The sequence below is a fragment of the Microbacterium sp. Root553 genome, assembly GCF_001426995.1.
Lineage (GTDB): Bacteria > Actinomycetota > Actinomycetes > Actinomycetales > Microbacteriaceae > Microbacterium.
Genome location: NZ_LMFY01000001.1, coordinates 2,380,683 through 2,493,974 on the forward strand (window position 1 = coordinate 2,380,683; position 113,292 = coordinate 2,493,974).

Consider the following 113,292-nt stretch of genomic DNA (forward strand, 5'->3'; position numbering starts at 1 on the left):
CGCAGCCCAACGTCACCAGGAACGTCTGCAGGCTGCATCTGTGCGCCAGAACCTGGTCGAGACGCTTGCCGCCATGGATAGCGCGCCAAGGGCCAAGGATATTGCCGCATGGCTGGAATCACTGGAAGATCGCGACGTGCTCAAACGCATGGACAAGCTCCGGTTCACAAGCCACTACGACGAAGACTTCATGCTCAGCAATCTCGACGTACTCGAAGGCATGCGAGACGACGCTCGACACTTCGCCGACGGGAGTGCCCAGTAACTCGGGCATGCTACGTAGCCAATCTGCGAGCGAGTGGAACGAGAAGAACATCGTCAGGCCAATGACGATAGTGCGCACTTCCCGTGCCGAAAAACGCCAGAAGAGCGAATCTCATCCGCAGCCAAAAGCGCTCGCGAAAGGGGCATGCTCCGTGCGAAAGGCCTATGTCTAACCTGTCCTGGCCTATCGCCCGATAGGCAAATCAGAAGAGCCCAGGTTGGCAGTTAAATGTATGTTCTAGAGGTGCTACCGACACCACCCAACGTCGGCGCGGCGTTCCGGGCGGCAGCGGGCCTCGGAGCCGACGCGGTCCTCGTGTCGCCGGGCGGCGCCGACCCGCTGTACCGGCGCAGCGTGCGGGTGAGCATGGGGACCGTGTTCCAAATGCCGTGGACGCGCATCGTCGAGTGGGATTCCGCGATAGCCGATCTGCACGCCGCCGGATTCGACATCGCGGCGCTGGCGTTGCGTGAGGACGCGGTGACACTCGACGCTTACGTCGCAGACCGTCCCGAGCGCGTCGCTCTGGTCATGGGATCGGAGGGCGACGGACTCTCGCGGACCGTGATCGATGCGGCGGACACGATCGTCACCATCCCGATGGCCGGGGGAGTGGACTCGCTCAACGTGGCGTCCGCAGCCGCGGTCGCTCTGTGGGCCGTGACGACCTGAGCCGTCGACCCTGAGCGTCAGTCGGTGCCCGGCCGGAACATCGGCGAGGGGTCGGGCCGCTTGGCCACGATGTGGTCGCCCGACGACTGGTGGCGCAGCCGGCGCAGCACCCACGGAACGAGATGCTCACGCGCCCATCCCAGGTCTTCCGACCTGGCCTCGCGCCAGGTGCGAAGGGCCAGGGTCTCGGGCTGCAGCGACTCGAGGGAGTTCGGGACGTTGAGCGCACGCAGCACCATGCGCGCGACCTCGTGGTGGCCGAGCGCGTTGAAATGGAGACGATCGGGGTCGAAGAACCGCGCATCCTGCACGACCTTGAGCGCCCACTGGTCTGCGACGACGCAGTCGTACCGGTCGGCGATCGCGCGCACGTTCTCGTTGTAGATCGCGACCTTTCCGCGGAACGGACGGAGCACGGGGCTGAAGGCCGTGTCGACGCCGGTGAAGACGATCACCGTCGCGCCGGTGGAGGTCAGACGCGCGACGGCGTCGTCGAGCTGCTGGGCGATCGCGTCGGGGTCCGTACCGGGTCGGATGACGTCGTTGCCGCCGGCGCAGATCGAGATGAGGTCGGGATGCAGCGCGATCGCCGGCTCGATCTGGTCGGCGACGATCTGCGCGATCAGCTTGCCGCGCACCGCGAGGTTCGCGTACGCGAAGTCGTCGACGTCGGTGGTCAGCACCTCGGCGACCCGGTCGGCCCACCCCCGATGCATCCCCGGCACGTCGGGGTACGGGTCGCCGATGCCCTCGGTGAACGAGTCGCCGACGGCGACGAAGCGACGCCACGGATGGGGCGAGGGGTTGTCGACATGCGAGGTGCTCATCGGCTCCTGGTCGGTCATCCGGCTCTCCTTCATGGACGGGCGGCGACGGCGGTGGCCCTCGCGCAGTGACCGAGCCTACTCCGCTCACGCCCCGCTGATCCGGAGGCACGCGTCTCGGCGGCGCCGTCGCCGCAGTGTCGGCGGGAGCGATTATCGTTGACTCGATGCTCTCTCCGTCCTTTCCCCAGCGTGCTCCGTGGGGTACCGCCAACAAGCTGCGCGCTTGGCAGCAGGAGGCCCTCGAGCAGTACTTCCACGACGACCAGCGGGACTTCCTCGTGGCGGCGACGCCCGGTGCAGGAAAGACGACCTTCGCGCTGACGCTCGCGGTCGAGCTCATGCGCATGGGCGAGGTCAACCGCATCATCGTGGTGGCACCCACCGAGCACCTGAAGACGCAATGGGCCGACGCGGCGGCTCGCGTCCACATCAGACTCGACCCGCGTTTCCGCAACAGCCACTGGGCTCCGGCCCGGCACTATCACGGCGCGGTCGTCACCTATGCGCAGGTGGCGGCGAAGCCCTCGGTGCATCGCCATCTCACCGAGGACGCCAAGACCCTCGTCGTCCTCGACGAGGTGCACCACGGCGGCGACGCTCTGAGCTGGGGCGATGCGATCCGCGACGCTTACGGACCCGCCACGCGGCGACTGCTCCTCTCGGGCACGCCGTTCCGCAGCGACACCGCCCCGATCCCGTTCGTCGAGTACCACCCCGACGAATCCGGTGCCCGGATCTCCCGCACCGACTACAACTACGGCTACGGCCGCGCCCTGGCCGACGGCGTCGTGCGACCGGTGCTGTTCCACATGTACGCGGGCAAGATGCGGTGGCGCACCAGCACCGGAGACGAGCTCGAGACCCATCTCGGGCAGGACAACACCAAGGACGTCACCTCCCAGGCCTGGCGGACCGCGCTCGACCCCGAAGGGGAGTGGATGCCGGCGGTGCTGTCGGCCGCGGATCGCCGCCTGACCGAGATCCGCCATCATGTGCCCGATGCGGGCGGGCTGGTGCTCGCCACCGATCAGACGGTGGCTCGTGCGTACGCCAAGATCCTGCACAGCATCACCGGACAGCAGCCGACGATCGTGCTCTCCGACGACGCCACCGCATCCGAGCGGATCGAGAAGTTCAGCGCGGGGGACCAGCGCTGGATGGTCGCCGTGCGCATGGTGTCCGAGGGCGTCGACGTGCCTCGTCTCGCGGTCGGCGTCTATGCGACCTCGTCGTCGACGCCGCTGTTCTTCGCGCAGGCCATCGGCCGCTTCGTCCGCGCGCGGCGGCGCGGTGAGGCTGCCAGCGTCTTCCTGCCGCAGGTTCCCGTGCTCATGGGGCTCGCGAACGAGATGGACAAACAGCGCGATCACGCTCTCGACCGCCAGTCCGCGGATGACGATGGGCTCGACGACTCGCTGCTGGAGAGTGCGAATCGCGAGGAGGAGACCTCGGACGCGCTGACCCAGGAGTTCAGCTATCAGGCGCTCTCCTCCGTCGCGCACTTCGATCGCGTGGTCTTCGAGGGTCAGGAGTTCGGTCAGTTGGCAGAGCCCGGCACGCCCGAGGAGGAGGAGTTCATCGGATTCCCGGGACTGCTCGAACCGGAGCATGTGCACGAGCTGCTGATGCAGCGCCAGTCCCGCCAGTCCCGTCTGCGTGAGGCACGCGAGGCCTCGGCCGCCCCGACCGAGACCTCGACCCTTCCCGCGCCCCTGCACCGCACGCTCAAGGAGCAGCGGCAGCTGCTCAACAGCCTCGTCGGGCTGTACGCCCGGCAGAAGGGCGAGCCTCACGGCGCGGTCCATGCGGAGCTGCGCCGCATCTGCGGGGGACCCGCCGTGGCGCAGGCGACCGTGACGCAGCTCCAGTCGCGCATCGACGTGCTCCGCAAGCGCGTCCGTTCCTGAGTCGGGCAGACGGGGCACGCCGCGGGGAAGGATCGCGTCGTGTTCGGATCCCCGAAATGCTGGCAATCCCGCTCACAGCGCGGGATTGCGCGGTGCGCGCGGCTAGCGTGGAACGGGCGCCACGACCGCGCGCCCGATGATCTCAGGAGCCCCCATGACAGCACCCGCTGCCGCGGAACCGACCGCCGCCGACCGACGCCGTTGGGCGCGCTACCTCGTCGAGGAGCGCGCCGAGGGCCACGTGTATCGACGACTGGCCGCTCGCCGCACCGGAGAGGAGCAGCAGATCCTGCTCAGCCTCGCAGAGGCCGAGCGCCGGCATGAGCAGCACTGGCTCGATCTGCTCGGTGACGAGCCGAGACGACTGCCGCGAGCGGGCGCGCGGTCGCAGCTTCTCGGCTGGATGGCCGGCCGCTTCGGGTCGATCTTCGTCCTCGCTCTCGCGCAGAGCGCGGAGGCGCGCTCGCCCTACGACGAGGAGCAGTACGCGACTCCGGCGATGCGCGCCGACGAGAAGGTCCACTACGAGGTGGTTCGTGGGCTCGCCGCGCGGGGACGGCGTCGACTCTCCGGCTCGTTCCGCGCCGCGGTGTTCGGCGCGAACGACGGTCTCGTCAGCAACCTCGCTCTCGTGCTCGGCATCGGCGCGACCGGGGTGAGCTCGAGTTTCGTGCTGTTCAGCGGCGTGGCGGGTCTCCTCGCCGGCGCGCTGTCGATGGGTGCCGGGGAGTTCGTCTCGGTGCGGTCGCAGCGCGAGCTTCTCGCGGCGACGGAGGCCAACGATGACGCCGCGGACTCCGCCGGCGACCTCGACATCGACGAGAACGAGCTCGCTCTCGTCTACCGCGCGAGGGGCATCGGTCAGGATGAGGCGCTCGCGCGGGCCCGCCGCATCGTCCAGGCCGCGCAGGAGGGGGTTCGTCGCACGGCCACCGGGCCGGTGCGGGTGCACCCTGGCGACGACACCGACATCGTCGGGAGCGACTGGACGGCCGCCATCTCGAGCTTCCTGCTGTTCTCCTCCGGCGCGATCATCCCGGTCCTGCCCTGGATCTTCGGGCTCCAGGGAGCGACTGCCGTGGTCGTCGCCCTCGTCCTCGTCGGCATCGCCCTGCTGTCGACCGGCGCCATGGTCGGCATCCTGTCCGGGGGGCCGCCCCTGCGTAGGGCACTGCGCCAGCTGGCGATCGGATTCGGCGCCGCCGCGATCACGTATCTGCTCGGCCTGCTCTTCGGGGTGGGCGCGGTCTGAGGGGCGGATGCCGAGAGCGGTGACCGCGACCTCATCGGGTCGCGGTCACCGCTCTCGGCACAACCCTGAGACAGAGGACCCGGAGACAGAGGCCCCGGAAACAGAAGAAGGCCCCCTCTCGGGAGCCTTCTTCATCACTGTGCGCGGAGGGGGACTTGAACCCCCACGCCCTTACGGGCACTACGACCTCAACGTAGCGCGTCTACCATTCCGCCACCCGCGCAGGTGTTGGATGTCCGTTGCCGAACGAAGATTTACATTAGCACGAGCTCGGAGGCTGTCAGAAACCGACGCCGACGCCCGGGCGCGCCACGCCGCTTCGATAGCCTGGGCTCATGACCGATCCGTCCCTGCCCGAGGTCGTCCGCATCGCGAGCGACCTGATCCGCTTCGACACCTCGAATTTCGGCGGCGGTACCGCGAACGGCGAGCGCGAGGCGGCCGAGTACGTCGGCGCCTACCTGCAGTCCCTGGGACTGGAGGTCGAGTACTACGAGCCGATCCCGCGGCGCACGAACGTGATGGCCCGCGTCGTCGGCCGCGACCGCAGCAGACCGGCCCTGGTGGTGCACGGGCATCTCGACGTCGTGCCGGCGATCGCGGAGGACTGGAGCGTCGACCCGTTCGCGGGCATCGTGAAGGACGGGATGCTGTGGGGCCGCGGCGCCGTGGACATGAAGAACATGAACGCCATGATCCTCACGGCCGTCGCCGACATCCTGCGTGCGGGCGAACAGCCGGAGCGCGACCTGGTGCTGGCCTTCTTCGCAGACGAGGAGAACGGCGGTGTCGAGGGCTCTGCGCTCGTCGTGCAGAACCGTCCGGACTGGTTCGCGGGCGCGACCGAGGCGATCAGCGAGGTCGGCGGATACTCGATCACCGTGGACGACAGACGCGCCTACCTGCTGCAGGTGGGCGAGAAGGCGCTGATCTGGATCCGCCTGGTCGCGAAGGGCCGCGCCGGACACGGCAGCCGCCTGCATGACGACAATGCCATCACCCGGTTGTCCGAGGCGGTGGCGGCCATCGGCCGCACCCGGTGGCCGCTGAGGCTCACACCGACCACCGAGGCACTTCTCGCGGGGCTCAGCGATCTCACCGGTCGTTCGGTCGACGACCCCGACGCGCTGGCGGCAGCGGCCGGCCCCGCCGAGGCCTTCCTGCGTTCGTCCTTCCGCACCACGACCAACCCCACCGTCCTGTCGGCGGGGTACAAGCACAACGTCATCCCGGAGACCGCCGAGGCGCTGGTCGACGTGCGGGTGATCCCCGGCACGGAGGACGACGTCCTCGCCGAGCTGCAGCAGATCGTCGGCGAGGACATCGAGATCCAGACCGTCGTGCGCGACATCGGCATGGAGACGCCCTTCGCCGGCGATCTCGTCGAGGCGATGGTGGCAGCCCTCGGGCGCAGCGATCCCGGGGTGCCGGTGATCCCGTACCTGCTCGGTGCGGGCACCGACAACAAGGCTCTCGCGTCGCTCGACATCACCGGATACGGCTTCGCGCCCCTGCGACTGCCGGCAGACCTCGACTTCACGGGCATGTTCCACGGAGTCGACGAGCGCGTACCCGTAGAATCGCTTGTCTTCGGTCAGCGGGTGCTGGCCGATCTGCTGCGCACGTACTGAGCGTCCGCTCGTCGCCCGCGCACCACGATTCAGAAAGCTCCTCCATGCACCTGTTCGAAGCGCTCATCCTCGGCATCGTCCAGGGACTCACCGAGTTCCTGCCGATCTCCTCCAGCGCCCACCTGCGCATCCTCGGCACCTTCCTGCCCTCGGGCGAGGACCCCGGCGCCGCCTTCACCGCGATCACTCAGATCGGCACCGAGGCGGCCGTCGTGGTCTTCTTCTGGCGAGACATCGTGCGGATCATCGCGCAGTGGTTCCGCTCTCTCACCGGGCGGGTGCCGCGCAGCGATCCCGATGCGCGGATGGGGTGGATGATCATCATCGGCAGCATCCCGATCGTGCTTCTCGGCCTGCTCTTCCAGGATCAGATCGAGACGGTCTTCCGCTCGCTGTGGATCGTGGCGATCATGCTGATCGTCTTCGGAGTCCTGCTGGGGATCGCCGACCACGTCGGCGCCAAGCGCCGCACGCTCGACCAGCTGACCTACCCGCACGGCATCGCCTACGGGTTCGCCCAGGCGCTCGCGCTGATCCCGGGCGTCTCCCGCTCGGGCGGGACCATCACGATGGGGCTGTTCCTCGGCTACGAGCGCGCTGCGGCCGCCCGTTACGCATTCCTGCTCGCGATCCCCGCCGTCTTCGGCAGCGGCTTCTATCAGGTGTTCAAGAGCTGGGACGAGCCCTCGTTCTTCTCGTTCGGCGACACCCTCGCCGCGACCGGCATCGCCTTCGTCGTGGCCCTCGGGGTCATCGCGTTCTTCATGAACTACATCTCGAAGCGCAGCTTCCTGCCGTTCGTGATCTACCGCATCCTGCTGGGAACGGTGCTGCTGGTCCTGCTCGGCACGGGCGTCATCGCGGCGTGAACGCGCTCCCGGCGATCAGCGCTTGTGATCGCCGGGACCGTCGCCGCGGCGCTTGAGGTACCGCTCGAACGCCTGGGCGATCGCGTCACCGGAGGCATCGGGGGAGTCCCACGTGTCTCTGGTGCGCTCGAGCTGGCGGATGTACTCGGTCATGTCCTCGTCGTCGGCGGCGGCGGCGTCGATCGACGCCTCCCACGTCGCTGCCTCGGTGCGGAGGTGATCCCGCGGCACGTCGACCCCGGTCAGTTCCTCGAGGCGGTCGAGCAGCGCGAGAGTGACCTTCGGGGAGGGCGTGGCCGATGCCACGTAGTGCGGAACGCTCGCCCACAGGCTCGCCGTGGGGATGCCGGCGCTCTCGGCGAAGTGCTCGAACACGCTGAGGATGCCGACCGGGCCCTCGTACAACGAGCGCTCGAGACCGTGCGCCTCACGCACCTGCTCGTTCTGACTCGACGCGAAGATCGATATGGGCCGGGTGTGAGGCACGTCCGACAGCATGGCGCCCAGCGTGACGAATCCCGTGATGTCGTCGCGCAGGGCCACGTCGATGAACTCCGCGGCGAAGGACTGCCAGGTCCGCGCCGGCTCCACACCGGTGAGCACCCAGAACTCCGGACCGGGACCGGGATTGCGCGGACGCCAGAGTCCGGCCTCGGGCCAGGTGAGTCGGCGGTGTCCTTCGGCGTCCATCTTCGTCGACGGGCGCGTGTACTGGTAGTCGAAGTACAGCTCGGGGTCGATGGAGTGCACGAGGTCGTAGTCGGTGGACTCGCGCAGAGTGGCGATCGCACCGCTGGCGGCTTCTCCGGCATCGTTCCACCCGTCGAAGGCGACGATGACGATGCGTGAACCGAGGACATCCATCGTGGGCTCCCTTCGCGAATCCGGATTCGTCATCCCTCCAGGCTAGTCCGAGCGCGCGGGGAGCGGGCGGAGCCGCGGGTAACATGGTTCGGTGAGCAGACAGCCCCGCGCGATCCTCTGGGACATGGACGGAACCCTCGTCGACACCGAACCGTACTGGATGGCGGCGGAGACCTCGCTGGTCGAGTCCTTCGGCGGCACCTGGAGCCATGAGGACGCGCTGCAGCTGGTCGGCAACGGGCTGATCGACAGCGCGATCATCCTGCAGAACGCGGGCGTCGACATGGATGCCGAGGCGATCGTGTCGCTCCTGACCGACAGAGTGCAGCACTCGCTGCGCACCCAGGGAGTGCCGTTCCGACCCGGCGCCCGCGAGCTGCTGAAGGACCTCAGATCCGCGGGAATCCCTACCGGACTCGTCACGATGTCTCTGCGTCGCATGGCCCTCAGCGTCGTCGATCTGATCGAGTTCGATGCGTTCGACATCGTGGTCGCGGGCGACGACGTCGACAATCCCAAGCCGCACCCCGAGCCCTACCTGCATGCCGCTGCGCTGCTCGACATCGACATCGCGGACGCGGTCGTCATCGAGGATTCGCCGACGGGACTGCGGGCGGGTATCGCCTCCGGCGCGGTCGCCCTCGGCGTGCCGCACATCGTCCCGCTCGAGGGCGTCGGCGCTCACGAGCTCTGGCCCACCCTCGAAGGCAGGGGTGCCGCAGACCTGGTCGACCTGTTCGACCGCAGATCCACGATGACGGGAGCCACCCGATGACCCCCACCGGCCCACAGCGACCGAGCGGTCCCTTCCGCGAAGGCGATCGCGTGCAGCTGACCGGCCCGAAGGGCCGACTGAACACCGTCACGCTCCGGGAGGACGGCGAGCTGCACACCCACCAGGGCGTGCTGCGCCACCGCGACCTGATCGGCCTGCCCGACGGATCCGTCGTCGTGAACAGCTCCGGTCACGACTACCTCGCGCTTCGTCCCCTGCTGCGGGACTTCGCGATGTCGATGCCCCGGGGCGCGGCCATCGTCTACCCGAAGGACGCCGCGCAGATCGTGATGCAGGCGGACATCTTCCCCGGTGCCGTCGTGGTCGAGGCCGGCGTGGGTTCCGGTGCGCTGTCGCTGTCGCTGTTGCGGGCGATCGGACCCGCGGGGCGTCTCGTGTCCTTCGAGCGACGCGAGGACTTCGCCGACGTGGCCCGCAGCAACGTCGAGACCTTCTTCGGTGAGCGACCCGACACCTGGGACGTCGTGGTCGGAGACCTGGGGGAGGCCCTTCCCGATCAGTTCGCCGACGGCACGGTCGATCGCGTGGTGCTCGACATGCTCGCCCCGTGGGAGTGCATGGACGTCGTCGCCGACGCGCTCACCCCTGGCGGGGTCGTGCTCTGCTACGTCGCGACCGCCACGCAGCTCTCGCGCGTCGCGGAGTACGTCCGCAGCACCGGACTGTTCACCGAGCCTGAGGCATCGGAGACGATGGTACGCGGCTGGCACGTCGAAGGGCTCGCGGTCCGGCCCGATCACCGGATGGTCGCGCACACCGGCTTCCTCATCACCGCGCGCCGCCTCGCTCCCGGAGCCGTGGCGCCTCAGGTCAAGCGTCGAGCCTCGAAGAGCAGCTACGGCGATGCGGATGTCGAGCAGTGGACCCCCGGGGCCGTCGGCGATCGCGAGATCAACGACAAGAATCTCCGCAAGCGAGCCCGCGAAGCCGCCAAGGCCGCGCAAGGTGCGCGCCTCGCCTCCGGTTCGCGCGACGTCGAGCCCCCGACGGAATAGAGTGGAGCGCGTGCGTAAAACGTCCGCCGTTCTGGCCACACTCAGCCTCGCCGTCCTCGCTCTCTCAGGATGCGCTGCGGCGCCGTCCTTCGCCGGCGCGACCTGCGATCGCGACGCGGCATCGACCGCGTCCGTCGCGGATTCGGTCACGGTCGAGGGCGACATCGGCGACGCACCCGACGTCAAGGTCTTCGCGCCGGTGAAGGCGAAGGAGTCCGGATTCGCCGATGTGGTGACGGGCGACGGGCGTGTGCTCACCTCGACGTCGCAGCCGATGGTGCTCGACATCTCGTTCTACGGTGGCGAGGACGGGAAGCAGATCTACGCGTCCGAGTACAACGGCGACGCCAGCCGTGTGCACAGCATCTCGTACTGGGCCGAGCGCTCCCCGGGACTCGAAGCGGTCCTGGAGTGCGCGACCGGCGGCAGCCGCGTCGTGGCGACGCTGACCCCCGAGGACTTCGGCCCGAACAACGTCGAGGCCTTCGGGCTCGCCGACGACGAGAACGTCGTCGCGGTCATCGATGTCCTCGATGTGTACCGGGCCCGTGCCGAGGGTGCATCGCAGTTCAACGACGCCCGTGGCATGCCGACGGTGGTGCGTGCACCCGACGGCACCCCCGGCGTGATCATCCCGGACAGCGCCGCACCGACGTCCGCCCAGAAGCAGACGCTCATCAAGGGCGACGGCGAGAAGGTCGAGAAGGGCTCGACGATCGTGACCAACATCATGGCCGTGGGCTGGGACGATAAGACCGTCTCCACCACCACCTGGGGGGCCGAGCCGAACATCGGTCTCGCCGCCAAAGAGCTCGTCGGTGCGACGGTCGGATCGCAGGTGCTGGTCGTCGCGCCCGCCGCCGACGGCAACCCCGCCACCGCCATCGTCGTCGACATCCTCGGTATCGTCCCCGTCCCGGCTCCATGATGGCTGCCCGTATCCCTGCGGAGGAGCGCCTGACGAACCTCGTCGTGGCGCTCATGGCCACGGAGATCGGGCTCACCAAGCAGCAGATCCTCGACAACGTCTCGGGGTATCGACAGCGTGCCCATGCGGGCGTGCGCGCCGATGCGCTCGAGAAGATGTTCGAACGGGACAAGGACGAGCTCCGGACCCTCGGCGTGCCCGTCGAGACGATCGGCGACCAGGCCGATCCCCACGATCTCCGGGAAGCCCGCTACCGCATTCCGCAGGCGGAATACGATCTGCCCGGCGACATCGAGTTCACACCGGCCGAGCTCGCCGTGCTGCAGCTCGCCGGCAGTGTGTGGAGTGCGGAGTCGGCGTCGGGCGATGCGAAGGCCGGCGTCCGCAAGATCCGGGCGCTCGGCATCGACGGCGATGAGCCGATCATCGGGTTCGCGCCGCGCATCACCGCCCGGGATGCCGCGTTCGCCCCGTTGCAGGACGCGATCGAGAAGAGCCGCGTCGTGACGTTCGACTACCTGAAGCCCGGTGAGGATGCGTCGCGCCGACGCAGCATCCGTCCGCTCGCTCTCGTCGACTACGAGGCGCGCTGGCACGTGTTCGGCGTCGATGTGGACATCGAGGAGGACCGGATGTTCCTGCTGAGCAGGATCGTCGGAGACGTGAGGATCACCGCCACGACCTTCGATGCGGCACTCCGCGAAGGCGCGGGGGAGCGGGCCCTGCGGGGACTCCAGGACGTCGCCGCGCAGAACTCCGCGCTGCTCGAGGTCACACCGGGAACCGAGGCGTCCCTGCGTCTCGGACGCCGGGCCCGGCCCGCCCCCACGCAGGGGATCCTCGTGCCGTTCGTCGACCTGCACATCCTCGCCGACGAGATCGCGTCGTACGGCCCCGAGGTGCGCGTGGTCGAGCCGGCCGCCCTCAGGGATGCCGTCGTCCACCGGCTGCGTGCCGTGGTCGACACGAACGCGGAGATCGGAGCGACGCGATGAGCGCACAGCCGAAGCCGCTGCTCGCCTCCGACAGGGTCCGGCTCTACCTGACTCTCGTCCCGTACCTGCTCGAGCACGGACAGGTGTCCCTCGCCGAGGCCGCCGAGGAGTTCGGCGTGACGCCCGCCGAGATGCGCCAGATGGTCGAGAAGCTGACCGTGATCGGGCTGCCCGGCGATTCAGGTTTCTGGCAGCAGCCGCAGGAGATGTTCGACATCAATTGGGACCTCCTGGACGAGGAGGACGTCATCGAGATCACGAACGACGTCGCCCTCCGCCGCGTTCCGCGGTTCACCGCTCGCGAGGCCGCCGCTCTCCTCGCCGGACTGCAGATGGTCGCCGCCGTGCCCGCCGTGTCCGACTCCGGCCTGGTCTCCGGGCTCATCTCGAAGCTGTCCCGCGGTGCGGCCGACGCGCCTGCCGAGGTCGTGGTCGCGCCCAGCGCGGTCGACGAGGTCCGTCAGGTGGTCTCCCGAGGCGTCCAGAAAGGCGTCGCCGTCTCCTTCACCTATCAGGCGCCGGATGCCGCGCCCACGACACGCACGGTCGATCCCGTGCAGGTGATCATCACGAACGCGCAGTGGTATCTGCAGGGGTGGTGCCACACCCGGGAGGCCATGCGCACCTTCCATCTCGATCGCGTGAGCGATGCGCGACTCACCGAGATCCCGATCACTCACGCGGGGGAGCACGTCCCCGAGGCGTTCTCTGCCGTCGACGACGAGGGCGAGGTGCGCGTGCGCGTGCCCGAGCGCGTCGCGCCGCTCCTGGGTGACTTCCTCACGGCAGACAACGTCGAGATCCGCGACGGAATCGTCACCGCGCGGCTCCACCTCGCCGACCCTCGCGGGATCAAGAGACTCGCCGCGCGGTTCGGCGGGGCGCTCGAAGTGGTGGACCCGGGGATCGCCCGCACGGCCGCTCGGGAATGGGCGGAAGCGGGACTCGCGCTGTATCGCCACCCGGACGGCGACAACGCCGGTTAGACTGGCACGAAACGACGAAGGAGAATCATGGGCGCTTTCGGTTGGCCACATCTGCTGATCATCCTCGCCGTCATCCTGCTGCTCTTCGGTGCTGCGAAGCTGCCGGCGCTGGCGAAGAGCCTCGGACAGTCCGCCCGGGTGTTCAAGGGCGAGATGAAGGCGATGAAGAACGAGGACGCGACGGACGCCGCGGAACCGGTCGCACCGACGCCTGCGGCCACCGTCGCAGACACCACGGTCACGGCTCGCGACACCGATCCGGGTCAGCCTCCTCGATCCGCATAGGTCGTGTCCGCTCTCGATTCCGCCGACCAGGAGGCCCCCGGTCGCGACAGGCGGATGTCTCTCGGCGCGCATCTGGTCGAACTGCGCAAGAGACTGTTCATCGCGGCAGGCGCGCTCGTCGTCGGCATGATCGTCGCCTTCATCGTGACCGAGCCGATCATCGAGCTGCTCTCCGTGCCCATCCGGACCATCGCCGCCGAGGCGGGCCGGGAGTACACGGGACTGAACTTCACCACCGTGACGAGTGGCTTCGACCTCCGCATGCGCATCGCCTTCGCGATCGGTCTCCTGATCTCCGCGCCCGTCTGGCTGTGGCAGGTCTGGGCATTCGTGATGCCCGGCCTCACGAAGAAGGAGACCCAGTACACCTGGGGCTTTCTCGGCGCCGCCGTCCCGCTGTTCTTCGGCGGATGCACGGTCGCGTTCTTCGTGCTCCCGCACGTGATCGAGATCATGGCCGGCTTCGTGCCGAAGGGGATGGCCCAGTTCTTCGACTACGCGATCTACTACGACTTCGTCTTCAAGTTCCTGCTTGTGCTCGGCATCGCATTCGTCCTCCCCGTGTTCCTCGTCGCGCTCAACCTCGCCGGCATCGTGTCGGGCCGCGACATCCTCAAGGGCTGGCGTGTCGCGATCCTGGTCTGCACGGTGTTCGCCGCGGTGACCACGCCTCCCGCGGATGTGTTCTCGATGCTGCTGCTGATGGGGTCGATGATCGTGCTCTACTTCGCCGCGACGCTGATCTCGATGCTGTTCGATCGTCGCAAACGCAAGCGCGATGAGGCCGCAGGCATCACGCCAGTGACCGCATGAGCTCTCCGTCGGAGCGATACGCGGCCGCGCGGCAGGCATCCGGCCACCCGGCGACGGTGGCGTTCGCCGCCCGGCAGCGGTTCGACCTCGACCCGTTCCAGATCGAGGGCTGCCATGCGCTCGAAGACGGCAGCAGTGTGCTCGTCGCCGCGCCGACGGGCGCCGGGAAGACGATCGTCGGCGAGTTCGCGATCCACCTCGCCATGCAGACGCCGCGCGACAAGGCGTTCTACACGACGCCGATGAAGGCGCTCTCGAATCAGAAGTTCCGCGAGCTCGTCGAGGTGTACGGCGCAGACGACGTCGGTCTGCTCACCGGTGACACCAACATCAACGGCAACGCGCGGATCGTCGTGATGACGACCGAGGTGCTGCGCAACATGATCTACGCGGATTCCGCCGCGCTGCGCGACCTGCGCTACGTCGTCATGGACGAAGTCCACTACCTCGCCGACCGGTTCCGAGGGGCGGTGTGGGAAGAGGTGATCATCCATCTTCCGGCGCACGTGCGCCTCGTGTCCCTGAGTGCCACCGTCTCGAATGCCGAGGAGTTCGGCGACTGGCTCGACACCGTGCGCGGCGACACCGAGGTCGTGGTCTCCGAGATCCGCCCCGTGCCCTTGGAGCAGCACGTCCTCGTGCGCGACGACCTGCTGCCGCTGTTCGACGACCGCGCGGGCATCGCCACCGCACAGGTGAATCAGGAGCTGATGCGCATCCGCTCGTTCACCGGTTCGAACTACGACAGCAATCGCGACGCGCAGTCGTACCGCAGCAATCGGCACGCAGGCAGGCAGGCGCAGCGCCCTCCACGCGGCGGGCGCCGTCCCGTGCGTGCGGCGAACGTGCGACGCATCGAGCGGATGGATCGACCCGACGTCATCCGTCTGCTCGAGCGCTCCAACCTCCTCCCCGCGATCTTCTTCATCTTCAGCCGCGTCGGCTGCGATGCGGCCGTGCAGCAGGTGCGTCGATCGGGGGTGCGCCTGACGACCGCTGAGGAGCGCGTCGAGATCCGTGCCATCGTCGAAGAGCGCACACGGTCACTGCAGGACGAAGACCTCGGAGTGCTCGGGTACTGGGAGTGGCTGGACAACCTCGAACGTGGCGTCGCCTCGCATCATGCCGGTCTGCTCCCTGCCTTCAAGGAGGTCGTCGAAGACCTCTTCAAGCGCAAGCTCGTGAAGGTCGTCTTCGCGACGGAGACCCTCGCGCTCGGCATCAACATGCCGGCACGCACCGTCGTCCTCGAGAAGATGGAGAAGTTCAACGGCGAAGCGCGCGTGGCCATCACCTCGGGGGAGTACACGCAGCTGACCGGCCGCGCCGGCAGACGCGGCATCGATGTCGAAGGTCATGCGGTGGTGCAGTGGACCGAGGGGATGGATCCGCAGGCGGTCGCGGCGCTCGCCTCGCGCCGCACGTATCCGCTCAACTCCAGCTTCCGACCGACCTACAACATGGCCGTCAACCTGATCGACCTGTTCGGCAAGGCGCGCGCGCGCCAGATCCTGGAGTCCTCGTTCGCACAGTTCCAGGCCGATCGTGCGGTCGTCGGGCTCGCCCGACAGGTCCGTGAGGCCGAGGAGTCGCTCGAGGGATACCGGGCGGCGATGGTCTGCGACCACGGCGACTTCCTCGACTACGCGTCGATCCGTCGTGAGCTCAGCGACCTCGAGAAGAAGAACCGCCAGGACGCGAATGCGCCGCGGGCATCGCGCGACAAGCGCATGAAGCAGATCCAGAGCCTCCGGAACAGGATGCAGCGCCACGGCTGCCACCGGTGCCCCGATCGCGAAGCGCACGCGCGTTGGGCCGAACGGTACTGGAAGCTCAAGCGCCAGACCGATCGCACGCGCCGCCAGATCGAGACGAGGACGGGGACGGTCGCGCGGGTCTTCGACCGCGTCGTCGAGGTCCTCGAGACCCTGGACTACCTCCAGCGAGACGAGGACGACGTGACGACGCTCACGGATGCCGGACGCACGATGCGCCGCATCTACGGGGAGCGCGACCTGCTCGTGGCGGAGTCGCTCCGCCAGGGCCTGTGGAACACGCTGGATGCGCCGTCACTCGCCGCCATGGCCTGCTGTCTCGTATACGAGCCGCGGCGCGACGAGGCGAACGCGGGGGAGCGGGACCTGCCCCGGGGGGCCTTCCGCACCGCCTACGAGAAGACCACCACGCTCTGGGCGGAACTCGACGACCTCGAGAAGGACCACCACCTCCCCGGATCCGAGCCTCTTGCTGCCGGGCTCGCCGGTGCGATGCACTCCTGGGCCCGCGGCGGGATGCTCGACCGCGTCCTCGTCGATGCGGACATGGCCGCCGGTGACTTCGTGCGCTGGGCCAAGCAGACCATCGATCTGCTCGACCAGCTCTCGATCGTGGCTGAGGACGGCACGTTGGCGCGTACCGCTCGAACCGCGCTCGACGGAGTCCGCAGGGGCATCGTCGCGTACTCCTCGATGTGAGAACTGGATAGATGACCGATCTCCCCGCGCGACAGCGCCCTCTGTTGCCCCTGTCTCTCGCGCTTCCCGCGGCCGCGGCAGCAGCGCTCCTGATGGATCTCTCGTATCCGGACGTCGCGGTGTGGGCACTCGCATTCCCCGCCACGGCGCTGCTTCTCGTCGCCCTCATCGGTCGTCGGGCCGGGGGAGCGCTGCTCGTCGGCGCCGTGTACGGCATCCTCTTCTTCGCCCTGCTCGTGTCATGGACCTCGCGCTATCTCGGTCCGATCCCGTGGGGTGCGCTGAGCGTGCTCGAGGGGATGCTGACCGCGCTGGCGCTCATCCTGATCACGCTGGCCTACCGCTGGATACCGCGGGTGTCATCCCACCCTGCGGTGCGGTTGCTGATGCTCCCCGCGGTCGTGGCGGCCCTGTGGGTCGGTCGTGAGCTGTTCGTCGGCACCTGGCCCTACGGTGGGTTCCCGTGGGCGCGTCTGGGGATGAGTCAGGCCGAGAGTCCGCTGGCGCCGGTCACATCGTGGGTCGGAGTGAGCGGTCTCGGCTTCCTGATGGTGTTCCTGGTCGCGGTGCTCATCGAGACCGTGCGCCTACGGGTGTGGAAGCGCCCGACCGCTCTCATCGCCCCGGTGATCGTCACGGTCGTGCTGCTTCTCACGCCGCTCTTCCCGACCACGGACAGCGGGACGATGCGCATCGCCGCCGTGCAGGGGAACGGGCCCAGCGGGTACTTCGATCAGCGCGAGCCGTACTCGATCGTCCAGGCGCAGACGGATGCGACGGAACCGCTGTACGGCGAGGACGTCGATCTCCTGGTCTGGCCGGAGGGCTCGCTGGACCTCGATCCGTTCCGCTCCGACACGCTCGCGCGGCGGATGTCCCTCGTCGCCACACGGATCGGCGCCCCGTTGCTCGCCAACGCCCCCACCGAGCGGAAGGGCCTGTACTACAACACCTCGATGCTGTGGCAGCAGGACGGCACCGCCGAGCAGATCCACGACAAGCGCCATCCGGTGCCCTTCGGCGAGTATGTGCCGGACCGTCCGGTCTTCAACGCCCTCGCCCCCGATCTGATCGGTCTCATCCAACGGGACTACACGCCAGGATCCAACTCTCCGGTGATCGACGTCGACGGCGTGGCCGTCGGCCTCGCGATCTGCTTCGACGTCATCTACGACGACGTGATCTACGACGGCCTCGCGCAGGGTGCCGAAGTACTGGTCCTGCAGACGAACAACGCGGACTTCCGCGGTACGGACGAGAATCTTCAGCAGCTGGCGTTCGCGCGCATGCGTGCGATGGAGACGGGGCGCAGCGTCGTGAACATCTCGACGGTGGGCACCAGTCAGGTGATCCGCCCGGACGGCTCGACGGTGTCGAGCCTGGATGCAGGAAAGGCCGGAGCGCTGCTCGAGGATGTCGAGCTGCGTTCCGGCCTGACCGCTGGCGTGGTCCTGGGACCGTGGATCCAGCAGCTGCTGCTGTGGGGCGGGATCGGCGTGCTGCTGTTCGGGTGGCTGCGCGCCCGGCGACCTTAGGCGCCGATCTTCTCGCGGGTCGGGTCTTCTCCGGCGCCGCGGCGGGCGCGGATGAAGGCGAGGCGCTCCTCGAGGAGCTCCTCGAGCTCGGCACGGCTGCGACGCTCCAGCAGCATGTCCCAGTGCGTGCGCGCGGCCTTCTCGTCGGTGGCGTCGAGCGTGACGGCCTTGCCGTCGATGCTCAGGCGTGCCTCTGCTCCACAGGCGCGGCACTCCCAGGTCTGCGGCGGCTCCGCGTCCGCCGAGAACATGAGGTTCGTGACATGGGCGCAGGTGTCACAGATGTAGGTGGTTTCACGGCGCTCCATGAAGACGACGCCCTCTTCGCTCTGTAGGCTCTGGGCGCCGAGTCGGATGCCGCGTAGGCTGCGATCTGCCATTGTGTGGTCCTCTCGTCGTGTCAGGTATAACGCTCCAGCCTGTGCGCTTCATCCACAGGAGCGCGTTCTCGGCGCTATTCACAGCGGAGTCCCAGCGCCGAAGGCGGGCCACGGCGTGGCGCGCTCAGCCGCCGATGAGGTCGAGCGCGACGTCTGCGCGATCCGAGACGAGGCCGTCCACCCCCGCGTCGAGAAGCCGGCGCATGTCGGCCGGATCGTTCACCGTCCAGACGTGGACCTCGACACCGTGCCGCCGCGCGGCACGCAGCAGGGCGGGGGTGAGGATGCGAAGACCTCGGTGGCGTTCGGGGATCTGCAGGGCATCGATGTCGCGAAGCACTTGCGCGGGGGAGAGGCGGAGCGCCGAGAGCATCCGCACCGTGGCGATCACGCCGCTGCCCGCGGACGTCGCGGGGGGCAGAGCGGCACCTGCGCGACGCACAGCGGCGACGGTGGCTCGTCGACGCGCATCCGAGAAACTCGTCACGAGCACGCGGTGCGTGTGGTTCGTCAGGATCGGCCCCAGAGCGACCACCGCGGCGTCGGTCTTGACGTCGATGTTGAAACGGGTGGTGGGAAAGGAATCGAGGGCGTCCGCCACGGTGAGCAGCCCGCCGTGCTCCGAGAGGATACGCGCCAGTTCCCGCGTCCGCACGTCACTCACGGCACGAGGATCGCCGGCGAGTCGGAGCAGGGTCGCATCGTGGAAGAGCACGACATCGCCGTCGGAGGAGACCTGACAGTCGGTCTCGATGTACTCCGCCCCTGCGGCATGTGCCGCGGCGAAGGCGGCCGCGGAGTTGTCCCACACACCGGAGTCCTCGCCCGCCGCGGTGATCAGACCGCGGTGGGCGAGGACTCGGGGGTGTCGCGCCTTCTCGAAGTACGGGTGCGTCACGCGCCCGGGTAGTTCGTCGGCGGCTGGCCGGGCTTGGGGGTGAATGCGCTTCCGATGCCCTTGAGCGCCTCGGTGAGCTCGCTCGGGATGATCCAGAGCTTGTTCGACTGACCCTCGCTGATCTTCGGCAGCATCTGCAGGTACTGGTAGGCGAGGAGCTTGTCGTCGGGCTCGCCCTGGTGGATGGCCGTGAAGACGTTCTGGATGGCCTCCGCCTCGCCCTGCGCACGCAGAACGGCGGCCTGCTTGTCGCCCTCGGCGCGCAGGATCTCGGCCTGACGTGCACCCTCGGCTTCGAGGATCGCGGACTGCTTCGTGCCCTCCGCCGTGAGGATCGCGGCACGGCGGTCACGCTCTGCACGCATCTGCTTCTCCATGGAATCCTGGATGGACAACGGCGGGTCGATCGCCTTGAGCTCGACACGGCCGACGCGGATGCCCCACTTGCCGGTCGCCTCGTCGAGCACGACACGGAGCTGGCCGTTGATGTTGTCTCGGCTGGTCAGAGCCTCTTCGAGGTTGAGGCCACCCACGACGTTTCGGAGGGTGGTCGTCGTCAGCTGCTCGACGGCACCGAGGTAGTTGGCGATCTCGTAGGTGGCCGCGCGGGCGTCGGTCACCTGGAAGTAGACCACGGTGTCGATCGAGACGACGAGGTTGTCCTCGGTGATGACCGGCTGAGGCGGGAACGAGACGACCTGCTCGCGCATGTCGATCAGAGGACGCAGGCGATCGATGAACGGCACCAGGATGTTGAGTCCCGGCATGAGTGTCTTGTGATAGCGGCCGAGGCGCTCCACCACACCGGCCGTGGCCTGAGGGATGATGCGGATGGATCGGGCCAGCGTGACCAAGACGAAGATGATCACTGCGATGACGAAGACCCACAGGATCGCGGTGGGGATGAACGAGGCGTCGTTCACGGGGTACTCCTACTCGTTGACGGGGCGGACGGTCGCGGTCGCCCCGTTGATCGCGATGACGACGATCGGGGAACCCTGCGGGATGGGGACGGGGGTGGCGGCGCGTGCGGTCCACGTGTCGCCGTTGCTGAGCTTGACCTGCCCGGAGATCTGAGTGATGTCGTGCAGCGCGAAGCCGCGGAGGTCGAGCAGGGCGTCGACGTTCGATTTCGTCGGATCCTCACCGCGCCGCAGCCGCTTCAGAAGCGGTGGACGGAGAAGAAGGATGAACAGCGCCGCCGCTCCGGCGGCGATGATCACCTGTGCCCAGATCGGCAGTCCGACGAGGTCGGTCACCAGTCCGATGGCGGCGCCGAAGCTCAGCATCAGGAAGGTGAAGTCGAGGGTCAGCATCTCGATCACCAGGAAGACGGCGATGAGGATCAGCCAGCCGATCCATGCCCATTGGTCGATGAACTCGACGGATGTCGCGAAGTTGTCCATTCGGCCTCCTTTGGCGTCAACCTATCATGCGGGTGCGACGCCGACGGGGGCCTCGCGGGCGGTCTTGGTAGTCTGGGAAGGCCGCGTGATCGCGGCGTTTCGCGCATCAAGAGGAGTCACAGTGACCGACGTTCTTCCCGCAGGTTCCCTCGACGGCAAGGTCGCGCTCGTCACGGGCTCGTCCCGCGGCATCGGCGCCGACACCGTTCGGTATCTGGCAGAGGCCGGTGCGGACGTCGTCATCAACTTCCGCAACAAGGCGCCTCGGGCGGAGAAGCTCGCGACCGAACTGCGCGCCCTCGGTCGCCGCGTGCTCGTCGTGGGCGCCGACCTCACGGACCCGTCGTCGGTCGCCGAGATGTTCGACGCCGTCACCGCAGAATTCGGCCGCCTCGACGTGCTGGTGCTCAATGCCTCGGGCGGCATGGAGTCGGGAATGGCGGCCGACTACGCGCTGACCCTGAACCGCGACGCCCAGCTGCGCGTTCTCGACGCGGCGACCCCGTTGCTGGGCGACGGCGCACGCGTGGTGTTCGTCACCAGCCACCAGGCGCACTTCATCCGCACGACGCCCACGATGCCGGAGTACGAGCCCGTCGCTCTCTCCAAGCGTGCGGGCGAGGACGCCCTGAGGGAGCGCATCCCCGCACTCGCAGAGAAGGGGGTGGGCTTCACCGTCGTGTCCGGGGACATGATCGAGGGCACCATCACCGCGACGCTGCTGGAGCGGGCCAACCCCGGCGCGATCGCCGAGCGCCGTGAATCGGCCGGCAAGCTGTACAACGTGTCGGAGTTCGCGGCCGAGGTGGCTCGCGCTGCGATCGACGCCGTGCCCTCGGACAACACCCGTCTCGTCGGAGATGTGAGCGCATTCGCCTCCGAGTGAGCCGAGGACCACGATGAGGGCCCCGTCCGGATCGGGCGGGGCCCTCATCGTGCAGGGGAGGGGTCAGCTCGCGGCGTCGCTCCGGGCAGCCGCGACGTTCTTCGCATCCTTCCCGAGCGTGATCGCGCGGACGATCTGCACGAGACCGAGTGCGACGAGCGAGACCCCCAGCACCAGCCACAGCACGGCTGCGGCGTAGAGCGGCGAGAAGAGCACCACGATTCCGGCGACGATGCTGAGCAGCGCATAGAGCAGCGTCCATACGCGCGAGCCGTCCTGTCCGAGCAACGACAGCGCGACCACACCGTCGACGATCCAGCTGATGCCGATGAAGATCACCACGACGAGCGCGAGGGTCGCGGCGGCCACACCGAGGTTCGCGAAGGCGATCACGCCCGCCACGATGTAGATCAGGCCGAGCACGATGTGCCCGATCCGGGCCCAGCCGCCCTCGATGCGAGAGAAGACGGCCAGACCGATGTAGACGAGACCGGCGACGACGAGATACGACGCGAAGATGCCGGTGACGATGACGGCGGACTTGAGGGGCCATACGAGCAGCACGATGCCGGCCAGGAGGGCGATCACGCCCGAGACCGCGAGGACGATGCGGATGGACTTGACGAGGGAACCGGCTCCTGCGGCGAGCGGATCGGTCATGGGGGGGGATCCTTTCTGAGAATTGCCTGTGCGCGATGGTCACAGGGTATCCCTGTAGAGGACCCCATGGGGGTCGAGTGCCTCGCGACGACGCGGGACGTCGTGTCCCGACATGTCGCGTGACAGTATCTATTCGTGAGCGCCGATGACGATGCACGACTCCGCGAACTCGTCGTCATGCGTCGGGTCCGGGATCGCATCGATCGCGAGTACGCGCTGCCCCTCGACGTCGAGGCGCTGGCGAGAGGTGTGCACATGTCGGCGGGCCATCTCAGCCGCCGCTTCAAGGAGACGTACGGCGAATCACCGTACTCGTATCTGATGACGCGGCGGATCGAGCGCGCCATGGCGCTGCTCAGACGCGGCGACCTCTCGGTGACCGAGGTCTGCGTCGCGGTGGGGGGCTCGTCGCTGGGAACATTCAGCACCAGATTCACCGAGCTGGTCGGTGTCTCACCCCGGGTGTACCGTGAACGCGCCGCCACCCTCGACGGCATCCCGACCGTCCATGCCAAGCACGTCATCAGACCGATCAGGAATCAAGAAGCACCGCGCCCGGAGACCCACCTAACCTGAGCCCATGAACATCAGCATCCACTACGCGTTCCTTCCGCACACGGATGCCGAGGCAGCCCTCGGCTTCTACCGCGACGCCCTCGGATTCGAGGTGCGCAACGACGTCGGCTACGACGGCCTGCGCTGGCTGACCGTCGGCCCGGAGGGGCAGCCCGAGACGTCGATCGTGCTGCATCCGCCCGCCACCGACCCCGGGATCACCGAGGGCGAACGACGGACCATCCTCGAACTGATCGCGAAGGGCAGCTACGGCGCGCTGACCCTCGCGAGCGACGACCTCGATGCCCTGTTCGACCGCCTCGTCGCTCACGGGGCCGATGTCGTGCAGGAGCCGCTCGACCAGCCATACGGTGTGCGGGACTGCGCGTTCCGCGATCCGGCGGGCAATCTTCTCCGTATCAACCAGGCCGGTTGACCCGACCACCGAGCCCACCCCGAGGACGACCATGACCCACGCTGCAGACGGCCACGACCTGATCCGCGTTCAGGGCGCGCGCGAGAACAATCTCAAAGACGTCAGCGTCGAGATCCCGAAGCGCCGCCTCACCGTGTTCACCGGGGTCTCCGGGTCGGGCAAGAGTTCCCTCGTCTTCGACACCATCGCGGCGGAGTCGAGACGGATGATCGACGAGACGTACAGCGCGTTCGTGCAGGGGTTCATGCCCTCGGTGCCCCGACCGGACGTCGACGTCCTCGAAGGGCTCACGACCTCCATCATCGTCGATCAGGAACGGCTCGGCGCGAACCCGCGCTCGACCGTGGGCACGGTCACCGATGCGAACGCGATGCTGCGGATCCTCTTCAGCAAGCTCGGCCGGCCGTACATCGGAGGACCGACCGCATTCTCCTTCAACATCCCGACGCAGAAGGCCAGTGGCGTCATGACGGGGCCGAGCGGGGAGAAGAAGATCGTCAAGGACGCGATCTACCTCGGCGGCATGTGTCCTCGGTGCGAGGGCAGGGGAGCGGTGTCCGACCTCGACCTCGCACAGATCATCGACGAATCGAAGTCGCTCGACGGAGGCGCCATCATGGTCCCCGGCTACACGGCCGACGGATGGATGGTGAAGGGCTTCTCCGGTTCGGGGTTCTACCCGCCCGACATGCCGATCGCCGAGTTCACCGACAAGCAGAAGCATCTGCTGCTCTACGGCGCGGTCACGAAGGTCAAGATCTCGGGCATCAACATGACGTACGAAGGGCTGATCCCGAAGATCACCAAGTCGATGCTCTCGAAGGACCTCGATGCGCTGCAACCGCACATCCGTGCGTTCGTCCAGCGCGTCGCGACCTTCGCCACCTGCCCCGAGTGCGAGGGCACGCGCCTCACCGAAGGCGCGCGATCCTCGAAGATCGAGGGCATCAGCATCGCGGACGCCTGTCGGATGCAGGTGACCGATCTCGCCGCATGGGTGCGGAACCTGGAGCTGCCCGAAGCCGCACCGCTCCTCGAGGCTCTGCGCGCGAACCTCGAGGCCTTCGTGACGCTCGGGCTCGGGTATCTGAGTCTGGATCGTCCCTCCGGGACGCTGTCCGGGGGAGAGGCGCAGCGCATCAAGATGCTCCGTCACCTCGGCTCCTCTCTCACCGATGTCACCTATGTCTTCGACGAGCCGACCATCGGACTGCATCCGCACGACATCGAGCGCATGAACTCCCTGCTCCTGCGCCTGCGCGACAAGGGCAACACGGTCCTCGTCGTCGAGCACAAACCGGAGACCATCGCGATCGGCGATCACGTGGTCGATCTCGGACCGGGTGCGGGCAGCGCCGGTGGCGAGATCTGCTTCCAAGGCACGGTCGAGGGGCTCAGATCGAGCGGGACGCGCACCGGGATCCATCTGGACGACCGCTCCACGCTCAAGACGTCGGTCCGCGACGCCACGGGAACCATCGAGGTGCGGGGGGCGACGGCCAACAACCTCCAGGACGTCGATGTCGACATCCCTACCGGCATCCTCACGGTCGTCACCGGCGTGGCGGGCTCTGGAAAGAGCTCGTTGATTCACGGCTCGGTCTCGAGACGCGACGGCGTCGTCTCGATCGATCAGAGTGCGATCAAGGGGTCTCGGCGCAGCAACCCGGCCACCTATACGGGGTTGCTCGAGCCGATCCGCAAGGCATTCGCGAAGGCCAACGGAGTGAAGCCCGCACTGTTCAGCGCGAATTCCGAAGGCGCGTGTCCGACCTGCAAGGGAGCCGGGGTGGTCATCACCGAACTCGGGTTCATGGACACGATCGAGACGCCGTGCGAGGACTGTGGCGGCAAGCGTTTCCAGGCGTCGGTCCTGGAATACACCCTGGCGGGGAAGGACATCACCGAAGTGCTGGACCTCCCGGTGTCCGAGGCCAAGGCGTTCTTCTCCGACGGGGAGGCGAGGATTCCCGCCGCTGTGGCGATACTCGGCCGACTCGACGACGTCGGGCTCGGCTACCTGTCGCTCGGACAGCCGTTGTCGACCCTGTCGGGAGGGGAGCGTCAGCGCATCAAGCTGGCGATCCAGATGGGGGAGAAGGGTGACACCTACGTGCTCGACGAGCCGACCACCGGGCTGCACCTGGCCGACGTCCGGAACATCCTCGGACTCCTCGATCGTCTCGTGGAGTCGGGGAAGACGGTGATCGTGATCGAGCACCACCAGGCGGTGATGGCGCACGCCGACTGGATCATCGACATCGGTCCCGGTGCAGGGCACGACGGCGGACGCGTGGTGTTCGAAGGCCGTCCGGAAGACCTGGTCGCGGCGAGATCCACAGTGACCGGCGAACATCTGGCCGCATACGTCGGGCGGTGAGGGCTCTGCAGTCCGGGGTCAGTCCTTGCGCGCGACGATCGTGAAAGTGCACGGGATCAGGTCGCGCTCGGCCTCCGGCCAGGCGTAGCCCCGCGGAACCTTCACCATGCGCGGGCTGAAACGCCAGGGGAGCGTACGCCCTCGTCGAAGTGCAGAAGGCGAAGGCCGGCGCGGAGGAGTGCTCCGGTCTGGTGCAAGTACTTCATTACGGCGAGCACTATTCGTCAGTGCGCAGTTGCGGTGTGACTGCGGCTTTCCTCGATAGACGAATCAGCGCGACGGGATTCGACGTTGTGGAGAGGGTGGCTCTGCCGACCGTCGTCCCTAGCCGATCCATTCGATGGCAGCCCAGATCAGGCCCGCACCTATAGGGAGCTCGATCAGCACGGTTGCACCGAAGACATGACGTTGACTCCCGTAGAGGGGACGTGCTGCGCGGACTCGTTCGCTTGAGCACTTCGGCCGGGTGGGACCGAACGTGGATGGAGTTCGGGTGACTGTGGCGAGATCTGGCTTCGGATCGTCATCCGTGGGCGCTTCCGGGTGTGCGCGGTTGCTTTTCGGCCGGCGGTCGAAACCCGTCCTCGATGTCGAAGCTGACTCGCGTGAGGGGATCGCCGTGCACCCAGGCCTCGCCGGAGGTGGCTAGGAGATGCGGTGGGGGTTGCTGGGTTGGTTGAGGTCGGCCACGAGTTCGGTGGAGGCGGGTACGATCTCGGTTGCCCGACGTACCGCGGGCGACAGGGCGGCGTAAGTGGTCCTGGGCGTGCTTTCTGTTCAGGGGGCTGTGATGCCGTCGAAGAGGTTGTCAACCAGCGCGATGGCGAACGCATCGGTCACGGGTTCGTCGGGGATCAGGAGGCGGTGGTAGACGGCGCCCCAGAGTTGGTCGACGAGGACTTGGACGTCGATGCCCGCTCTGATCTGTCCGGCTTCTTGCGCGATGGTGAAGCGGTCTGCGGCGAGTCGTCTGCGGTGGGAGGAGTACAGCCGCCGGTAGTCGGCCGCGAGGTCCTGGTCGGTTTGGGACTGGCCAATCAGCTCGGCGAGAAGTCGACCGGCCGGGGTGGTGGTCATCAGCGTCACGAAGCTGCGCAGTTGGGTGGTGATGTCGGTTCGGATCTCGCCGGTGTCGGGGAATGTCAGCGTGACCTCGACGCTGTGGAAATACCCCTCGAGGGCCAACGCCCCCGCGGATGGCCACCACTTGTAGAGGGTGGTTTTGCTGACGCCGGCTTGGCGTGCGACGCGTTCGAACGTGAGGTCGGCGAGGCCTTCGTCGAGCAGGATTTCCCCCACGGTGCGGAGGACATCAGCGCGGACGTCTTCGGCGGGGCGTCGGCCCCGGCCGCGGCGAGTTGCTCCGTTGGTTGCCGGGTTCGGAGTGCCGCTGGTGGTGGTGCTCATGGTGGTCCCTGCGTTGTCGGGGAGCGTTGGGTGCTCGAAGGTGTCAGCTTATGATGAGGCGGGCGATGAGGTCGCCTCGCAGTTCGAAGCGCATCGGGCCGGTGCCGTTGTACCCGTCCCCACTCACTTTGAGGGTGACGGTGTAGCTCTGGGGCTGGGGGCCGGCAGTGATGTCGATGAGGTCGAAGTGGGCGTGGACGCCGATGTTGTCGGTGCGGTTCCAGGCTTGTACTCCGGTCGTGCCGTGGAATTCGCGGCCCCAGTCGCTGAGGAACGCGTCAGGGGTGAACGTGGCGGCGAAAGCGGCGGAGTCGGCGGAGTTGGTCGCGTCGATGAAGGCCTGGATCGGGGCGGGCACTCGTGTGGAGGTCATAGCTTGTCATCCTGATCTGTGGGGTTGGTGGTTTGTCAAGGCCCGGGGAGGATGGTCGTCTCCCCGGGCCTTCAGGTCACTGGACGATGGAGAGCAGGTCAGCGACGCCGACGCGGCCGAGGAATTCCCGGCGTGCTTCGTCAGCAACCTCGGAGACCCGCTCAGAGCCATCGTTCGCGGGGTCGATGTGCACGCGGTACGGCCGCTGCCCGGCGGGCAAGGCAACGATGCGAGCGATCTCCTCGGACACGAGCGACGCTTCCGCGCCTTCCGGCGCGAGGGCGGCGAGCTTGCCGGCGACCTGTTCGATGAGACCGGGGTACTTCGCCTCGTACTCGGCCTCCACCGCCGTATCGGTGGGGCGTCCGGCGTGAGCGAAGTGGTTGGTTCCGCTGGTGAACGAACCCGGCACCACGATCGAGGTCTCCACGCCCCAGCGGGCGAGCTCCGCGGCATAGGAGACCGCGAGGGAATCCATGCCCGCCTTCGCTGCAAAGTACGGGGAGAGGTAGGGCGGGGTGCCACCCTTGACCGACGTGCTCGACACCCACAGCACCAGACCCTTGCCGGCCTTGCGGAGGTGCGGGAGCGCGGCACGGTTGACGCGCTGGGTGGAGAGAACGTTGACGTTGTAGAGCTCGGCGAGCTGCTCAGGGGTGAAGGCTTCGGCGGGACCGGAGACCATGTGGCCGGCGTTGTGGATGACGACGTCGATGCGTCCGTGGTCGGCGATGATCTGCGCGATTGCGGCGTCGACGGAGGTTTCCGAGTTGACGTCCATCTCGATGGCGCGAAGGTCGACTCCGTGCTCGGCGGAGTAGTCGGCGGCTGCCTGTACCTGGGGGGCGTTCCGTCCGGTGGTGGCGCGCATGCCCGCGTAGACGGTGTTGCCGCTGTCGGCAAGTGCGCGGGCGGTGAGGGCGCCGAAACCGCTGGAAGCTCCGGTGATGACGATGATCTGGCTCATGACGTTCTTCGCTTCTGTTCGTGGTCCGCGCTATCTGATCGACGCGCGCGATGGCCTGGTGGTGGTGTTGCGGCTGGTGGGCTAGGCGAGTCCGCCGTTGACGAAGAGGACCTGGCCGTTCACCCATCGGGCGGGGCCGGCGAGGAACGCGACCGTCTCAGCGATGTCGTTCGGGGTTCCCAGGCGCTCGAGCGGCGCGGCCTTGGAGAGGTTCTGGATGGTCTGCTCGTCCTTGCCGTCGAGGAACAGCGGCGTCGCGGTCGGGCCAGGGGCAACGGTATTCACGGTGATGTCCTTTCCGCGCAGTTCGCGCGCCAGGACCGGGGTCATCGCCTCCACAGCTGCCTTCGAGGCGACGTAGGCGCCGTAGCCGGGGAAGCTGGTACGGGTGACGGTGGTGGAAAAGTTCACGATCGCGCCGCCTGCACGGACCCGGCGTGCGGCCTGCTGCGACACAACGAAGGTGCCGCGAATGTTGGTGCGGTGCATCCGGTCGAGGTCGTCGAGGCCGAGCGTGGCGATCGGGGTGAGGATCATGATGCCCGCCGTGTTCACCACCACATCGATGCCACCGAACGCGGCTTCCACCTGGTCGAACGCGGTCTGCATTGCGTTCTCGTCTGCCACGTCGCCGCCGACCGCGATCCCCGACCCACCCGCGGCGACGATGCTCTCGACCAGGGTGTCCGCCTTCACCCGGTTCCCCGCGTAGTGCACGGCGACCGAGAAGCCGTCCGCGACCAGACGTTCCACGACGGCCTGACCGATGCCGCCCGACCCACCTGTCACAAGTGCGACGCGGCCGGTGCTTGATGATGTGCTCATGAGGTCCTCTCCCTGATAGATATGAACGATAAGTACATATAACCATGAAATGAACGATCTGTCTATATCGATCCCGGATCCACGCCCCACTTGCGCGTCGACAGGGGGCGAGCGACTGGCCGGTGCTGAATGATGCGTTTACTGCAACCGCAGAACAGCACGTTGCGTGGTTGTGGTGCAACGAGACGGACGGTGGTCAGTGCGTTCGGCGAGAGCGGCTGCCGCTCGCAACGCGGGCTCGGAGAAATCCGCGCCGGTCACGTGAGTACCGGTACGAGCCAGCGAGATCGTGTCGGTGCCGGTGTGACACTGCACGACGTTCTGCGCGTTCACGCGTCGAGCCTGTCGACGGCCCCGATCGACGTGATCGCGATAGAGCCGATAATGCACATTATGTCAGATAGACTGAGCTTTATTTCAACAGATGAAATCCGCCGCGGTTCCCTTCGCGCGTGCGTGGCGGCTCGATCAAATCTAGCAAGAAGCGCCGTCTGATCTGGGAAGAAGCCATCGGCTTACTCGTCATCAAGGGCGTGGCGCGTAGGTAGTCGTAGAAGGCGGTGAACGCGGGCGCCTCGCTAATCGTCGTGCCCAGCTCCGGCTGGCCTTCAGGACCCAGGTTGAGCGTTGCGGGGCCGCCTTCTACGGTTGCACGACCCAAGAGACGCTCGAGTTCATCCGGCGAGATGATCTCGCCGCAGATAGCTCTTCGCGCCAGACGCGGGTTGAGTCACCCCCTACAAACACCTAGTTTCATAAGTGTTGGTATCATGGTGTGATGCCCACGTCTTCGCCCAGCACCCGCATCCCCATCGATGCCATCTCGAGCGAGACCCTGGACTGGAAGCCGCGGGCACCGGGGATGTTCTCACGGGCCGAGGTTGTGCGTCAGACCGGGCCCTTTGAGGCGACGGTCACAGCTCCGATCGCTCATTGGAGCCCGCAGGTCCCGAGCGAAGATGCCGCTGACGTCGAAGACGCCACGCGCCAGCTGGTCGCGTTCGACGAGCATGCGCGGCGCACGTTGGGCACCGACAACCCGGCCCTGGGCCCGATGACCGCGATCCTGCTCCGCACAGAGTCCGCGTCCAGCTCACAGATCGAGCAGCTGACGACGTCGGCGAAGCAGCTCGCTCTCGCCGAGATCGATGAAGGCGACAAGGCCAACGCGCTCACCGTCATCGGGAACGTCCGCGCCATGGAGGCAGCCCTCGCGCTCTCGGACGAGATCTCCGAGGATTCCATCCTGCAGATGCACCACGCTCTGCTGCGCCACCAATCAGGCCTCGAGCAGGAAGCCGGTGTCTACCGCCAAGAACAGGTCTGGATCGGCCCCGGCAACGCCGGCCCCCGCCAGGCGGAGTTCATAGCTCCCCACCACGACCGGATTCCCGGTGCGATCGGTGACCTGGTCAGATTCGTGCAGCGCCAGGACATCTCCGTGCTTGTTCAGGTCGCTGTCGCGCACGCCCAGTTCGAGACCATCCACCCGTTCGTCGACGGCAACGGCCGCACCGGCCGCGCGCTCGCGCAGTCGATCCTGCGCAACAAGGGTCTCGTCAGCTCCACCGCCGTACCGATCTCTGCAGGACTACTCGTGAACACCGGGCGCTACTTCCAGGCGCTGACCGCTTTCCGAGCCGGCGACGCTGCCCCGATCATCCGCGAGTTCGCCATGGCGAGTCGCATCGCCGCGTCCACGGGGACGCAGCTGGTCGACGATCTCGTCGCGCAGCTGGACGAGTCCCGCGCTCTACTCCAGGGCGTCCGCTCCGACGCTGCGGTCTGGAAGGTCCTTCCCGCGCTCGTGGGCCAGCCGGCTGTGAACACGAAGTACCTCATGAGCGCGCTCGGACTCGGCGAGATGGCGGCGCTGCGCGCGCTGGACACACTCACCGATCGCGGGGTGCTCACCGAAACCACCGGCCAAGGACGCAACCGCGTCTGGCAGCACCGCGGGATCTTCGACGTCCTCGACGGATACGCCGAGCAGATCCGCCGGATGACCGCTCGAGGCTAGCCGCGCGCCAGCGCGGGGTCATAAGCCCCGGCGGGTCGGCACTGCCTATGACCCCCGATCCGACTTCCGCGGAATCTCGCGGATTTCGTGCGCTCCCCTGCGCTCGATTGCCGGGGCACTTCGACGGAGACCCCCAGCAACCGAGCGGATCCGAGCGCGCATTGCCTCTGAACGAGGTCTAATCCGGGTCCGGACCTGCGGCTGCAGTTCCCTCGAGCTCGCGAAGCCGTTTCAGCTGCGCCCACGGCCAGAACGCGATCCACCCGATCGAAACGATCGAGCCGCCCATGATCATCGAAGCGATATCCATGCGCTTCACGCTACGGACTCGGCGTGCCCGCGGTCATCCCCCGCGCGACGGATCCGGTCAGACAGCCACTGCGGCTGGCGACCGCAACCCCAGAAACCTCACTATGCGGAGTCCTCGTCGATCCGCGTGATTCCGGGGTTTACGTGTTTACAACCTCACAAACCTCAGTTGCTCAGCGAGCCTCCACCCCGCTCGTCACGACCGACCCTGACCCCGAATAAGTGGCCCCATGCCTGAACAGAAACCGATCGACAAGAAGACCGCCCGGCACATCCGAGCTCTCGTCATCACGCAGGACGACGCGCTGAAGGGTCGCCCTTGGCGGTCGATGAAAGCGATCAAGCGCGCGCTGAAGGCAGGCGAGATCGACTGACCTGCGCTCGACGCTCACCCCACACACGACCTCGAGGAGAACACCGATGGTTCTCATCTACAGCACGACCCCGCACGACACCGGCGAGTTGGTTGCTCTGCGTCAGGGTCATCAACGACAACGAGCGCGCGTTCTCGGATCTCAGGACTATCTACAGCGTCGACCAGCGGCGTCTTTGTGATGAGTACGACGCCCTCATGGCCGCGCAGCGACCCACGTACCCGACGCCGGAGCACCTGAAGGGCCTGGACATGGTCGCCGAGATGATGCGCGCCGGCACCGAGTACGGCGACCACCGCGGTTCGCCTAGGCAGGTCGATCGCGAAGCCGGGCGAGCTCTCCCCCGCAGCGTCGACTTCTCATCGTTCGCCTGCAGGATCAACATCCGCGCCTTCGCCCAGTACCGTGCCCGCTCGTCCCAGCACGCGTGGATCTTCACGGAAGACGACATCGAGGCCTTCCGGCATGAGCTGACGAAGCGCTCGCTCGGCATCGCCTCCCACTGGCAGCACGAGGATGGCGTCGCCTTCCAGGTGTTCAACGCTCGCGACTGACGTGGGCCTTCAGGTTCGGCCGAACCCGCTCGGATTGGCCAGCCGGAAACGCTACACCACCGGTTTCGGTGCTATTGCGTTTCGGCAGGGGGTTACGGCGGGTCGATCCTCGGCGTGTCGTGACGTTGACCAGGGCGATCCTCCAAGCCGCCGGAAACGATCGTTTTCGGTGGGACGACCGCTCCGATTTATAGTTCAGTGCTGCGGCTAGGCGAGGCTCGGCCGTGGTTCGCGCGCGAGAAGGGGGACCACGCGGACGAGGACGAGCATCGCGACCAGCTCGACAAGGGTTTGCGTGACTATCGCGAGCGGGGCCATGCTCATCGAGGCGGGAAGGGCGAGAGCGAGCGGTAGGACGACGAGCGAGTTGCGCGTCGCGGTGGAGAACATCACCGCGCGGGTGGCGGAAACGTCTAGTTGTGCGACGCGGCTGGCGAGCTTCCCGATCGCGACGGCGAGGACGACGAATGCGATGTACAGCGGCATTACACGCAGGAGCGCGGTGATCTGCGATCCAACGGCGGCGATCTGGGAACCGATGACTACGGCGAGGGTCACCATCATCAGCGGCACCATCGCACCCGCCATGATCTTCTCGATAAACCGCCCTCCCCGATAACGACGCGCAAGAGCCTGCACAACCGCTGCTGCAGAGAGTGGGACCACGATCAGCAACAGGAATGCCCGGATGAATGGGCCGATGTCAACCACACCGAGCACAGCGCCGCCGGCGAAGAGGAACAGGAACACCGGGAGCAGCAGGATCTGGACCAACATCAGCAGCGGTGCGGCTGCGAGCAGTCGCGCGCCAGCACCACCCGCGAGACCAGCGAACACGATGACGTAATCGATGCACGGGGTCAGCAGGACGAACAACACCCCGAGGAGCAGTCCCCGGTCGTCGACTACGAAACGGGAGAGACCCCAGGCGAGCATCGGCACAATGACAAAGTTCGCCACCAGCACCGTGCCCAGAAACCTGATGTCACGGAACGCGCGCTTCACCTCGATAAGCGGGACGCCGAGGAAAGTGGCGAATAACAGCAACATCAGTGCGGGTTCGATCGAGTGCTCGAGGCTCGGAGCGGCCTGCGGCGTTATCAGCCCGATGGCCGCCCCCACGGCGATTGCGCCGATGTAGAGGGCGAGTTGATGAGTGTCCCACCACCGCACGAGAGATCTCACTCGGTGCTCTCCTCGTCTGCGCGGATCATGAAAACTGCTCCGGTGATCGCTGCGGCGAAGATCACGATGTCGGCGAGGTTGCCGATGAACCAGTTCCCGTAGGCGAGGAAGTCCACGACGTGTCCACGGGCGAATCCGGGGTCGCGGAAGAGGCGGTCGCCTGCGTGTGAGGCGGCAGCGCCACCGAGAGCGCCGATCACGATCGCCCACGCCGGGCGTTGCACTCGGAACGCGAACACGATCGCTGTGACGGTGGCGGCGACAGCGAGCAGCGCGAATACCCAGGTGAAGCCTTCCCCGAACGAGAATGCCGCTCCGGGGTTATAGGCGAGCTGCAAACCCAGGAGGTCACCGATCAGCGGGATGCGCTCGCGCTCGGTGAGGGTCGCTTCGGCCAACACCTTGGTTCCCTGATCAATCAGCACGACAACCACGGCGATCAGGAGCGTTCCACCAGTGAGCTGCCACCGCCGTGCCGACGACAGCTTGCGCGCAGCGGGCGGGCGAGCCTCTGTCCGGGAGGAGGTCATGCGAGGACCTCGATCAGACGGACGATGACCCCAGATTCGATCAGGATGAACAGGCCCAGGCCGATGAACACTGCCGGTACCAGCCAGTGCTCGACGCGCTCCAGCGCTTCGGTGACTGCCTTGTTGGTGCCGATGAGCCGACCGGCCGCACACCAGACCGCGACGAGGATGAGGAACACGACGATCATGATCGCGACGTCGACTGGGGTGCTGGTGCGGAAGATTGGCGTGTAGAGGGAGATATTGTCGGCCCCGTTGGCGATCGTGATCCCTGCGACGCCCCATAGTCCGACCGCGGTGATCTTGGAGTCGTCGTCGTCATTGTCGCCGTTGCGGCGCAAGCCGCGAATGAGCGTCCACACGCCGATGCCGAGCGGGATCAGACCCAGGAACCCGACCCATTCGTCCGGAACGATCGTGAGCCCGAGCGCGGCTATCACACTGATCACGACCAGGGTGATGAACCCGAGATACTGGCCTGCGATGATCTGCCACGGGCGGGGTTTCCCTCGACTGGAGGCGAGGAACAGCACGGTGAGCACGACGATGTCGTCGATGTTCGTCGCCGCAAAAAGGCCGATCGCTGAACCGATGGTGGCGAGCATCAGCTTTCCAGTCGTGGCGTGCGGGCGGCACGCAGGCCGTTGAGGATCACGATGACCTCCGCGACCTCGTGGACCAGGACGACAGCCGCGAGCCCCAGGACGCCGAAGAGCGCGAGCGGGAGCAGGGCGGTGATGATCAGCAGCGACAGGATGATGTTCTGGTTGATGATCCGTCGACCGCGCCGGGCGTGATCGAACGCCCGCGGGATGAGGCGCAGATCATGGCCGGTGAAGGCCACGTCGGCGGATTCGATCGCTGCGTCGGAGCCTGTCGCGCCCATCGCGATGCCGACGTCTGCGCTAGCGAGGGCCGGGGCATCGTTGATGCCGTCGCCGATCATCGCGACCGGTCCTGCCTTCGACAGTTCTGCGATCGCGGTCGCCTTGTCCTCCGGGCGCAGCTCCGCTCGCACGGCGCTGATCCCGGCCTGCGCAGCCAGAGCACGAGCGGTCCGGGCGTTGTCGCCGGTGAGCATCGTCACGCCGACGCCCTGGCCGGTGAGTGTCCGGACTACGTCAGAGACTTCAGGGCGCAGCTCGTCACGGACGCCGATCGCGGCGACCGGTGACCCGTCGCGGTGCACGATGACGACGGTCATGCCCTGCTCTTCCAGCGTTGCGACCCGCTCGACGAGGTCGCCGGCGTCCAGCCAGCGGGGACTGCCGACGGTGATTCTCGATCCGTCGACGGTGCCGTCAATACCGTGGCCGGCCTGCTCGGTCACATCTGCAGCTGCCGGTGTCCCCGAGGCTGCGGCGGTGATTGCTGAGGCAAGAGGATGTGTGCTGTGCTGCTCCAGGGCAGCCGCCCACGCCAACGCCTGGACCTCGGTTACACCGTTCGTGGTGAGCACGGCGGTGACCACGGGCTCGTTGCGGGTGAGGGTTCCGGTCTTGTCGACGGCGACGTGCCGGACCGTCCCGAAGCGCTCGAAAACGGCGCCGGACTTGATGATCACACCGAACTTGCTCGCCGCACCGATCGCAGCGACGACCGTCAGCGGCACCGAGATCGCCAGCGCACACGGGGAGGCCGCGACGAGCACGACGAGCGCGCGGGTGATCCACACCTCGGGGTCGCCCAGCAGCGAACCGATGATCGCGACAAGCGCTGCGAGGATCAGCACGCCGGGCACCAGCGGGCGGGCGATCCTGTCCGCGAGACGAGCACGCTCGCCCTTCTCGGTCTGTGCTTTCTCTACCAGTTCGACGATCGTGGTGAGCGAGTTGTCGGTGCCCGCAGCCGTCGTTTCGACCTCCAGCGCGCCGGCGCTGTTGATCGCGCCGGCCGACACAACATCGCCAGGCTGGACCTCGACCGGGATCGACTCCCCAGTGATCGCCGAGGTGTCCAGGCTGGAGCGACCGGAGCGGACGATCCCATCCGTTGCGATCCGCTCGCCCGGGCGGACCACCATGACCTGACCGACCATAAGCTCTCTCGCTTGCACCTGCACAGCGTTGCCGCCCTGCAGCACGGTCGCTGTTTCCGGGACGAGCTTCAGGAGCGCCCGTAGCCCCCCGCGGGCCCGGTCCATCGCCTTGTCTTCGAGCGCCTCAGCGATCGAGTACAGGAACGCCAGAGCCGCGGCCTCCTCGACGTATCCGAGGACGACTGCACCGATGGCGCTGATGGTCATCAGCAGTCCGATGCCGAGCTTGCCCTTGAACAGCTTTCGTATCGCGCCAGGCGTGAACGTCGACGCACCCAGCAGCAGACCGGCCCAGAACAGCACGAGCGCCGGAATCTCGAGGCCGGACCACTCGAGGATCAGGCCGACGAGGAACGCAACGCCGGAAAGGACCGGCACCATGATCCCGCGGTCCCTCCACCACGGCCGCTCAGCCTCTTCGTGTTCCTCTCCCGCCGGGGCGGCGGACTCGTGCTCGCAGCCGCACGCCGCGCTCACGCGTCAGCCCCTGCTCCGCAGCAGCCCGGCACCGTGCAGGCCGAGTCCACACACGGCGCGTGCTCGTCCACAGCCAGCGTCACATCCACAAGCGCGAGGAGGGCCGCGGCGAGATGAGGGTCGGCGATCTCGTAGCGGGTTTGCCGGCCCTCAGGCTCGGCGACAACGATCCCGCAGTCACGCAGGCAGGTGAGATGGTTCGACACGTTGGAGCGCGTCAGCTCTAGCTCACGGGACAGGACTGCGGGGTAGCTCGGGCCACCGAGCAGAGTCATGAGAATCCGAGAACGCGTAGGATCAGCCATGGCGCGGCCGAGCCGGTTCATGACGTCGAGACGAGAAGCAATGGTCAGCATAAGCTGAACTATACAGTCTCCGCTGACCTATTTCCTATGCGGTCAAGCCAATGCCCTCAGGGCATGGTCTTCGAGCCCGAAAGAACGCTGCCGCCCAGAATGCACAGGCGAGCTCGACGCGTCTCTGACATGAGCCGTCTTCTGGTTCCGGACGCGCTCCGCGGGTTCGCGATTGTCGCGATGCTCATCGCGCACGCTGCTCCGTTCGTGCCGAACGCACCGTGGGCGGTGCAATTCGTCACGGCGAACTTCAGTAGTGTCGCGTCGCCGCTCTTCGCACTCGTCATGGGCATGTCGGCGGAGCTTGTGTGGAGACGCGGCGGCGCTGCGGGGGTGACGTTGCTGCAACAGGCTCTGCGTGGCCTGTTCCTCATCGTCCTGGGTGTGTGGATGGCCACGTGGGGCTCCTGGCTGGCGGTCATCCTGAGCTATCTCGGGCTGCTCATCATCCTCGGCGCGCCCCTTCTACTCCTGCGCAGCTCGGTCGTGATCGCCGCGACAGCGGTCCTTGTCCTGGCCAGTCAGCCATTGCTGAGCGTCGCACGCACCTGGATTTGGGTCTACACCGCGCCGCCGCCCGTGCGTGAGGTCACGACCTGGATGTTCCTGGGCCCTCAGTATCGGGTGGTCAACCTGTTGCCGGTGTTCCTCATCGGTGCCCTGTTGATCCGTCACGGCTTGAAACGCGATCGCTTGTTGTGGATCATGGCGGCTGTGGCGCTGTTGGCGTATCTTGCCTGGGGTTTCGGGCAGCGCTTCGGCACGGTGTTATCGGGGGACTACCTGGACTCTCTGAGGGATATTGGCTTGGTGTTCGCCGTCTACGTCTGCGTTGTGCTGGGGGCTACGGTGAGGCGGGAGCATGCAGAGCGTTTTTGGGGTGCTGTCTTTGTTCCCCTGTGCGCGTGCGGTCAGGTGGCGTTGTCCCTGTACTTGCTGCACGGCGGTCTCATCGCACTCTGGAGTAACGCGTATGGCCGCCCTGCCGAGAACTTCTACTTGGGATGGCTGGTGATCGTTCCGGGCATGATCGGGGCGGGTTGGGTGTGGTGGCGGTTAGTTGGAACTGGTCCAGTTGATGGGTGATGGGCTGGCTCAGCGGACGACGTCCCAAGGCTTTCTCGCTTCGCCCGTAGAACGGGCGCGTGGCTCACGGGTTCGCAAGAAGACTTGATTGGTGGGGCTGGTATCATCCTGAGGTCATGGTCGTCCACGGTCGCGCTCACAAATGCGTTAGCCGAGCCGACGAGTTCCTGATAACGAAGATCATTACAGCCCTCGGGCTGGCGCTTCTTCTCGTTGTCGGAGCATGGCCGGGCGGCCATCGTGACGTGACAGATACGACTCCGTATCTGAGCACGACATCCTCGTCGTCACTAGGGACGCCTTCTGTCGGCCAGGACTCCGCTGGTTCCGGTGAAAGCGTTGTCGGCGCGACCGCCGAACAATTCGTGACCGGGGATACCGCAAACGACATCGTGATCGGTGTTGCCGGGTGCCTCTTGGGTATCATCTGCTGCTTCTTGGTGCTCATCGTCACGCGGACCTTCCGCCGGCACGTCCCCGGTTCTCACATTCGCGAACGTTTGCCGCGCGCACCATCACTGGCGGCCATGACGGGGCGCCTGTTCGCATTGCCTCCTTCTCTCACACAGCTTTCTCTGTCGCGGACCTGACTCTGGCGGCGCCATCTCTTCGATGGCGCTCCACTGGTCGCCCTCGTTCGTTGTGTGTGTTTGGAGTGTCTATGAAATCTTCCGTGAAAGCGGTACTTGTCACCGTTGCTCTCGCCGTGGTGTTGCTGGTCGTCGCGCTGGTCTTCGTCCTTGTCAATCAGAATCGAGCTGCCGCACCCGAGACGGGGACCGCTGACGGTCCACAGGTCGTCCGTGAGAACTCGCATGTCCTCGATGACGGAGGGGAAGGGGCGGTGACGGTTGTCGAATTCCTCGATTTCGAGTGCGAGGCCTGCGGTGCGTTTTATCCCCTCGTCGAGGATCTCCGCGGCAAGTTCGATGGCGAGATCACGTACGTGATCCGCTACTTCCCGCTGCCTGGTCACCTCAACTCGAAGAACGCCGCAATCGCTGCCGAAGCCGCAGCGCAGCAGGGGCGGCTGGAAGACATGTATCACCGCCTGTTCGAGACGCAGCCTCAATGGGGTGAGGCTCAAGAGTCTCGTGCGGACCTGTTCCGGGGGTTTGCGGAGGAACTCGGATTGGACATGGCCGCGTTCGATGATGCGGTCGCTGATCCGGCGACAGCAGAACGGGTCCAGTTCGATCTCGACGAGGGTGAGCAGCTCGGTGTCAGCAGTACCCCCTCGTTCTTCATCGATGGAGAGCCTGTCGTGCTGGAAACGTGGACCGACCTGGAGGACAGCATTGAAGCCGCGGTGAACGGTGCTGAATGATGGCGCGTTCGCTATCGCACCGTCGCGTCATCATCGTTGGCGCCGGGCATTCCGGATTGGCGACAGCCGCCGCGCTCAGGTCCTCCGGGCTTGAGCCACAGAAAGACTTCGTGATCATCGATTCTGCACCCCCCGGTCAACGAAGCTGGGCCACACGGTGGCAGTCGATGAAACTGCGCAGTGCGGCACGCCACAGTGTCGTCCGCGGGTTCCCTTTCCCGGGCGATGAAGATCGTCATCCGAGTGCGGATGAGATGTCCGACTATCTGTCTTCGGTGGAGAAAGCCATCGGTGTGAAGACCGTGTGGAGCACACGAGCTCTTGGAGTCAACCGGTTGGGCGACGGATCCACGCTGCATCTGTCGACCTCCGCCGGGGAAGTGCAAACACGAAATGTGGTCTGTGCAACGGGAGCTGCCGCCGTGCCGCGCATACCGGGGTGGCGCCAGGAACTGGCAGTGCCCGGTGTTGTGCTGCATTCCAGCCAGTACCTCGACCCCGCGCAGATACCCCCCGGCCGCGTGTTGATCGTTGGCGGCGGATACAGCGGAGTGGAGATTGCTGAAGAACTCACGTCCTCCCACGACGTCACCCTCGCGACTCGAGCGGAACCACCACGGGCATCAGAGCGGCCCATCTGGTCAAGGCTGCGACGTAAGGGTCCGATGTCCGAGGCACGCCCCCGCGCAGCTTCGACAGACGTCACTCATGCCGCCGCCGTAACGGGGGTCAACGGAGACACCGTGATGTTCGCCGATGGGGCGTCCATGAAGCCGCAATCCCTGATCCTCGCGACCGGGTACGAGCCGGCAGACGGATGGCTGCCCGATTCGGAGCCCCCCGGGCAGCCATTACACGTCAGTGCACGCATCCCCGGACTGTTCACTGTTGGCATGCCGCGATACTCCCGGGCGGACGCTGACACCCTCGCTGGGGCGAGCCGTGAAGCGGCGACCGTCGCCCGGCTAATCGTCGGACGGCCATAAAGGAGCACCATGACAGAAACAGGGCACAGTCACGGTATCGGTGACGCCACTCCCCGCAATCGCCTGGTCATCGCGTTCGCGATCACCTCCTCGGTCTTCATCATCGAAGTAGTCGGGGCAATCATCACAGGCAGCCTCGCACTGCTCGTTGATGCGGCGCACATGCTCACCGATGTCGTCGGGTTGGCGATGGCCGTCACCGCTGCGCATCTGATGAACCGTCCCCCGACTCCCAAGTACACCTTCGGTCTTCAACGCACTGAGGTGCTCGGTGCACTCGCTCAAGCAGCTCTGCTGCTCGGAGTGGGCATCTTCGCGCTCGTGGAAGGCGTACGTCGGCTGTTCGAGCCCCCGGAGATCGCTTCGGGAAGTCTGCTGTTCTTCGGCATCGTCGGTCTCGTCGCCAACATCGCCTCCATGCTCGTATTGTTCAGCGGCCGCGGGCGCAATCTCAACATGCGCGCCGCGTTCCTCGAGGTCGTCAACGATGCCCTCGGTTCCGTCGGCGTCATCGCCAGCGCCATCCTCATCGCCGTTTTCGGTTGGTATCAGGCGGACGCTGTCGCGGGCGTCTTAATCGCGCTACTCATCATTCCCCGCACCCTCATCCTGTTGCGAGCATCCGGCCGGGTCCTGTTGGAGTCCACACCTGCCGGTCTCGACCTCGAGGATGTTCGCCGCCACATCCTTGCCCTTCCGCACGTGGTCGCGGTGCACGACCTCCACGCGACCCAGGTCTCGACCGACCTCCCCACGCTCACCGCCCATGTTGTGGTCGATGACACCGTCACGATGGAAGCTTCCGCCGAACTGCTGGCATCACTTCAGCAATGCGTCAGCGAACATTTCGCCGTGAGCATCGAACACTCCACCTTCCAGATTGAACCCGAATCCCACCCCGGAGAGCACGACACCCATGCATAAACGCCTCTCGGCACGCACCACTGCCGTCCTCACCACCCTGTTGTTGTCGGCATCCGTCGTACTTGGGGCTGCATCTCCGGCCGCCGCTCATGACGACTTCGTTTCGTCGTACCCCACCGCCGACTCGACCATCAACGGATCCCCCGACGAGATCTCTCTGATGTTCACCGGAACCCTCACCGGTGGTGACGACGCAACGGTCGTCGAGGTTATCGATGAAAGCGGAGCAAACGTCGCCGTCGACCCGCCGACGGTGAGCGGTGACTCGATCACCCAACACCTCTCCCCGGACGCCGCAACCGGCATCTTCACCGTCCGCTGGAAGACCGTCTCCGCCGACGGACACCCGATCAGCGGAGAGTATGTCTACACCGTCACGCCCGCGATGGCCACGGAACCCAGCACTCCGACCACAAGCCCCACCCCTGAAACCTCCCCAACCGAGGAGCCGGAACCGGCCCGACCCGCGCAAACATACGGTGGCACGGCATCCGGCGGCGGCGCTTTCGAACTGCTGCCCCTGTTCTTCCTCTCGGGTCTAGCACTGATTCTGGGGATCGGCGTTGTGGGAGTGGTTATGGCCGGGCGCCAGCGTCACCAGCGCGACCGCGCACAGGCCGCCAAGGATGCCGCAGCTACGGAGAACGACGCCGATGCGTGATCGAGTCCGCCGGTCGGCCGTGATGCTCATCGTCGCCGCCATCGTCATCCTGATCGATCAAGGCACCAAGACTCTTGCTCTGAACACGTTGCGGCAAGATGCGCGTATACCGCTGATCGGTGACTGGCTCGGTCTTCAACTGGCCTTCAACCCCGGGGCGATCTTCTCGCTCGGGGAAGGTTCCACATGGGTCATCACCGTCATCGGGGTCGCTGTCACCGCGGTCCTCATCGGTGCCGCCATCCGAGCCCGGAACGTCTGGTCGGCGGTTGGTTTCGGTTTCATCGTGGGCGGTGCGATCGGAAACCTCATCGATCGCTTATTCTCGCCGCCCGCGTTCGGGATCGGGCACGTCACCGACTTCCTCGCCTACGGGAACCTGTTCATCGGCAACCTCGCCGATGTCGCTCTCGGCATCGGTGCCGTATTCCTCATCGTCGCGGGTCTGCGCACAAGCCGTCGCCGGCCAGACCCCGCGTCCCGCCCCGATCCCGTCGACCCTGTACCCGCCGAAGAAACGGTTCACCCATGAGTCCCAAAGAACGCGTCCCCTCCACTTACCAGCGGAATGCCCTGGCCCCCAGCCTCGTCGCCGCCGCGATCCTGTTCCTGGCCCCGGCGCTCTTCCAGGCGAACTGGGCACCGCTCGTCCTCTTCATCGCCTCGATTTTCGGGCTGATCGTCGGGTGGTTTGCGCTGCAGGCACGCCACTGGTGGTGGATCCCGGTTTTCCTCGCGATCGCCGTGCTCTGGAATCCGGTGATGCCGTTCCCCTTCTCCGGTGTCGTGTGGACCACAGCACAGCCCGTCGCGGCCGTGGTCTTCTTGGCAGCGGGTGCGACGATCAAGGTGATCCGGAAGTGAGCGGCGTGAGCTTCGCGTCACGACCATGCGTGTGAGCGGCGAGATCCCCAGCAGTCCCCCGTCTCTGCAGACATTCCTCGCACCGGCCGACATTCCGCTTCCGGTGCTACCCGTCGTCGCGGGGATTCTCGCTGCGCTGTATCTCGTCGGAGCGATCCGGTTGTGGACGCACGGGCGTCGGTGGCCCGTGTGGCGGACGGTCAGCTTCCTTCTTGGGTGCGTTCTCCTCGCGGCGGTCACCGGTCTGGGCGTTGAAACGTATGGCCAGGCGCTGGTGTCCGTTTTCATGTTCCAGCAGCTCACTCTGATGATGATGGTGCCGCCGCTACTGGTCCTCGGCTCACCCGGAACCCTTCTTCTGCGAGCAACGCCGCATCACGGAGCGGGACGGGTAGTCCTCACAGTGGCCCACGGTGCTCTTCGAAGCCCGGCCGCGAGATGGGCACTCAGCCCGTGGGCCACTGTCCCGCTGTACCTGTTCGCGTTCTACGGCATCTATCTTGCGGGTGCTGCCGATGTCATCCTCGCTCTCGCCGGGGGTCACGTCGCGCTCGAGGTCGGGTTCCTCCTCGCCGGCATGCTGTTCACCATCCCCATCTTGTCCTCCGATCCTCTGCCGGTCAGGTTGGGTCATGGTGCGCGTGCACTGGACGTGTTTGCTGAAGCCGCGCTGCACGCGTTCTTCGGGGTGTTCCTCATGATGGCCAGCACGATCCTGGTCGGCTCATTCGTCGCCCCCACAGAGGCGCTAGGCATCGATCCCCTCGCCGATCAGCAGCTAGCCGGCGCTCTGGCATGGTCCTACGGTGAAGCCCCGACCGTGCTGATGTTGATCTACGTGATGCATCGTTGGTTCCGCAGCGACACCGCTCGTGCTGCCGCGGACGACCGGTACGCCGACGTGCACGGGAATGCCGACCTCGACTCGTACAACGCCTACCTCAAAAAACTGAGCTCTCATGACCGTGACCGCTGACCCGTTGGTGAGACGCGTCCTCTCCGTTCGATCGAGGCGCGGCAATCCCAGAGAGCACAACGCGCGCCTGCCTGTTGCGGTGCCGTTTCCCGTAGCGATTGTCGCGTCCGCCATCGCGGGAGGAATGCTGGATCTCGCCTACCCCGCATACGGGTGGTGGCCTGCCACTTTCGTGAGCGTAACCATCGGGCTGTGGACGCTCCGCGGACGTTCTCTCCCCGGGGCGTTCCTGATCTCCCTCGTCTACGGCGCGACCTTCTACTTCACCCACTTGGTATGGGTGTCGCGGTTTCTGGGGCCCATCCCGTGGGTCGCGCTGGCTGGCTTGGAATCCGTGCTGTTCGGTGCCGGCGGCGTGCTGATCGCCCTTGCCTATCGTGTCGCCACTACCCGGGCGCGATACGGGTATCGCGCGATCACTCCCGTGCTGGTCGCCGGGGTGTGGGTGCTGCGAGAAACGCTGATGGGGAGTACGCCGTACACCGGTTTCCCGTGGGCGCGCGTCGGTTTCAGCCTCGCCGAGAGCCCGCTCGCGGAGGCCGCTTCATGGGTGGGGACCACCGGGCTGTCCTTCCTGACGGTTCTCGTCTGCGCGAGCGTCGTGGAGGCCCTCATCCTCCGCCGATGGGAGCCAGCAGCAGCAGCGGCGGTCATCGTCGTTGCCGCGATAGCCGTCCCTCTGTTCCCCACCGAGCAAGCGGGAATGATGCGCGTCGGATGGGTGCAGGGCAACGGGCCCAGCGGCTACTTCGACACCACGACAACAGGCGACATCATGCGCGCGCAGGAAGAAGCGACCGCTCCTCTTCTGGACCGTGAGATGGACCTTCTCGTCTGGCCAGAAGGCGCCGTCGACGCCGATCCCCTGCGCGATGTCGCCGTCGCAGGCCGCCTTGATCGACTCGTGCAGGGTGCCGGCGCTCCGGCACTGGTGAACGCGGCGACCACTCGTGGAGCCGACACGTTCAACACCACGATGCTGTGGACCAGCGCCGGGCCGCAGCAGCTCCACGACAAGGCCAACCCCGTCCCTTTCGGCGAATACGTCCCGGACCGTTGGTTTTACGAAGCGGTCGCCCCCGACCTCATCGGATTGATACAACGCGAGTACACGCCCGGCTCCAACACACCCCTCGTGCACGTTGGCGATGTGCCCATCGGTCTGGCGATTTGTTTCGACGTCATCTACGACGACGTCATCCACCAGAGCGTGGCCTCTGGCGCGCAGATGTTCGTGTTTCAGACCAACAATGCGGATTTCCGAGGCACCGACGAGAACCTCCAACAGCTGGCCATCGCCCGCATGCGCGCGCTCGAAACCGGGAGAACTGCGGTGAACGTCTCCACCACCGGGACCAGTCAAGTCATCGGCCGCGATGGAAAAGTGTTGGCTCAGGTTGCGGTGGACACGACCGCGGCGAAGATCACCGAGGTCCCCCTCCGCACCGGCACGACCCTCGCCGTCGTGCTGATGCCGTGGCTCGGCTGGACACTCAGTGTCGGAACCGTACTAGCGCTGCTCATCATGTCGGTCCGACAGCGGCGATCGCATGCTGACTCCCAAGAAGACGGATGGATGAAGTTGTGAAGCTCAAGATTCTGACCTCTGTCGCAGCACTGTGCGCACTGCTTGTGCTCAGCAGCTGCGCACCCACCGTTCACCTCGAGCCCGCAGCAAACGCGAATGACCCGCTGTGCGCAGAGGTCACCGTACGACTACCGGACTCGATTGGCGACCAGGCTCGCGTGTGGACGGACGCTCAGGCCACCGCAGGATGGGGCACCCCCAGCAGCGTGCTCCTCACCTGCGGGTTGGAGCCCCCGGCCCCCACCACGCTGCAATGTGTCAGCTTGGGGGGCGTCGACTGGATCGTCGACGAGGAGGAGACCCCAAATCTGCGGCTCACAACCTACGGCCGAGATCCAGCTGCCCAGGTGTACGTAGACACGACCACCCTGTCGGCAGATGCGGTTCTTGAATCTCTCGCCGGGGCGATCCAGCAGCTCCCCAAGACCGGTGAATGCACGGCACCTGTGACGGAAGACCCGGACGCTCCTGGCACTGTGACGGGAGATACCACTCCATGAATCCCGTTGTTCTCCGGATCGTTGGACCGACGATTCTCGTTGTCGCCGCACTCGTCGCTGTGGTGGTCGGGCTCGTGATCGGTGGAGGCGCTGCACCGAGACTCACCAGTGACCCTGGAGCGCTCGTGCGATGGGGACTCCCGGCCGCGAAGCTGTTTGTCAATCTTTCCGGTGCGGCGATGCTCGGGCCTCTGGTACTGGCGGTGTTTGCTCTCCCCTCGGGAGAGAAACCGTTCACCGTCGCGCTCGATATAGCCTCTGCCGGCGCCGCCATCCTCACCATCGCAAGCGGGGTGGTGGCTTTCCTCACCTTCCTGTCCTCATTCAATCCGCAAGTGAGCCTGGGCGCTGAGTTCGGTGCGCAGCTGGGCCGCTTCCTCCTCGACACCGAGCTGGGACGATCATGGCTTATTACCGCGATCCTCGCCTCGGTCGTGACAGTCCTCACATTCGCTGTGCGCAGCTATGGGGCGGTGATGATAACAACCGTGCTTGCGATCATCAGCCTGATACCCATGGCTACCCAAGGTCATTCAGGTGAGCTCGCCAACCACGATCCCGCGGTCATGTCCCTCGTCCTGCACGTCATTTCAGCAGCGATATGGCTCGGAGGTCTCATCCTGCTCGTCGTCGCGCGACCGATCAGCTCTCCGCGTGGACTCGAGAACCTGCTCCGCCGGTACTCGACGGTGGCGCTCATCGCGTTCATCGGCGTCGCCGTCTCGGGATACGCGCGGACGCTCACTGCCCTCGGCCGGTGGGAGGATTTGGCCTCACCATACGGCATCATCCTTCTCACAAAGATCGGCGCTCTTCTGATCATGGGCGTCCTGGGTGCCGCCTACCGCCGTCGACTCCTCGCGAAAGCCAGCGAGGGCCGTGGCGCCTTCTGGATGATCGTGAGCGTCGAACTCGGCTTCATGGGTATCGCGAGCGGTGCCGCCGCCGCCCTCGCCCGCACCGCCGCCCCCGCCGACACGATCACGCTGCCGCAGAACACCGCCGCGGAGATCCTCACCGACGCACCCGTCCCGATCGAACTCACGCTGCAGAGATGGTTCACGGCGTGGAGCCCCGACCTGCTCTGGGTGCTCGCTGCGGGTTTCGGAATCGTCTTCTACCTCGTCGGCGTCCGACGCGCACGGCGCCGCGGGTATCCGTGGCCAGCCAGGCGCACGATTAGCTGGATTGCGGGGATGGGGGTGCTTCTGTGGACGACCAGCGGACCGCTCGCAGCCTACGACGACTCGCTCATCAGTATGCGATTCCTCTCCTTCGCTCTCCTCAGCCTCGCAATCCCCTTGCTCCTTGTCTCAGCGGCGCCCGTCACCCTCGCAACCTTGATCATCCATCCACGGGACGATGGAAGCCGAGGACCGCGGGAATGGCTTCTCTGGGCCGCCCACAACCCGGTGGCACGGTTTGCTCTGCGCCCCGTCGTCGCCGCGTCCCTTTTCGCTACATCGCTGTGGTTCATCCACTACTCCGACCTGTTCCGCTGGTCGCTCTACGACCAGCTCGGAGCGGAATGGATGATCAGCCAGCTCCTCGTCACCGGGTGCCTCTTCGTACGATCGCTCTCCCTTCACGCGTCCACGACCCCCGAGGGGCGGTGGCGTCTGGCCTCACTCACTGCACTCACAGGCCTGGCCGCCTTCTTCGGCATCGCCACGATCACTCGCTCCGACCTCATCGTCGCGGAATGGTTTGGCGCCATGGGACGAACGTGGGGACCCACCCCTCTCCAGGACCAGACCCTCGCCGGAGCAGCCACCTTGACGATCGCGGGAACCCTCGCAATCCTCACGGTCTTCTCCGTCCTCCACACGAAACGCAACAACCGACCTACCGGTAGCACCCCCGTGCCCGCCGTACGAAAGGATCCACACCTGTGACCTCCGCCCACCGCACCCGCTGGCTCGCCAGCACACTTCTAGCCCTCATCACACTGGGAATCGTGGCCGCACCGGCCCCCGCAGCTCTCGCGCACGACAACCTCCTGGACACCGTGCCCGGGGCAGACGAAACCGTCACCCAACTTGACGACGTCGCTCTCACGTTCAGCGGGGAACTCATTGACTTCAGCCAGGCCAGCTTCGCCCAAGTGCAAGGACCCGACGGCCTCTTCTACGAATCCAGCTGCTCCACCATCGACCGCAATATCCTCACCACCCCGGTCGCACTCGGAGAACCGGGCGTCTACACCGTGCTGTGGAACGCCGTCTCCAGCGACGGTCACCCCATCTCGGAGAGCTTCACGTTCACGTACGCTCCCACCGGTGTCGAGCCAGGGCTGGGATGGGACAAACCAGCATGCGGGAACGAACAATCACGGATCCAACCCGCAAAGGCGTCGCCCTCCGCCGCGCCAACCACCGAACCTCCCGCAGCGGAAACCCCTGCCCCGGTGGCATCCGCAGGCGAGAACGAGGTGGCTTCGATCGCGATCCCGCTCATCATCGCCGTTGCTGTCATCGGTGCCGCAGTGATCACCGCCACCGTTGTCGTACGGCAAGTGAAGAAGAAAAAACACAGCAGGTTGAGCGCCGACGGCCACACGGACCCGAAAGAGTGAGCTTCGGGTCAGGACAGTCGAACTCAAGTTCGGTGCGTCAGATATGGGCCACAGATCAGAGATCACGGGCGAGTCGGCGCGACTTCCGCCCCCACGAACGGACGATAGACCAGACAGCGGGCAACGCGAGCATGACCAATCTGCGCGCCCCTGGCAGCAGAATCCACGAAGCCGAGCTCGAGGAGAGGGCACAGTGAACGAACGACGCGTCTCCGCGGCTGCTACGGAGGCGGCTGAAGAATGCGGGTGTGCACCCACGCCCGCCGAACGCGACTCATTCTGGAAGCTGAGTGTTACTCGACGTGGCGCTTTCGGACTCGGCGCCCTCGGCGTCGCTGCATTCGTTGCCTTCGGTATCGGCTCCGGCGTCTCAGCTGCGTACGCTGCGTCCTACCCGAGCTGGGACGATGTCCAACGCGCCAAGAACAACGAAGCTGCCAAGGCCACCGAGATCACCCGGATCGAAGGGCTGATCCAGTCCTTGACGCAGAAAGTCGCCGAGACCCAGGCGGCCGCTGACACAGCCTCCGACGAGTTCTACGCAGCACAACAGGAATACTTCGCTGCGATCACGGAAGCCGAGATCCTGCAGGCGCAGGCCGACGAACAATCAGCGATTGCCGAAACCTCTGCGCGAAGGGCCGGTCAAGTTGCGGCACAGCTGTACCGCAACGGTGGGGACGATTCAGCACTGCAACTGTTCTTCTCCGGTTCCGCGGCCAACGCCGATGAGCTCCTGTCCCGCCTGGGCACCATGGACAAACTGCTCGAGTACAACCGGTCGGTCTACGATGACGCAATCTCGGCGCGCAACACCGCCCAATCGCTGACCGATCAGGCGAAGGTCGCCCGCGACGAACGGGACCGGCTGCAGCAGGTCGCGGAGCAAAAGATGATTGCCGCACAAGAAGCGGCCGACGCCGCACAGGCCGCGCTCGACGAGCAAGCCGCGAACCTCGAGACGATGCAGGCGCAGCTCGCCGCGCTGAAAGACACCACCACGCAGACGGTCGCTGGCTACCAGGCGGGTGTAGCCGCACGCGAGGCCGAAGAGCGAGCCCGTCGCGAACGAGAGGCCGCCGAAGCGGCAGCCAACGGTGGCGGCAACGGTGGCGGCGGGGGCTCTGCCGGGAGCGGCGGTTGGGTTCGGCCCCACGGGGGCGGCCGAAGTTCAAGCTACGGCCCGCGGACCCCGATCTGCGGGTCGCAGGGCTGCTCCTCGAGCTACCACTACGGCGCGGACATGGCCAACGGCTGCGGAGCGGCGATCTACGCCGCCAACTCCGGAACAGTGGACTACGCCGGCGCCAACGGTAACTACGGCAATTACGTCCGCATCCAACATGGCGGGGGCGTCAGCACCGGGTACGCGCACATCAAACCCGGTGGCATCGTCGTCGGCCGGGGGCAGTGGGTCAATTCCGGCCAGGTCATCGCTTACGCGGGTGACACTGGACGCTCCTTTGGTTGCCATCTGCATTTCGAGGTCTACATCAATGGTGGTTACATCAACCCCGTCCGATTCATGGAAGACCGCGGCGTCTATATCTAAGGCTGCGACACGGGATCACGAAGCGCCGTCGACATGAGCAGTGGGGTAGAGAGGGCTGCTCCAGTCGTCACTCCCGACATCCTTGCTAGGGATCTCAGAGAGGGAGGATGACGCTGCCCATCACCGCCGTCAGCCGCGACATGATGTCGGTCCACAGCCCTGTCACCATCAGGAGGCCGAGGACGATCAGCAGGATGCCGCCGCAGACATTCAGCACCCGGATGTGACGACGGAGAAACTCGACCGTCTTCGCCGCCCAACCGAACCCGAACGCGACCAGCAGGAACGGGATGCCGAGGCCAAGCGAATACGCGAGGCCAAGGAAGCCGGCCCGGACAGGGTCGCCGGCGTTGAATGAAAGCGCGATGATCGCGGCCAATGTAGGTCCCATGCATGGCGCCCAGCCGATACCGAGTGCCACTCCGAGTAGCGGCGCCCCTACGATCCCGGCCCGTGAGCTGACGTGGAAGCGGACCTCCCTCTGGGCGAAACTGAATAACCCGAGGAAGACGAGCCCCATGAGGACGACGACGAGCCCGAGGATGCGTGTGACCAGGTCTCCCCAGTGTAGGAAGAACACGCCAGCCGTTCCGCCCAGCGCAGTGATGAGAACGAAGACGACGCTGAAGCCGAGGATGAACAGCAGCACGCCGAACACGAGTCGTCGGCGCTCAGGTGCGGCTGCGTTTGTCGCGTCACCTTTCGAGCTCGGTGAGACTGTCCCGCCGAGAAAGCCGAGGTAGCCGGGGACCAGCGGGAGCACGCAGGGCGACAGGAACGACACGAGACCGGCGAGCATCGCGATGGGGACTGCGAGCCAGAGCGCGCCGGACCCGATGATGGTGTCGGCGTTCATGGTGTCTCCGCCAGAGCGTCCTTGACGAGTGTCGAGAGGATCGAGGTGCCGTCGATGGGTCCGATGATGCGGGCGGCGACACGGCCCTGTTTGTCGAGCACGAGAGTCGTCGGTGTCGCCTGGATCGGCACGACTTCGGAGAAAGCGAGTTTCGCCTCGGCCGTGTTCACGTCGATCAGGCTCGGGTAGGTGATGCCGAACTCTTCAGAGAATGCTTGGGCAGTGTCGGCCTGGTCGCGGGTATTGATGCCGATGAAAGCTACATCCTCGCCGCCGTATTCCTGCCAGACGCTTTCGAGATCCTTCGCCTCGATGCGGCACGGCGCGCACCCCGCGTACCAGAAGTTCACCACCGTGACCTTGCCGGCGTTGTCCGCACCGTCGAAATCATCACCAGTTTCAGTGATGCCGCTGAAGGCGACCGGTTCGCTCCGCTCGGCGATCGGGATCTCGACGATCGCGCCGTCGGCGGCCACATACCCGGTGTTCTCACCCTTGAGGAAGGAATCGCTGACCGGATCCGGCGCACACCCGCTCAGACCGATGGCGAACACCGCAGCGAGCATGATTCCCGCCGCACCACGAACGGTACGAAAGCGGGGTCTTCGACGCATATTTCGAACCTTACACAGATCACCTATGCGTCACCTTTGCCGCGGACACTTCCCGACCGGGAATAGACTCGCATGCATTGTTTTATATACCCCTAGGGGGTATCTTTTTGGGAGTGAACGGCTACGAGAGCAACAAGGCTGATCTGCGTAAGCGGTTGAGCCGGGTAGAGGGTCAGGTGCGAGGTATCGCACGAATGGTTGATGAGGACAAGTACTGCATCGATATCTTGACGCAGGTGTCTGCGGCGACGAAGGCCCTCGAGACGGTGGCGTTGTCGCTACTCAGTGACCATCTCGCTCATTGTGTCGCTCAGGCAAGTGCTGAGGGAGGCGAGGTGGCTGCGGCGAAGGTCCGCGAGGCCAACGAAGCGATCGCTCGTCTCGTCCGTTCATAACTACTACGTCTGTCTACTCGAAGGAGCACATCATGACTGATCGCATCGAACTCGGCTTGAAGGACGCGAATGCGGGGTGCGCATGCTGCGCTGCCCCTTCATCCGTTGACGCATCCGCGCCTGTCGCGGCCCCGGTCTCGGCCGAGATCTTGGTTGCGGGGATGACATGCTCGCATTGCGCCTCCAGCGTCAGCGATGAGCTGAACGCCATCGATGGTGTCGACGGTGTCACGGTCGACCTGAATGCCGGCGGGGCATCCCGCGTGATTGTCCACAGCGCCGCCCCTATCGATCCCACGGCTGTACGGGCTGCGGTTGAAGAGGCCGGCTACACCCTCGCGACCTCCCCGATCTGAGTCGCTATCCGTTTGCGCCCGGCTGATCCGGGTGCATCCGAGCAAGGAGTTTCCGATGAGCCAGCATGACCAGCACCACGAACACACTGCGCATCAGGATCACGGCAGCGTGCCGACAACGGAGCATGACCACACGGCGATGAGCCACGACCACGGTGCTCCCCCAGAGCACGCTGGTCACACGAGCCACGGCGGTCACGGCGGTCACGGCGATCATGTCGGTCAGTTCCGGCGGTTGTTCGGGATCATGCTGGTCCTCGCGGCCCCTGTGGTTGGGTTCTCGATGATGTTCTCGATGCTGCTCGGGTACCCATTGCCCGACGCCGCGTGGGTGGGTTGGGTGTCCCCGGTTCTCGGGACCGTGATGTATGTGTGGGGCGGGGCCCCGTTCCTCACGGGTGCCGTGAGCGAGCTCCGTGCACGCAAGCCCGGGATGATGCTGCTGATCGCCCTTGCGATCACCGTGGCATTCCTGGCGTCGTGGGGTGCGAGCCTCGGCATGCTGCACCACGAGTTGGATTTCTGGTGGGAGCTGGCGCTGCTGATCGTGATCATGCTGCTTGGTCACTGGATCGAGATGCGCTCGCTCGCGCAGACGACATCGGCCTTGGATTCCTTAGCGGCGTTGCTGCCTGACGAGGCAGAAAAGGTCGACGGCGATACGACCGTAACGGTCGCGCCCTCGGACTTGCAGGTAGGCGATGTCGTGGTCGTGCGTCCGGGCGGGCGGGTCCCCGCCGATGGGCGCATCGTTCAGGGATCGGCCAGCATGGACGAGTCGATGATCACCGGAGAATCCCGGCCGGTGCGCCGCAGCGATGGCGACCCGGTCATTGCCGGTACCGTCGCCACGGATTCCGGAGTGCGGGTGGAGATCACGGCCATCGGTGAGGACACCGCTCTCGCGGGGATTCAGAAGCTGGTCACCGAGGCGCAGAGTTCGTCGTCTCGGGCGCAGCGGCTCGCGGACAAGGCCGCAGGGTGGCTGTTCTGGTTCGCGCTCGGCGCCGCAGCGATCACCGCGATCGTCTGGACGGTTGTTGGCCTACCCGACGCCGCCGTCATCCGCACCATCACGGTGCTGGTGATCGCCTGCCCGCACGCGCTGGGCCTGGCGATCCCGCTGGTCGTGTCGATCGCGACCGAGCGCGCCGCCCGCGGGGGCGTGCTCATCAAGGATCGTCTCGCGCTGGAGAGCATGCGCACCGTCGACACTGTTCTGTTCGACAAGACGGGCACGCTCACCAAGGGCACCCCCGCGGTGACCGCCATCAACCCCGTCACGGGGACCGACGCCGATCAGCTGTTGGCGTGGGCGGCCGCGGCGGAAGCAGACTCCGAGCACCCCCTCGCCCGCGCGATCGTCAACGCGGCAAAAGAGAAGACGCTCACCGTTCCACGCTCAACCGACTTCGAGTCATCCCCCGCTGTCGGGGTGCGTGCCCGCGTTGACGGACGTGTCGTGCAGGTCGGTGGCCCGTACATGCTCGAGCAGGAGAATGCGCAGGAGCTGCCCGTTGCTGACGAGTGGCGGAACGAGGGTGCGATCATCCTTCACGTGCTCGTCCACGGTCAGGTTGTGGGCGCGCTGCGTCTGGCGGATGAGATCCGCTCGGAGTCGCGCCATGCGGTCGACGCGCTCCATGAGCGCAGTGTGCAGGTGGTCATGATCACCGGTGATGCGGACGCGGTCGCCGCCTCCGTGGCGGGCGAACTCGGCATCGACCGGTACTTCGCCGGGGTACGCCCCGAGGACAAAGCGTCGAAGGTGAAAGAGCTTCAGGGCGAAGGTCGAAAGGTCGCCATGGTTGGTGACGGGGTGAACGATGCCCCCGCGCTGGCGCAGGCGGACGTCGGTATTGCGATCGGGGCGGGAACCGATGTCGCAATCGCGTCTGCGGGGGTCATCCTCGCCAGCGACGACCCCCGGTCGGTGCTGTCCGTGATCGACTTGTCGCGAGCGAGCTACCGGAAGATGAAGCAGAACCTCTGGTGGGCCGCCGGGTACAACCTGCTCTCGGTCCCCCTCGCGGCCGGCGTGCTCGCCCCGATCGGGTTCGTGCTGCCCATGTCGGTGGGAGCGGTACTGATGTCGCTGTCCACTATCGTCGTTGCGCTCAACGCGCAGCTGCTGCGGCGGCTGGACCTGCGCCCCGAGGCCGTCACAGGCAACTAGACCAGGGAACCGTCGACCCCGGACGTACCCTAGGAGAACGGGAGGTGAGTATGTCGCTGATTGCTGTCGCACAACGTGTGTGGGGTTCGCGCACGCTCACCCGCAACGTTCTGACCGTGCTGATCGTCGCCGTGGGCGTCATCGCCGGGCTGCTGGCGATGCATTCCTTCAACTCGCATGCGACATCTGTCGGGCACCACGACTCCGTCACCGTGAGCGCGCACACCGGCGACATGTCAGAGCAGCATCCCGCCCCGTCCACCGTCGCCGTGACCCCTGGTACTGCTTCGCAGGAGGCGGGGTGCGCAACGTGCGGTGGTGACCAGGATGCGATGACCTGGATGGCGTGTGTGCTCGCTCTCCTTGTCGCCATCATTCTTCTTGGTCGGGTCGGCCTCAGCTGGCGGCGCACCCCACCGGCCATGCTGCTCGCGGTCGTGATGGCACAGTGGCCGGCGCGCGCGTACTCCCTTCCCCCTCCCCCTTCCCTCACGGTTCTCTGCATCAGTCGCACGTGATGACGCTTTAGCCCGCCCACGCGGGCAACGCACCCTGAATACCCGGCTTTCGTCGGGTGTCATCACCGACCCTTGGAGAACACTCATGAAGATCCGACCCGCGGCAATCGCCGCAATCACCCTCACCACACTGCTCGCCCTCACGGGCTGCGCCGGCAGCGCCGGCTCCGGCGGTGACATGCCCGGCATGGACCACAGCAACAGCTCGTCCGCACCGGCAGAAACAGCGGACGCGAACGACGCAGACATCATGTTCGCGAGCATGATGATCGAGCACCACACGCAAGCCGTGGACATGTCCGACACCATCCTCGGAAAGGCCGACATCGACGAGCGGGTGACCGCCCTTGCCGAAGAGATCAAAGCGGCCCAACAGCCCGAGATCGACAAACTCGAATCCTGGCTCAAAGACTGGGGTGCCGATACCTCCGACATGGAAGGCATGGATCACGGCAGCGGCATGATGACCGAAGAGGACATGCAAGCCCTCGATGCGGCCACCGGCACCGAAGCATCCCGGTTGTTCCTTGAGCAGATGATCGAGCACCACCGTGGCGCGATCGACATGGCACAGGACGAAGTCGACGACGGGCAGAACAGTGACGCCGTCTCGCTCGCCCAGAAGATCATCGACACCCAGACGGCCGAGATCACCACGATGGAGGAGATTCTCGCAACTCTCTGACCCCGCATCGTGTGGCGCGGCCCCACAGCCGCGCCACACGATCGGTCAGACGATGCGGACAAGCCATGCGTCAGCACACCACTTCCAGCGCTCCCACGCGCATCCTCGCGACTCTTTCGAAATCCCCCACTCGTCGGCGGTCAGTGCACCTGATCGGATTGGGCACAGCTGCTCTGCTCGCCCTCGCCGGCTGCGCAGCCACCACCGCGACCACGGGCGACGGCCACACTGATCAGGCGCTCTCCCACGTTCACGGCATCGTCGCAGACCCCGAAGGAGATGGATTCCTTCTCGGAACACACGAGGGTATCTTCCCCGCGACCCAGACCGGCGAACTCGGTCAACGAGTCACCGGGTCGGACTTCGACGCCATGGGGCTCACTGTCGTCGACGACACACTGCTCGCGTCCGGACATCCCGGACCGGACACCCCCGTCGAACTTGGCACCCCCAACCTCGGCATCATCCGCAGCGCCGACCGGGCCGAAACCTGGGAACCGGTCGCCTTCACCGGTGAGAAGGACTTCCACGCCCTCACCGCTGGACCCGATGGCACCATATACGGGCTCTCCTCGGACAGCACACAGTTGCAGATCAGCACCGACCAAGGATCCACCTGGAACGCGACAGGTGCGGCACTTGTCGCCGTCTCCTTCGCGGTTGACACCGCGGGCCGGATCGTCGCCGCGACCCCCGATGGCCTCCAGGTCAGCACCGACGACGCGGCCACGTTCGCCCTCTGGCCGAACGCACCCTTGTTGTTCATGCTGAACGCATCCCCTGACCATCAACGGCTCGTCGGCGTCGGAAACGGTGGGAAGATCTGGGTCACCACCGCGGGAGCTACCCAGTGGACAGAGGCCGGAACCGTTCACGGGACCGCGCAAGCCATCGCGATCACCAATACCGGCGACATGCTCATCGTCGACGACAGCGGGATCACCCATGTACCCCAGGAGTGAGCGCCCAAAAAGGAGGATGCTGGAAACGTGAAGATCGAGCTGTTACACATCGCTGAATGCCCTAGCTGGATCGAAGCCGGTCGCCGTGTCACCGAGGCCCTCCGAGAAACGAGCCACGCGGCAACAGAACTGCGTTATCGACTCATCCGCTCTGAGGAGGACGCAGCGGAGGTTCCCTTCTCGGGGTCCCCCACAGTCACCCTGAACGGGGAAGACCTCTTCCCTGGTGCGGAGCCCAGTGTCGACCTAGCCTGCCGCATCTACGCAACCCCGGCGGGTCTGGCTGGTCTCCCGACGGTCGAGCAGATCCGAGAGGCCATCCTCACTCATGGCAACTGACTCCGACCAGGTGTGCACATGCTGCGGGCGATCCTTACCCCGTAAGAAGGTGCATGCCCTCGGGGACGATGGGGTGTTCATCTGTCGTCGCTGCGCCTGGTGGGTGGCCCTGCGGCTACGCCCGGACAATACGTCGGGATGACGATGACCACGGCCAGGCACTCATCGTGCCCGGCCGTGGTCACCATTTCTTTCAGACACGCGAGAGGGAGCGCGCCTCGCGCTCCCATGCCTGGGTCGCTATCTGCACGGCATCCCACGGGGAGCCGAGCGGGGGCGTGTAGGAGAGGTCAAGGTCGCTCATCGCGGCGACGGTCATCCTGTGGTGCAGAGACGTGGCGTAGGTGTCGACGCGCTTCGAAATCTCGGCACCTCGGCTGCCGACGAGCTGCGCGCCGAGCAGACGACCGTCATTGGTGTCGCCGGTGATGCGGATGCTGACGGGCGTGGCGCCCGGGTAGTAGCGCTTGTGGTCGTCCGCGATGGCGGTGTGACTGTGCGGGGCGAGGCCGGCGGCTGTGGCTTCGTGGTCGCGGAGGCCTGTGCGTGCGGCGACGACGTCGAAGACCTTCACGACCTGTGTGCCGAGGCTCCCGGCGAACCGCGTATCGCCCCCGATCGCGTTCTCGCCCGCGACACGTCCCTGCTTGTGGGCGGTCGTGCCGAGGGGGAGGTAGGTGATCCCGAGGAGGCGGTGGTGGGTGACCACTCCGTCGCCGGCCGCCCACACGTGCGGCAGGCCAGTGCGCATCTGTTCGTCGACGACGACAGCGCCGCCCGCGCCCGTGGTTGCGCCGGCTGCGGTGAGAAGGCTGGTGTTGGGCCGCACGCCGACGACGACGAGCACCACGTCAGCGGTACGGGAGAACGCCTCTCCGTCGTGGATGCCGGTGACGGTGATCCTGCCGCCGTCACGGGCGACGGCTTCGACACGCGTACCGGTGAGGACGTCGACCCCGTGTCGGGTGAGTTCGTCGCGGACAAGTGAACCGAGTTCGGGATCGAGGGTCGAGAGGACTTCGGGGCCGCGCTGCAGCTGGGTGACCTGGAGGCCCCGCACAGTGAGCGCTTCGGCCATTTCGAGGCCGACGTAGCCAGCTCCGACGATGATCGCCGTCTCGGGCTGATGTTCGTCGAGGTACTTCTCGAGCGCGAACGTGTCGCCCATCGAGTGCAACAGGTGCACGCCGTCATCGGGGCCGAGCCGGTCAAGACCCGCGATGCCCGCGGTTGACGGGGAGGCCCCGGTGCCGACCATGAGCTCGTCGTAGGCGATCGTTGATTCGCTGCCGTTCGCGTCGCGGACCGTGAGTCGGCGGCCGTCGACGTCGATACCTGTAGCGAGGGTGTCCAGACGGAGGTTCATGCCGGTGGCTTCGAGGTCAGCGTGGGTGCGGTGGGCGAGCGACTGCCAGGGCTGTACCTCGCGGGAGAAGTAGTACGGGATGCCGCAGATCGAGAAGTTCGGGTAGGCATCGGCCACCACGACAGTGACATCAACAGACGGGTCAAGTTCGCGGGCCCGGAGGGCGGTGGAGATTCCGGCGTCGCTTCCGCCGATCGCTACAAGATGCATGAGGATGCCTTTCAGGGCTGGGTTTCGAGTTTTTGAGGAACCACGACGTCGCCGGCCGTGCGGGCGGCGATTGGATAGAGGGCGAGCAGCAGCGCGAGGCCGATGGCAGCCCCGAAGAGCTGTGCAGCGATGAACGGCGCAACAGACGACGGTGCGATACCGGCGAACGTGTCGGTGAACATTCGGGCGATCGTGACGGCGGGATTTGCGAACGATGTGGAACTGGTGAACCAGTAGGCCGCGCCGATGTACGCACCGACCGCGGCGGCCGTGACCGACCCCTTTCCGGTGCGGGCGAGAGCGAAGATCAGCAGCACGAGCCCTGCAGTGGCGACCATTTCCCCGACCAGATGTCCGCCTGTGACCCGGTCGTTGGACGAGAACCCGGGACCGGTGTCGAACATGACCCCCGCTAGCAGGGTGCCGGCGATGCCGCCGAAGATCTGCGCGAGCACGTACGCAGCGACGTCGCGCAACGGAAGCCCGGTGCTGGCGCTGCGGCCAAGCAGCCAATCCGCGACCGTCACCACGGGGTTGAAGTGCGCGCCGGACACTGGCCCGAGCATCAGGATCAGCACCGTCAGACCGAGGGCAGTGGTCAGGCTGTTCTCCAACAGCTGGAGACCGACATCATCCGGGGACAACCGCTGCGCGGCGATACCGGAACCCACCACGATAGTGACGAGCAGACCAGTTCCAAGGAACTCGGCGGCTGCTCGGCGCAGAAGGTGTGGCCGTGCGAGGGCGGGGTGAGGTGTTTTCATGTCGGCTCATCTTGACCCGAACGGGGTACTTCAGTCAAGATTGAGACAATGAACACTGAACGAACTGACCAGGTGGAGGCGCGCGCCGCGAAGCACGCTGCGCTGAGCGACCCATCTCGCCTGCGGATCGTCGATCGTCTCACGCTGGGCGACCTCTCGCCCACCGAAATCGGAATGGCGTTGGGCCTTCCCTCCAACCTCGTCACCCATCATCTGAACGTGCTGGAGTCGGTGGGGATGGTCTCGCGGTCCCGCTCGGAGGCCGATAGACGGCGCAGCTACGTTCACCTCTCAGATAACGCACTCCGCGGGCTCACACCCGGCCGGGTCGAGCGCGCAGATCGCGTCGTGTTCGTTTGTACGGCGAACTCCGCCCGGTCGCAGCTCGCCGCGGCGTTGTGGTCGACCCGCAGCAGTATCCCCGCGACGTCGGGAGGAACGCACCCGACGGGGCGGATAGATCCGGGCGCAGTCGCCGCTGCCGATCGCCACACTCTCGCGCTGCACGATGAGGCACCCCGCGCTCTGACTTCGGTCCTGACCGATTCAGATTTCGTGGTGACGGTGTGCGACAGCGCCCACGAAGAACTCGGCGCCATCGGACACCTGCACTGGTCGATCCCCGACCCTGTTCGGATCGGCACCGATGACGCCTTCGACACCGCCTACGACGAGCTGGAGCGCCGTATCGCGGAACTCGCACCCCGGCTCGCCGCCAGCTGACTCACCCTGAAAGAGAACCCGTGACTGACACCACTCCGACCGTCCTATTCATCTGCCAGCACAACGCCGGCCGGTCGCAGCTCGGCGCGGCTCTCCTAGAGCACCTGGCCGGGGACCGGTTTCGTGCCACGTCTGCGGGCCTCTCCCCGGCGAACGAAGTGAACCCGGCTGTGGCCGCCACTGTCGCGGAGCTCGGGGTGGACATCACGGGGCGCGTACCGCGCGCCGTCACGGTCGAAGATCTGGATGCCGCCGACGTCATCGTCCTGATGAAGCCCGGGCTCACATTGCCTTCCACCCCTCGCGGAAAGGTTCTGGAGTGGTCGTTCCCCAACCCCGAGTCCTGGGACGCCGAAGCAGTGCGCCCGCTACGGGAAGCGGTGGCCGAGAAGATTCGTACGACGCTTCTTGCCTGAGTTTCCCTTGTCACGAACCCGGCCCTGGCGTGGGTGATTCGTGCAGGACCGGATGAGTCGACATGCTGGGAACGTGAGCAACCTCGTCGCCTGGTGGGAACGTCATCAGATCGCCCTCTATCTCGCAGCGATCGCTGCGGGCGTCGTGCTGGGCTTGTTGGTACCAGGAGCCGCGCACCCGCTCGAGCTCGCGATCAACCCCGTTCTCGGGCTGTTGCTGTACGCGACATTCCTCGGTGTCCCTTTCTCGATGATCGGACGCGCCTTCCGCGATGCGGTTCCTGTTCGTGGTGCTGGTCGTGAACTTCGTGATCGTGCCGGTCATCGTGTTCTGCCTGTCTCGGTTCGTCGCTCACGATCAGGCGCTGTTGGTTGGTGTGCTGTTCGTCTTGCTGACGCCCTGCATCGACTATGTGATCGTCTTCACGGGGCTCGCCGGAGGGGCGAAGGAACGGCTACTTGCGGCCGCGCCGATCCTCATGCTGGGACAGATGCTGCTCCTGCCGGCATACCTCTGGCTGTTCGTCGGCCCTGAACTCATCGCCGCGGTCGACCTCGCGCCCTTCGTCGACGCTTTCCTCCTGCTCATCGTGCTCCCGCTCATGGCGGCCGGCCTCACCCAGTACGTCGCCTCCCGCACGCGCTGGGGTCGCACTCTCCGAGACACCGCTCTAGCCGCCATGGTGCCGCTGATGATGCTCACGCTCGCCGTCGTCGTCGCTTCCCAGGTCTACGGCGTCAGCCGGCAACTTCCTGCACTGCTCGCCACAGTTCCGATCTATGCCGCCTTCGCGGCGGTCATGATCCCGGTAGGGATATTCGCGGGGCGTGCGGCACGACTCGACGTCTCCAGCACTCGCGCTGTCGTATTCTCCGGCGCGACCCGCAACTCCCTAGTGGTTCTCCCGCTCGCCCTCGCCCTCGGCGGTCTACATCTGGGCGGTTCCTTCGAGCACGTAGAAGAACTGGGTCGCGGTGTGGTGCACGTGCCACTCTTCGCCGGCTCCGGCCGGGACTCGCTCCTCGATCACCGACAGCCCGGGGCTGTCGAGTAGTCGCCACCCGTCGGAGACCTCGCCCCACACGTAGTGATCAGCATTGGTGACATCGACAGGTTCGGGCATTCTTCGATCCTCCCAGGCGGACCAGTCCGCACCGTAGAGCGAGCAGCAGAAGCCGGAATGATAGACCCCGACGAAGAACCGCTCAAGGGGCCGACGAGCCCGACTGTTCCGAAGATATGTTGAGCCGAGATCGCAGAAGATCGCGATCCTTGGGCCGGTGGAGTCCCCAGCGAAGCCGGCAGGTGGTCCCGCGGGTACCCCAGACCTGTCGGGACCAGCCCCGATCACGCTCTACGGGGCGAGCTGCGTTTTCAGGAGAACCTGTGGGCGTCGAAGTCCGAACCATCGTCGAGGCCAGATAGGTCTCTGACTGTGCCTCAGGCGGGTTCTGGAGGACGCCGATCCGTTCACGCATGTATGCCTCCGCCTCGTCATTCGCGGGCGGCTGCGTCGTGGTGTTTCATCACGCCAGGCTCTGCGATCCTCATCGGGCAGATCCTCTACGACGGTAAAGCGGCCCGCTAGATCGATGGTGCCGCGGATCATGGTGTGGGCGAACGCCTGGAGGCGTTCCCTCGACTGCGAGAGCGAGTGCGCGGCAACCCGCCGCGCACGCAGCACGAAGCGTTCCACGATTTCCGTGGGCTGCATCACTGGCGCTCCCTTGTTCTCGCCCCGGCGATCGTTACGTGCCATCATCAGTCCACACGCCTAGTGAATCCAGTAATCGGGTCGAGCGGCCAATTCACGGCGAAGACGCGATTGAAGCTGATAATCATCGCCGGTTCCGATCCGTCTGAGAACGCCATCAGAACGATTTCACCCGGGTTTGGTTGATGTGCGGAGCGCGCGACCTTGATTGATGTCACCGTGTCGTCGACCGTGAGATCTTGGGTACGGGGCACGTCTCGAGCAGAAAGGAGTGCAGTTCGCAGTGCATCAGCGTGCGGTGTTCTCGGGATCTGCCGTAGCGCGACGCATCCGGCTAAGTACGCGGTCTTCACTGCTGCAATATGTGAGCGCGTTGCGTCGATAGGCACGTAGCTCATCTCGAACTCATGTTCTCGAATGATCTGGTTGACCGCCGGGTCGTGCCTTCCGTGTTGGAAGAGAACGAACCCGCCGGATGTGTTCTCGCGCAGGAGGTACTCTCCCGCGTTTCGGAGTCCGGGTAGGTTTTTACCCGAGAGTCGCACCTTTCCTATCGCGTTCTCGTACCAATTACGCAGGTGCGGCTCGTACTTGCTTCCGAACTCGTTGTTACACGTCTCGCACGTCATCGTGATGACGCTTCCGCCGACGGAGTGGGGTGGGACATGCTCCCGGCTGCGGGGTTTTGGCTCTAGGCAGATCGGACACACACCGAAGTCGATGAAGTCGAAGGCGACGGGAAGCGCTCGAAAATTACGCTCCGCTCCCAGCGGTTGTGGCATACGCACCTCGAGGGTTGACCCGTCTTCAAGTCGAAGAACGGCCTGACTGAGTTCGGGGACACCGCGACCATTTGCGCGCCCGTTGACGCTCTCAATCACACCGCGTACGCGACGTTTGCCGGAGGAATCGCTCACGGGTCAGACTGTACTCGTCGCCCTCGACATCAGGGGCCCGTCACCGACTCGCCGGACCAGTCTCAAGCTTCGTCAACACCGCAGCTCAACTATCCACGAGACAGCTCCGGCGCACCCACCTGGGCGCTCCGTATGCAGAGCCGATGACGGGTATACAGCAGCTGAGCCTCACCCTCTGATGCCGCGCAACAGGTCGCGCTGAGTTGCGTGATGTCCGCGAAGCATCATCGTTCCTTTCGTCGATACCCGCGACGTCACATGGCGAGTGTGCGCTCGTCAGCTCCGCTTACCGTCCCCCGGTCTGATGCCGCCCGCATAATAGCGAGCCTGATAATGCTCCTCCCCAGTAGAGAACTGCTCGCCCCCTTCAGGGCCGATGGTGGCGGGGAAGATCACACGGTGCCGATGCCTGCTCTCGTGTGCAGCATCGGTCAGCTCTTGGCGCGGCGTGCGTGCGTGCGTGCTTTCATCCGGTTGCCGCAGACCGCCATGGAGCACCACTTCGCGGTGCCGGGGCGACTGTGATCGACCAGGAAACGGGTGCACTCCTCATTCGCGCATGCTCGGAGGCGATCGGGGAACTCCGTGATCACCGTCGACCAGGCCAGCACGGCCTCGACGGCGAGGCGGTGGTCGTCGGGAACGCGAAGGTCCCAGGCCACCCCGTTCGGGGTCATGCGCGGCGTCTGCACGGCCTCGTCGAGGATGTCGGTCAGCTCGCCGACGGCGGCTCCCTCGTCTTCGCGGACCAGCGTCTGCAATGCCTGACGCGCGCGCCTCAGACGTGCCAGCTCACTCGCCGATCCCGTTCCGCCCCAGGTGCGCGCCAGGTCTCGCCCGGCCGCCCCCTCGAGGCCGTCGGTCGGCCTTCCCTCGATCATGGGCGCGCTGTTCAAAAGGCTCAGCAGCAGCTCCTCGTCGCTCAGCACTTCTCCCCCGGCTCTCCCGCGCGCTCTGGCGCGATGGATCCATGCTAGCGTCTGCCTAACCAGTAAAACAACTTAAAGAGGTTAGAACCATGGTCACCGTCCACCACCGCACCGTCTCCGTCGACGGACTCGACGTCTTCTACCGTGAAGCCGGCCCTGCCGACGCCCCTGTACTCCTGCTCCTGCACGGGTATCCGACCAGCTCCCACATGTTCCGGCACCTCATCCCCGCGCTGGCCGATCGTTACCGCGTCATCGCTCCGGACCACATCGGCTTCGGTCGTTCCTCCGCCCCCTCGGTCGACGACTTCGAGTACACCTTCGCGGCCCTCGCGCAGGTGACCAGTGGATTCCTCGCGACCATCGGCGTGACGAAGTACACGATCTACGTCCAGGACTACGGCGCCCCGATCGGCTGGCGCCTGGCGCTCGCCGACCCCGCTGCCGTCGTCGGGGTCATCTCCCAGAACGGCAACGCGTACGAAGAGGGCTTCGTGCCCGGTTTCTGGAACCCGATCTGGACCGACGGCGCCGAACGGACCGCCGAGACGCGCGACGCGCTGCGTCCCGCCCTCGGCCGGGACGCCGTCGAATGGCAGTACACCCACGGCGTCCCGGACCCGACCACCGTGGACCCCGACGCCTGGGAGCACGACCTCGCGCTCCTCGCCCGCGACGGACAGGACGACGTGCAGCTGGCGCTCTTCCGCGACTACACCACCAACCGGGACCTCTATCCCGAGGTGCACGCCTGGCTCCGCACCTCGCAGGTGCCGGTGCTCGCGATCTGGGGGCGCAACGACGAGATCTTCGCCGCCGCCGGCGCCACGGCATTCCTCCGCGACGCTCCGCACGCTCGTGTCGAGCTCATAGACGGCGGACACTTCCTCCTCGAATCCGACCTCGACCGCGTCGCCGGGACGATCAGGAGCTGGCTTCAGAACGACTGACCCGAACGGGCTCGTCGGCGGGATCCGAGCGCCCCGATGCTCCCCCGAGCGGCCTGGTGGCCGGACGTGAGATCGAGCGGCCCCGTCCGGCCACCAGGGAATCCTCATCGCCTGCCGCAGCGACGGCCGAGCACGAGGCGTCCTGTCGGTCACCAGGGTGTGCCGTCGAGGTCGATGTCTCCGAGCGGCCATCGAGGCGCGTCCCCGCGGGGGTCCGCGACGGCGGCGAAGACGAGGATCGGCCCGCCGGACGACGTCACGGTCTTCGTCGTGTCGACCGTCGACACGTGACGCTCCACCGCGTTCACCCGCGACCAGCCGGTGCGCTCGTAGAACTCGACGACCTCGTCGCGGCACCCGAGATAGCCGAACTCGACCCGCTCGTCGCCACGCATCGCCTGCTGGGCGTGAGACATCACTCGACGGCCGACACCCTCGGAGCGCCAGTCGGGATGCACCAGGACTCCCCCGGTTCCCGCGATCCGGACCTCGGCCCGGCCGACCCGGATGACGCGACGCTGGAATCCTACGTGCGCGACCGCCCTGTTCCCGCGGAAGATCGTCGTGTGCACGTCCGCCGGAGAATACCCGTACGGACGGTCAGGATCCCACTCTCCGTGCGTCACGCGATACTCGCTGTCGAACAGCTCGCGCAGCGCCGCAACGTGCGATTCGGACAGAGCGGAATGCTCGACGACGGCGACGCGCTCACTCATGCGATCCTGCGCTCTCGGAGATGGGGAGAGGTCACACCTCTACCCTGCCATCACTGTGCGGCCCAAACCCCCAGCTCATTGCCGCTCGGATCGAGGAAGTGCAGACGTCGACCACCCGGGAACTCGTACGGGCCCTGCGTCACGGAGCCGCCGGCGTCGGTGATCGCGGCCTGCGTCGCGTCGAGGTCGTCGGAATAGAGGAGGACCAGAGGTCCGCCGGCAGGCCTGGCCTGATCGGAGAGCAGCAGGCCTCCCACCTCGGACCCGTCGCCGGTGGGTGAGGCGATGCCGGCGTAGGCGGGACCGTAGTCGACGAAGACCCACCCGAAGGTGTCGCCGTAGAACCGCTTCGCGGCTTCGAGGTCGTTCACGACGAGCTCGACGTAGTCGATGGAGTGATGCACCGGTGCAGGAGTCATACGGCCACGGTAGCCCCGGCATCCGACATCCGGAAGGGTCCGTCGCGCGCATCGGAACGCGCGAGAGCGCCGCCGACCGGGAGTACCGTGGAAGGGTGCAACAGGTTCCCCGCTCCCCCGTGACCGACCCGGGGTGGAGGGCCTGGCTCATCTGGGGTGTGGGCGTGGCCGCCTACGTTCTCGCGATCACCAACCGCACCTCGTTGGGAGCTGTCGGAGTCGAGGCGGCCGACCGGTTCCACGCCGACGCCTCGACGCTCGCGCTCTTCGCCGTGGTGCAGCTCGCGGTCTACGGCGGCATGCAGATCCCCATCGGCATCCTGCTCGACCGCTTCGGGTCCCGTCCCATCATGACGATCGGCATGCTCCTGATGGCCGCCGGTCAGCTCACCATGGCCGTCTCCCCGAGCATCGGCGTCGCGGTCTTCGCCCGCATCCTCCTCGGTGCGGGAGATGCGGCGATCTTCCCGGCCGTGCTGCGACTCGTCGCCACCTGGTTCCCCGCCCAGCGCGGCCCTCTCATGGTCCAGTTCACCGGCATCATCGGTCAGGCAGGGCAACTCGTCGCGCTCGTCCCGCTCGCTGCACTCCTGCATGCGACCTCGTGGACGATCACGTTCGGCAGCATCGCCGGTCTGGGGGTGCTCTTCACGATTCTCGTCGCGCTCCTGATCCGCAACCACCCGGCGGAGCGCGGGGCCGACGTCTCTGTGGACACCGACACGGGCGTGATCCGCGTCGTCACCTCGTCGATCGACACGGGCGTCGGCATCCGCGCCGCCTGGGCGCACCCCGGGACCCGACTCGCGTTCTGGTCGCATTTCACGTCGCCGTTCGCGGGCACCGCGTTCATCCTGCTCTGGGGGATGCCGTTCCTCACCGCGGCCCAGGGGCTGGACACCGCGCACGCCGCGGGGATCATCTCGGTGTATGTCATCGCCGGCATGGCGCTCGGCCCGATCATCGGCGACCTGTCGAGGCGGTTGCCGAACCAGCGCTCGCTCGCACTCGTGCTCCCCGCGGTCGGCGTGCAGGTGGGCGCATGGATCGCCGTTGTCGCGCTGCCGGGCCCCGCGCCCCTCTGGCTGCTCTACGTGCTCGCCGTCGCGCTCGCGACCGGCGGCCCCGCGAGCATGATCGCCTTCGACCATGCGCGCACCCACAACCCGTCGCACCGACTGAGCACCGCGACCGGGGTGACGAACGCCGGGGGCTTCGTCGCCGCGCTGATCGCGATCTGGCTGATCGGTCTCGCACTCGACGTCCAGGGCGCCGGAACCCCCGAGACGTACTCGTTCGAGGCGTTCCGCATCGCCTTCCTGATGCCGATCCCGCTCTGGATACTCGGCGTCGTCTTCGTCGTGATCGAACGCAAGCGGACACGCATCCGCATGGGTCTGGATCCCGAGAAGCATCGCTGACCGCTCGTAGGATGTCGCTCATGCCTTCGCCCTATTCCTTCTCGACCGACACCGCGACGATCGATCGCCCCCTGGTGCACCGCTGGCTCAGTGAGGAGTCGTACTGGGCGAGAGGACGCACCCGCGAGACGCAGGATGCCGCGATCGATGCGTCGCGCAACTACTCGGTTCGGGATGCCGACGGCCGGCAGGTCGCGTATGCGCGCGTCGTGACCGACGGCGTCACGTTCGCCTGGCTCTGCGATGTGTTCGTCGACGAGACGGCGCGCGGCGAGGGCATCGGACGGCTGATCGTCGAGGGCGTCATCGACGATCTGCAGCACTCGTCCACCGTGAAGCGCATCGTGCTGGCTGCGAGCACCGCGAGCGGCCTGTACGAGAAGTTCAGATTCGCCGAGTCCTCGGGCCCCAGCCGCTATCTCATCCGCCCCATGGACCGGTGAGGATCATCCTGCCTCCCTCGTGGCCGGACCCGCAGCGCTGATCGATCAGCGGCCGGGTCGACGCAGCGGAGTCCAGCCGAACGGCACAGGGCCGTCGAATGCGGCACGCTCGCGGTCCGCGCGCTCCGACCACCCCTGAGCTTCGCCCGGCGTGTCGAAAGCACCCCTGGCGACGCGCAGCCCCACGTCGTCCTGCGCGGTGCGGGGCGCTCCCCCGCGACGGACCGATGCCCGCACGCTCCAGGCGTCGTCGGCGAAGCCGCCACCCCGGAACACGCGATAGTCGTCATAGCGCGCGGGATCCAAGAGGTCCCAGCACCACTCCCACACATTGCCGAGGGTGTCGAACAGCCCGTAGAGATTCGGCAGGCGTGAGCCCACATCCTGGGCGGACGAGACGCCGTCGGCGCTCGTCCACGCGGCGTCCGCGAGCGGTGCGTAGTGCGGACCCGTCGAACCCGCGCGGCACGCGTACTCCCACTCGGCCTCGGTCGGCAGACGGTAGCCATCGGCCGTCACGTCCCACGCGACGACCTCTCCGTCAAACCGATATACCGGATCGAAGCCCTCCCACTCGGACGCGGCGTTGCAGAAGTGGACGGCGCGCAGCCAGCTCAGCTCCACAGCGGGACGTCGCGGATGGCGTGAGGGAATCGGGAGGATTTCGGCCAGCTGCTCCTCGGTGATCGGGAAGGCCGCGATCTCGAAGTCGTCGACGCTCACCACGCGCTCCACTTTGCGGCGGGCATCGTGCAGGGTCACCGAGCCGCCACGGATGCGGCGCATCTCGATGTCGGTCACGCGCCGGGCACTCGCTCGACCCAGTCGGGATACTTGGCTGTGCGCCCGTCGCCGGACGAGGTGCGAGTGACGCGGCGTCGTACCCAGGGTCCGACGAACTGGCGATAGTAGGCGATCCCGGCAGGCCCGGCGGCCGCGAGCGAGGTCGGCGACCACCACGTCACCGGCGGCTCGAATCCGAGCCCCTGCAGCACCCGCGCGGCGACACGATGATGGCCGGCGGCGTTCATATGCAGGCGGTCCTCCGACCAGTACTTCGCGCCGGACAGCTCGCTGTCCGGCCAGTTCAGCGCGCGCACGACGTCATCGCGGCCCTCGACCCGCCTCAGCACCGCATCGGAGAGCTGATCCCCGCGGCGCTGCACGAGAGAGCCCATCGGCAGCTGACCGCTCGGATTCGCGCCGGACAGCAGGATCAGCGTCACGCCCTCCTCGTCGCATCGACGCAGCACGCGGCTGAACGCATCGGCGATGTGCTCGAGATCGGTGCGCGGTCGGAGCATGTCGTTGCCCCCGCCGTTGAACGACAGATGCGTGGGTCGCAGCGCGAGCGCGGGTTCGAGCTGCTGCTCGACGATGGGCCAGGCCAGCCGGCCGCGGATCGCGAGGTTCGCGTAGCTGATCGGGTGACCGGACGCATCCGCCCACCCCTGGGCCACGAGGTCCGCCCATCCGCGTTCGCTGCCGTCCGGGAGCACATCACCCACGCCCTCCGTGAAGGAGTCTCCGATGGCCACATAGCGCACGTCTGTCACCCCGACAGCCTATTCCCGCCAGCGGTGCGCGGACGCCTCACCGGTCGTCGAGCGCCTCTCCCCTGCGGTCGACGAGTCCCCAGGCAGCCACCGCAGCGGCGACGAAGCACGCTCCGAAGACGGCGAACAGAACGGGCGCTCCCCCGGCGACGAGCAGCACCGGCACCGCCAGAGGCGCGATGATCGAGGCGATGCGGCCGATGCCCGCCGCCCACCCGGCCCCGGTGCCGCGCAGCGAGGTCGGGTAGATCTCGGGCGTCACCGCATACAGCGCACCCCAGGCACCCAGGTTGAAGAACGACAGCGCCATCCCCGAGGCGATGATGGCCGCCTCTGTCGTGGACGTGCCGAAGAACACCGCCGACACCGCGGATCCAAGGAGGAAGATCGACAGCGTCGACCGCCGACCCCAGACCTCGATCAGCCAGGCCGCCACCGCGTAGCCGGGCAACTGGGCGAGCGTGATGATCAGCGTGAACCCGAACGACCGCACGAGATCGAACCCCGCATCGACGAGGATGCTGGGAATCCAGATGAAGGCGCCGTAGTAGGCGAAGTTGACGCACAGCCAGACGACCCAGAGGCTCAGCGTGCGCAGCCGGAACTCGGCGTTCCAGAGCGTGGTCAGGCGGGCCCGGGTGGTGACGGCGATCGCCCGCGACGGCGGCTCACGGCGGATCGCGGGTTCGGGCACGACACCCGCATCCGTCTCGAACGTCGAGACGATGCGATCCGCCTCGGCGATGCGTCCGCGTGAGGCCAGCCAGCGCGGCGACTCCGGCAGGCCCCACCGCACGATCAGGGCGTAGACCGCAGGGATGGCGCCGAAAGCGAAGGCCCAGCGCCACCCGTCGTCGGACGTCGGGATCACGAAGTAGCCGATCAACGCGGCAGCGGTCCAGCCGAGGGCCCAGAACGCCTCGAGGATCACGATGAGTCGGCCGCGGATGCGCGCGGGCGCGAATTCGCTGACGTAGGTCGATGCGACGGGAAGCTCCGCGCCGAGACCGAGTCCCACGAGGAAGCGCAGGACGAGCAGCGCCGCCAGTCCCCCGACGAGTGCGCTCGCACCGGTCGCGATCCCGTAGATGAGCAGCGTCAGCGCGAACACCTGACGCCGACCGAGCCGGTCGGCGAGAAGGCCGCCGAGGGTGGCGCCGATCGCCATGCCGATGAAGCCGACGGAGGCGATCCACCCGGCATCCGTCTTGGTCAGCCCCCACTGCTGGGTGAGCGCGGCGAGGATGAAGGAGATGAGCCCCACATCCATCGCGTCCAGCGCCCAGCCGACGCCTGATCCGGTGAGCAGTCGCAGATGGCGACGCGTGAACGGAAGTTCGTCGAGACGCCCGGCGATCGATGCCCGGCTCGGCAGCGCGGTGTTGGCCATTCCTACATCGTAGAGGCGTGCTCGCGCCGCCGAGCCGCTGTGTCAGTCGCGCTCGGCGAGGATCCTGCGCACCCGCGGGATGACCTCGGAGCCGTACAGCTCCACGCTGCGCATCATCGCCTCGTGCGACAGCGTGCCGGTGGCGTACTTCAGGTCGAAGCGGCCGAGGTCGAGGGTCGTGATCGTGTCGGCGATCTTCGCCGCCACGCGGTCCGGCGAACCGACGTACAGCGCTCCTGCGGGCCCGACATCGTTCTGGAACCTCGCCCTGCTGTACGGAGGCCAGCCCCGCTCGCGTCCGATCGTGTTGTTCATCGCCTCGAAGCCCGAGTATGCGGCCTCCCATGCCTCGTCATCGGTGTCGGCGATGTGCCCGGGAGAATGCACGGCGATCGGGTGCGCGGGGGTTCCGAACGACGCGATCGACCGGTGATAGAGATCGACGAACTGGCGGAAGCGTCCTGCCGGGCCTCCGATGATGGCGAGCATCAGACCGAGGCCGTGGCGGGCGACGCGCACGACCGATTCGGGGCTGCCGCCCACCCCGACCCACGTGCGCAGGCCGTTCTCCGTCTTGGGGAAGACGTTCGCGTCGTCGAGCGACGGCCGCATCGTGCCGGACCAGGTCACCGGCTCCTCCCTGAGGAGCTCGACGAACAGCTCGAGCTTCTGCTCGAAGAGGGCGTCGTAGTCGCGCAGGTCATAGCCGAAGAGCGGGAAGGACTCGATGAACGAGCCGCGCCCGAGAACGACCTCCGCACGCCCGTCCGACAGTGCGTCGAGCGTGGCGAAACGCTCGAAGACCCGCACAGGGTCATCGGAGGAGAGCACGGTGACCGCGGTGCCGAGACGGATGTTCTGCGTGCGCCCGGCGATCGTGGCCAGCACCATCTCGGGTGCCGAGACCGCGAACTCGGTGCGGTGGTGCTCCCCCACTCCGAAGAAGTCCACGCCGACGCTGTCGGCCATCTCCGCCTGTGCGACCACGTTGCGGATGGTCTGCGCGGCGGTGAGCAGTTCGCCGTCCGCGCCTCTGGTGATGTCGCCGAAGGTGTCCAGCCCGAATTCGATGCCCATGTCAGCCCTTTCTATTCAGGTGAATGAACATCATTCGGGTCGTTCGCATTCCCTCAGCCTGCGAGAAGCGCCGTGCGCAGGGTGTCGAGGCCCACGCCGCCCATGTCGAGGGCACGCTTGTGGAACTCCTTGACGTCGAAGTCGGAGCCTCGTTCCGCCTGGTACGCATCGCGCACCTGCTCCCAGATGCGCTGGCCGACCTTGTACGAGGGCGCCTGCCCCGGCCATCCGAGGTAGCGGTTGACCTCGAACTGCACGAACTGGTCGGACATGTTGACGTTCTTGCGCATGAAATCGAGCGCGTAGTCCGCGTCCCAGATGCCTGTGCCGTCGAGCCGCGGCTTGCCGAGGTGCACGCCGATGTCGAGGACGACCCTGGCCGCGCGCATGCGCTGGCCGTCGAGCATCCCGAGTCGATCGGCGGGGTCGTCGAGGTAGCCGAGCTGCTGCATCAGACGTTCCGCGTACAGCGCCCAGCCCTCTGCGTGGCCGGAGGTGCCGGCGAGCAGACGACGCCAGGAGTTGAGCTCCGTGCGGTTGTACACGGCCTGGGCGATCTGCAGATGGTGCCCCGGAACGCCCTCGTGGTACACGGTGGTGAGCTCACGCCAGGTGTCGAACTCCGTGACGCCCTCGGGAACCGACCACCACATGCGGCCGGGGCGCGAGAAGTCATCGGTCGGACCGGTGTAGTAGATGCCACCCTCCTGGGTGGGGGCGATCATGCACTCCAGGGTGCGGATCGCCTCGGGGATGTCGAAGTGCGTGGCGCCGAGCTCTACGACGGCCCTGTCGCTCGTCTCCTGCATCCAGCGCTGCAGCGCCTCGGTGCCGACGAGCTTGCGCGCGGGGTCGGCCTCGAGGTGCGCGACGGCCTCTTCGACCGACGCGCCGGGGAGGATCTCGTGGGCGATCGCCGTCTGCTCCTCGACCATCCGCGCGAGCTCGTCGCGTCCCCACTCGTAGGTCTCATCGAGGTCGATCGTCGCACCGAGGAACCGGCGGGAGTTGAGCGCATACAGCTCGCGTCCGACCGCATCGACCTCTCCTGCGGCGGGAGCGAGCTCCTCGGCGAGGAAACCGCGCAGCTCGTCGTAGGCCACGCGGGCGGCCGCGGAGTTGTCGGCGAGCAGCCGTGCGAGGGATGCGGGCAGGTTGCCCTCCTGGGGCGCGGCGTCGGCGACGAACGCCGCGAAGAATCCGTCATCGGCCGTGTAGCGATCGATCTGCGTCGCGACCTCCACGACCTGGCGCCTGGCGGGCGTGACTCCCGCGGCGATGCCGGCACGCAGGGTCTCGGTATAGCCGCGCAGCGCATCCGGGACTGCGGCAAGCCGGGTCGCGATGACACTCCAGTCATCCGCGGTGGCCGTCGGCATCAGGTCGAATGCGGATCGCACGTCCTGAGCGGCTGAGGCGATCACGTTGAGGTCGCGGAGGTGCCAGTCGGCGTCGTGCAGTTCGAGGTCGAGGCTCAGCTCCGCCGACAGGTCCGCCTTCGTGACCGCGTCGATCGCGTCGACCGGCTCGAGCGCCGCCAGCTGCGCGAGCGTCGTCCTCGTCGCCGCCGCGATCTCGTCATGGCCGGCCGGGCTGAGGTCACCGAATCGATCGTTGACGTCATCGCGACCGATGTAGGTCCCGAGGGTCGGAGCCAGCACCGCGATGGTGTCGACCCACTCGTCGGCGACTTTGTCGATGGCAGACGGAGTGCGGGGAGAAGAGGTCATCCCTCCAGAGTAGCCAACACCGCTCGCGCGTCCTATCGGTTCTCTGCCCACCCGCAGGCGAGCATCGGCGTGAGACCGACCGTCAGTGTGCGGCCTCGTTCCAATCGCGACCGCGACCCACCTGCACATCGAGCGGCACCCTCAGGTCTGCCGCGTCGCCCATGCGAGCCCGGACGATCCGCTCGGCGGCATCCCACTCGCCAGGCGCCACCTCGACCACGAGCTCGTCGTGGATCTGCAGCAACGCACGGGAGGACAGGCCCTCGGAACGGAGGTCTTCGTGGATGTGCAGCAGTGCGATCTTCATGATGTCGGCCGCGCTGCCCTGGATGGGAGCGTTGAGAGCCGCACGCTCGGCGTTCTCACGCAGCACCCGGTTGGGGCTCGCCAGGTCGGGGAACGGGCGACGGCGCCCGAAGATCGTCTCGGTGTAGCCGACCTCCTTCGCCGTGATGACCGAGGCACGCAGGTAGTCGCGGACAGCGCCGAAACGCGCGAAGTACTCGATCATGAGCTGCTTCGCCTCGGACTGCTCGATACGCAGCTGCTTCGAGAGGCCGAACGCCGACAGACCGTAGACGAGGCCGTAGGACATCGCCTTGACCTTGGTGCGCATCGCCGCTGTGACGTCCGACGGATCGACGCCGAAGACCCGCGCGCCGACGAAGCGGTGCAGGTCTTCACCGCTGTTGAACGCTTCGATGAGCCCTTCGTCACCCGAGAGGTGCGCCATGATGCGCATCTCGATCTGGGAGTAGTCGGCGGTGAGCAGGGACTCGTACCCTTCGCCGACCTGGAATGCGCTGCGGATGCGGCGGGACTCCTCGGTGCGCACGGGGATGTTCTGCAGGTTCGGGTCGGTGCTCGAGAGCCGGCCGGTCTGGCTGCCGGTCTGCACATAGGTCGTGTGCACGCGGTGGTCGTCGCCGATCGCCGTGTCGAGAGACTCGATGATCTGACGCAGCTTCGTCGCCTCGCGGTGCTGCAGCAGCAGACCGAGGAACGGATGCGGGTGCGATTCCTGAAGGTCGGCCAGCACGGCGGCATCCGTCGAGTACCCGGTCTTGGTCTTGCGCGTCTTGGGGAGCTGCAGATCTTCGAAGAGCACCTCCTGGAGCTGCTTCGGGGACCCGAGATTGAACTCGCGGCCGACGATGCCGAACGCGTCCTGCGCCAGCCCGTCGGCGCGCGCCGCCAGCTCGCCGGAGAACGTCGAGAGAACCTCGTGCGAGACCGCGACGCCGGCGACCTCCATGTCGGCGAGCGTGAGCAGGGTGGGCAGCTCGATGTCGGTGAGGACAGTGGCGACCGACTCGGGGATGTCTTCGCGCAGGGCCGTAGCCACCCGCAGGGCGAACCACGCCTCCTGAGCCGGAGTCGCACCCTCGGTCTCGGGAACGAGCTGCGAGGGGTCGGCCTCGGGCAGCTTCTCGCCCAGGTATCGCTCGACGAGATCGCCGAGCGTCTTGTCGGGGAAGCTCGGGCGCAGCAGCCATCCCGCGAGGCTCGTGTCGTACGCCAGCCCGGCGAGGCGGATGCCCTGACGACGAAGCGCCTTCACCTGCGGCTTCGCGTCGTGGATGATCTTCGGACGACCGGACTCGAGCCACGGACGCAGCGCGTCGGCCACCTCGTCGCTCCAGTCGATCTCACGGAGGTCGGACTCGGTGGCCGCGCCCACCCTGGTCGGGGCTCCACCCTGCAGCGGGATGCGCAGGGAGACGTCGTGCGTCTGGGCGTCGACCCAGTCGACGAACTCGGCGGCGGTGACCTGAGAGGGCTCCGGCAGCACCACGGCGGCGGCCGCCGGATCATCGGCGACCTCGCCTGCGCCGACGGCCTCGAAGACGCGGGGAAGCAGGGTGCGGAACTCGAGGCGCGCGAAGATGTCGCGGACGGCCTGGGCGTCGATCGGCGCCACGGCCAGATCGTCGGGCGCGACGGGGAGCTCGACGTCGCGCAGCAGCCGGTTGAGCAGGCGATTGCGGCGCACGTCCTCGATGTGGTCGCGCAGGTTGCCGCCGACCACGCCCTTGATCTCGCCCGATCGCTCGAGAAGGTCGTCGAGCGAGCCGAACTGGGTGAGCCACTTGACGGCGGTCTTCTCTCCCACCTTGGGGACACCCGGGAGGTTGTCGCTGGTCTCGCCGACCAGCGCCGCGATGTCGGGGTACTGCTCGGGAGGCACACCGTAGCGCTCGTGCACGGTGGTGGGGTCGTACCGCTTGAGCTGCGAGACTCCCTGCACGGACGGGTACAGCAGAGTGACGTCGTCGGTGACGAGCTGAATCGTGTCGCGGTCACCCGACACCACGAGCACGTCGTAGCCCTGTTCGGCTCCCTGCGTCGAGAGCGTGGCGAGGATGTCGTCGGCCTCGACGCCCTCTTTCGTGAGCACGGGGATCGACATCGCGGCGAGGCAGTCCTGCAGCAGGGGGATCTGCCCGCGGAACTCCTGCGGGGACTCGGACCGGGTCGCCTTGTATTCGGGATACTGGTCGGTGCGGAACGAATGGCGGGACGTGTCGAACGCGATCGCCATGTGAGTCGGCTGCTCGGCCTTGATCAGGTTGACGAGCATCGAGAGGAAGCCGTAGATGGCGTTCGTGTGCTGGTTGTCTTTGGTGGTGAAGTTCTCGACCGGGAGGGCGAAGAACGCACGGTAGGCGAGCGAGTGGCCGTCGACGACCATGAGGGTAGGCTTTGCGGAGTCCGTCACCCTGTCAGCCTAACGAGGACGACAGACACCCGCTGAGGAGGATCCGTGAGCGAGACCGCGACCAGTGCAGGACTCGACTGGGCCACAGCCCGCGGTATGGGCGCTCTCGCCCAGAAGATGGGCATGGAGTTCCTGGAGTTCACCACCGAGAGATGCGTCGCGACGCTGCCGGTCGAGGGCAACACGCAGCCCGTCGGGCTGATGCACGGCGGCGCGTACGTGGTGCTCGGCGAGTCGCTGGGGTCCATGGCGGCCAACCTGCATGCGGGCCCGGGACGACTCGCGGTCGGAGTGGACATCAACGCGACCCATACGCGGTCGGCGACCTCGGGCGTGGTCACCGGCGTGTGCACCCCGGTGCATCTCGGGCGCAGCATCACGGTGCACGAGATCGTGGTGACGGATGATCAGGGTCGGCGCTGCTCGACGATCCGCATCACCAACATGATCAAGGACGCACCCGCATCGAGCTGAGCGGCTCCTCCAGCAGCAGCTGGAACAGCCGGTGGTCCTGCCACTCCCCCGCGATGCGCAGATACCGCGGAGCGATCCCGATCGGCTCGAAGCCGAGCTCGCCGAGCACCCGCTGCGATGCGGCGTTGTGCAGCAGTGTGGCGGCCTGCAGACGGTGCAGCCGCAGCTCGTCCCTCGCGTGGGCGACGACGCGGGCGACCCCGAGGGACGCGAGTCCCCGGCGCAATCGCGAGGCATCGATCCAGTAGCCGAGGTCGGCGCTCCAGAAGGCTCCGCGCACGACGTTGTTCAGGTTGATCCGTCCCCGGATCTCGCCGTCGGCGGACTCGATGACGAACCGCGCGCTCCTGCCCAGCGCCGCCTCCTCCACGCACCGCCGGGCGTCCGTCTCCTGCCACTGCTCGGTGAAGAACTCCGGTTCCCTCAGCGGCTCCCAGGGAGACAGATGCGCGCTGTTCGCGGCGTACGCCCTCGCGAGGGCGGCGCCGTCACCGACACGGATCGGACGCAGGTCGTGCTCCGCGTCGAGCGGGTGCACGGACTACTTCTTCGGAGCCAGCTGCTCGATGATCGCCTTCGCGACGTCCTGCATCGTCAGACGACGGTCCATGGATGCCTTCTGGATCCAACGGAACGCCTCGGGCTCGGACAGGCCCATCTTCTCGTTCAGCAGACCCTTCGCGCGGTCGACGAGCTTGCGGGTCTCGAAGCGCTCGACCATGTCGGCGACCTCGGCCTCGAGCGTGATGATCTGCTCGTGGCGGGCGAGAGCGATCTCGATCGCCGGCAGCAGGTCGTTCGGCGTGAAGGGCTTGACCACGTACGCCAGGGCGCCGGCCTCACTGGCGCGCTCCACGAGCTCCTTCTGACTGAAGGCGGTCAGCAGCACCACGGGGGCGATGTTGCCCTTATGCAGCTTCTCGGCGGCGCTGATGCCGTCGAGCTGCGGCATCTTGACGTCCATGATCACCAGGTCCGGGCGCAGCTCGGTGGCCAGTGCCACGGCGGTCTCCCCGTCGCCGGCCTCACCGACGACATCGAAGCCGTTGTCGCGGAGGATCTCGACGATGTCGAGACGAATCAGCGACTCGTCCTCGGCGACGACGACGCGTCGGGGTGCGGATGACGTGGGCTGCTCGGCTGCCTGTTCTTGCTCGGTCACAGACCCATCCTAGTGGAGTGCGCCTGTGGCGTCCCCGATGACTCGACGCGCGATCGGGAGCACGGGTGCTCTGCGCTAAAGTCGAAGTCGCGACACACGAGCCGGCGTGGCGGAATGGCAGACGCGGAGCACTCAAAATGCTTTGTCCGAAAGGGCGTGTGGGTTCGAGTCCCACCGCCGGCACATCGAGGTCGGAGGCGACCTAGGAGATCGGCTGCACCGACGCGCGGATCCAGATCTCCCGGTCGATCAGCAGATACCGGTCGAGAGACGGACGCATGCAGCGCACGAACTCCTGCTCCGCGGCGGCGGGGTGATCCGCGAGGATCATGCCGTCCGGGATGCTCCCCCTGATGATCGCGTCGAGGTTCTCGTTCGTGGCCTCGACCGCCACTCCCCCGACCAGCACGGGCACATAGACCCCTCCGCGGTGGATCCGCTCGCCGCCCGGACCGAGGACCGTCGCGTCCGACCGTGTCTGGGCGAGGTAGGCGGGAACACAGGCGATCGCATCGTAGGTGCGGAAGCGACGCTTGAGCCGGTAGCGGATGCCGATGCTGCCGGGCCGCAGAGCCGGAAGCGCCACGTCGTCGCGATCGGGCGAGGGGAGGAACGCAGCAGGGGGCGCGCCGATCTCCGGACGCGGGCCGAGGAGGCGGTCGTCCACAGCAGGTTCGATGGTCAGGTCATCCATGATCGCGGTGCAGAGGCGGTGATCGCCACGGCACGTGCACCAGCGTAGTCGTCCGGAGGACGACGGCGCACCTGCCACCGCTGCGCGCTACCCCTCGGCGAGGGCGGCGACCTCGGCGAGGACCCGGGGGTCGGCGAGCACCCGGAAGTGTCCTCCGGTGTCGAGGCGCACGTTCTTGCGCGCCCCGTCGAGCTCGCTGCCCTCGGGGATGTGCGGATCGAAGCGGCCGAAGACCGACACGATGCGATCATTGAGATCACGGCGCGCGGCGAGCTCGAGGATCGACGGATGCGTCGGGGCGAGCGCCCACAGCGACCGCACGGGCAGGAGACGCGCGTAGCGGGATCCGCCGAAGGGCGTGGCCACCGCGACCATCGCACGCACCCGGAATCCCGCGGGCCCTGCCATCGCGAGCTTGCCTGCGAGTCCTCCCTTGCTGTGGGCGACCAGTATGACGTCGGTCAGACCCGACGCATCGAGGAACCCGGTCACAGCCTCGGCCGCCTCGCGGACCGGGCGCCGATTGCGCTCCAGGGCGTCGACGACGTGCACCGGATGGCCGCGGTCGTGGAGGGCGGTGATGAGCGGCTGCATGAACCGCCAGGTCTCATACACCCCGGGCAGGATGATGATCGGCACACCGTCGCCGCCTGAGAAGGACTCCGCGTCGCGGCGGTCGAACGCGGCTCGCACCTGCCAGTATCCGGCGTACAGGTAGTCGGCGATCCACCAGCCCGCCCGTCGCACCAGATCGATCATGTACCCCTCCGGCGCTGGACCGGCCGCATGCGCGGCACACTCGACGATACGTCCGCGGCGGCGGGTCGCGCATCGCCGCGTGGTACGACGACGGGGGCGGAACTCGCGTTCCACCCCCGTCGTCCGGTGCTGCGGGTCAGACCGTGGCTTCCTTGTAGATCGGCGCGGCGCCGTTCACGGCGTCTCCGACCTTGTGCACGCGGATGTCGTTGGTCGAGCCGACGATTCCGGGAGGGGAGCCCGAGATGACGACGACCTTGTCTCCCTCGGCGGCGAGGCCGTTCGAGAGCAGGTAGTCGTCGACCTGCAGATACATCAGGTCGGTGTGCTGGACCATGTCCACGAGAGTGGACCGGATGCCCCAGGTGAGCGCCATACGACGGCGGATGTCGGGCTCCGGCGTGAAGGCCAGCATCGGGATCCGCGAGCGCAGCCGCGACAGACGGCGAGCCGAGTCGCCCGACTGCGTGAACACGCAGAGGAACTTCGCCTCGACGAACTCCGCGACCTCGAGCGCGGCGAGCGTGATCGCCCCACCCTGAGTGCGCGGCTTCGTGGTGAGCTTGGCGATGCGCTCCAGGCCGTGCTCCTCGGTCGACTCGATGATGCGCGCCATGGTCTCGACGACCACCACGGGGTAGTCCCCCACGCTGGTCTCGCCCGACAGCATCACGGCGTCGGCACCGTCGAGCACGGCGTTCGCGACGTCGGAGGTCTCGGCGCGCGTCGGCACCGGGCTGTTGATCATCGACTCGAGCATCTGCGTCGCGACGATGACCGGCTTGGCCATGCGGCGGGCGAGCTCGACGGCGCGCTTCTGCACGATCGGCACGGCCTCGAGCGGAAGCTCGACACCGAGGTCGCCACGGGCGACCATGATCGCGTCGAAGGCATCGACGATTCCTTCGAGGGCGTCGACGGCCTGCGGCTTCTCGACCTTGGCGATGACGGGGACCTTGACGCCCTCCTCCGCCATGATCTCGTGCACGCGGGTGACGTCCTCCGCGTTGCGGACGAAGGACAGCGCGATCAGGTCGGCGCCGATGCGCAGACCCCAGCGGAGGTCATCCTCGTCCTTCTCGCTCAGAGCGGGGACGTTGACGGCGACACCGGGCAGGTTGATGCCCTTGTTGTTGGACACCGCGCCGGCGACGATCACGCGGGTGGTGACGGTGACCCCGTCGGTCTCGACGACCTCGACGCGGACCTTGCCGTCGTCGATCAGCAGGAAGTCACCGGGCTTGACGTCGTGGGGCAGACCCTTGAAGGTCGTTCCGGAGATCTCCTTGTTGCCGATGATGTCTTCGGTGGTGATCTTGAAGATGTCGCCCTTGGCGAGCTCGTAGGGGCCGTCCTCGAACTTGCCGAGGCGGATCTTCGGGCCCTGCAGGTCGACGAGGATCGCGACTGCACGACCGGCGTCGTCCGCCGCGCGACGCACGTTGGCGTAGTTGTTCTCGTGCACGGAGTAGTCACCGTGGCTCAGGTTCAGACGGGCGACGTCCACTCCGGCGTCGATGAGGGCACGGACGGTCTCATAGGTGGAGGTGGCGGGGCCCAGGGTGGCGACGATTTTCGCGCGTCTCAACAGAATGCTCCAGGGTAGTGGGGGATGGAAATCAGGCGACGGTGCCGCCGTTCAGCCTACGCGGGCTGAAGACCGATGGCGACCTCGTGCGGACGCACGGGCTCGGGCAGCACGGTGCTCCCCATGAGGAACCGGTCGACGTTCGCCGCGGCCGCACGGCCCTCGGCGATCGCCCAGACGATCAGCGACTGCCCGCGTCCGGCATCGCCGGCGACGAACACGCCGGGAATCGTGGACTCGTAGCTGTCGTCGCGACGGAACGCTCCGCGCTCGGTCAGCTGGGGCAGCGTCTCCTCGGTGAAGCCGTCCTGCTCCGGGCCGGTGAAGCCCATCGCGATGAGCACGAGGTCCGCGGGGATCTCGCGCTCCGTGCCGCTCTTGGGCACGCGACGTCCGTCGATGTACTCGGTCTCGGCGACGCGCAGAGCACGAAGCTCGCCCACGTCGTTCGAGAGGAACTCCACGGTGGAGGCGAGGAAGACCCGCTCTCCGCCCTCTTCGTGAGCGGAGGTGACCTCGAACAGAGTGGGCATCATCGGCCAGGGCTGGTGCCCGGGTCGCTCGGTGCCCGGCTGCACGCCGATCGCCAGGTTGGTGACGCTGAGTGCGCCCTGACGGTGCGCGGTGCCGATGCAGTCCGCACCGGTGTCGCCGCCGCCGATGACGATGACGTGCTTGCCCTCGGCGGTGATCTGCTCGGGGACCTTGTCGCCGGCGACCGCGTGGTTCGACTCGACCAGGTACTCCATCGCGAAGTGCACACCGTCGAGGTCGCGCCCGGGGATCGACAGGTCGCGGGGAACGGTCGCCCCCGTGGCGATCACGATCGCGTCGTAGCGGGCCCGGAGGTCGGACCAGGAGATGTCGCGTCCGATCTCCACACCGGCGCGGAAGCGCGTCCCCTCCTCCTGCATCTGACGCAGGCGGGACTCGAGCTGCCCCTTCTCCATCTTGAAATCGGGGATGCCGTACCGGAGCAGTCCGCCGATGCGGTCGTCGCGCTCGAACACCGCGACGGTGTGACCCGCACGAGTGAGCTGCTGCGCCGCAGCGAGTCCGGCGGGGCCGGAGCCGACGACGGCGACGGTCTTGCCCGTGAGGCGGGCGGGCGGCTGCGGCTCCACCCACCCCTTGGCGAAGGCCTCGTCGATGATCGAGACCTCGATCTGTTTGATCGTCACCGCGGGCTGGTTGATCCCCAGCACACACGAGCTCTCGCACGGCGCAGGGCAGAGACGCCCGGTGAACTCCGGGAAGTTGTTGGTCGCGTGCAGGCGATCGATCGCCGCCCGTCCCTCTCCTCGCCAGGTCAGGTCGTTCCACTCCGGGATCAGGTTGCCCAGCGGGCACCCCTGGTGGCAGAACGGCACACCGCAGTCCATGCAGCGGCCGGCCTGGCGCTTGAGGACCGCCTGATCGCCCTGCTCATAGACCTCTTTCCAGTCCATGATGCGCACGGGCACCGGCCGTCGCTGGGGAAGCTCACGCTCGGTGACCTTCAGAAAACCTTTGGGATCAGCCACCGGTCACCTCCAAGATGCGGTTCCAGACGATGTCGCCGTCAGGGTCGATGCCCTCCGCGACAGCTTCCTCGCGCATGCTGCGCACAGCCGCGTAGTCGCGAGGGAGCACCTTCGTGAACTGGCCGGCGGTCTCCTCGAACCTGGCCAGGATGTCGGAGCCGAGCGGCGACGCCGTCCGCTCCACGTGCTCGGCGACGAGACCGCGCAGCACCTCGAGGTCGGCACGGTCCAGGGGCTCGAGCCGGAGCTCGCCGCTGCCCAGGGACTGCGCGTTGACCTTGCCGGAGTCGAGCGAGTGGATGTACGCCACTCCCCCGGACATGCCGGCTCCGAGGTTGCGTCCGGTCGAGCCGAGGATCACGGCCACGCCGCCCGTCATGTACTCGAGCGCGTGATCTCCCACGCCCTCGACGACGGCGGTCGCCCCGGAGTTGCGCACCAGGAACCGCTCGCCGACGACGCCGGACAGGAACATCGTCCCCGCCGTCGCACCGTAGCCGATCACGTTCCCGGCGATCACGTTCTCGTGCGGTGCGATGTGCGCACCCCGAGAGGGACGGATCGAGATGTCTCCTCCGGACAGGCCCTTGCCGACGTAGTCGTTCGCGTCGCCCTCGAGCCGCAGCACGATGCCCGACGGCAGGAACGCCCCGAGGGACTGACCGGCGGTGCCGTTCAGGGTGACGTCGATCGTTCCCCTGGGCAGGCCGGCCGCGCCGTGGCGCGATGTGACCTGGTGGCCCAGCATCGTGCCCACCGCCCGCTCGGTGTTGGCGATGGGCAGTTCGACGACCACGGGCTCCCCGTTGAGGAGCGCCGGGGCGGCGATGTCGATCAGCTGGACGTCGAAGTGCTTCTCGAGCTCGTGATCCTGGGCGCGCCGGCTGCGGCGAGGCTCGCTCGCCGGGAACGCCGGCCCCTCGAGCACGGGGCTGAGGTCGAGTCCTTCGGCCTTCCAGTGCTCCAGAGCGGCATCCGCCTCGATCAGCTCCGCACGTCCGATGATCTCGTCGAGCGAGCGGAATCCGAGTTCCGCGAGGAGCTCGCGCACCTCCTCCGCGATGAACTCCATGAAGTTCACGACGAACTCGGGCTTTCCCGTGAAGCGCTCGCGCAGCGCGGGATTCTGCGTCGCGACCCCCACCGGGCAGGTGTCGAGGTGGCAGACGCGCATCATGATGCAGCCGCTCACCACGAGGGGCGCGGTCGCGAAACCGAACTCCTCGGCGCCGAGCAGAGCGCCGATGATGACGTCACGGCCGGTCTTGAGCTGACCGTCTACCTGCACCACCACGCGGTCGCGCATGCCGTTGAGCATGAGCGTCTGCTGCGTCTCGGCCAGGCCGAGCTCCCACGGCGTGCCGGCGTGCTTGAGCGAGTTCATCGGGCTCGCGCCCGTGCCGCCGTCGTGACCGGACACCAGGATGACGTCGCTGAGCGCCTTCGCCACACCGGCGGACACCGCCCCGATGCCCGACTGGCTGACGAGCTTGGTGTGGATCCGCGCCTCGGGATTCGCCCTCTTCAGATCGAAGATGAGCTGCTTGAGATCCTCGATCGAGTAGATGTCATGGTGCGGCGGCGGCGAGATGAGACCGACGCCCGGGGTGCCGCCGCGTGTGCGGGCGACCCACGGGTAGACCTTCTGCGGAGGCAGCTGACCGCCCTCGCCGGGCTTGGCGCCCTGGGCGAGCTTGATCTGGATGTCGTCGGCTTCGGTCAGGTAGAGGCTCGTGACGCCGAAGCGCCCCGACGCGACCTGCTTGATGGCGCTGCGCCGTTCGGGGTCGAGCAGTCGCTCGGCATCCTCGCCGCCCTCACCGGTGTTCGACTTGCCGCCGATCCGGTTCATCGCGATCGCGAGGGTCTCGTGCGCCTCCTTGGAGATCGAGCCGTAGCTCATCGCACCCGTCGAGAAGCGCTTGACGATCGCGGAGACCGGCTCCACCTCATCCAGCGGCACCGGCTTGCGGGTTCCGGTGCGCAGGCGGAACAGCCCGCGCAGCGTCTTGAGTTCCGCTGCCTGGTCGTCGACGAGCCGCGTGTAGTCGCGGAAGATGTCGTAACGGCGCTCGCGCGTGGCGTGCTGCAGCTTGAACACCGTCTCGGGATTGAACAGGTGCGGGGAGCCGTCACGTCGCCACTGGTACTCTCCCCCGGTCCACAGCCGCTCGTGCGCGCGGGCGGCCTCGTCCTCGGGGTAGGCGTAGTCGTGACGGGCCTGGTTCTCGAGGAAGATCTCCCCGATCCCGATGCCGCCGAGCTTCGACTCCGTGCGCGTGAAGTACCGGTCGATGAACTCCTCGCTCAGACCGACGGCCTCGAAGACCTGCGCCCCGGCGTAGGACGACACCGTCGAGATGCCCATCTTCGACATGATCTTCAGCACCCCCTTGCCGAGTGCGTAGATGAGGTTGCGGACCGCCTTCTCCGGGCTGATCCCGGTGATGTAGCCCGTGCGCACGAGGTGCTCCACCGTCTCCATCGCCAGATAGGGGTTCACGGCGGATGCGCCGTAGCCGATCAGGGTCGCGACATGGTGCACCTCGCGGACGTCCCCGGCCTCGACGATCAGACCCACCTTCATGCGGTTCTCGCGGCGGATCAGGTGGTGGTGCACCGCAGAGACCATGAGCAGCGACGGGATCGGGGTCAGATCCTTGTTCGAGTCCCGGTCCGACAGGATGATGAACTCGGCGCCGCTGGCGATAGCCTCGTCGACCTCTTCGCACATCTCGACGAGACGGTTCTCGAGCGTGTTCGAGCCGACGTCGAAGTGGTACAGGCCCTTGATGGTGACACTGGCGCGGTCGGGCAGCGCCTTGTCGATGTGGCGGATCTTCGCGAGCTCGTCGTTGTCGATCACCGGGAAGTCGAGCGACACGGTGCGCGTGTGATCGGGACCCCAGCTGAGCAGGTTGCTCTCGGGTCCGAGGCCGAGCTTGAGGCTCGTGACGACCTCTTCGCGGATCGAGTCGAGCGGCGGGTTCGTGACCTGCGCGAACTGCTGCGTGAAGTAGTCGAACAGCAGGCGCGGGCGCTTGCTGAGCACAGCGATAGGGGTGTCGGAGCCCATCGCACCAAGCGGCTCGACGCCGGTCTGCCCCATCGGGGTCAGCAGCAGGCGGACCTCTTCCTCGGTGTATCCGAAGGTGCGCTGGCGGCGGGTGATCGAAGCCGGCGGGTGCACGATGTGCTCGCGCTCGGGGAGATCCGCGAGACGGACGGATCCGGCATCCAACCACTCCTGCCACGGATGCAGGGTCGCGAGGTCGTGCTTGATCTCGTCGTCCTCGATGATGCGCTGCTGCGCCGTGTCGACGAGGAACATCTTTCCGGGCTGCAGACGTCCGCGACGCTTGATGCGCTCCGGCTCGAACGTGAGCACACCGGTCTCGGAGCCGATCACGATGAGCCCGTCGGTGGTCTCGGTCCAGCGCCCGGGGCGCAGGCCGTTGCGGTCGAGGGTCGCGCCCACGACGGTGCCGTCGGTGAAGATCAGCGCCGCCGGGCCGTCCCACGGCTCCATCTGGTTCGAGTGGTACTCGTAGAACGACCGCAGCTCGGGCGAGATGTCGGACTGCTTCTCATATGCCTCGGGGACCATCATCATGATGGCGTGCGGCAGGCTGCGACCGGTGAGGGTGAGCAGCTCGAGCACCTCGTCGAATGACGCAGAGTCGCTGGCGCCGTCGGTGCAGATGGGCAGCAGCGGCGCCACGTCGCCGAGCAGCTCGGACTCGAGCTGGGACTGGCGTGCCCGCATCCAGTTGCGGTTGCCGCCGACCGTGTTGATCTCGCCGTTGTGCGCGAGCATGCGCAGCGGCTGCGCGAGGGGCCACGAGGGGAACGTGTTCGTCGAGTACCGCGAGTGCACCACGGCGAGCTCCGACATGAAGCGCTCGTCCTGCAGATCGGGGTAGAACGGTTCGAGCTGCAGAGTCGTGACCATGCCCTTGTACCCGAGCGTGCGGGCGGAGAGCGACACGAAGTAGGCGCCGAGCTCGTGACCGGCGCGCTTGCGCAGCCGGTAGGCGACGCGATCGAGCGCGATGCCGGTGAGCGGTGCGTCGGAGTGGGTCGCTCCCCCGGCGCTCACGAAGAGCTGCTCGAAGGCGGGACGCGCCTCGTCGGCGAGCTTGCCGAGATTGTCGTTGACCGTGGGGACCTCGCGCCAGCCGAGGACGCGGAGTCCCTCGCCGCGGGCGATCTTCTCGATCCCCGCCTTCTGCTGACGGCGCTCGCTGGAATCGCGCGGCAGGAACGCGAGCCCCGCGGCGTACTCGCCGACCGGAGGGAGCTCGAAGTCGGTGACGGCGCGCAGGAAGGCGTCGGGCATCTGGGTCAGGATGCCCGCTCCGTCGCCGGTGCCTGCATCCGAGCCGATGGCGCCGCGGTGCTCGAGGTTGCGCAGCGCCTGCAGCGCCAGCGCGATGATGTCGTGACCGGCTTCACCGCGCAGGGTGGCGACCATCGCGAGGCCGCAGGCATCCTTCTCGAACGCCGGGTTGTACATGCCCTGCTTGGGCGGATAGGCGCCGGAGGCGCCGTAGGGAGGCTGAAAATACACCAGTACCGTCCTCAGATCTGCAGATGACCCGGGGACGTCATTGGCCGGGTGGATGTGATGGGGTCCGCACGGACCGGTCGGCTACCGCGTGCCTTCCGTGTCCGTGGGAGCGGTGCTTGTGGCGCTGGCTCCTGCGGCGACTTCTTCGGACGGAGGCTCACTCACGTCCACGAAATCGGAGGGATTGTTCTGCGATTCTACATCAGCGTCCAGATCCTTCCGTCCGCGGCCGGGCTGGTACGCGGACGGCTCGAGACCGGGGTGACGGAGCGACTGGACGACGAGGATGGCGAGGCCGACGACGATGCCGAGGATCGCTGCCCAGACGTTGCTGCGAAGGCCGAGGATGATCTCGCTCGGATCGATGCGGATCGACTCCCAGACGACGCGGCCGGCGCTGTACCAGATGAGGTAGATCGCGAACAGGCGACCCCACTGCAGCGAGGTGGCCTTGCGGCTCAGCCACAGCAGCACGATCACGCCGAGGCCGTTCCAGAGGACCTCGTACAGGAACGTCGGGTGGAACAGTGTGCCCTCGGGGAGGCCGGGAGGGAATGCGGAGTTGTCGGAGGGGATCTCGAGGCCCCACGGCAGATCGGTCGGCAGACCGTAGAGCTCCTTGTTGAACCAGTTGCCGAAGCGGCCCATCGCCTGGGCGAGCAGCAGGCCGGGCGCGAGCGCGTCGGCGAAGGTCCAGAAGCGGATGCCGGTCCACCGGCATCCCAGGTACGCCCCCACGGCGCCGCCGATGAGCGCACCGAAGATGGCGATGCCGCCCTCCCAGATGGCCCAGACCGAACCGGGTTCGAACGGGTTCCAGGTGTTCTTGCCCTCGCCGAAGTAGAAGTTCGGGTGGGTGAGCACGTGGAAGATGCGAGCGCCGATGATGGCGATCGGCACGGCGAGGATCGAGATGTCGATGACGACCCACGGCTCGGCGCCACGCCGGGTCAGGCGGTGGTTGGTGAGCAGCACGGCGGCGATGATGCCGGCGATGATGCAGAGCGCGTAGAAGTGGATCCGGAGCGGGCCGAGGTCGATGTACGAGACGGGAGGGCTCGGGATGCTGGCGAGCACGCCGGTGAAGGTGCTGTGGAGCGCGAGGGACATGATTGCGATTCTAGTTCTCGTGTACGGGGCGTGCCGACGACGTGCCGGAGGCCAGGTTTCGGGTGACTTCGGCGAGAGCGGGGATGCCGCCGTCGCGCAGTGCGCGGACGAGCGCGGTGCCGACGATCGCGCCGTCGGCGTACTCGGAGACACCGGCGATCTGCTCGGCGGTCGAGATGCCGATGCCGACGCAGGCGCGCAGATCGCCGTGCTCGCGCAGGCGGGCGACGAGGGTGCGCGCCGCACGGTCGAGCTCGGTGCGCTCACCCGTGATCCCCATGGTCGACACGGTGTACACGAACCCGGTGGACGACTTCACGACGAGGCCGAGGCGCTCGTCTGTGGAGGTGGGGGCCGCGAGGAACACGCGGTCGAGTCCGGTGCGCTCGCTGGCGGCGATCCACTCCCCCGCGACGTCCGGCGTGATGTCGGGAGTGATGAGACCGGCACCGCCGGCGGCGAGCAGATCGTCGGCGTACCGGTCGACGCCGTACTGGAAGACGGGGTTCCAGTACGTCATCACGAGCACGGGCACGTCGGTGGCCTCGGTGATCGCCCGTACGGCGGTGAACAGGTCCTTCATCTTGAACCCGTTGGCGAGTGCGGCGGTGGTCGCCTCCTGGATGACCGCGCCGTCCATCACGGGATCGCTGTAGGGCGGCCCGAGTTCGATGATGTCGACGCCGTTCTTCGCGAGCGCGATGGCCGCCTGGATGCTCGTCTCGAGGTCGGGGTACCCGACCGGCAGATAGCCGACGAAGGCGCTCCGGCCTGCCCGGTGTGCGGCGGCGATCGCCTGTTCGACGCGACTCACAGCTCCGGCTCCCCCTTCGAGGCGGCCTGCTCGGCGGCGCTCTCCTCGGTGACGTCGTGCGCGAGGGCCTCGGCGTCGTACAGGTCGAAGTACCGGGCCGCCGTGTCCATGTCCTTGTCGCCGCGGCCCGAGAGGCAGATCGCCAGCACCGCGTCGGGACCCATCTCACGACCGAGGCGCAGAGCGCCGGCGAGGGCGTGCGCGGACTCGATCGCGGGGATGATGCCCTCGGTGCGGCTGAGCAGGCGCAGGGCCTGCATCGCCTCGTCGTCGGTGGCGGGGATGTACTCCGCGCGGCCGATGTCGGCGAGCCAGGAGTGCTCGGGGCCGACACCCGGGTAGTCGAGACCGGCCGAGATCGAGTGCGACTCGGTCGTCTGCCCGTCGTCGTCCTGCAGCACGTAGGTCTTCGCGCCGTGCAGGATTCCGGGACGTCCTCGTTCGATCGATGCCGCGTGGCGTGGTGTGTCGACGCCGTCGCCTGCTGCTTCGACGCCGTAGAGCTTCACGCCCTCGTCATCGAGGAACGCATCGAACATGCCGATCGCGTTCGAGCCTCCGCCGACGCAGGCGATCACGGCGTCGGGCAGTCGCCCGGTCTCGTCGAGCAGCTGCTGACGGGCCTCTTCGCCGATGATCTTCTGGAAGTCGCGCACCATCGCGGGGAACGGATGGGGCCCGGCCGCGGTGCCGAAGATGTAGTTGGTGGTCTCGACCGACGCGACCCAGTCGCGGTAGGCGTCGTTGATCGCATCCTTGAGCGTGCGCGACCCCGAGGTGACGGGCACGACCTCTGCGCCGAGCAGACGCATGCGGGCGACGTTGAGAGCCTGACGCTCTGTGTCGACCTCGCCCATGTAGATCGTGCACTCCAGGCCGAACAGGGCGGCGGCGGTCGCCGTCGCGACACCGTGCTGACCGGCGCCGGTCTCGGCGATCACGCGGGTCTTGCCGAGCCGCCTGGTCAGCAGCGCCTGTCCGAGCACGTTGTTGATCTTGTGCGATCCGGTGTGATTGAGGTCTTCGCGCTTGAGGAAGACACGGGCGCCGCCCGCGTGCTCCGCGAACCGCGCGACCTCGGTCAGCGGTGACGGGCGTCCTGCGTAGGAGCTCAGCAGCGAGGCCAGCTCGTCGCGGAACGCCGGGTCGACGATCGCCTCGGCGTACGCCGCCGAGAGCTCGTCGATCGCGGCGATCAGCGATTCCGGCATGTAGCGCCCGCCGTACTCGCCGAAGAGAGGTCCGTGCTGGTCGCGCAGACTGCCTCCGGCCGTCGTTGCTCGCTCGGTGGGATGCATCACGCCTCCAGGAAGCTCGTGAGGGTGGCGACCGGGTCGCCCGTGACGAGGGCTTCTCCGATCAGGACGACGTCGGCACCCGCGGAGCGGTAGTGCGTGACGTCTGCGGGGGTGAGCACCGCGGACTCGGCGATCTTGATCGCGGAGTCCGGGATGCGCTCGACGAGGCGGCCGAAGAGGTCGCGGTCGAGTTCGAGAGTGGTGAGATCGCGGGCGTTGACACCGATCAGCGGAGCGCCGAGGTCGATGGCCGCTTCGAGCTCATCGGCCGAGTGGGTCTCGACGAGCGGCGTCATGCCGAGTTCGGTGATGAAGTCGAACAGGTCGTGCAGCACCTGCGGTTCGAGGCCGGCGACGATGAGCAGCACCAGGTCGGCACCGGCCGCGCGAGCCTCGAGGACCTGGTAGCGGTTCGCGATGAAGTCCTTGCGGAGCACCGGCAGCGTCACGCGGGCGGTGACGGCCTCGAGATCGGCGAGACTGCCGCCGAAGCGGCGTTCCTCGGTGAGGACGCTGATCGCCGAGGCGCCGCCGGTCTCGTAGAGCGAAGCCTGCAGCGCGGGGTCGGGGATCTCGGCCAGGGCGCCGCGCGACGGGCTCGCGCGCTTGACCTCGGCGATGATCTTGACGCGGTCGGCCGGGGCGAGGAAGGCGAGCGCATCCTTGGCGGCAGGGCGCGCGAGAGCGTCGCGCTCCACCTCGGACATCGGCCGGGTGAGGGCTCGACGTTCCGCGTCTGCGACTGCGCCGGCCGTGAGGTCGGCGAGCACCATTAGTGCGCCTTCGGCGAGTACTTGGGGCCCTTCACGCCGTATCCGGCGCGGGCGACGAGCCATCCTGCCAGCGCGCCGAGCGGGACGATCGCGGCGCCGACCCAGATGATCGGGATCCACACGGGGCTGAACACGGCGAGGCAGAACGCCAGGGTGCCGATCGTGAAGCCGGCGAGCATGATGATCACGCCTGTCCATGCGGCGGGCGAGTGTCCGTGGCCGGGGTCAGCGATCGGGTTGGTCATGGTCTCCTCCGGGGGACGACGTGCAGGATCTCATTCAGTCTATCGGGGTCAGCGCGTGGGGTCGGTTCCGCGGGACAGGTCGTCCCACGAGTCGATCGCGTCGACGGGACCCGATGCCGACTCGACGTGCGCGGCATCGGTGCGGTACCGGCGTCCGCCGGACTTCCAGCGACGCCAGGTCACGAGCACCAGCAGCGACGCCGCGAGCAGTACGACCCAGCCGATCAGCGTCACCACCGGCCACGACGAGAGTTCGATCCCCGCGACCAGATCGGCGATCGCCGCGCTGCCGGCGAGCCCTGTCGTCTCGGTCACCGTGCCGCCGACTGCGGCCAGCGGTTCCGACACCAGCAGCTGCAGGGTGCTCCAGCCGAGGAACAGGGCCGCCGCGGTGGAGAGCACGCCGAACACGAGACGGACGACGGGGCCGACGATCGAGAGCGCGATGCCGAGTGCGAGCACGGCGAGGCTCAGGGGCGCGAGCAGCGGGAGGGCCGCCGCACCGGGTACGAGGATCGCCTCCGCGGCATCCGCCCGCTCTACGGTCAGCCAGGTCTGGGTCGACGAGATGATCCCGACAGCCCCCGACAGGAGGAAGCCGGATACCGCGATCGAACGGCCGCGTGTCGCGAGGGTCATGCGGATGCGCCCCCGTCGACGGCCTGGAGGTCTGTCGAGTCGAAGCAGGTGCGCGTCCCGGTGTGGCACGCGGGGCCCGACTGGTCGACGCGCAGCAGGATCGCATCGCCGTCGCAGTCCAGGCGCGCCTCGTGCACGATCTGGATGTGCCCGGAGGTGTCGCCCTTGCGCCAGTACTCCTGACGGGAACGTGACCAGTAGACGGCGCGTCCCGTCGTGAGGGTCCTGCGCAGCGCCTCGGCGTCGACCCACGCCAGCATGAGCACCTCGGCGGTGTCCCACTGCTGCACGATCACGGGAGCGAGCCCATCGCCGTTGAAGGCGACCTGCGCGATCCGCTGCTCGACGTCGCTCATCGGACCAGCACCCCCTCCGCGCGCAGCGCGGCCTTGACATCGCCGACGGTGAGCGCTCCCGTGTGGAACACGCTCGCGGCGAGAACCGCATCGGCGCCTGCCTTGATGGCAGGCGCGAAATCGGACACGGCGCCCGCGCCGCCTGACGCGATGATGGGCACGGATGCCGCTTCGCGCATCACCGTCACGAGCTCCAGGTCGAAGCCGTCGCGGGTGCCGTCGGCGTCTATCGAGTTGACGAGCAGTTCGCCCGCCCCGCGCTCGGCGGCCTCGCGCGCCCAGTCGATCGCATCGAGAGTGGTCCGGGTGCGGCCGCCGTGCGTGGTGACCACGAAGCCGGAGGGAGTCGTGTCGGCGCGCTTGACATCGAGAGAGAGCACGAGAACCTGAGCGCCGAAGCGGTCGGCGATCTCGCCGATCAGCTCGGGGCGCGCGATCGCCGCCGAGTTCACGCCCACCTTGTCGGCTCCGACGGCGAGCAGCCGTGACACGTCATCGACGCTGCGCACCCCGCCGCCGACCGTCAGCGGCACGAACACCTGCTCCGCCGTGCGCTGCACCACGTCGTACGTGGTCGCACGGGCATCGACCGTGGCGGTGACATCGAGGAAGGTGATCTCGTCTGCGCCCTGCGCCGCATAGTGGCGGGCGAGCTCGACGGGATCTCCCATGTCGCGCAGGTTCTCGAAGTTCACACCCTTGACCACGCGGCCCTCGGCGACATCCAGACACGGGATGACGCGACTCGCGAGCGCCATCAGAGCCTCGCGTTGTGGATCGCCGTGACCAGGATCGCTCGGGCGCCCAGGGCGTAGAGAGCGTCCATCACGGGATTGACCCGCGAACGCGCCACCATCACGCGCACGGCGACCCATTCCGGGTCGCGCAGCGGCGAGACCGTGGGCGACTCGATGCCCTCGGCGATCTCGACGGCGGCATCGAGCAGAGCGAGGGGCAGGTCGTAGTCGATCATCACGAACCGGCGGGCGACCATCACCCCGCGCAGGCGACGCAGCAGGGTCTCGGATCCGTCGGCATCGTGCGGACCGGCGATCAGCACGGCCTCCGACTGCAGGATCACGGGGCCGAACACGTCGAGGCCGGCCTGCCGGAGCGTCGTCCCGGTCTCGACGACGTCCGCGACGGCGTCGGCGACGCCGAGGCGCACCGCCGATTCGACGGCGCCGTCGAGGGGCACGAGATCGACGGCGATGCCCCGCTCGTCGAGGAACGCGTCGACCAGCCCGGGGTACGACGTGGCGATGCGCAGCCCGTCGAGTTCGGAGACATCGCTGTAGCGACCGGACGGCGCCGCGAAGCGGAAGGTGGAGCCGGCGAAGCCGAGCGCCTCGATCTCCCTGGCACCCGGCATGCGGGCATCGAGAAGAAGGTCACGGCCGGTGATGCCGACATCGATCGCCCCCGACCCGACGTAGGTCGCGATGTCCTTGGGACGCAGGTAGAAGAACTCGACGTCGTTGTCGCCGTCGACGACGTGGAGGGTCTTGGGGTCACGGCGACCGGTGTAGCCGGCCTCCGCGAGCATGTCGGCGGCGGTCTCGGAGAGAGAGCCCTTGTTGGGAACAGCAATGCGTAGCATGAGATGCCTTCAGATCGAAGCGAATGGGGCGGAGCGCTTCACAGATGTCGGTAGACGTCCTGCAGGCTGAGCCCCTTCGCGATCATCATCACCTGCACGTGGTAGAGCAGCTGGGAGATCTCTTCGGCGGCGGCGTCGTCGGACTCGTACTCGGAGGCCATCCAGACCTCGGCGGCCTCCTCGACGATCTTCTTGCCGATCGTGTGCACGCCGCCGTCGAGCTCCGCGACCGTGCCCGATCCCTCGGGTCGGGTCTCCGCCTTGACGCTGAGCTCGGCGAACAGCTCGTCGAAAGTCTTCACGATTCCAGGCTAGCGGCTCTGGCGCGGTCCCTGAGCCGGGTGACGGCCGCCTCGACGTCATCCGCGCCGTAGACCGCGGACCCGGCGACGAAGGTGTCGGCACCGGCGGCAGCGGCCTCCTCGATCGTCGCGTCGGAGATCCCCCCGTCGACCTGCAGCCAGACGGTCGAGCCCCGTCGCTTCGCCTCCTCCGCGAGGGCGCGCAGCTTGGGCATGGTCTCGGACATGAATCCCTGGCCGCCGAAACCCGGCTCCACGGTCATCACGAGGATCTGGTCGAACTCCTCGAGGACGCTGTACAACCCCTCCGCGGGCGTGTCGGGCTTGATGGCGACGCCCGCGCGGGCTCCGATGTCGCGCAGCCTCCTGGCGAGCGAGATCGGGTCTGCGGCGGCCTCGAGATGGAAGGTCACACTCGCGGCCCCCAGCTCGGCGTAGGCGGGGGCCCAGCGCTCCGGATCGGTGATCATGAGGTGCACGTCGAGCGGGATCGGGCTGGTCGCCTGGATCCGCTCCACCATCTGCGGGCCGAACGTGAGGTTGGGCACGAAGTGGTTGTCCATCACGTCGACGTGCGCGAAGTCCGCCGACGCGATCCTGGCGAGGTCACGCTGCATGTTGACGAAGTCGGCGGCCAGGATGCTGGGGTTGATGCGCGGGGCGCGGGGCAGGTCCACGTCTCTAGTCTCCTTCGTCGGCGGGCGGGGTGTCTCGGAGTGCGGCCGTGTCACGGCGCAGCAGCGCCAGGAACATCGCATCGGTGCCGTGACGATGCGGCCAGAGCTGCACGCGGCCGGACCCGTCGTCGGCGAGGTCGATCGGCGCGTCCGCGACGTCGGCGACCACGGAGCGGGCGTCGAGTTCGGTGACGTCGCTGCGCCCGCGAAGCACCTCCTGCACCACGCCGGTCGTCTCGGCGAGGTGGGGCGAGCACGTGACGTAGGCGACGATCCCCCCGGGGGCGACGGCGTCGAGGGCGGAGCGGAGCAGCTCGACCTGCAGCGGCACGAGGTCGGCGACATCGGCCGGCGACTTGCGCCAGCGGGCTTCGGGCCGGCGTCGGAGTGCGCCGAGCCCGGTGCACGGGGCATCCACGAGGATGCGATCGAAGGCGCCCGGGTGCGTGGTCCCGAACGTGCGGCCGTCCTCCTCGTGCACGGTCACCTCGCCGGGAACGGCGCGCAGAGCGTTGCGGACGAGACGCGCCCGCGTGGGCACGACCTCGTTGGCCTCGAGCCGCACGTCGTGCTGCCGAGCGATCGCGGCCAGCAGCGCGGTCTTGCCGCCGGGACCCGCGCAGAGGTCGAGCCACCGCTCGCCGGGGACGATCGGTGCGGCACCGGCCAGCGCCAGCGCGACGAGCTGGGAGCCCTCGTCCTGCACGCGCACGGTGCCCCCGGATGCGGCGATCACCCGGTGCGGGTCGCCACCTGCCGATGCATAGGCCGTCGGGGCGTACGGGCGACGGGGTTCGCCCGGCTCGGCGAGTCCGGGAAGCGCGACCAGCGTGACCTCCGGCGAGGCGTTGTCGGCGTCGAGGAGCTCGTCGAGCTCGTCGACCCGTCCCTCCGCGGCGAGAGCCCGACGGAGTGCTCGGATGACCCAGACCGGATGCGCGGTGCGGAGTGCGAGCCTCTCGTCGTCCGACCGGGCGGACGCCTCGATCCGCTGCTCCCACTCCCCCGGTGTCTCACGCGAGATGCGTCGGAGCACCGCATTGGCGAAGCTGGATGCGCCACGGCCCTGGTGCGCGGCGACCAGGTTCACGGACTCGTTCACCGCGGCGTGCGACGCGACCCTGGTGGCGAGCAGCTGATGAGTCGCGAGTCGCAGCGCGTCGAGCACGGCAGGGTCGATCTCCTCCGCGGGACGATCCGCGGCCGCCGAGATGATCGCGTCGTAGGTGCCGCGTCGACGCAGCGTGCCGTACGCGAGTTCCGTGGCCAGTGCGGCGTCCTGAGGCGTGAGACCGGCGTCGGCGATCGTCGGCGGCAGAACCAGGTTGGCGTAGGCATCGGACTCGGACACGGCCCGCAGCACGTCGTAGGCGACGCGACGCGCGGGCTGGAACGTCCGCTGCGGCGCTGCCGAGCTGCCCCGAGCCGAGCCACCCCGAGCCGAGCCGTTCCGTGTCGAGCCGTTCCGCGCCGAACCGCCGCGTGCGTCGTCGCCCCGACCGGACCCGGAGCGGCCGGATCCACCGCGGCCACCGCGGCCGCCGCGGGTGCCGTCGGCGTCGGACTTCGCATCGCGTCGCGAGCGGTCGTCCCGCTGGCCGCTCATGCGCCCACCCGCAGATCCTCGGTGCCGCGCTGTCCGCGCCACCAGTCGACAGCGTTCATGGCTCCCTTGCCCGCAGGCTGCACCCGCGTCACCGCGAGCGGCTCCGAGGCGGTGCCGATCAGCAGCGCGGACTTCGTCGCGGCGATCTGTCCGGGCTCGAGCGCATCCGCGCCCACGGAGGGAGCGGCCTCGAGGATCTTCAGCCGCAGGCCGTCGACCGTGGTGTGCGCGCCCGGTTCGGGGGTCACGCCGCGGAAGCGGGCGAACACCCGCGACAGCGGCTGGGCCCAGTCGATCAGACCGTCGTCGAGAGTGAGCTTCGGGGCGAGAGTCGGCTCCCCCTGTTGAGGAACGGCGACGGCCGAGCCGTCGGCGATCGCCGCGACCACCTCGGCGGTGAGCGCCGCGCCGTCGATCGACAGCGCCTCGAGGGCGGCGTCCGCGGTCGCCTCCTCATCGACGTCGACGACGCGTGCGGCGAAGACGTCGCCGGCGTCGAGTGCAGGAACGAGCTGGAACACGCTGGCGCCGAGCTCAGGATCCCCCGCGATCAGCGCACGCTGCACCGGTGCGGCGCCCCGCCAGCTCGGCAGCAGCGAGAAGTGCAGGTTGATCCAGCCCTTCGCCGGCGTCGACAGCAGTGGCTCGCGCACGAGCCCGCCGTAGGCGACGATGACCCCGAGTTCGGCGTCGAGCTCGGCGATCGCCGCCGTGACGGCGTCGTCGAGCCTGGCAGCCGCGATCACCGGAAGACCGAGCTCGGCCGCGGCCTGCGCGACGGGCGACGGAGTGAGCACGCGCCTGCGCCCCAACGGCGCGTCGGGCCGCGTCACGACAGCCGCGATGTCGTGCTCGCCGGCGAGGCGGCGGAGGGTGGGGACGGCGGCCGACGGTGTGCCGGCGAAGACGAGTCGCATGAAGGTGCTCCGGAGGGATCCAGGTGGAGATCGGGTGAGTTCGAGGCGGTGTCGCGTTCAGAGCTCTGGGTCGAGGATATCGAGGCGAACCGAGAGCGCGCTCCGAGTGGACTTGCCCTTGCCCCGGCGCGCACTGACAGCTTCGGCGACCACGGCTGCGCGGAGGGTCGAGGCCACCCGCTGTCCTGCGCCGTAGTCGAAGCGGACCAGGGCGCGCACCCGCGGCGGGTAGTCGTCGGATTCGATCGGCACCGGTCCGAGCACCGCATCGGGCGGCAGAGCGAGATCGTGCAGAGACGCCAGGCCCCGGGCCACCGCGGCGACCGTCCCTTCGACCAGTGCCACCCGCGCGGCGGGGGGCATGTGCAGCGGTGCGCGCTCGGCGAGCTCGGCGCGGGCGAAGCCCGAGTGGTTCCAGGTCGCGAGCGCTCGGGCGATGCCGCCGTCGACGCCCACCAGGTGGATCGGAGCGCCGGGAGCCGCGAGGGCGGCCGCGTTCGACCACCACCGCAGACACGCCTCACCGATGCGCAGGTCCGGGGCCTGCAGCATCCGCGGCCCGTCGAGCAGCACCACGGCCCGGTATCCGCCCTCGGCCAGCGGTTCGGCTCCCCTCGTCGCGACCACGAGCGACGGCTTGTCGGCGACCTGTTCGACGGGGTGCGCGCTGTCGGCCACGATCACCCGGATGCCGGGGAACGCCTTGCCCAGTTCGTCGGCGGTGCGCTCACTGCCGGAGGATGCCAGACGCAGCTTCGTCGAGGAGCAGGCCGGGCACGCCCACGCACGAGCACCGCGACCGCACCACGCGCAGACGGGCACGGCCCCGCGGTGCGTGGCTCCCAGCGGTCCGCCGCAGTGCGCGCATCGGGCCGGTGCACGGCAGTCGGCGCACACCAGCGACGGCGAGAACCCCGGGCGCGACACCTGCACGAGCACGGGCCCGTCGGCTGCGGCGTTGCGCGCGGAGAGGAACGCCGACGATGGCATCCGCTGCGCTGTCGGTGCGTCCATCTCCTGCGGCGTGCTGAGCACCACGCGCGGGAGCACCCGCCGTGTCGCCCGGACATCGTGCAGGTACCCGTGTGCGACGAGCCTCTCCACATCGGTCGTGCGGGTGTGACCGGCGTACAACAGCGCGGAATCCTCCTGCTCCTGGCGCAGGAGCGCGGCATCGCGGGCGTTGATGTACGGGGCGAGCGGTTCGCCGAGCAGCGGATCGCCGTCGTCCCAGACCGCGACGAGACCTGCTTGCACCGGGGCGTACACGGCCGAGCGATTGCCCACCACGATGCACGGGGCGTCCTCGAGCGTGCGCAGGAAGGACCGGTAGCGGTCGGGGTTCGTCAATCGCGAATCGTGCCGCACCACCGCCTCTGCGGGAGCGAGCACCTCGAGCGCCGCGAGCAGGCGGTCGAGGTCGCGGTGGTCCGGCACCACCAGCACACTCGATCGGCCCGCCGCGAGAGTGTGCACCGCCGCCGCCGCGAGCAGCGCGGCCCAGCCCTGCACCCCCTCACGGGAGACGGGCACCGCTTCGACCGCCGCCCGCGTGCCGTCGTCGAGGACCGCGGCCAGTCCGTCGTACTCGTCGACGACCCGGGCGGCCGCGGCCCGCTGCTCGTCTGCGGGGACCGGGGCCGGAGCGTCCGCCGTCCAGGCCTTCTCGACGCGCACCTGGCGCTTGGGGATCACGAGTCGCAGCACGTCGGAGGCGGAACCCGCCGCGCGGTCCGCCGCGCGCCGCGCGAGCCGGTAGAGGCGCGCGGGCAGCACCGACACCGTCGACACGACGCTGTCGACCTCCGACAGAGGACGGTCGGCGTCGTCTTCGGTGTCGAGTTCGACGATGTACCCGTCGACGACACGACCCGCGGTGCGCAGCGGCACACGCACCCGTACGCCGAGCGGAACCTCACCCAGGGCGGCGGGCAGAGCGTAGTCGAACAGTCGATCGAGCTGCGGGAGCGGGGAGTCCAGGAGCACGCGCGCGATGCGCCGGCTCTCGGTCATGAGCGCGGGGGTGCCATCGGGCCGTCCCTCAGAGGCCCGCGGCGCGACGAAGCTCCTCGGCGCGGTCGGTGCGCTCCCATGTGAAGTCGGGGAGGTCGCGACCGAAGTGACCGTACGCCGCCGTCTGCGCGTAGATCGGGCGCAGCAGGTCGAGCTGATCGATGATCGCCTGGGGTCGGAGGTCGAACACCTCGTCGATCGCACGGGTGATGACCTCGTCCGACACCTTTCCGGTGCCGAAGGTCTCGACGTACAGGCCCACGGGTCGGGCGACGCCGATGGCATAGGCCACCTGCACCTCGAGCCGGTCCGCGAGTCCCGCGGCGACCGCGTTCTTGGCGACCCACCGCGTCGCGTAGGCGCCGGAACGGTCGACCTTCGACGGATCCTTGCCGCTGAACGCCCCACCGCCGTGACGGGCGGCGCCGCCGTAGGTGTCGATGATGATCTTGCGTCCGGTGAGACCGGCGTCGCCCTTCGGGCCGCCGGTCACGAACGGGCCGGCGGGGTTGATGTAGTAGGTGACGTCGTCGAGGTCGAGCCCCGTCGTCGCGAGGATCGGGTCGATGACGTGCTCACGGACCTGGGCCTTGATCTCGTCCTGCGAGATGTCGGGGTGATGCTGCGTCGAGAGCACCACCGCGTCGACGGTCTTCGGGGTGAAGCCCTCGTATCCGAGGGTGACCTGCGTCTTGCCGTCGGGGCGCAGGAATCCGAGCGCACCCGAGCGACGCACCTCGGCGAGCCGCTCGGCGATGCGGTGCGCGGTCCAGGCGGCCATCGGCATCAGCTGAGGCGTCTCGTTGGTGGCGAACCCGAACATGATGCCCTGATCGCCGGCGCCCAGTCCGTCGAGCGGATCGACGGACGAGCCGTCGCGGTGCTCCTGCGCGCTGTCGACCCCATGGGCGATGTCGGTGGACTGCTCGCCCACCGAGATGCTCACCCCGCACGAATCCCCGTCGAATCCGGTGTCGCTCGAGGTGTAGCCGATGCGGTTGACGACCTGACGGACGATCGTCGGGATGTCGACGTAGGCCTCAGTCCGGATCTCGCCGGCGACGTGCACGAGCCCCGTGGTGACGAGGGTCTCGACGGCGACGCGGGAACCGGGATCCTTCGCGAGGAGGCCGTCGAGGATGCTGTCCGAGATCTGGTCGCAGATCTTGTCGGGGTGCCCCTCGGTGACGGACTCGGACGTGAACAGACGCAGCGCGCTCATCGGGGCTCCAGAACGGATCGGGCAGACGGGAGGGGGTGATCCCATGATGGACCGCACCGCCGACATCGGTCGGCGGTGCGGTCATCGGACGTCACTCGGCGTGACGGAGGCGCAGCTTGTCTTCGTTGATCTCGTGCAGGGCGATCGTGAGCGGCTTGTCCTCGACCGACGAGTCGACCAGCGGGCCGACGTTGTCGAACAGGTTGCCCTCGTGGAGGTCGGAGTAGTAGTCGTTGATCTGGCGCGCGCGCTTGGCGGCGTAGATCACGAGCTCGTACTTCGAGTCGACGCGGTCGAGCAGGTTGTCGATGGGGGGATCGATGATGCCGTTGGTGTGGTGTCCGGCCATGGTGGGACCTCCTGATCAGGCGACGGGATCGTCGCGAAGACGGTGCAGCGGGCGCGCGACCCTTCGACGGGCTCAGGGACCGGATGTGGAAAGATCCCCGAAATCGTGTCAGCGCGCAGAGCTCAGAGACAATTCTACGACCTCGGCGGCGGCAGCGGCGACGTCCTCGTTCACGATGAGGTGGTCGAACTCGTTCTGGGCGGCCAGTTCGACCTTCGCCGTGCGCAGTCGACGCGCCCGTTCCTCGGCGCCCTCGGTGCCGCGACCGACCAGTCGCTGCACGAGTTCGTCCCAGGTCGGCGGCAGCAGGAAGATGAGCGTGGCGGCCGGTTCGGCGCGGCGGACCTGGCGTGCGCCCTGCAGATCGATCTCGAGCAGCACCGTCCTGCCCTCGGCCAGAGCGGCGTCGATGGGTGCACGCGGCGTGCCGTAGCGCGACCGGTTGTGCACCACCGCGTACTCGAGCAGCTCGTCCTGCTCGATCAGCCGATCGAACTCGGCGTCGTCCACGAAGTAGTAGTGCACGCCGTCGACCTCACCAGGGCGCGGCGCTCTCGTCGTGGCCGAGACGGAGAGGTGGATCTCGGGGTTGTGCTCGCGGATGTGGGCCGCGACCGTGCCCTTGCCGACCGCGGTGGGGCCGGCGAGCACGAGCAGCCGGCTGCGCGCGCCCCGGGGCTCCGTCACGGGGAAGCGCGTGTCGAGCCATCCGGACAGCGCGGCGCGCTGACGAACGCCGAGGCCGCCGAGGCGCTTGACCGACGAGATGTGCAGCTCGTCGAGGATGCGGTCGCGCTTTCCCGCGCCGATCGCCGGGAGGGCGAGCAGGAAGTCGGTGATCCGCAGCGAGCCCTCGACGGAGTCCGGATCCGCCGTCGCCCGCCGCAGCACGGTCTGCGGGGTGACGACCCGCGTGGTCAGGTCGCGCTTGAGCGACGCACGGGCGCGTCGTCGCTCGACCGCTTTGCGCGCGGCCGCCGCGCGGTCGACCTCGGGAACCGGACGAGACTCAGCCACAGCCGACCTCCCTGTACTCTGCGACGCGCGCGTCGATGGCTGCGGCGAGGCCCGTTGGCCCGGCCGAGAGGATGCTGCGGCTCTCGCTCGCGAGGACCGCGTCGCTCATGGACCCGAACCGGCGGTGCAGATCGGACGGCGTCGCCCCCTGCGTGCCGAAGCCCGGAGCGAGGATGGGCGCGATCGGGGCGAACGCCGCGATGCCGGCATCCGTCCAATCCACCGTGGCCCCGATCACGAAGCCGAAGCTGCCCCACTCCCCCGCGCCGATGTGCTCGGCGTTGCGGGCGGAGACGACCGAGACGATGTCGGCGGACACCGCTCGTCCCGTCTCCGAGACGGAGCGCTGCAGCGCCTCCGCCTCGGGATTGCTCGTCGCGGCGAGCACGAACAGGCCCTTTCCGTGCTGCTGCGCGAGCGAGAAGGCGCCGTCGAGGGCACCGACCCCGAGGAACGGATTGACCGTGAGGGCATCCGCTTCGAGAGGTGAGCCCGGCGTCAGCCAGGCTTCGGCGTACGCGTCCATCGTCGAGCCGATGTCGCCGCGCTTCGCATCGGCGATCACGACCAGTCCCGCCGCACGTGCGGCGGCCAGCACCTCTTCGAGCGCGGCGAAGCCCGACGAGCCGAAGCGCTCGAAGAACGACACCTGCGGCTTGACGACACCGACGCGGCCGGCCGCCGCCTCGACGGTCCTCAGCCCGAACTCCCGCGCGCCGGAGGCGTCGTCGGCGAGGCCCCACGCCGCGAGGAGCGCTGCATGGGGGTCGATGCCCACACACAGCGGTCCCCGCTCGGCGAGGGTCGTGCGGATGCGTTCGCCGAAGCGGATGCTCACACCGCGGCCTTCCGGTCGAGGGCGTACTCCTGCAGGCTCTTGACCTGGAAGCCCTCGTGCGCCGCGTCCATGCCGCTCACCGCGGCACCGAGCACGGCCATCGTGGTGAACAGCGCCTTGTCCGCCGCGACCGCCGCGGCCCTGATCTCGTACCCGTCGGCCCGTGCCGCACCGCCCGAGGGGGTGTTCACGACGATGTCGATCGAGCCGTCGTTGATCAGGTCGACGATGTTGGTCGCCCCCGACTCCTGGGTCTCGCTGTACTTCTCCACCACGGTCACGGCGATGCCGTTGCGCGAGAGGATCTCGGCGGTGCCCTCGGTGGCCACGATCGTGAACCCGAGCTGCTGCAGGCGGTGCGCCGGCAGGATCACCGCGCGCTTGTCGGAGTCGGCGACCGAGATGAACACGGTCCCGGAGGTCGGCATGCCGCCGTACGCGGCGGCCTGGCTCTTGGCGAACGCGGTCGGGAAGTCGCGGTCGATGCCCATGACCTCACCCGTCGAGCGCATCTCCGGGCCGAGGATGGAGTCGACCGTCTTGCCGTCGGCGGTGCGGAACCGCTTGAACGGCAGTACGGCCTCCTTGACGGAGACCGGCGCGTCGAGCGGCACCCGCGAGCCGTCCTGCGCGGGCAGCATGCCCTCGGCGCGCAGCTCCGCGATGGTCGATCCGGCCATCACGCGGCTCGCGGCCTTGGCCATCGGGATGCCGAGCGCCTTGGAGACGAACGGCACCGTGCGGCTGGCGCGCGGGTTGGCCTCGATGACGTAGAGCACGCCGGCGCTGATCGCGAACTGCACGTTCAGCAGGCCGCGCACGCCGACGCCCTCGGCGATCGCCAGCGTGGCCTCCCGGACGCGGTCGACGTCGGTGCGACCGAGCGACACCGGCGGCAGCGTGCAGCTGGAGTCGCCGGAGTGGATGCCCGCCTCTTCGAGGTGCTCCATGACTCCGCCGATGAACAGATCGGTGCCGTCGTAGAGAGCGTCGACGTCGAGCTCGATCGCATCATCGAGGAAGCGGTCGACCAGGAGCGGCTTGCCCTCCTCGATGACTACCTCGTCGGCGGTGCGCACGAAGTAGTCGCGCAGCGACGCCGTGTCGTAGACGATCTCCATGCCGCGACCGCCGAGCACGAAGCTCGGGCGCACGAGCACCGGGTAGCCGATCTCCTCGGCGACCGCGACCGCGCCGTCGGCGTCGACGGCGGTGCCGTGACGCGGAGCGATGAGGCCCGCCGAATCGAGCAGCTGCGAGAAGAGCTCCCGCTCCTCCGCGATGTCGATCGCCGCGGGGCTGGTGCCGAGCACCGTGTAGCCGGCGGCCTCGATGCCCTTCGCGAGTCCGAGCGGGGTCTGGCCGCCGAGCTGGCAGACGACGCCGAGGATGGTGCCGCTGGCGGCTTCCGCGTCCAGCACCTCGAGCACGTCCTCCAGCGTGAGCGGCTCGAAGTAGAGGCGATCGGAGGTGTCGTAGTCCGTCGAGACGGTCTCGGGGTTGCAGTTGACCATGACGGTCTCGAACCCGGCATCCGACAGCGCGAACGAGGCGTGCACGCACGAGTAGTCGAACTCGACGCCCTGGCCGATGCGGTTCGGACCCGACCCGATGATCACCACCTTCGTGCGCTCCGAGGGCGCCACCTCGGTCTCGAAATCGTAGCTCGAGTAGTGATACGGGGTGAGAGCCGGGAACTCGCCCGCACATGTGTCGACCGTCTTGTACACGGGCCGGATGCCGAATCCGTGGCGGACGCCGCGGATCTCGGCCTCGTCGTCGCCGCGCAGCTGCGCGATCTGCGCGTCGGAGAAGCCGTGCTCCTTGGCGTACCGCAGGGTGGCGGCGTCGAGCTCCGGGGCCGTGCGGACGATCTCCGCGACCTCGTTGATGAGCACGATCTGGTCGATGAACCACGGGTCGATCGCCGTGGCGTCGAAGGCCTGCTCGATCGTCGCGCCCTTGCGCAGCGCCTGCTGCAGAGTGACGATGCGCCCGTCGGTCGGCACCTTCGAGATCTCGAGCAGCTGCTCGACCGAACGCTCCTCGACGCCCCAGTGGAAGCTGGATCCGCGCTTCTCGAGCGAGCGGAGCGCCTTCTGCAGCGCGGTCGCGTAGTTGCGTCCGATCGCCATGGCCTCGCCGACCGACTTCATGGTCGTGGTGAGCGTGGCGTCGGCGGCGGGGAACTTCTCGAACGCGAACCGGGGCACCTTGACCACGACGTAGTCGAGCGTCGGCTCGAAGCTCGCCGGAGTCACACCCGTGATGTCGTTGGGGATCTCGTCGAGCCGGTAGCCGAGGGCGAGCTTCGCCGCGAGCTTCGCGATCGGGAATCCGGTCGCCTTCGAGGCCAGCGCGCTGGAGCGCGAGACGCGCGGGTTCATCTCGATGACGATGATGCGCCCGTTGCTGGGGTCGACCGCGAACTGGATGTTGCAGCCGCCCGTGTCCACGCCCACCGCGCGGATGATGTCGATGCCGATGTCGCGCATGTTCTGGTACTCGCGGTCGGTGAGGGTGAGCGCGGGCGCCACCGTGATCGAGTCGCCGGTGTGGACGCCCACGGGATCGACGTTCTCGATCGAGCAGACGACGACCGTGTTGTCGGCGGTGTCGCGCATGAGCTCGAGCTCGTACTCCTTCCAGCCGAGGATGGACTCCTCCAGGAGCACCTCGGTGGTCGGGGAATCGCGCAGACCCGCTCCACCGATGCGACGGAGGTCCTGCTCGTCGTAGGCGAACCCGGAGCCGAGACCGCCCATGGTGAACGAGGGGCGGACGACGAGCGGGTAGCCCAGCTCGGCGGCACCCTCGAGCAGGTCGTCCATCGTGTGCGCGATGATGCTGCGCGCCACGTCGGCGCCGGCATCCAGCACCAGCTGCTTGAAGACCTGACGGTCCTCGCCCTTGTTGATCGCCTCGAAGCTCGCACCGATCAGCTCGACGTCGTACTTCTCGAGGATGCCGTGGTTGTGCAGCTCGATCGCGGCGTTCAGGGCGGTCTGACCGCCGAGGGTCGGCAGGATCGCGTCCGGACGCTCCTTGGCGATGATGGTCTCGATGACCTGCCAGGTGATCGGCTCGATGTAGGTCGCGTCGGCGAAGTCCGGATCGGTCATGATCGTGGCGGGGTTGGAGTTGACCAGGATGACCCTGACCCCCTCCTCGCGGAGGACGCGGCACGCCTGGGTGCCGGAGTAGTCGAACTCGCAGGCCTGACCGATGACGATCGGGCCGGAGCCGATGACGAGAACGGAGTTGATGTCGTCGCGCTTGGGCATTACTTGGCGTCCTTCTGGGTGTCGACGACCATGTCGCGGAATCGGTCGAAGAGGTAGTTGGCGTCGTGGGGGCCTGCGGCCGCCTCCGGGTGGTACTGCACGGAGAACGCGGGGATGTCGAGCGCGCGGAGGCCCTCGACGACGCGGTCGTTCAGACCGATGTGGCTGACCTCGACCTTGCCGTAGCCGTTCGGGCTGTCGAAGGAGCCCTCCAGCGGGGCGTCGACGGCGAAGCCGTGGTTGTGCGCGGTGATCTCGACCCGCCCCGTCGACTTGTCGAGCACGGGCTGGTTGATGCCGCGGTGACCGAACGGCAGCTTGTACGTGCCGAGGCCGAGTGCGCGGCCGAGCAGCTGGTTGCCGAAGCAGATCCCGAAGAACGGCAGCCCGTCGTCGAGCACCGCACGCAGCAGTTCGACGTGGTCGCCCGAGGCCGCGGGGTCTCCGGGGCCGTTGGAGTAGAACACCGCGACGGGGTCGATCGCGCGGATGCCGTCGATCGTGACGTCCTGCGGAAGCACGTGCACCTCGAACCCACGGGCGGCGAGGTTGTCGATCGTCGCCTGCTTGACGCCGAGGTCGAGGACGGCGAGGTTGCCGACCTTCTCGCCCACCGCCGGCGTCACCTCCGCGGTCTCCACCGAGACCTCGGCCGAGAGATTGCGGCCGGCCATCTGCGGCGCCTCGCGGACGATGCGCAGCTGCTCGTCGGCGTCGGTCTTCGCCGCGTCTCCCGAGAAGATGCCCCCGCGCATGGAACCCGCGGCGCGGATGTGGCGGGTGACCGACCTGGTGTCGATGCCGCTGATGCCGACGATCGCGTCCTGCACGAGGACCTCGTCGAGCGACGCGTTCGCGCGCCAGTTCGACACCACGCGCGAGGGATCGCGCACGATGTATCCGGCGACCCAGATGCGCCGGGACTCGGTGTCCTCGTCGTTCATGCCGGTGTTGCCGATGTGGGGTGCCGTCTGCAGCACGATCTGGCCGGCGTACGAGGGGTCGGTGAGCGTCTCCTGGTAACCGGACATGCCGGTGGCGAAGACGACCTCGCCCAGCGTCGTTCCGAGCGCGCCGTAAGCGCGACCGACGTGGCGGGTCCCGTCTTCGAGGACGAGGACGGCGGGTTCGGGGAGGGCTGTCATGACGTTGCTCCTGTGTCGTGGGCGGCGGTGTCGTCCGTGGTGCCCGAGGCGGGGACGAGTCGCTGCAGTTCTGCGATGAAGTTCTGGGCATCCCCGTCGGTGAGACGGAGGTAGGAATCGACGGGTGTGCCGTCGTCGGCGGTCCACGAGACCCGCACCAGGCCCCCGGGCTCGACCACACGGTCGATCGTGACGGTCGCCCGATCGACCCCGATGAGGCGTGCGGCCCCGAGGAAGACCGTCGGCGCTCCGTCGAGGCAGAGGGCCAGCCCGCGGTCGGTGATCGCGGCCTCACCCCGCGCCCGGTAGGTCAGGGGGCGGATGGCCAGTCTCTCCAGCGGCTGCTCGTGCCGGGTCGTCGAGACGTACAGCACCTCGCGCCGGTCGAGGACCTCCGCGTGCTCGGGAACCCCGAGCGGCGCCGCGAGACCCGAATCGCGTCGGAGTCGTCGCCGCCACGCGAAGAACATCGCGGCGAGGACGAAGACGGCCAGCCCGATCATGATCGCGATGGCGAGATCCCTGGGGATCATGCGCGCAGCTCCTCGACCACGGTGCCGCCGTCGACGGTCAGCAGTCCGCCGTGCACGGTGTACTCGACGCGACCGGGCAGGTCGCGCCCGAGGTACGGCGAGTTCACGCTGCGGCCGTGGAGGTCGGACTCGGTGAAGACGCCGGCGACCGACGCGTCGTACAGCGCGATGTGAGCGGGAGCGCCGACCTCGAGGGGCGTCCCGTGCCCGGAGAGGCTGCCGATGCGCGCCGGGGCGGCGCTCATCACGCGCGCCACGTCTTCCCAGCCGATCAGACCGGTCTGGACCATCGACTGGTGCACGACGCGCAGGGCGCTCTCGAGGCCGACCATGCCGTTCGCCGCCGCCTGCCACTCGCACGCCTTGCTCTCGCTGGGGTGCGGTGCGTGGTCCGTCGCGACGATGTCGATCGTGCCGTCGGCGAGTCCCTCGCGCACGGCGAGCACGTCCTCCTCGCGGCGCAGCGGCGGGTTCACCTTGTAGCGCGCGTCGTAGCCGCGCACCAGCTCGTCGGTCAGCAGCAGGTGGTGCGGTGTGACCTCGGCGGTGACGTCGATGCCGCGCTTCTTGGCCCAGCGGATGATGTCCACCGACCCCGCGGTCGACAGGTGGCAGACGTGCAGACGTGAGCCGACGTGCTCCGCCAGCAGCACGTCGCGGGCGATGATCGACTCCTCGGCCACCGCCGGCCATCCGGCCAGACCCAGCTCGGCCGACACGGTGCCCTCGTTCATCTGGGCGCCCTCGGTGAGTCGGGGATCCTGCGCGTGCTGTGCGATGACCCCGCCGAACGACTTCACGTACTCCAGCGCGCGACGCATGATGAGGGGATCGAACACGCAGAACCCGTCATCGCTGAACACCCGTACCCGGGCGCGGGAGGTGGCCATGGCTCCGAGCTCGGCGAGCCGTTCGCCCTTCTGCCCCACGGTCACGGCGCCGATCGGCTGGACCGTGGCATAGCCCGCGGCCTCGCCGAGGGCGAGCTCCTGCTCGACCACGCCGGCGGTGTCGGCGACCGGCGAGGTGTTGGGCATCGCGAACACCGCGGTGAATCCGCCTGACGCGGCGGCGCGAGTGCCGGTGAGGATCGTCTCGGACGCCTCGTATCCGGGCTCGCGCAGATGCGTGTGCAGGTCGACCAGGCCAGGAAGTGCGACGAGCCCGGCGGCGTCGAGGACCCGGGCGCCGGAACGCGAGAGTCCGGTGCCGATCTCGGCGATCACACCGTTCTCGACGATGATGTCGGCGCTCTCCGCGCCGAGAAGCCGTGCGCCGGTGATGACGAGGGTCTCGTTCACTGGTCTCCCCCTCGTTCGTCGTCTCGTTCTCCTGCCAGAAGCAGGTACAGCACCGCCATCCGGACGGACACCCCGTTCGTCACCTGTTCGAGCACGGTGGACCGTGGCGAATCGGCGGCTTCCGAGGAGATCTCCAACCCGCGGTTCATGGGTCCGGGGTGCATCACAATGCTACCGTCCGGCAGACCGGCCACTCGCCGTGCGTCGAGACCCCATCGCCGGGAATACTCCCGCTCAGTCGGGAAATACGCGGCGTTCATCCGCTCGAGCTGGATGCGCAGCATCATGACCGCATCCGGCGACTCGGCGAGGGCCTCGTCGAGGTCGTAGACGACCTTCGCGGGCCACAGCGACACGTTCTGCGGCACGAGCGTGGGAGGAGAGACCAGAGTGACCTCCGCGCCGAGGGTGGCGAGCAGCCAGACGTTCGAGCGGGCGACACGGGAGTGCAGCACATCGCCGACGATCACGACACGGACGCCGCGAAGGTCGCGCCCCCGGCTCTCCGCGCCGAAGCGGCGCTTGCGGATCGTGAAGGCATCCAGCAGGGCCTGGGTCGGATGCTCGTGCGTGCCGTCCCCCGCGTTGACGACTCCGGCCGAGATCCAGCCGCTCGTGGCTAGGGTCTGCGGAGCGCCGGAGGCGGGGTGGCGGATGACGACGGCGTCGGCCCCCATCGCCTGCAGGGTCTGGGCGGTGTCCTTCAGGCTCTCGCCCTTGGAGACGCTCGATCCCTTGGCGGCGAAGTTGATCACATCGGCCGAGAGGCGCTTGGCGGCGGCTTCGAAGGAGATGCGCGTGCGGGTGGAGTCCTCGAAGAAGAGGTTCACGACGGTCTTGCCGCGCAGGGTCGGCAGCTTCTTGACTTCGCGGGACTGCGTGTCCGACATGTCCTCGGCGACGTCGAGGATGCGCAGTGCCGTCGCGCGGTCGAGGGTGCGGGTGTCGAGCAGGTGTCTCATGCCTCGATCGTCACCCCCTCGGTCCCGTCGTCCTCGGCGAGGCGCACGTTGACGCGCTCCTGACGGGACGAGGGGATGTTCTTGCCGACGAAGTCCGGACGGATCGGCAGCTCGCGGTGTCCTCGGTCGACGAGGATGGCCAGGCGCACCGCGGCGGGGCGTCCGATGGACTGCAGTGCGTCGAGGGCCGCGCGGATGCTGCGGCCCGAGAACAGCACGTCGTCCACCAGGACCACGGTCCTGCCGTCGATGCCGCCTGCGGGGATCGCGGTCGGGCGCGGCGATCGGGTGGGCTGCGATGCGAGGTCGTCGCGGAACAGCGTCACATCCAGCGCGCCGACCGGAACGGTCGTGTGTGCGATCTCACCGATGGCGGCGGCCAGGCGATGGGCGAGCGTGACGCCGCGGGTCGGAATGCCCAGCAGGACGAGGTTCTCAGCCCCTCGGTTCGATTCGAGGATCTCGTGCGCGATGCGGGTCAGAGCCCGCGAGATATCGGCTTCGTGCAAGACGGTGCGTGCACTCATCAGCCGCTCCCTTCTCCGCCTCACAGGACGGTGTTAAAGGTTGCTTGATGCCCCCAGTCTAGCGTGACCTCAGCGCCACCCCAGCACGTCGCGGACGACCGCCTGCGAGGCCGGCGATCCGTCGTCGGGAAGCGCGCGCAGGGACTCGTGGGAGAGCATGGCGCCCTCTGCCCCCGCCGCGGCGGTGATGCCCTCGAGCGCTCTCGCGATGCGCGGACCCGCCGCCCACGAGTAGTCCGAGTCACCGCGGCGCGAGGCGTGCGGGAAAACCACGAGCTCGGCCACTCCCTTGGCGACATGACGCGAGGCGACGATCACCAGTGTCGGCGGGATGACGTGGTGCAGCGCCCGCGGCAGCGGGATCGGCAGGTCGTCGAGGAACAGGCTCCTCCAGATGCCGCGGCGCGAGCCCTCTTCGTCACCGATCTCCAGAGCCGCCGCGCTCCACTCCGACCCCTGAGAATCGAGCGTGTCAGCGAACCCGTCGGCGCGACGCTCGAATCCTTCGGCCTCCAGGAACTCGGCGGCTATGGACACGAGCCGGGAGGCGTCCGAGCGGACGATCCAGCGCGCTCCGCGCAGAGTGCCCCGCCGACCCAGCCGCGAGGTGCGCGCGCGACGCCCGGAGCCGTCGCGGTGTGCGGTGCGCACCACCGTCACCCGGCCTCGCTGAGCACGGCGTCGGTGACCTCGTCGATCTTGGTGGAGCGGATCGGGTGCCCGCTGGTCGACAGGCAGCGACCGGTCTTCAGGTCCCACTTCCAGTCGTGCATGCTGCAGGTGAGGATCCCGTCGTCGTCGACCTTGCCGGTCTTCGTCAGGTCCGCACGCAGATGCGGACACCGGCGCTGCACGACCCAATCGCCGATCTCGGCGTCCTCGGTCTGGTCGGTCTGCTCCTGGTACCAGTTCTCGACGTACTCGATGCGGTCGACCGAGAGGCACTTGAGGAACGTCGTGAGGAACTCGTTGAACTTGCCGCTGCGCCCGACCTGGAACTGCATCGACAGGAAGATCGAATTCGACCAGTCGATCTCGTGGTCGCGGATGTTGGTCGACACGAGATCGGCGGGGATCGTGTACCAGTAGATGCACTCCTCGCCCGCGTACTCACGGACCTTGGCCCGGGGGAAGTCGACGACCATGTCGAGCTCGCCGATCCGGAACCGTACGGCGCCGCCGACGCCGAGACGGATGGTGCGCGACTTCTTCAGCAGCGGCTCCCACCAGCCCTTGAGCGCCTCGAGCATCTCGGCCGGCGGGATGATCTCGGCTCGCGAGGCCTCCTCGTCGCGGATCTCCTGCTGACGGGTCGCGCGCTGCTCCTCGAGGTAGTCCCACTTCTCGTCGAAGATGTGCGAGAGCTCCTGGTCGGTGTACAGCGTCTGCTCGGTCGCGACCTCTCCCCCGGCGACGGTGACCACCGTGCCCGGCACGAACAGGTGGCCGTCGTACTGGGGCGACAGCTCCTTCATGTGCGCGAGGAACTGCTTCTGGTCGGTGAAGATCGACTCTCCGTTGCGCCCGAGGCCGTTGAAGTCGAAGAGGTCGTCGCGGAGGAACATCGGGGGTCCCGCCATCGGGAACACGTGCGGGGCGTCGACCTTGTCGATGTAGTACATGGCGCGCTTGTTCTGCGCATCGCGCTTGAGCTTCGCGAAGTTCTGCTTCGCGTCGAGCGGCAGGTCGTAGACCATCGGCCACCAGATGGCGCCCGAGACCTGGGTGAAGTATGCGTCGGGCTTGCCGAAGTGCAGCAGGGTGTCGAGGTCGAGCGGGTGCGAGTCGTTCTGATTGAGCACAGACCCCGTCCCGTCGTCGACGCTGAGCGACGAGTCGCCGATCGGGCCGTCGCTCGGGGCGCGCAGCGGGGTGATCATGATCTTCAGGTCGCCGCGCTCGATGATCTGCCCGGCCGGGGCATGCGTGATGTTCGTGTAGCCGAGCGCCCTGATGTCCTGCTCGAGATCATCGATCGGGTACTCGGGAAGCAGCACCTCGATGTCCTTGCGGATGTAGCGCTCGAGCAGCGCAGGGTCGAAGTGGTCGCGGTGCCGGTGCGAGATGTAGAGGAAGTCCGCGTCACGGCCGAACCGCTCCCAGTCGAGGCCGCGATTGTCGGGGAAGGGGAACCAGGAGCCGAAGAACGAGGGGCCGAGGACCGGGTCGCAGATGATGTTCCCGCCGACCGTCTCGATGAACATCCCGGCGTGGCCGAGTCCCGTGATCCGCATGCATTCCTCCTGAAGTCAGACGTTCGATTCTACCGGCGGGGTCCTGGGCGGACGCGGTGACCCGGCCGGGAGAAATCAGTTGTCGTCGAACAGGCCCTTGATGTCGTCCGACGTGAGCGACTGGGCGAACAGCTCATCGTCGTCCATCACCGCGGTGAACAGCCGGGCCTTGCGGCGCTGCAGCTCGAGCACCTTCTCCTCGATCGTGCCGGTCGCGATCATCCGGTACACGAACACCTGGCTCGTCTG

The 113,292-nt window shown here is 67.5% G+C and carries 113 protein-coding genes, 2 tRNA genes and 2 pseudogenes (2 of these 117 running past the window's edge); 51 read left to right on the forward strand and 66 right to left on the reverse strand.

The features are described from left to right. Positions 1-265, forward strand: the 3' end of a protein-coding gene (locus ASD43_RS11080) for a hypothetical protein (protein ID WP_056417391.1). It extends 887 nt beyond the left edge of the window; 265 of the gene's 1,152 nt are visible here — the last part of the coding sequence; its start codon lies beyond the left edge, outside the window; it ends in the stop codon at positions 263-265. Positions 266-499: 234 nt separating this feature from the next. Then, positions 500-937 (forward strand): annotated as a pseudogene (locus ASD43_RS17225) (TrmH family RNA methyltransferase); the annotation flags it as partial. Positions 938-954: 17 nt separating this feature from the next. On the opposite strand, the gene ASD43_RS11090 reads toward ASD43_RS17225, so the two are convergent. After that, positions 955-1,782, reverse strand: coding sequence for an SGNH/GDSL hydrolase family protein (locus ASD43_RS11090; RefSeq protein WP_056417394.1), 828 nt, complete (start codon positions 1,780-1,782; stop codon positions 955-957). A 146-nt stretch (positions 1,783-1,928) separates the two neighbouring features. Between ASD43_RS11090 and ASD43_RS11095 the strand changes: the two genes are divergently transcribed. After that, complete coding sequence (locus ASD43_RS11095) at positions 1,929-3,671, forward strand: DEAD/DEAH box helicase (protein WP_149423069.1); 1,743 nt, start codon at positions 1,929-1,931, stop codon at positions 3,669-3,671. A gap of 154 nt (positions 3,672-3,825) precedes the next feature. After that, the gene (locus ASD43_RS11100; RefSeq protein WP_056417398.1) at positions 3,826-4,923 is read left to right on the forward strand and encodes a VIT1/CCC1 transporter family protein; all 1,098 of its coding nucleotides are present in this window, start codon (positions 3,826-3,828) and stop codon (positions 4,921-4,923) included. Positions 4,924-5,063: 140 nt separating this feature from the next. Here ASD43_RS11100 and ASD43_RS11105 read toward each other — a convergent pair. Then, positions 5,064-5,146: transfer RNA gene (locus tag ASD43_RS11105), tRNA-Leu, on the reverse strand. 112 nt (positions 5,147-5,258) lie between these two features. Between ASD43_RS11105 and ASD43_RS11110 the strand changes: the two genes are divergently transcribed. Then, positions 5,259-6,554, forward strand: a complete 1,296-nt coding sequence (locus ASD43_RS11110; protein WP_056417401.1) for a M20/M25/M40 family metallo-hydrolase — start codon at positions 5,259-5,261, stop codon at positions 6,552-6,554. Between the two features lie 44 nt (positions 6,555-6,598). Beyond that, positions 6,599-7,423, forward strand: coding sequence for an undecaprenyl-diphosphate phosphatase (locus ASD43_RS11115; protein WP_056417403.1), 825 nt, complete (start codon positions 6,599-6,601; stop codon positions 7,421-7,423). 15 nt (positions 7,424-7,438) lie between these two features. Here ASD43_RS11115 and ASD43_RS11120 read toward each other — a convergent pair whose 3' ends face one another. Beyond that, positions 7,439-8,287, reverse strand: coding sequence for a PAC2 family protein (locus ASD43_RS11120; RefSeq protein ID WP_056417406.1), 849 nt, complete (start codon positions 8,285-8,287; stop codon positions 7,439-7,441). Positions 8,288-8,378: 91 nt separating this feature from the next. On the opposite strand from ASD43_RS11120, the gene ASD43_RS11125 reads away from it, so the two are divergent. Genes ASD43_RS11125 through lnt (ASD43_RS11165) form a run of 9 tightly spaced genes read left to right on the forward strand, consistent with a single transcriptional unit; the run spans position 8,379 to position 18,094 of the window. After that, positions 8,379-9,062, forward strand: a complete 684-nt coding sequence (locus tag ASD43_RS11125; RefSeq protein WP_268776161.1) for an HAD family hydrolase — start codon at positions 8,379-8,381, stop codon at positions 9,060-9,062. Next, positions 9,059-10,078 (forward strand): tRNA (adenine-N1)-methyltransferase, encoded by a 1,020-nt coding sequence (locus ASD43_RS11130; protein ID WP_045255142.1) that lies wholly within the window; start codon positions 9,059-9,061, stop codon positions 10,076-10,078. Before ASD43_RS11125 ends, ASD43_RS11130 begins: the two co-directional genes overlap by 4 nt. Before the next feature lie 10 nt (positions 10,079-10,088). Beyond that, a complete protein-coding gene (locus tag ASD43_RS11135; protein WP_056419522.1) occupies positions 10,089-11,006 on the forward strand; it encodes a hypothetical protein in 918 nt (305 codons plus the stop codon). Further along, the gene (locus ASD43_RS11140) at positions 11,006-12,001 is read left to right on the forward strand and encodes a helix-turn-helix transcriptional regulator (protein WP_056417413.1); all 996 of its coding nucleotides are present in this window, start codon (positions 11,006-11,008) and stop codon (positions 11,999-12,001) included. The genes ASD43_RS11135 and ASD43_RS11140 overlap by 1 nt, the downstream gene beginning before the upstream one ends. Beyond that, positions 11,998-12,987: a helix-turn-helix transcriptional regulator gene (locus tag ASD43_RS11145; RefSeq protein WP_056417417.1), complete on the forward strand. Its 990-nt coding sequence runs from the start codon at positions 11,998-12,000 to the stop codon at positions 12,985-12,987. The genes ASD43_RS11140 and ASD43_RS11145 overlap by 4 nt, the downstream gene beginning before the upstream one ends. A gap of 27 nt (positions 12,988-13,014) precedes the next feature. Then, positions 13,015-13,272 carry a Sec-independent protein translocase subunit TatA gene (gene tatA, locus ASD43_RS11150; protein ID WP_045255139.1) on the forward strand — a complete coding sequence of 86 codons (258 nt, stop codon included), beginning with the start codon at positions 13,015-13,017 and terminating at the stop codon, positions 13,270-13,272. A 54-nt stretch (positions 13,273-13,326) separates the two neighbouring features. Beyond that, the gene (gene tatC, locus ASD43_RS11155) at positions 13,327-14,085 is read left to right on the forward strand and encodes a twin-arginine translocase subunit TatC (RefSeq protein ID WP_045255621.1); all 759 of its coding nucleotides are present in this window, start codon (positions 13,327-13,329) and stop codon (positions 14,083-14,085) included. Then, positions 14,082-16,559 (forward strand): DEAD/DEAH box helicase, encoded by a 2,478-nt coding sequence (locus tag ASD43_RS11160; protein ID WP_056417420.1) that lies wholly within the window; start codon positions 14,082-14,084, stop codon positions 16,557-16,559. The genes tatC and ASD43_RS11160 overlap by 4 nt, the downstream gene beginning before the upstream one ends. A gap of 11 nt (positions 16,560-16,570) precedes the next feature. Further along, a complete protein-coding gene (lnt, locus tag ASD43_RS11165; protein WP_056417423.1) occupies positions 16,571-18,094 on the forward strand; it encodes an apolipoprotein N-acyltransferase in 1,524 nt (507 codons plus the stop codon). Here lnt (ASD43_RS11165) and ASD43_RS11170 read toward each other — a convergent pair. From ASD43_RS11170 to ASD43_RS11185, 4 genes are all read right to left on the reverse strand, one after another. Further along, a complete protein-coding gene (locus ASD43_RS11170) occupies positions 18,091-18,474 on the reverse strand; it encodes an RNA polymerase-binding protein RbpA (protein ID WP_056417426.1) in 384 nt (127 codons plus the stop codon). The genes lnt (ASD43_RS11165) and ASD43_RS11170 overlap by 4 nt on opposite strands. Before the next feature lie 124 nt (positions 18,475-18,598). Further along, positions 18,599-19,372, reverse strand: coding sequence for a glycerophosphodiester phosphodiesterase family protein (locus ASD43_RS11175; protein ID WP_056417429.1), 774 nt, complete (start codon positions 19,370-19,372; stop codon positions 18,599-18,601). Next, complete coding sequence (locus tag ASD43_RS11180; RefSeq protein ID WP_045255134.1) at positions 19,369-20,295, reverse strand: SPFH domain-containing protein; 927 nt, start codon at positions 20,293-20,295, stop codon at positions 19,369-19,371. The genes ASD43_RS11175 and ASD43_RS11180 overlap by 4 nt, the downstream gene beginning before the upstream one ends. Positions 20,296-20,304: 9 nt before the next feature. Further along, positions 20,305-20,778, reverse strand: a complete 474-nt coding sequence (locus ASD43_RS11185; protein ID WP_056417432.1) for an NfeD family protein — start codon at positions 20,776-20,778, stop codon at positions 20,305-20,307. A 121-nt stretch (positions 20,779-20,899) separates the two neighbouring features. On the opposite strand from ASD43_RS11185, the gene ASD43_RS11190 reads away from it, so the two are divergent. Further along, entirely contained in the window at positions 20,900-21,664 is a 765-nt protein-coding gene (locus ASD43_RS11190; protein ID WP_056417434.1) for an SDR family oxidoreductase, read from the forward strand. Positions 21,665-21,727: 63 nt separating this feature from the next. Here ASD43_RS11190 and ASD43_RS11195 read toward each other — a convergent pair whose 3' ends face one another. Next, positions 21,728-22,324 carry an HdeD family acid-resistance protein gene (locus ASD43_RS11195; RefSeq protein WP_056417437.1) on the reverse strand — a complete coding sequence of 199 codons (597 nt, stop codon included), beginning with the start codon at positions 22,322-22,324 and terminating at the stop codon, positions 21,728-21,730. A gap of 177 nt (positions 22,325-22,501) precedes the next feature. Between ASD43_RS11195 and ASD43_RS11200 the strand changes: the two genes are divergently transcribed. Genes ASD43_RS11200 through ASD43_RS11210 form a run of 3 tightly spaced genes read left to right on the forward strand, consistent with a single transcriptional unit; the run spans position 22,502 to position 25,695 of the window. Then, entirely contained in the window at positions 22,502-22,900 is a 399-nt protein-coding gene (locus tag ASD43_RS11200) for a helix-turn-helix transcriptional regulator (RefSeq protein WP_056419525.1), read from the forward strand. A 4-nt stretch (positions 22,901-22,904) separates the two neighbouring features. Then, positions 22,905-23,315 (forward strand): VOC family protein, encoded by a 411-nt coding sequence (locus ASD43_RS11205; protein WP_056417440.1) that lies wholly within the window; start codon positions 22,905-22,907, stop codon positions 23,313-23,315. 31 nt (positions 23,316-23,346) lie between these two features. Further along, positions 23,347-25,695, forward strand: a complete 2,349-nt coding sequence (locus ASD43_RS11210) for an ATP-binding cassette domain-containing protein (RefSeq protein WP_056417443.1) — start codon at positions 23,347-23,349, stop codon at positions 25,693-25,695. 777 nt (positions 25,696-26,472) lie between these two features. On the opposite strand, the gene ASD43_RS11215 is transcribed toward ASD43_RS11210, so the two are convergent. The 4 genes from ASD43_RS11215 to ASD43_RS11230 all read right to left on the reverse strand — a co-directional run bounded on the left by ASD43_RS11215 (position 26,473) and on the right by ASD43_RS11230 (position 29,267). Then, a complete protein-coding gene (locus tag ASD43_RS11215) occupies positions 26,473-27,102 on the reverse strand; it encodes a TetR/AcrR family transcriptional regulator (RefSeq protein WP_056417447.1) in 630 nt (209 codons plus the stop codon). Positions 27,103-27,145: 43 nt separating this feature from the next. Continuing rightward, positions 27,146-27,475 carry a nuclear transport factor 2 family protein gene (locus ASD43_RS11220; RefSeq protein ID WP_056417449.1) on the reverse strand — a complete coding sequence of 110 codons (330 nt, stop codon included), beginning with the start codon at positions 27,473-27,475 and terminating at the stop codon, positions 27,146-27,148. Between the two features lie 76 nt (positions 27,476-27,551). Next, a complete protein-coding gene (locus ASD43_RS11225; RefSeq protein ID WP_056417452.1) occupies positions 27,552-28,442 on the reverse strand; it encodes an SDR family oxidoreductase in 891 nt (296 codons plus the stop codon). An 81-nt stretch (positions 28,443-28,523) separates the two neighbouring features. Further along, positions 28,524-29,267, reverse strand: a complete 744-nt coding sequence (locus ASD43_RS11230) for an SDR family oxidoreductase (RefSeq protein WP_056417455.1) — start codon at positions 29,265-29,267, stop codon at positions 28,524-28,526. Between the two features lie 778 nt (positions 29,268-30,045). On the opposite strand from ASD43_RS11230, the gene ASD43_RS11235 reads away from it, so the two are divergent. Next, on the forward strand, positions 30,046-31,287 hold the full coding sequence (locus ASD43_RS11235) for a Fic family protein (RefSeq protein ID WP_082539361.1): 1,242 nt from the start codon (positions 30,046-30,048) through the stop codon (positions 31,285-31,287). Positions 31,288-31,465: 178 nt separating this feature from the next. Here the strand turns inward: ASD43_RS11235 and ASD43_RS17605 are convergent, their stop codons facing one another. After that, a complete protein-coding gene (locus ASD43_RS17605) occupies positions 31,466-31,597 on the reverse strand; it encodes a hypothetical protein (RefSeq protein ID WP_268776162.1) in 132 nt (43 codons plus the stop codon). Between the two features lie 229 nt (positions 31,598-31,826). On the opposite strand from ASD43_RS17605, the gene ASD43_RS17230 reads away from it, so the two are divergent. Together ASD43_RS17230 and ASD43_RS11240 are read left to right on the forward strand one after the other, a co-directional pair. Next, entirely contained in the window at positions 31,827-31,970 is a 144-nt protein-coding gene (locus ASD43_RS17230; protein WP_157538179.1) for a hypothetical protein, read from the forward strand. Between the two features lie 197 nt (positions 31,971-32,167). After that, the gene (locus tag ASD43_RS11240; RefSeq protein WP_056417458.1) at positions 32,168-32,524 is read left to right on the forward strand and encodes a hypothetical protein; all 357 of its coding nucleotides are present in this window, start codon (positions 32,168-32,170) and stop codon (positions 32,522-32,524) included. A 207-nt stretch (positions 32,525-32,731) separates the two neighbouring features. Here the strand turns inward: ASD43_RS11240 and ASD43_RS11245 are convergent, their stop codons facing one another. From ASD43_RS11245 to cmtR, 5 genes are read right to left on the reverse strand one after another with little or no spacing between them, the layout of a single operon-like run. Beyond that, a complete protein-coding gene (locus ASD43_RS11245) occupies positions 32,732-33,709 on the reverse strand; it encodes an arsenic resistance protein (RefSeq protein ID WP_056278740.1) in 978 nt (325 codons plus the stop codon). Beyond that, on the reverse strand, positions 33,706-34,239 hold the full coding sequence (locus ASD43_RS11250) for a signal peptidase II (RefSeq protein ID WP_056417462.1): 534 nt from the start codon (positions 34,237-34,239) through the stop codon (positions 33,706-33,708). The genes ASD43_RS11245 and ASD43_RS11250 overlap by 4 nt, the downstream gene beginning before the upstream one ends. After that, positions 34,236-34,844 (reverse strand): cadmium resistance transporter, encoded by a 609-nt coding sequence (locus ASD43_RS11255; RefSeq protein WP_056417465.1) that lies wholly within the window; start codon positions 34,842-34,844, stop codon positions 34,236-34,238. Before ASD43_RS11255 ends, ASD43_RS11250 begins: the two co-directional genes overlap by 4 nt. Next, positions 34,844-36,754 carry a heavy metal translocating P-type ATPase gene (locus ASD43_RS11260; protein WP_040568236.1) on the reverse strand — a complete coding sequence of 637 codons (1,911 nt, stop codon included), beginning with the start codon at positions 36,752-36,754 and terminating at the stop codon, positions 34,844-34,846. The genes ASD43_RS11255 and ASD43_RS11260 overlap by 1 nt, the downstream gene beginning before the upstream one ends. Continuing rightward, positions 36,751-37,110, reverse strand: coding sequence for a Cd(II)/Pb(II)-sensing metalloregulatory transcriptional regulator CmtR (gene cmtR / locus ASD43_RS11265; protein WP_017201917.1), 360 nt, complete (start codon positions 37,108-37,110; stop codon positions 36,751-36,753). Before cmtR ends, ASD43_RS11260 begins: the two co-directional genes overlap by 4 nt. Before the next feature lie 129 nt (positions 37,111-37,239). On the opposite strand from cmtR, the gene ASD43_RS11270 reads away from it, so the two are divergent. From ASD43_RS11270 to ASD43_RS11330, 14 genes are all read left to right on the forward strand, one after another. Next, positions 37,240-38,196 (forward strand): acyltransferase family protein, encoded by a 957-nt coding sequence (locus ASD43_RS11270; RefSeq protein ID WP_056278743.1) that lies wholly within the window; start codon positions 37,240-37,242, stop codon positions 38,194-38,196. A 59-nt stretch (positions 38,197-38,255) separates the two neighbouring features. Beyond that, positions 38,256-38,786, forward strand: coding sequence for a hypothetical protein (locus ASD43_RS17235; RefSeq protein WP_151460098.1), 531 nt, complete (start codon positions 38,256-38,258; stop codon positions 38,784-38,786). Positions 38,787-38,857: 71 nt separating this feature from the next. Beyond that, a complete protein-coding gene (locus ASD43_RS11275; RefSeq protein WP_017201919.1) occupies positions 38,858-39,523 on the forward strand; it encodes a DsbA family protein in 666 nt (221 codons plus the stop codon). After that, positions 39,523-40,509 (forward strand): NAD(P)-binding domain-containing protein, encoded by a 987-nt coding sequence (locus ASD43_RS11280; RefSeq protein WP_040568255.1) that lies wholly within the window; start codon positions 39,523-39,525, stop codon positions 40,507-40,509. Before ASD43_RS11275 ends, ASD43_RS11280 begins: the two co-directional genes overlap by 1 nt. Positions 40,510-40,518: 9 nt before the next feature. Continuing rightward, positions 40,519-41,433: a cation diffusion facilitator family transporter gene (locus ASD43_RS11285; protein WP_017201921.1), complete on the forward strand. Its 915-nt coding sequence runs from the start codon at positions 40,519-40,521 to the stop codon at positions 41,431-41,433. Next, complete coding sequence (locus tag ASD43_RS11290; RefSeq protein WP_136025674.1) at positions 41,390-42,094, forward strand: copper resistance CopC family protein; 705 nt, start codon at positions 41,390-41,392, stop codon at positions 42,092-42,094. The genes ASD43_RS11285 and ASD43_RS11290 overlap by 44 nt, the downstream gene beginning before the upstream one ends. Then, positions 42,087-42,626: a signal peptidase II gene (lspA, locus tag ASD43_RS11295; protein ID WP_017201923.1), complete on the forward strand. Its 540-nt coding sequence runs from the start codon at positions 42,087-42,089 to the stop codon at positions 42,624-42,626. Before ASD43_RS11290 ends, lspA begins: the two co-directional genes overlap by 8 nt. After that, positions 42,623-42,958, forward strand: coding sequence for a DUF6804 family protein (locus ASD43_RS11300; RefSeq protein ID WP_017201924.1), 336 nt, complete (start codon positions 42,623-42,625; stop codon positions 42,956-42,958). The genes lspA and ASD43_RS11300 overlap by 4 nt, the downstream gene beginning before the upstream one ends. Positions 42,959-42,983: 25 nt before the next feature. Further along, on the forward strand, positions 42,984-43,934 hold the full coding sequence (locus tag ASD43_RS11305) for a cytochrome c oxidase assembly protein (RefSeq protein ID WP_056417468.1): 951 nt from the start codon (positions 42,984-42,986) through the stop codon (positions 43,932-43,934). Then, positions 43,918-45,522, forward strand: a complete 1,605-nt coding sequence (lnt, locus tag ASD43_RS11310; protein WP_082539362.1) for an apolipoprotein N-acyltransferase — start codon at positions 43,918-43,920, stop codon at positions 45,520-45,522. The genes ASD43_RS11305 and lnt (ASD43_RS11310) overlap by 17 nt, the downstream gene beginning before the upstream one ends. Continuing rightward, on the forward strand, positions 45,507-46,022 hold the full coding sequence (locus tag ASD43_RS11315) for a DUF3515 family protein (protein ID WP_082539363.1): 516 nt from the start codon (positions 45,507-45,509) through the stop codon (positions 46,020-46,022). The genes lnt (ASD43_RS11310) and ASD43_RS11315 overlap by 16 nt, the downstream gene beginning before the upstream one ends. Beyond that, entirely contained in the window at positions 45,956-47,917 is a 1,962-nt protein-coding gene (locus tag ASD43_RS11320; protein WP_082539364.1) for a cytochrome c oxidase assembly protein, read from the forward strand. The genes ASD43_RS11315 and ASD43_RS11320 overlap by 67 nt, the downstream gene beginning before the upstream one ends. Beyond that, on the forward strand, positions 47,914-48,597 hold the full coding sequence (locus tag ASD43_RS11325) for a copper resistance CopC family protein (protein WP_056417480.1): 684 nt from the start codon (positions 47,914-47,916) through the stop codon (positions 48,595-48,597). Before ASD43_RS11320 ends, ASD43_RS11325 begins: the two co-directional genes overlap by 4 nt. 193 nt (positions 48,598-48,790) lie before the next feature. Then, positions 48,791-50,149, forward strand: a complete 1,359-nt coding sequence (locus ASD43_RS11330) for a M23 family metallopeptidase (RefSeq protein ID WP_056417483.1) — start codon at positions 48,791-48,793, stop codon at positions 50,147-50,149. Between the two features lie 94 nt (positions 50,150-50,243). Here ASD43_RS11330 and ASD43_RS11335 read toward each other — a convergent pair whose 3' ends face one another. Both ASD43_RS11335 and ASD43_RS11340 read right to left on the reverse strand, forming a co-directional pair. Further along, entirely contained in the window at positions 50,244-51,005 is a 762-nt protein-coding gene (locus tag ASD43_RS11335) for a cytochrome c biogenesis CcdA family protein (RefSeq protein ID WP_056417486.1), read from the reverse strand. Next, a complete protein-coding gene (locus ASD43_RS11340; protein ID WP_157550956.1) occupies positions 51,002-51,571 on the reverse strand; it encodes a TlpA family protein disulfide reductase in 570 nt (189 codons plus the stop codon). Before ASD43_RS11340 ends, ASD43_RS11335 begins: the two co-directional genes overlap by 4 nt. A 161-nt stretch (positions 51,572-51,732) precedes the next feature. Here ASD43_RS11340 and ASD43_RS11345 point away from each other — a divergent pair, with 161 nt between their 5' ends. From ASD43_RS11345 to ASD43_RS11380, 7 genes are all read left to right on the forward strand, one after another. Continuing rightward, complete coding sequence (locus tag ASD43_RS11345; RefSeq protein ID WP_026049679.1) at positions 51,733-52,014, forward strand: metal-sensitive transcriptional regulator; 282 nt, start codon at positions 51,733-51,735, stop codon at positions 52,012-52,014. A gap of 32 nt (positions 52,015-52,046) precedes the next feature. Then, positions 52,047-52,370 (forward strand): heavy-metal-associated domain-containing protein, encoded by a 324-nt coding sequence (locus ASD43_RS11350; RefSeq protein ID WP_017201932.1) that lies wholly within the window; start codon positions 52,047-52,049, stop codon positions 52,368-52,370. Between the two features lie 55 nt (positions 52,371-52,425). After that, a complete protein-coding gene (locus ASD43_RS11360; protein ID WP_442922226.1) occupies positions 52,426-54,546 on the forward strand; it encodes a heavy metal translocating P-type ATPase in 2,121 nt (706 codons plus the stop codon). Positions 54,547-54,596: 50 nt separating this feature from the next. After that, positions 54,597-55,064 carry a DUF6153 family protein gene (locus ASD43_RS11365; RefSeq protein ID WP_056417494.1) on the forward strand — a complete coding sequence of 156 codons (468 nt, stop codon included), beginning with the start codon at positions 54,597-54,599 and terminating at the stop codon, positions 55,062-55,064. Positions 55,065-55,149: 85 nt separating this feature from the next. After that, a complete protein-coding gene (locus ASD43_RS11370) occupies positions 55,150-55,749 on the forward strand; it encodes a DUF305 domain-containing protein (protein WP_056278748.1) in 600 nt (199 codons plus the stop codon). Positions 55,750-55,814: 65 nt separating this feature from the next. After that, complete coding sequence (locus ASD43_RS11375; protein WP_442922227.1) at positions 55,815-56,711, forward strand: F510_1955 family glycosylhydrolase; 897 nt, start codon at positions 55,815-55,817, stop codon at positions 56,709-56,711. Positions 56,712-56,738: 27 nt separating this feature from the next. Next, the gene (locus ASD43_RS11380; protein ID WP_056278749.1) at positions 56,739-57,050 is read left to right on the forward strand and encodes a hypothetical protein; all 312 of its coding nucleotides are present in this window, start codon (positions 56,739-56,741) and stop codon (positions 57,048-57,050) included. A 193-nt stretch (positions 57,051-57,243) separates the two neighbouring features. Here the strand turns inward: ASD43_RS11380 and ASD43_RS11385 are convergent, their stop codons facing one another. Next, positions 57,244-58,626 (reverse strand): FAD-dependent oxidoreductase, encoded by a 1,383-nt coding sequence (locus ASD43_RS11385; protein ID WP_056278750.1) that lies wholly within the window; start codon positions 58,624-58,626, stop codon positions 57,244-57,246. Positions 58,627-58,637: 11 nt separating this feature from the next. Next, positions 58,638-59,390 (reverse strand): MIP/aquaporin family protein, encoded by a 753-nt coding sequence (locus ASD43_RS11390; RefSeq protein WP_056278751.1) that lies wholly within the window; start codon positions 59,388-59,390, stop codon positions 58,638-58,640. 48 nt (positions 59,391-59,438) lie between these two features. Here ASD43_RS11390 and ASD43_RS11395 point away from each other — a divergent pair, with 48 nt between their 5' ends. The 3 genes and pseudogenes from ASD43_RS11395 to ASD43_RS11405 all read left to right on the forward strand — a co-directional run. After that, positions 59,439-60,113, forward strand: coding sequence for an arsenate reductase/protein-tyrosine-phosphatase family protein (locus tag ASD43_RS11395; protein WP_056278752.1), 675 nt, complete (start codon positions 59,439-59,441; stop codon positions 60,111-60,113). A 20-nt stretch (positions 60,114-60,133) separates the two neighbouring features. Next, complete coding sequence (locus tag ASD43_RS11400; protein WP_056278753.1) at positions 60,134-60,529, forward strand: arsenate-mycothiol transferase ArsC; 396 nt, start codon at positions 60,134-60,136, stop codon at positions 60,527-60,529. A gap of 52 nt (positions 60,530-60,581) precedes the next feature. Continuing rightward, a pseudogene (locus ASD43_RS11405) lies at positions 60,582-61,452 on the forward strand (arsenic resistance protein); the annotation flags it as partial. Between the two features lie 839 nt (positions 61,453-62,291). Here ASD43_RS11405 and ASD43_RS17040 read toward each other — a convergent pair. Continuing rightward, complete coding sequence (locus ASD43_RS17040) at positions 62,292-63,161, reverse strand: HNH endonuclease (RefSeq protein WP_157538185.1); 870 nt, start codon at positions 63,159-63,161, stop codon at positions 62,292-62,294. Positions 63,162-63,592: 431 nt separating this feature from the next. After that, complete coding sequence (locus ASD43_RS11410) at positions 63,593-64,042, reverse strand: CGNR zinc finger domain-containing protein (protein WP_056419534.1); 450 nt, start codon at positions 64,040-64,042, stop codon at positions 63,593-63,595. A 137-nt stretch (positions 64,043-64,179) separates the two neighbouring features. Here ASD43_RS11410 and ASD43_RS11415 point away from each other — a divergent pair, with 137 nt between their 5' ends. Further along, positions 64,180-65,040: an alpha/beta fold hydrolase gene (locus ASD43_RS11415; RefSeq protein ID WP_056417496.1), complete on the forward strand. Its 861-nt coding sequence runs from the start codon at positions 64,180-64,182 to the stop codon at positions 65,038-65,040. 149 nt (positions 65,041-65,189) lie between these two features. Here the strand turns inward: ASD43_RS11415 and ASD43_RS11420 are convergent, their stop codons facing one another. Both ASD43_RS11420 and ASD43_RS11425 read right to left on the reverse strand, forming a co-directional pair. Beyond that, positions 65,190-65,756, reverse strand: coding sequence for a GNAT family N-acetyltransferase (locus tag ASD43_RS11420; RefSeq protein ID WP_056417501.1), 567 nt, complete (start codon positions 65,754-65,756; stop codon positions 65,190-65,192). Positions 65,757-65,806: 50 nt separating this feature from the next. Further along, positions 65,807-66,175 carry a VOC family protein gene (locus tag ASD43_RS11425; RefSeq protein ID WP_056417504.1) on the reverse strand — a complete coding sequence of 123 codons (369 nt, stop codon included), beginning with the start codon at positions 66,173-66,175 and terminating at the stop codon, positions 65,807-65,809. 95 nt (positions 66,176-66,270) lie between these two features. Here ASD43_RS11425 and ASD43_RS11430 point away from each other — a divergent pair, with 95 nt between their 5' ends. Next, positions 66,271-67,596 (forward strand): MFS transporter, encoded by a 1,326-nt coding sequence (locus ASD43_RS11430; protein WP_056417507.1) that lies wholly within the window; start codon positions 66,271-66,273, stop codon positions 67,594-67,596. A 20-nt stretch (positions 67,597-67,616) separates the two neighbouring features. Further along, a complete protein-coding gene (locus tag ASD43_RS11435; protein ID WP_056419536.1) occupies positions 67,617-68,039 on the forward strand; it encodes a GNAT family N-acetyltransferase in 423 nt (140 codons plus the stop codon). A 45-nt stretch (positions 68,040-68,084) separates the two neighbouring features. Here ASD43_RS11435 and ASD43_RS11440 read toward each other — a convergent pair whose 3' ends face one another. From ASD43_RS11440 to polA, 6 genes are all read right to left on the reverse strand, one after another. Then, entirely contained in the window at positions 68,085-68,825 is a 741-nt protein-coding gene (locus tag ASD43_RS11440) for a formylglycine-generating enzyme family protein (RefSeq protein WP_056419541.1), read from the reverse strand. An 11-nt stretch (positions 68,826-68,836) separates the two neighbouring features. Beyond that, positions 68,837-69,586, reverse strand: coding sequence for an SGNH/GDSL hydrolase family protein (locus ASD43_RS11445; RefSeq protein ID WP_056419547.1), 750 nt, complete (start codon positions 69,584-69,586; stop codon positions 68,837-68,839). A 46-nt stretch (positions 69,587-69,632) separates the two neighbouring features. Continuing rightward, positions 69,633-70,985 carry an MFS transporter gene (locus ASD43_RS11450; protein ID WP_056417511.1) on the reverse strand — a complete coding sequence of 451 codons (1,353 nt, stop codon included), beginning with the start codon at positions 70,983-70,985 and terminating at the stop codon, positions 69,633-69,635. Between the two features lie 42 nt (positions 70,986-71,027). Continuing rightward, the gene (locus ASD43_RS11455) at positions 71,028-72,062 is read right to left on the reverse strand and encodes an LLM class flavin-dependent oxidoreductase (protein WP_056417512.1); all 1,035 of its coding nucleotides are present in this window, start codon (positions 72,060-72,062) and stop codon (positions 71,028-71,030) included. A gap of 53 nt (positions 72,063-72,115) precedes the next feature. After that, a complete protein-coding gene (locus ASD43_RS11460; RefSeq protein ID WP_056417515.1) occupies positions 72,116-73,792 on the reverse strand; it encodes a DUF885 domain-containing protein in 1,677 nt (558 codons plus the stop codon). Positions 73,793-73,874: 82 nt separating this feature from the next. Continuing rightward, complete coding sequence (gene polA / locus ASD43_RS11465; RefSeq protein WP_056417516.1) at positions 73,875-76,511, reverse strand: DNA polymerase I; 2,637 nt, start codon at positions 76,509-76,511, stop codon at positions 73,875-73,877. Positions 76,512-76,607: 96 nt separating this feature from the next. On the opposite strand from polA, the gene ASD43_RS11470 reads away from it, so the two are divergent. After that, positions 76,608-76,985, forward strand: coding sequence for a PaaI family thioesterase (locus ASD43_RS11470; RefSeq protein ID WP_056419550.1), 378 nt, complete (start codon positions 76,608-76,610; stop codon positions 76,983-76,985). Here ASD43_RS11470 and ASD43_RS11475 read toward each other — a convergent pair. Together ASD43_RS11475 and ASD43_RS11480 are read right to left on the reverse strand one after the other, a co-directional pair. Further along, on the reverse strand, positions 76,960-77,523 hold the full coding sequence (locus ASD43_RS11475) for a GNAT family N-acetyltransferase (protein WP_056417519.1): 564 nt from the start codon (positions 77,521-77,523) through the stop codon (positions 76,960-76,962). The genes ASD43_RS11470 and ASD43_RS11475 overlap by 26 nt on opposite strands. A 3-nt stretch (positions 77,524-77,526) precedes the next feature. Further along, complete coding sequence (locus ASD43_RS11480; protein WP_042536652.1) at positions 77,527-78,147, reverse strand: ANTAR domain-containing response regulator; 621 nt, start codon at positions 78,145-78,147, stop codon at positions 77,527-77,529. A 100-nt stretch (positions 78,148-78,247) separates the two neighbouring features. Here ASD43_RS11480 and ASD43_RS11485 point away from each other — a divergent pair. Further along, positions 78,248-78,330: transfer RNA gene (locus ASD43_RS11485), tRNA-Leu, on the forward strand. Between the two features lie 19 nt (positions 78,331-78,349). Here ASD43_RS11485 and ASD43_RS11490 read toward each other — a convergent pair. From ASD43_RS11490 to ASD43_RS11645, 32 genes are all read right to left on the reverse strand, one after another. Beyond that, positions 78,350-78,841: a hypothetical protein gene (locus ASD43_RS11490; protein WP_056417522.1), complete on the reverse strand. Its 492-nt coding sequence runs from the start codon at positions 78,839-78,841 to the stop codon at positions 78,350-78,352. An 87-nt stretch (positions 78,842-78,928) separates the two neighbouring features. Next, positions 78,929-79,600 (reverse strand): esterase/lipase family protein, encoded by a 672-nt coding sequence (locus ASD43_RS11495; protein ID WP_056417524.1) that lies wholly within the window; start codon positions 79,598-79,600, stop codon positions 78,929-78,931. A 136-nt stretch (positions 79,601-79,736) separates the two neighbouring features. After that, the gene (gene pyk / locus ASD43_RS11500) at positions 79,737-81,188 is read right to left on the reverse strand and encodes a pyruvate kinase (RefSeq protein ID WP_056417527.1); all 1,452 of its coding nucleotides are present in this window, start codon (positions 81,186-81,188) and stop codon (positions 79,737-79,739) included. Positions 81,189-81,244: 56 nt separating this feature from the next. Further along, complete coding sequence (locus ASD43_RS11505) at positions 81,245-82,711, reverse strand: glutamate synthase subunit beta (RefSeq protein WP_056417530.1); 1,467 nt, start codon at positions 82,709-82,711, stop codon at positions 81,245-81,247. Next, positions 82,704-87,227, reverse strand: a complete 4,524-nt coding sequence (gene gltB / locus ASD43_RS11510; RefSeq protein ID WP_157551033.1) for a glutamate synthase large subunit — start codon at positions 87,225-87,227, stop codon at positions 82,704-82,706. Before gltB ends, ASD43_RS11505 begins: the two co-directional genes overlap by 8 nt. 135 nt (positions 87,228-87,362) lie before the next feature. Then, positions 87,363-88,391 (reverse strand): prolipoprotein diacylglyceryl transferase, encoded by a 1,029-nt coding sequence (gene lgt, locus ASD43_RS11515; RefSeq protein ID WP_056417536.1) that lies wholly within the window; start codon positions 88,389-88,391, stop codon positions 87,363-87,365. Between the two features lie 10 nt (positions 88,392-88,401). Then, entirely contained in the window at positions 88,402-89,205 is an 804-nt protein-coding gene (gene trpA / locus ASD43_RS11520) for a tryptophan synthase subunit alpha (protein ID WP_056417540.1), read from the reverse strand. Beyond that, positions 89,202-90,503, reverse strand: a complete 1,302-nt coding sequence (gene trpB, locus ASD43_RS11525) for a tryptophan synthase subunit beta (RefSeq protein WP_056417543.1) — start codon at positions 90,501-90,503, stop codon at positions 89,202-89,204. The genes trpA and trpB overlap by 4 nt, the downstream gene beginning before the upstream one ends. Continuing rightward, entirely contained in the window at positions 90,503-91,273 is a 771-nt protein-coding gene (gene trpC, locus ASD43_RS11530; RefSeq protein WP_056419553.1) for an indole-3-glycerol phosphate synthase TrpC, read from the reverse strand. Before trpC ends, trpB begins: the two co-directional genes overlap by 1 nt. Positions 91,274-91,275: 2 nt before the next feature. After that, complete coding sequence (locus ASD43_RS11535; protein ID WP_056417546.1) at positions 91,276-91,521, reverse strand: HGxxPAAW family protein; 246 nt, start codon at positions 91,519-91,521, stop codon at positions 91,276-91,278. A 48-nt stretch (positions 91,522-91,569) separates the two neighbouring features. Next, positions 91,570-92,160: a Trp biosynthesis-associated membrane protein gene (locus ASD43_RS11540; protein ID WP_056417547.1), complete on the reverse strand. Its 591-nt coding sequence runs from the start codon at positions 92,158-92,160 to the stop codon at positions 91,570-91,572. Continuing rightward, positions 92,157-92,516 (reverse strand): phosphoribosyl-AMP cyclohydrolase, encoded by a 360-nt coding sequence (hisI, locus tag ASD43_RS11545; RefSeq protein ID WP_056417551.1) that lies wholly within the window; start codon positions 92,514-92,516, stop codon positions 92,157-92,159. The genes ASD43_RS11540 and hisI overlap by 4 nt, the downstream gene beginning before the upstream one ends. Beyond that, positions 92,513-93,274 carry an imidazole glycerol phosphate synthase subunit HisF gene (gene hisF / locus ASD43_RS11550; RefSeq protein WP_056417554.1) on the reverse strand — a complete coding sequence of 254 codons (762 nt, stop codon included), beginning with the start codon at positions 93,272-93,274 and terminating at the stop codon, positions 92,513-92,515. The genes hisI and hisF overlap by 4 nt, the downstream gene beginning before the upstream one ends. Then, a complete protein-coding gene (hisG, locus tag ASD43_RS11555; RefSeq protein ID WP_056417557.1) occupies positions 93,274-94,116 on the reverse strand; it encodes an ATP phosphoribosyltransferase in 843 nt (280 codons plus the stop codon). The genes hisF and hisG overlap by 1 nt, the downstream gene beginning before the upstream one ends. Positions 94,117-94,154: 38 nt before the next feature. Beyond that, a complete protein-coding gene (locus ASD43_RS11560) occupies positions 94,155-94,418 on the reverse strand; it encodes a phosphoribosyl-ATP diphosphatase (RefSeq protein ID WP_056417561.1) in 264 nt (87 codons plus the stop codon). After that, the gene (rpe, locus tag ASD43_RS11565; RefSeq protein ID WP_056417564.1) at positions 94,415-95,095 is read right to left on the reverse strand and encodes a ribulose-phosphate 3-epimerase; all 681 of its coding nucleotides are present in this window, start codon (positions 95,093-95,095) and stop codon (positions 94,415-94,417) included. Before rpe ends, ASD43_RS11560 begins: the two co-directional genes overlap by 4 nt. 4 nt (positions 95,096-95,099) lie before the next feature. Next, positions 95,100-96,701, reverse strand: coding sequence for an RsmB/NOP family class I SAM-dependent RNA methyltransferase (locus tag ASD43_RS11570; RefSeq protein ID WP_082539368.1), 1,602 nt, complete (start codon positions 96,699-96,701; stop codon positions 95,100-95,102). Then, positions 96,698-97,618 (reverse strand): methionyl-tRNA formyltransferase, encoded by a 921-nt coding sequence (fmt, locus tag ASD43_RS11575; RefSeq protein WP_056417568.1) that lies wholly within the window; start codon positions 97,616-97,618, stop codon positions 96,698-96,700. The genes ASD43_RS11570 and fmt overlap by 4 nt, the downstream gene beginning before the upstream one ends. Before the next feature lie 57 nt (positions 97,619-97,675). Next, positions 97,676-99,631 carry a hypothetical protein gene (locus tag ASD43_RS11580; RefSeq protein ID WP_056417571.1) on the reverse strand — a complete coding sequence of 652 codons (1,956 nt, stop codon included), beginning with the start codon at positions 99,629-99,631 and terminating at the stop codon, positions 97,676-97,678. A 28-nt stretch (positions 99,632-99,659) separates the two neighbouring features. Then, a complete protein-coding gene (metK, locus tag ASD43_RS11585) occupies positions 99,660-100,853 on the reverse strand; it encodes a methionine adenosyltransferase (protein ID WP_056417574.1) in 1,194 nt (397 codons plus the stop codon). 91 nt (positions 100,854-100,944) lie between these two features. Beyond that, complete coding sequence (rpoZ, locus tag ASD43_RS11590; protein WP_042536631.1) at positions 100,945-101,202, reverse strand: DNA-directed RNA polymerase subunit omega; 258 nt, start codon at positions 101,200-101,202, stop codon at positions 100,945-100,947. A 108-nt stretch (positions 101,203-101,310) separates the two neighbouring features. After that, entirely contained in the window at positions 101,311-102,219 is a 909-nt protein-coding gene (gene gmk / locus ASD43_RS11595) for a guanylate kinase (protein WP_056417577.1), read from the reverse strand. Continuing rightward, positions 102,212-103,057, reverse strand: a complete 846-nt coding sequence (gene pyrF / locus ASD43_RS11600; RefSeq protein WP_056417581.1) for an orotidine-5'-phosphate decarboxylase — start codon at positions 103,055-103,057, stop codon at positions 102,212-102,214. The genes gmk and pyrF overlap by 8 nt, the downstream gene beginning before the upstream one ends. Further along, positions 103,054-106,341: a carbamoyl-phosphate synthase large subunit gene (gene carB / locus ASD43_RS11605; RefSeq protein WP_056417584.1), complete on the reverse strand. Its 3,288-nt coding sequence runs from the start codon at positions 106,339-106,341 to the stop codon at positions 103,054-103,056. Before carB ends, pyrF begins: the two co-directional genes overlap by 4 nt. Next, entirely contained in the window at positions 106,341-107,486 is a 1,146-nt protein-coding gene (gene carA / locus ASD43_RS11610) for a glutamine-hydrolyzing carbamoyl-phosphate synthase small subunit (RefSeq protein WP_056417587.1), read from the reverse strand. The genes carB and carA overlap by 1 nt, the downstream gene beginning before the upstream one ends. Then, the gene (locus tag ASD43_RS11615; protein ID WP_056417590.1) at positions 107,483-108,019 is read right to left on the reverse strand and encodes a PH-like domain-containing protein; all 537 of its coding nucleotides are present in this window, start codon (positions 108,017-108,019) and stop codon (positions 107,483-107,485) included. The genes carA and ASD43_RS11615 overlap by 4 nt, the downstream gene beginning before the upstream one ends. Next, entirely contained in the window at positions 108,016-109,320 is a 1,305-nt protein-coding gene (locus ASD43_RS11620) for a dihydroorotase (RefSeq protein ID WP_056417593.1), read from the reverse strand. The genes ASD43_RS11615 and ASD43_RS11620 overlap by 4 nt, the downstream gene beginning before the upstream one ends. Then, the gene (locus tag ASD43_RS11625; protein WP_056417597.1) at positions 109,317-110,282 is read right to left on the reverse strand and encodes an aspartate carbamoyltransferase catalytic subunit; all 966 of its coding nucleotides are present in this window, start codon (positions 110,280-110,282) and stop codon (positions 109,317-109,319) included. Before ASD43_RS11625 ends, ASD43_RS11620 begins: the two co-directional genes overlap by 4 nt. Next, entirely contained in the window at positions 110,279-110,809 is a 531-nt protein-coding gene (pyrR, locus tag ASD43_RS11630) for a bifunctional pyr operon transcriptional regulator/uracil phosphoribosyltransferase PyrR (protein ID WP_056417601.1), read from the reverse strand. The genes ASD43_RS11625 and pyrR overlap by 4 nt, the downstream gene beginning before the upstream one ends. 69 nt (positions 110,810-110,878) lie before the next feature. Continuing rightward, on the reverse strand, positions 110,879-111,469 hold the full coding sequence (locus ASD43_RS11635; RefSeq protein WP_056417605.1) for a hypothetical protein: 591 nt from the start codon (positions 111,467-111,469) through the stop codon (positions 110,879-110,881). Continuing rightward, positions 111,466-113,043, reverse strand: coding sequence for a Rieske 2Fe-2S domain-containing protein (locus ASD43_RS11640; protein WP_056417608.1), 1,578 nt, complete (start codon positions 113,041-113,043; stop codon positions 111,466-111,468). Before ASD43_RS11640 ends, ASD43_RS11635 begins: the two co-directional genes overlap by 4 nt. A gap of 75 nt (positions 113,044-113,118) precedes the next feature. Beyond that, positions 113,119-113,292, reverse strand: partial view of a DEAD/DEAH box helicase gene (locus ASD43_RS11645; protein ID WP_235564117.1) — the end only. It continues 3,120 nt past the right edge of the window; the window shows 174 of its 3,294 coding nt (coding positions 3,121-3,294); the start codon falls outside the window, past its right edge; it ends in the stop codon at positions 113,119-113,121.

Excerpts from the sequence above, each read along its gene's own strand:
- ASD43_RS11440 (WP_056419541.1), bottom strand. The coding sequence starts at position 68,825 with ATGCGCCGCATCCGTGGCGGCTCGGTGACCCTGCACGATGCCCGCCGC.
- ASD43_RS11275 (WP_017201919.1), top strand. The coding sequence starts at position 38,858 with ATGAAATCTTCCGTGAAAGCGGTACTTGTCACCGTTGCTCTCGCCGTG.
- fmt (WP_056417568.1), bottom strand. The coding sequence starts at position 97,618 with ATGCGACTCGTCTTCGCCGGCACACCGTCGGCCGCCGTCCCCACCCTC.
- ASD43_RS11625 (WP_056417597.1), bottom strand. The coding sequence starts at position 110,282 with ATGAGACACCTGCTCGACACCCGCACCCTCGACCGCGCGACGGCACTG.
- pyrR (WP_056417601.1), bottom strand. The coding sequence starts at position 110,809 with ATGAGTGCACGCACCGTCTTGCACGAAGCCGATATCTCGCGGGCTCTG.
- hisI (WP_056417551.1), bottom strand. The coding sequence starts at position 92,516 with ATGAGCGACGTCGAGCAGCGGATCGCGCAGGTCGCCTTCAACGGCGAT.
- ASD43_RS11455 (WP_056417512.1), bottom strand. The coding sequence starts at position 72,062 with ATGGGCATCGAATTCGGGCTGGACACCTTCGGCGACATCACCAGAGGC.
- ASD43_RS11110 (WP_056417401.1), top strand. The coding sequence starts at position 5,259 with ATGACCGATCCGTCCCTGCCCGAGGTCGTCCGCATCGCGAGCGACCTG.
- ASD43_RS11235 (WP_082539361.1), top strand. The coding sequence starts at position 30,046 with ATGCCCACGTCTTCGCCCAGCACCCGCATCCCCATCGATGCCATCTCG.
- ASD43_RS11385 (WP_056278750.1), bottom strand. The coding sequence starts at position 58,626 with ATGCATCTTGTAGCGATCGGCGGAAGCGACGCCGGAATCTCCACCGCC.
- ASD43_RS11095 (WP_149423069.1), top strand. The coding sequence starts at position 1,929 with ATGCTCTCTCCGTCCTTTCCCCAGCGTGCTCCGTGGGGTACCGCCAAC.
- metK (WP_056417574.1), bottom strand. The coding sequence starts at position 100,853 with ATGAGCGCGCTGCGTCTGTTCACGTCCGAGTCCGTCACCGAGGGGCAC.
- ASD43_RS11415 (WP_056417496.1), top strand. The coding sequence starts at position 64,180 with ATGGTCACCGTCCACCACCGCACCGTCTCCGTCGACGGACTCGACGTC.
- tatC (WP_045255621.1), top strand. The coding sequence starts at position 13,327 with ATGTCTCTCGGCGCGCATCTGGTCGAACTGCGCAAGAGACTGTTCATC.
- gltB (WP_157551033.1), bottom strand. The coding sequence starts at position 87,227 with ATGTACAACCCGGCGTTCGAGAAGGATGCCTGCGGCCTCGCGATGGTC.
- lspA (WP_017201923.1), top strand. The coding sequence starts at position 42,087 with ATGCGTGATCGAGTCCGCCGGTCGGCCGTGATGCTCATCGTCGCCGCC.
- ASD43_RS11490 (WP_056417522.1), bottom strand. The coding sequence starts at position 78,841 with ATGGATGACCTGACCATCGAACCTGCTGTGGACGACCGCCTCCTCGGC.
- ASD43_RS11220 (WP_056417449.1), bottom strand. The coding sequence starts at position 27,475 with ATGACCTCCACACGAGTGCCCGCCCCGATCCAGGCCTTCATCGACGCG.
- ASD43_RS11360 (WP_442922226.1), top strand. The coding sequence starts at position 52,426 with ATGAGCCAGCATGACCAGCACCACGAACACACTGCGCATCAGGATCAC.
- ASD43_RS11140 (WP_056417413.1), top strand. The coding sequence starts at position 11,006 with ATGGCTGCCCGTATCCCTGCGGAGGAGCGCCTGACGAACCTCGTCGTG.
- ASD43_RS11495 (WP_056417524.1), bottom strand. The coding sequence starts at position 79,600 with ATGATCGATCTGGTGCGACGGGCGGGCTGGTGGATCGCCGACTACCTG.
- ASD43_RS11090 (WP_056417394.1), bottom strand. The coding sequence starts at position 1,782 with ATGACCGACCAGGAGCCGATGAGCACCTCGCATGTCGACAACCCCTCG.
- ASD43_RS11410 (WP_056419534.1), bottom strand. The coding sequence starts at position 64,042 with ATGATCGAGGGAAGGCCGACCGACGGCCTCGAGGGGGCGGCCGGGCGA.
- ASD43_RS11160 (WP_056417420.1), top strand. The coding sequence starts at position 14,082 with ATGAGCTCTCCGTCGGAGCGATACGCGGCCGCGCGGCAGGCATCCGGC.
- ASD43_RS11200 (WP_056419525.1), top strand. The coding sequence starts at position 22,502 with ATGCGTCGGGTCCGGGATCGCATCGATCGCGAGTACGCGCTGCCCCTC.
- lnt (WP_056417423.1), top strand. The coding sequence starts at position 16,571 with ATGACCGATCTCCCCGCGCGACAGCGCCCTCTGTTGCCCCTGTCTCTC.
- carA (WP_056417587.1), bottom strand. The coding sequence starts at position 107,486 with ATGACAGCCCTCCCCGAACCCGCCGTCCTCGTCCTCGAAGACGGGACC.
- lgt (WP_056417536.1), bottom strand. The coding sequence starts at position 88,391 with ATGTCCCTCGCGCTCCACAGCACCTTCACCGGCGTGCTCGCCAGCATC.
- ASD43_RS17230 (WP_157538179.1), top strand. The coding sequence starts at position 31,827 with ATGCCTGAACAGAAACCGATCGACAAGAAGACCGCCCGGCACATCCGA.
- ASD43_RS11305 (WP_056417468.1), top strand. The coding sequence starts at position 42,984 with ATGCGTGTGAGCGGCGAGATCCCCAGCAGTCCCCCGTCTCTGCAGACA.
- cmtR (WP_017201917.1), bottom strand. The coding sequence starts at position 37,110 with ATGCTGACCATTGCTTCTCGTCTCGACGTCATGAACCGGCTCGGCCGC.
- ASD43_RS11115 (WP_056417403.1), top strand. The coding sequence starts at position 6,599 with ATGCACCTGTTCGAAGCGCTCATCCTCGGCATCGTCCAGGGACTCACC.
- ASD43_RS11370 (WP_056278748.1), top strand. The coding sequence starts at position 55,150 with ATGAAGATCCGACCCGCGGCAATCGCCGCAATCACCCTCACCACACTG.
- ASD43_RS11375 (WP_442922227.1), top strand. The coding sequence starts at position 55,815 with ATGCGTCAGCACACCACTTCCAGCGCTCCCACGCGCATCCTCGCGACT.
- ASD43_RS11365 (WP_056417494.1), top strand. The coding sequence starts at position 54,597 with ATGTCGCTGATTGCTGTCGCACAACGTGTGTGGGGTTCGCGCACGCTC.
- ASD43_RS11210 (WP_056417443.1), top strand. The coding sequence starts at position 23,347 with ATGACCCACGCTGCAGACGGCCACGACCTGATCCGCGTTCAGGGCGCG.
- ASD43_RS11255 (WP_056417465.1), bottom strand. The coding sequence starts at position 34,844 with ATGCTCGCCACCATCGGTTCAGCGATCGGCCTTTTTGCGGCGACGAAC.
- ASD43_RS11120 (WP_056417406.1), bottom strand. The coding sequence starts at position 8,287 with ATGGATGTCCTCGGTTCACGCATCGTCATCGTCGCCTTCGACGGGTGG.
- ASD43_RS11300 (WP_017201924.1), top strand. The coding sequence starts at position 42,623 with ATGAGTCCCAAAGAACGCGTCCCCTCCACTTACCAGCGGAATGCCCTG.
- ASD43_RS11535 (WP_056417546.1), bottom strand. The coding sequence starts at position 91,521 with ATGACCAACCCGATCGCTGACCCCGGCCACGGACACTCGCCCGCCGCA.
- ASD43_RS11240 (WP_056417458.1), top strand. The coding sequence starts at position 32,168 with ATGGCCGCGCAGCGACCCACGTACCCGACGCCGGAGCACCTGAAGGGC.
- ASD43_RS11130 (WP_045255142.1), top strand. The coding sequence starts at position 9,059 with ATGACCCCCACCGGCCCACAGCGACCGAGCGGTCCCTTCCGCGAAGGC.
- carB (WP_056417584.1), bottom strand. The coding sequence starts at position 106,341 with ATGCCCAAGCGCGACGACATCAACTCCGTTCTCGTCATCGGCTCCGGC.
- ASD43_RS11420 (WP_056417501.1), bottom strand. The coding sequence starts at position 65,756 with ATGAGTGAGCGCGTCGCCGTCGTCGAGCATTCCGCTCTGTCCGAATCG.
- ASD43_RS11540 (WP_056417547.1), bottom strand. The coding sequence starts at position 92,160 with ATGACCCTCGCGACACGCGGCCGTTCGATCGCGGTATCCGGCTTCCTC.
- ASD43_RS11470 (WP_056419550.1), top strand. The coding sequence starts at position 76,608 with ATGGGCGCTCTCGCCCAGAAGATGGGCATGGAGTTCCTGGAGTTCACC.
- ASD43_RS11570 (WP_082539368.1), bottom strand. The coding sequence starts at position 96,701 with ATGAGCGGCCAGCGGGACGACCGCTCGCGACGCGATGCGAAGTCCGAC.
- ASD43_RS11450 (WP_056417511.1), bottom strand. The coding sequence starts at position 70,985 with ATGGCCAACACCGCGCTGCCGAGCCGGGCATCGATCGCCGGGCGTCTC.
- ASD43_RS11435 (WP_056419536.1), top strand. The coding sequence starts at position 67,617 with ATGCCTTCGCCCTATTCCTTCTCGACCGACACCGCGACGATCGATCGC.
- ASD43_RS11225 (WP_056417452.1), bottom strand. The coding sequence starts at position 28,442 with ATGAGCCAGATCATCGTCATCACCGGAGCTTCCAGCGGTTTCGGCGCC.
- hisG (WP_056417557.1), bottom strand. The coding sequence starts at position 94,116 with ATGCTACGCATTGCTGTTCCCAACAAGGGCTCTCTCTCCGAGACCGCC.
- trpB (WP_056417543.1), bottom strand. The coding sequence starts at position 90,503 with ATGCATCCCACCGAGCGAGCAACGACGGCCGGAGGCAGTCTGCGCGAC.
- ASD43_RS11320 (WP_082539364.1), top strand. The coding sequence starts at position 45,956 with ATGCACGGCACCTGTGACGGAAGACCCGGACGCTCCTGGCACTGTGAC.
- ASD43_RS11395 (WP_056278752.1), top strand. The coding sequence starts at position 59,439 with ATGAACACTGAACGAACTGACCAGGTGGAGGCGCGCGCCGCGAAGCAC.
- lnt (WP_082539362.1), top strand. The coding sequence starts at position 43,918 with ATGACCGTGACCGCTGACCCGTTGGTGAGACGCGTCCTCTCCGTTCGA.
- ASD43_RS11350 (WP_017201932.1), top strand. The coding sequence starts at position 52,047 with ATGACTGATCGCATCGAACTCGGCTTGAAGGACGCGAATGCGGGGTGC.
- tatA (WP_045255139.1), top strand. The coding sequence starts at position 13,015 with ATGGGCGCTTTCGGTTGGCCACATCTGCTGATCATCCTCGCCGTCATC.
- ASD43_RS11270 (WP_056278743.1), top strand. The coding sequence starts at position 37,240 with ATGAGCCGTCTTCTGGTTCCGGACGCGCTCCGCGGGTTCGCGATTGTC.
- ASD43_RS11230 (WP_056417455.1), bottom strand. The coding sequence starts at position 29,267 with ATGAGCACATCATCAAGCACCGGCCGCGTCGCACTTGTGACAGGTGGG.
- rpoZ (WP_042536631.1), bottom strand. The coding sequence starts at position 101,202 with ATGGCCGGACACCACACCAACGGCATCATCGATCCCCCCATCGACAAC.
- hisF (WP_056417554.1), bottom strand. The coding sequence starts at position 93,274 with ATGGCGCTCGCGAGTCGCGTCATCCCGTGTCTGGATGTCGCCGAGGGC.
- ASD43_RS11640 (WP_056417608.1), bottom strand. The coding sequence starts at position 113,043 with ATGCGGATCACGGGACTCGGCCACGCCGGGATGTTCATCGAGACGGTC.
- ASD43_RS11580 (WP_056417571.1), bottom strand. The coding sequence starts at position 99,631 with ATGACCGAGAGCCGGCGCATCGCGCGCGTGCTCCTGGACTCCCCGCTC.
- ASD43_RS11460 (WP_056417515.1), bottom strand. The coding sequence starts at position 73,792 with ATGACCTCTTCTCCCCGCACTCCGTCTGCCATCGACAAAGTCGCCGAC.
- ASD43_RS11185 (WP_056417432.1), bottom strand. The coding sequence starts at position 20,778 with ATGGACAACTTCGCGACATCCGTCGAGTTCATCGACCAATGGGCATGG.
- ASD43_RS11170 (WP_056417426.1), bottom strand. The coding sequence starts at position 18,474 with ATGGCAGATCGCAGCCTACGCGGCATCCGACTCGGCGCCCAGAGCCTA.
- ASD43_RS11145 (WP_056417417.1), top strand. The coding sequence starts at position 11,998 with ATGAGCGCACAGCCGAAGCCGCTGCTCGCCTCCGACAGGGTCCGGCTC.
- ASD43_RS11335 (WP_056417486.1), bottom strand. The coding sequence starts at position 51,005 with ATGAACGCCGACACCATCATCGGGTCCGGCGCGCTCTGGCTCGCAGTC.
- ASD43_RS11250 (WP_056417462.1), bottom strand. The coding sequence starts at position 34,239 with ATGACCTCCTCCCGGACAGAGGCTCGCCCGCCCGCTGCGCGCAAGCTG.
- ASD43_RS11215 (WP_056417447.1), bottom strand. The coding sequence starts at position 27,102 with ATGAGCACCACCACCAGCGGCACTCCGAACCCGGCAACCAACGGAGCA.
- ASD43_RS17605 (WP_268776162.1), bottom strand. The coding sequence starts at position 31,597 with ATGGATATCGCTTCGATGATCATGGGCGGCTCGATCGTTTCGATCGGG.
- ASD43_RS11195 (WP_056417437.1), bottom strand. The coding sequence starts at position 22,324 with ATGACCGATCCGCTCGCCGCAGGAGCCGGTTCCCTCGTCAAGTCCATC.
- ASD43_RS11315 (WP_082539363.1), top strand. The coding sequence starts at position 45,507 with ATGGATGAAGTTGTGAAGCTCAAGATTCTGACCTCTGTCGCAGCACTG.
- ASD43_RS11340 (WP_157550956.1), bottom strand. The coding sequence starts at position 51,571 with ATGCTCGCTGCGGTGTTCGCCATCGGTCTGAGCGGGTGTGCGCCGGAT.
- ASD43_RS11615 (WP_056417590.1), bottom strand. The coding sequence starts at position 108,019 with ATGATCCCCAGGGATCTCGCCATCGCGATCATGATCGGGCTGGCCGTC.
- ASD43_RS11280 (WP_040568255.1), top strand. The coding sequence starts at position 39,523 with ATGGCGCGTTCGCTATCGCACCGTCGCGTCATCATCGTTGGCGCCGGG.
- ASD43_RS11425 (WP_056417504.1), bottom strand. The coding sequence starts at position 66,175 with ATGACTCCTGCACCGGTGCATCACTCCATCGACTACGTCGAGCTCGTC.
- ASD43_RS11205 (WP_056417440.1), top strand. The coding sequence starts at position 22,905 with ATGAACATCAGCATCCACTACGCGTTCCTTCCGCACACGGATGCCGAG.
- ASD43_RS11100 (WP_056417398.1), top strand. The coding sequence starts at position 3,826 with ATGACAGCACCCGCTGCCGCGGAACCGACCGCCGCCGACCGACGCCGT.
- ASD43_RS11285 (WP_017201921.1), top strand. The coding sequence starts at position 40,519 with ATGACAGAAACAGGGCACAGTCACGGTATCGGTGACGCCACTCCCCGC.
- ASD43_RS11390 (WP_056278751.1), bottom strand. The coding sequence starts at position 59,390 with ATGAAAACACCTCACCCCGCCCTCGCACGGCCACACCTTCTGCGCCGA.